Annotated in this window: 90 protein-coding genes and 3 tRNA genes (1 of these 93 running past the window's edge); 37 read left to right on the top strand and 56 right to left on the bottom strand. The window is 44.7% G+C overall.

Annotation, left to right across the window (positions count from 1 at the left end; all coding sequences use genetic code 11):
- The 12 genes from ruvB to G6047_RS03480 form a co-directional block, all read right to left on the bottom strand.
- On the bottom strand, positions 1-239 hold the 5' portion of the coding sequence (gene ruvB, locus G6047_RS03535; RefSeq protein WP_169526097.1) for a Holliday junction branch migration DNA helicase RuvB. It extends 784 nt beyond the left edge of the window; 239 of the gene's 1023 nt are visible here — the first part of the coding sequence; its start codon is at positions 237-239; the stop codon falls past the left edge of the window.
- Positions 240-267: 28 nt separating this feature from the next.
- Complete coding sequence (locus G6047_RS03530; protein WP_169526096.1) at positions 268-552, bottom strand: GNAT family N-acetyltransferase; 285 nt, start codon at positions 550-552, stop codon at positions 268-270.
- Complete coding sequence (locus G6047_RS03525) at positions 552-851, bottom strand: GNAT family N-acetyltransferase (protein WP_169526095.1); 300 nt, start codon at positions 849-851, stop codon at positions 552-554. The genes G6047_RS03530 and G6047_RS03525 overlap by 1 nt, the downstream gene beginning before the upstream one ends.
- The gene (locus G6047_RS03520; protein WP_169526094.1) at positions 848-1069 is read right to left on the bottom strand and encodes a (4Fe-4S)-binding protein; all 222 of its coding nucleotides are present in this window, start codon (positions 1067-1069) and stop codon (positions 848-850) included. The genes G6047_RS03525 and G6047_RS03520 overlap by 4 nt, the downstream gene beginning before the upstream one ends.
- A gap of 67 nt (positions 1070-1136) precedes the next feature.
- The gene (locus tag G6047_RS03515; RefSeq protein ID WP_169526093.1) at positions 1137-2954 is read right to left on the bottom strand and encodes a cytochrome c oxidase subunit I; all 1818 of its coding nucleotides are present in this window, start codon (positions 2952-2954) and stop codon (positions 1137-1139) included.
- A 26-nt stretch (positions 2955-2980) separates the two neighbouring features.
- On the bottom strand, positions 2981-4177 hold the full coding sequence (locus G6047_RS03510) for a cytochrome c oxidase subunit II (protein ID WP_169526092.1): 1197 nt from the start codon (positions 4175-4177) through the stop codon (positions 2981-2983).
- Positions 4178-4195: 18 nt separating this feature from the next.
- Positions 4196-5758 (bottom strand): quinol:cytochrome C oxidoreductase, encoded by a 1563-nt coding sequence (locus tag G6047_RS03505; protein ID WP_169526091.1) that lies wholly within the window; start codon positions 5756-5758, stop codon positions 4196-4198.
- A 26-nt stretch (positions 5759-5784) separates the two neighbouring features.
- Entirely contained in the window at positions 5785-6333 is a 549-nt protein-coding gene (locus tag G6047_RS03500) for a c-type cytochrome (protein ID WP_169526090.1), read from the bottom strand.
- 7 nt (positions 6334-6340) lie between these two features.
- A complete protein-coding gene (locus G6047_RS03495) occupies positions 6341-6871 on the bottom strand; it encodes a DUF3341 domain-containing protein (RefSeq protein WP_169526089.1) in 531 nt (176 codons plus the stop codon).
- Positions 6858-8264 (bottom strand): NrfD/PsrC family molybdoenzyme membrane anchor subunit, encoded by a 1407-nt coding sequence (nrfD, locus tag G6047_RS03490; protein WP_169526088.1) that lies wholly within the window; start codon positions 8262-8264, stop codon positions 6858-6860. Before nrfD ends, G6047_RS03495 begins: the two co-directional genes overlap by 14 nt.
- A gap of 32 nt (positions 8265-8296) precedes the next feature.
- Positions 8297-11362, bottom strand: a complete 3066-nt coding sequence (locus G6047_RS03485) for a TAT-variant-translocated molybdopterin oxidoreductase (RefSeq protein ID WP_169526087.1) — start codon at positions 11360-11362, stop codon at positions 8297-8299.
- Between the two features lie 34 nt (positions 11363-11396).
- A complete protein-coding gene (locus G6047_RS03480) occupies positions 11397-12722 on the bottom strand; it encodes a c-type cytochrome (RefSeq protein ID WP_169526086.1) in 1326 nt (441 codons plus the stop codon).
- Between the two features lie 217 nt (positions 12723-12939).
- Between G6047_RS03480 and G6047_RS03475 the strand changes: the two genes are divergently transcribed.
- Positions 12940-13329, top strand: coding sequence for an SPOR domain-containing protein (locus tag G6047_RS03475; RefSeq protein WP_169526085.1), 390 nt, complete (start codon positions 12940-12942; stop codon positions 13327-13329).
- 37 nt (positions 13330-13366) lie between these two features.
- Here G6047_RS03475 and G6047_RS03470 read toward each other — a convergent pair whose 3' ends face one another.
- From G6047_RS03470 to rimP, 4 genes are read right to left on the bottom strand one after another with little or no spacing between them, the layout of a single operon-like run.
- A complete protein-coding gene (locus tag G6047_RS03470) occupies positions 13367-14464 on the bottom strand; it encodes a hypothetical protein (RefSeq protein WP_169526084.1) in 1098 nt (365 codons plus the stop codon).
- 52 nt (positions 14465-14516) lie between these two features.
- Positions 14517-17246, bottom strand: coding sequence for a translation initiation factor IF-2 (gene infB / locus G6047_RS03465; RefSeq protein WP_169526083.1), 2730 nt, complete (start codon positions 17244-17246; stop codon positions 14517-14519).
- Between the two features lie 45 nt (positions 17247-17291).
- On the bottom strand, positions 17292-18536 hold the full coding sequence (gene nusA / locus G6047_RS03460; protein ID WP_169526082.1) for a transcription termination factor NusA: 1245 nt from the start codon (positions 18534-18536) through the stop codon (positions 17292-17294).
- 10 nt (positions 18537-18546) lie between these two features.
- Entirely contained in the window at positions 18547-19011 is a 465-nt protein-coding gene (gene rimP, locus G6047_RS03455) for a ribosome assembly cofactor RimP (RefSeq protein ID WP_169526081.1), read from the bottom strand.
- A 168-nt stretch (positions 19012-19179) separates the two neighbouring features.
- Here rimP and G6047_RS03450 point away from each other — a divergent pair, with 168 nt between their 5' ends.
- The gene (locus G6047_RS03450) at positions 19180-20007 is read left to right on the top strand and encodes a universal stress protein (RefSeq protein ID WP_169526080.1); all 828 of its coding nucleotides are present in this window, start codon (positions 19180-19182) and stop codon (positions 20005-20007) included.
- A gap of 60 nt (positions 20008-20067) precedes the next feature.
- On the opposite strand, the gene G6047_RS03445 is transcribed toward G6047_RS03450, so the two are convergent.
- A tRNA-Gln gene (locus tag G6047_RS03445) sits at positions 20068-20138 on the bottom strand.
- A gap of 214 nt (positions 20139-20352) precedes the next feature.
- Between G6047_RS03445 and G6047_RS03440 the strand changes: the two genes are divergently transcribed.
- Both G6047_RS03440 and G6047_RS03435 read left to right on the top strand, forming a co-directional pair.
- A complete protein-coding gene (locus tag G6047_RS03440) occupies positions 20353-23556 on the top strand; it encodes a glycosyltransferase family 117 protein (protein ID WP_169526079.1) in 3204 nt (1067 codons plus the stop codon).
- 35 nt (positions 23557-23591) lie between these two features.
- Complete coding sequence (locus G6047_RS03435; protein WP_169526078.1) at positions 23592-24230, top strand: polysaccharide deacetylase family protein; 639 nt, start codon at positions 23592-23594, stop codon at positions 24228-24230.
- Here the strand turns inward: G6047_RS03435 and G6047_RS03430 are convergent.
- Both G6047_RS03430 and G6047_RS03425 read right to left on the bottom strand, forming a co-directional pair.
- Positions 24227-24523, bottom strand: a complete 297-nt coding sequence (locus G6047_RS03430; protein ID WP_169526077.1) for a thioredoxin family protein — start codon at positions 24521-24523, stop codon at positions 24227-24229. The two genes, G6047_RS03435 and G6047_RS03430, sit on opposite strands and share 4 nt — an antisense overlap.
- Positions 24524-24585: 62 nt before the next feature.
- Positions 24586-25803, bottom strand: a complete 1218-nt coding sequence (locus G6047_RS03425) for a metallophosphoesterase (protein ID WP_169526076.1) — start codon at positions 25801-25803, stop codon at positions 24586-24588.
- 147 nt (positions 25804-25950) lie between these two features.
- Between G6047_RS03425 and polA the strand changes: the two genes are divergently transcribed.
- From polA to G6047_RS03405, 4 genes are all read left to right on the top strand, one after another.
- Entirely contained in the window at positions 25951-28788 is a 2838-nt protein-coding gene (gene polA / locus G6047_RS03420; protein ID WP_169526075.1) for a DNA polymerase I, read from the top strand.
- A 94-nt stretch (positions 28789-28882) separates the two neighbouring features.
- Positions 28883-29455 (top strand): T9SS type A sorting domain-containing protein, encoded by a 573-nt coding sequence (locus G6047_RS03415; protein ID WP_169526074.1) that lies wholly within the window; start codon positions 28883-28885, stop codon positions 29453-29455.
- 69 nt (positions 29456-29524) lie between these two features.
- Positions 29525-30172: a DUF1579 domain-containing protein gene (locus G6047_RS03410; RefSeq protein ID WP_169526073.1), complete on the top strand. Its 648-nt coding sequence runs from the start codon at positions 29525-29527 to the stop codon at positions 30170-30172.
- A gap of 169 nt (positions 30173-30341) precedes the next feature.
- Positions 30342-33038, top strand: coding sequence for a T9SS type B sorting domain-containing protein (locus tag G6047_RS03405; protein ID WP_169526072.1), 2697 nt, complete (start codon positions 30342-30344; stop codon positions 33036-33038).
- A gap of 33 nt (positions 33039-33071) precedes the next feature.
- Here the strand turns inward: G6047_RS03405 and G6047_RS03400 are convergent, their stop codons facing one another.
- Positions 33072-34097, bottom strand: coding sequence for a LacI family DNA-binding transcriptional regulator (locus G6047_RS03400; RefSeq protein WP_169526071.1), 1026 nt, complete (start codon positions 34095-34097; stop codon positions 33072-33074).
- A 214-nt stretch (positions 34098-34311) separates the two neighbouring features.
- Here G6047_RS03400 and G6047_RS03395 point away from each other — a divergent pair, with 214 nt between their 5' ends.
- From G6047_RS03395 to G6047_RS03355, 9 genes are all read left to right on the top strand, one after another.
- Positions 34312-35043: a ferritin-like domain-containing protein gene (locus G6047_RS03395; protein WP_169526070.1), complete on the top strand. Its 732-nt coding sequence runs from the start codon at positions 34312-34314 to the stop codon at positions 35041-35043.
- Between the two features lie 18 nt (positions 35044-35061).
- Positions 35062-35838 carry a ferritin-like domain-containing protein gene (locus tag G6047_RS03390; protein WP_169526069.1) on the top strand — a complete coding sequence of 259 codons (777 nt, stop codon included), beginning with the start codon at positions 35062-35064 and terminating at the stop codon, positions 35836-35838.
- 104 nt (positions 35839-35942) lie between these two features.
- The gene (locus tag G6047_RS03385) at positions 35943-36443 is read left to right on the top strand and encodes a GNAT family N-acetyltransferase (RefSeq protein WP_169526068.1); all 501 of its coding nucleotides are present in this window, start codon (positions 35943-35945) and stop codon (positions 36441-36443) included.
- A 283-nt stretch (positions 36444-36726) separates the two neighbouring features.
- Positions 36727-37182 carry a 50S ribosomal protein L13 gene (gene rplM, locus G6047_RS03380; RefSeq protein WP_169526067.1) on the top strand — a complete coding sequence of 152 codons (456 nt, stop codon included), beginning with the start codon at positions 36727-36729 and terminating at the stop codon, positions 37180-37182.
- Entirely contained in the window at positions 37182-37568 is a 387-nt protein-coding gene (rpsI, locus tag G6047_RS03375; RefSeq protein ID WP_169526066.1) for a 30S ribosomal protein S9, read from the top strand. Before rplM ends, rpsI begins: the two co-directional genes overlap by 1 nt.
- Before the next feature lie 153 nt (positions 37569-37721).
- The gene (rpsB, locus tag G6047_RS03370; RefSeq protein ID WP_169526065.1) at positions 37722-38546 is read left to right on the top strand and encodes a 30S ribosomal protein S2; all 825 of its coding nucleotides are present in this window, start codon (positions 37722-37724) and stop codon (positions 38544-38546) included.
- Between the two features lie 122 nt (positions 38547-38668).
- Complete coding sequence (gene tsf, locus G6047_RS03365) at positions 38669-39493, top strand: translation elongation factor Ts (protein ID WP_169526064.1); 825 nt, start codon at positions 38669-38671, stop codon at positions 39491-39493.
- A 443-nt stretch (positions 39494-39936) separates the two neighbouring features.
- On the top strand, positions 39937-43596 hold the full coding sequence (locus G6047_RS03360; protein WP_169526063.1) for a TraB/GumN family protein: 3660 nt from the start codon (positions 39937-39939) through the stop codon (positions 43594-43596).
- Positions 43597-43600: 4 nt separating this feature from the next.
- Complete coding sequence (locus G6047_RS03355; protein WP_169526062.1) at positions 43601-44272, top strand: queuosine precursor transporter; 672 nt, start codon at positions 43601-43603, stop codon at positions 44270-44272.
- Here G6047_RS03355 and G6047_RS03350 read toward each other — a convergent pair.
- The 5 genes from G6047_RS03350 to G6047_RS03330 form a co-directional block, all read right to left on the bottom strand.
- On the bottom strand, positions 44267-44701 hold the full coding sequence (locus tag G6047_RS03350) for a cupin domain-containing protein (protein WP_169526061.1): 435 nt from the start codon (positions 44699-44701) through the stop codon (positions 44267-44269). The two genes, G6047_RS03355 and G6047_RS03350, sit on opposite strands and share 6 nt — an antisense overlap.
- Before the next feature lie 62 nt (positions 44702-44763).
- Positions 44764-45858 carry an alanine dehydrogenase gene (gene ald / locus G6047_RS03345; RefSeq protein WP_169526060.1) on the bottom strand — a complete coding sequence of 365 codons (1095 nt, stop codon included), beginning with the start codon at positions 45856-45858 and terminating at the stop codon, positions 44764-44766.
- Positions 45859-45937: 79 nt separating this feature from the next.
- Entirely contained in the window at positions 45938-46573 is a 636-nt protein-coding gene (gene aat, locus G6047_RS03340) for a leucyl/phenylalanyl-tRNA--protein transferase (protein WP_169526059.1), read from the bottom strand.
- A 46-nt stretch (positions 46574-46619) separates the two neighbouring features.
- A complete protein-coding gene (locus tag G6047_RS03335; RefSeq protein WP_169526058.1) occupies positions 46620-47024 on the bottom strand; it encodes a DUF3127 domain-containing protein in 405 nt (134 codons plus the stop codon).
- Between the two features lie 7 nt (positions 47025-47031).
- Positions 47032-47922 (bottom strand): flavin reductase family protein, encoded by an 891-nt coding sequence (locus G6047_RS03330; RefSeq protein WP_169526057.1) that lies wholly within the window; start codon positions 47920-47922, stop codon positions 47032-47034.
- A 150-nt stretch (positions 47923-48072) separates the two neighbouring features.
- Here G6047_RS03330 and G6047_RS03325 point away from each other — a divergent pair, with 150 nt between their 5' ends.
- Positions 48073-49221, top strand: a complete 1149-nt coding sequence (locus G6047_RS03325) for a sensor histidine kinase (RefSeq protein ID WP_169526056.1) — start codon at positions 48073-48075, stop codon at positions 49219-49221.
- A gap of 51 nt (positions 49222-49272) precedes the next feature.
- On the opposite strand, the gene G6047_RS03320 is transcribed toward G6047_RS03325, so the two are convergent.
- From G6047_RS03320 to greA, 3 genes are all read right to left on the bottom strand, one after another.
- Positions 49273-51651, bottom strand: coding sequence for a T9SS-dependent choice-of-anchor J family protein (locus G6047_RS03320; RefSeq protein ID WP_169526055.1), 2379 nt, complete (start codon positions 51649-51651; stop codon positions 49273-49275).
- Positions 51652-51881: 230 nt separating this feature from the next.
- Positions 51882-52277, bottom strand: coding sequence for an HIT family protein (locus G6047_RS03315; RefSeq protein ID WP_169526054.1), 396 nt, complete (start codon positions 52275-52277; stop codon positions 51882-51884).
- 53 nt (positions 52278-52330) lie between these two features.
- Complete coding sequence (gene greA / locus G6047_RS03310; RefSeq protein WP_169526053.1) at positions 52331-52807, bottom strand: transcription elongation factor GreA; 477 nt, start codon at positions 52805-52807, stop codon at positions 52331-52333.
- Between the two features lie 217 nt (positions 52808-53024).
- On the opposite strand from greA, the gene G6047_RS03305 reads away from it, so the two are divergent.
- The gene (locus G6047_RS03305; protein WP_169526052.1) at positions 53025-53441 is read left to right on the top strand and encodes a Rieske (2Fe-2S) protein; all 417 of its coding nucleotides are present in this window, start codon (positions 53025-53027) and stop codon (positions 53439-53441) included.
- Positions 53442-53515: 74 nt separating this feature from the next.
- On the opposite strand, the gene G6047_RS03300 is transcribed toward G6047_RS03305, so the two are convergent.
- The 7 genes from G6047_RS03300 to G6047_RS03270 all read right to left on the bottom strand — a co-directional run bounded on the left by G6047_RS03300 (position 53516) and on the right by G6047_RS03270 (position 61045).
- Positions 53516-55651 carry a TonB-dependent receptor gene (locus tag G6047_RS03300; protein ID WP_235946486.1) on the bottom strand — a complete coding sequence of 712 codons (2136 nt, stop codon included), beginning with the start codon at positions 55649-55651 and terminating at the stop codon, positions 53516-53518.
- A 702-nt stretch (positions 55652-56353) separates the two neighbouring features.
- Entirely contained in the window at positions 56354-56758 is a 405-nt protein-coding gene (arfB, locus tag G6047_RS03295; protein ID WP_169526050.1) for an alternative ribosome rescue aminoacyl-tRNA hydrolase ArfB, read from the bottom strand.
- Between the two features lie 5 nt (positions 56759-56763).
- On the bottom strand, positions 56764-58332 hold the full coding sequence (locus G6047_RS03290) for a DUF4301 family protein (RefSeq protein ID WP_169526049.1): 1569 nt from the start codon (positions 58330-58332) through the stop codon (positions 56764-56766).
- A 5-nt stretch (positions 58333-58337) separates the two neighbouring features.
- Positions 58338-58952 (bottom strand): nicotinamide riboside transporter PnuC, encoded by a 615-nt coding sequence (gene pnuC, locus G6047_RS03285; protein WP_169526133.1) that lies wholly within the window; start codon positions 58950-58952, stop codon positions 58338-58340.
- A 1-nt stretch (position 58953) separates the two neighbouring features.
- Positions 58954-59667, bottom strand: a complete 714-nt coding sequence (locus G6047_RS03280; protein WP_169526048.1) for a geranylgeranylglyceryl/heptaprenylglyceryl phosphate synthase — start codon at positions 59665-59667, stop codon at positions 58954-58956.
- Positions 59651-60301 (bottom strand): 4'-phosphopantetheinyl transferase family protein, encoded by a 651-nt coding sequence (locus G6047_RS03275; RefSeq protein ID WP_169526047.1) that lies wholly within the window; start codon positions 60299-60301, stop codon positions 59651-59653. Before G6047_RS03275 ends, G6047_RS03280 begins: the two co-directional genes overlap by 17 nt.
- Before the next feature lie 18 nt (positions 60302-60319).
- A complete protein-coding gene (locus G6047_RS03270) occupies positions 60320-61045 on the bottom strand; it encodes a DUF1796 family putative cysteine peptidase (protein ID WP_169526046.1) in 726 nt (241 codons plus the stop codon).
- A gap of 227 nt (positions 61046-61272) precedes the next feature.
- On the opposite strand from G6047_RS03270, the gene ahcY reads away from it, so the two are divergent.
- From ahcY to G6047_RS03255, 3 genes are all read left to right on the top strand, one after another.
- Positions 61273-62589, top strand: coding sequence for an adenosylhomocysteinase (ahcY, locus tag G6047_RS03265; RefSeq protein WP_169526045.1), 1317 nt, complete (start codon positions 61273-61275; stop codon positions 62587-62589).
- A gap of 367 nt (positions 62590-62956) precedes the next feature.
- The gene (locus G6047_RS03260) at positions 62957-64363 is read left to right on the top strand and encodes a hypothetical protein (protein ID WP_169526044.1); all 1407 of its coding nucleotides are present in this window, start codon (positions 62957-62959) and stop codon (positions 64361-64363) included.
- 40 nt (positions 64364-64403) lie between these two features.
- Positions 64404-64829, top strand: a complete 426-nt coding sequence (locus tag G6047_RS03255; protein WP_169526043.1) for a hypothetical protein — start codon at positions 64404-64406, stop codon at positions 64827-64829.
- A gap of 202 nt (positions 64830-65031) precedes the next feature.
- On the opposite strand, the gene rpmA is transcribed toward G6047_RS03255, so the two are convergent.
- A complete protein-coding gene (gene rpmA / locus G6047_RS03250) occupies positions 65032-65292 on the bottom strand; it encodes a 50S ribosomal protein L27 (protein ID WP_169526042.1) in 261 nt (86 codons plus the stop codon).
- Between the two features lie 22 nt (positions 65293-65314).
- Complete coding sequence (rplU, locus tag G6047_RS03245) at positions 65315-65686, bottom strand: 50S ribosomal protein L21 (RefSeq protein WP_169526041.1); 372 nt, start codon at positions 65684-65686, stop codon at positions 65315-65317.
- A gap of 517 nt (positions 65687-66203) precedes the next feature.
- Here rplU and G6047_RS03240 point away from each other — a divergent pair.
- Together G6047_RS03240 and G6047_RS03235 are read left to right on the top strand one after the other, a co-directional pair.
- On the top strand, positions 66204-67532 hold the full coding sequence (locus G6047_RS03240; protein ID WP_169526040.1) for a M16 family metallopeptidase: 1329 nt from the start codon (positions 66204-66206) through the stop codon (positions 67530-67532).
- 12 nt (positions 67533-67544) lie between these two features.
- Positions 67545-69584: an insulinase family protein gene (locus G6047_RS03235; RefSeq protein WP_235946485.1), complete on the top strand. Its 2040-nt coding sequence runs from the start codon at positions 67545-67547 to the stop codon at positions 69582-69584.
- A gap of 47 nt (positions 69585-69631) precedes the next feature.
- Here G6047_RS03235 and G6047_RS03230 read toward each other — a convergent pair whose 3' ends face one another.
- Positions 69632-70498, bottom strand: coding sequence for a DMT family transporter (locus tag G6047_RS03230; protein ID WP_169526039.1), 867 nt, complete (start codon positions 70496-70498; stop codon positions 69632-69634).
- A 139-nt stretch (positions 70499-70637) separates the two neighbouring features.
- Here G6047_RS03230 and G6047_RS03225 point away from each other — a divergent pair, with 139 nt between their 5' ends.
- Positions 70638-71156 (top strand): heavy-metal-associated domain-containing protein, encoded by a 519-nt coding sequence (locus G6047_RS03225; RefSeq protein WP_169526038.1) that lies wholly within the window; start codon positions 70638-70640, stop codon positions 71154-71156.
- A 47-nt stretch (positions 71157-71203) separates the two neighbouring features.
- On the opposite strand, the gene gldD is transcribed toward G6047_RS03225, so the two are convergent.
- The 3 genes from gldD to mutY form a co-directional block, all read right to left on the bottom strand.
- Positions 71204-71791 (bottom strand): gliding motility lipoprotein GldD, encoded by a 588-nt coding sequence (gene gldD, locus G6047_RS03220; protein WP_211165367.1) that lies wholly within the window; start codon positions 71789-71791, stop codon positions 71204-71206.
- A 9-nt stretch (positions 71792-71800) separates the two neighbouring features.
- Positions 71801-72223 (bottom strand): single-stranded DNA-binding protein, encoded by a 423-nt coding sequence (locus tag G6047_RS03215; RefSeq protein WP_169526037.1) that lies wholly within the window; start codon positions 72221-72223, stop codon positions 71801-71803.
- 91 nt (positions 72224-72314) lie between these two features.
- Positions 72315-73343, bottom strand: coding sequence for an A/G-specific adenine glycosylase (mutY, locus tag G6047_RS03210; RefSeq protein ID WP_169526036.1), 1029 nt, complete (start codon positions 73341-73343; stop codon positions 72315-72317).
- Between the two features lie 106 nt (positions 73344-73449).
- Between mutY and G6047_RS03205 the strand changes: the two genes are divergently transcribed.
- Together G6047_RS03205 and G6047_RS03200 are read left to right on the top strand one after the other, a co-directional pair.
- Complete coding sequence (locus tag G6047_RS03205; RefSeq protein WP_317168267.1) at positions 73450-73767, top strand: HU family DNA-binding protein; 318 nt, start codon at positions 73450-73452, stop codon at positions 73765-73767.
- A 357-nt stretch (positions 73768-74124) separates the two neighbouring features.
- Positions 74125-75672, top strand: a complete 1548-nt coding sequence (locus G6047_RS03200) for an Rne/Rng family ribonuclease (protein WP_169526034.1) — start codon at positions 74125-74127, stop codon at positions 75670-75672.
- Between the two features lie 452 nt (positions 75673-76124).
- On the opposite strand, the gene pbpC is transcribed toward G6047_RS03200, so the two are convergent.
- The 6 genes from pbpC to G6047_RS03170 all read right to left on the bottom strand — a co-directional run bounded on the left by pbpC (position 76125) and on the right by G6047_RS03170 (position 90813).
- The gene (pbpC, locus tag G6047_RS03195; protein ID WP_317168266.1) at positions 76125-78500 is read right to left on the bottom strand and encodes a penicillin-binding protein 1C; all 2376 of its coding nucleotides are present in this window, start codon (positions 78498-78500) and stop codon (positions 76125-76127) included.
- Positions 78497-79783, bottom strand: coding sequence for a hypothetical protein (locus G6047_RS03190; protein ID WP_169526033.1), 1287 nt, complete (start codon positions 79781-79783; stop codon positions 78497-78499). Before G6047_RS03190 ends, pbpC begins: the two co-directional genes overlap by 4 nt.
- Before the next feature lie 213 nt (positions 79784-79996).
- Positions 79997-85585, bottom strand: a complete 5589-nt coding sequence (locus G6047_RS03185; RefSeq protein ID WP_169526032.1) for an alpha-2-macroglobulin family protein — start codon at positions 85583-85585, stop codon at positions 79997-79999.
- Positions 85586-85944: 359 nt separating this feature from the next.
- On the bottom strand, positions 85945-88080 hold the full coding sequence (locus G6047_RS03180) for a DUF7619 domain-containing protein (RefSeq protein ID WP_169526031.1): 2136 nt from the start codon (positions 88078-88080) through the stop codon (positions 85945-85947).
- A gap of 98 nt (positions 88081-88178) precedes the next feature.
- Positions 88179-90299 carry a T9SS type A sorting domain-containing protein gene (locus G6047_RS03175; RefSeq protein ID WP_169526030.1) on the bottom strand — a complete coding sequence of 707 codons (2121 nt, stop codon included), beginning with the start codon at positions 90297-90299 and terminating at the stop codon, positions 88179-88181.
- Between the two features lie 61 nt (positions 90300-90360).
- Complete coding sequence (locus G6047_RS03170; RefSeq protein ID WP_169526029.1) at positions 90361-90813, bottom strand: nucleoside deaminase; 453 nt, start codon at positions 90811-90813, stop codon at positions 90361-90363.
- Between the two features lie 75 nt (positions 90814-90888).
- On the opposite strand from G6047_RS03170, the gene G6047_RS03165 reads away from it, so the two are divergent.
- The 3 genes from G6047_RS03165 to G6047_RS03155 are packed head-to-tail and all read left to right on the top strand — an operon-like array spanning position 90889 to position 94269.
- Entirely contained in the window at positions 90889-91476 is a 588-nt protein-coding gene (locus G6047_RS03165) for a hypothetical protein (RefSeq protein ID WP_169526028.1), read from the top strand.
- Positions 91477-91513: 37 nt separating this feature from the next.
- Entirely contained in the window at positions 91514-93283 is a 1770-nt protein-coding gene (locus G6047_RS03160) for a 1-deoxy-D-xylulose-5-phosphate synthase (RefSeq protein ID WP_169526027.1), read from the top strand.
- Positions 93284-93321: 38 nt separating this feature from the next.
- On the top strand, positions 93322-94269 hold the full coding sequence (locus tag G6047_RS03155; RefSeq protein ID WP_169526026.1) for a DUF3078 domain-containing protein: 948 nt from the start codon (positions 93322-93324) through the stop codon (positions 94267-94269).
- Between the two features lie 170 nt (positions 94270-94439).
- Here G6047_RS03155 and G6047_RS03150 read toward each other — a convergent pair whose 3' ends face one another.
- The 7 genes from G6047_RS03150 to G6047_RS03120 form a co-directional block, all read right to left on the bottom strand.
- Complete coding sequence (locus tag G6047_RS03150; RefSeq protein WP_169526129.1) at positions 94440-95780, bottom strand: deoxyguanosinetriphosphate triphosphohydrolase; 1341 nt, start codon at positions 95778-95780, stop codon at positions 94440-94442.
- 18 nt (positions 95781-95798) lie between these two features.
- Positions 95799-96026 (bottom strand): hypothetical protein, encoded by a 228-nt coding sequence (locus tag G6047_RS03145; protein WP_169526025.1) that lies wholly within the window; start codon positions 96024-96026, stop codon positions 95799-95801.
- Between the two features lie 160 nt (positions 96027-96186).
- Positions 96187-98595, bottom strand: a complete 2409-nt coding sequence (locus tag G6047_RS03140) for a ribonucleoside-diphosphate reductase subunit alpha (RefSeq protein ID WP_169526024.1) — start codon at positions 98593-98595, stop codon at positions 96187-96189.
- 139 nt (positions 98596-98734) lie between these two features.
- Positions 98735-99712, bottom strand: coding sequence for a ribonucleotide-diphosphate reductase subunit beta (locus G6047_RS03135; protein ID WP_169526023.1), 978 nt, complete (start codon positions 99710-99712; stop codon positions 98735-98737).
- 467 nt (positions 99713-100179) lie between these two features.
- The gene (xth, locus tag G6047_RS03130; protein ID WP_169526022.1) at positions 100180-100953 is read right to left on the bottom strand and encodes an exodeoxyribonuclease III; all 774 of its coding nucleotides are present in this window, start codon (positions 100951-100953) and stop codon (positions 100180-100182) included.
- A gap of 68 nt (positions 100954-101021) precedes the next feature.
- A tRNA-Ile gene (locus tag G6047_RS03125) sits at positions 101022-101095 on the bottom strand.
- A 68-nt stretch (positions 101096-101163) separates the two neighbouring features.
- Positions 101164-101922, bottom strand: a complete 759-nt coding sequence (locus G6047_RS03120; RefSeq protein ID WP_169526021.1) for an enoyl-CoA hydratase/isomerase family protein — start codon at positions 101920-101922, stop codon at positions 101164-101166.
- Positions 101923-102005: 83 nt separating this feature from the next.
- Between G6047_RS03120 and G6047_RS03115 the strand changes: the two genes are divergently transcribed.
- Both G6047_RS03115 and G6047_RS03110 read left to right on the top strand, forming a co-directional pair.
- Positions 102006-102082, top strand: a tRNA-Ala gene (locus G6047_RS03115).
- Between the two features lie 111 nt (positions 102083-102193).
- Complete coding sequence (locus tag G6047_RS03110) at positions 102194-104431, top strand: glycoside hydrolase family 3 C-terminal domain-containing protein (protein ID WP_169526020.1); 2238 nt, start codon at positions 102194-102196, stop codon at positions 104429-104431.
- Between the two features lie 5 nt (positions 104432-104436).
- Here the strand turns inward: G6047_RS03110 and G6047_RS03105 are convergent, their stop codons facing one another.
- Entirely contained in the window at positions 104437-105420 is a 984-nt protein-coding gene (locus G6047_RS03105) for a Gfo/Idh/MocA family protein (protein WP_169526019.1), read from the bottom strand.
- Between the two features lie 167 nt (positions 105421-105587).
- Here G6047_RS03105 and G6047_RS03100 point away from each other — a divergent pair, with 167 nt between their 5' ends.
- The 5 genes from G6047_RS03100 to G6047_RS03080 all read left to right on the top strand — a co-directional run bounded on the left by G6047_RS03100 (position 105588) and on the right by G6047_RS03080 (position 113130).
- Positions 105588-106676 (top strand): glycosyltransferase family 9 protein, encoded by a 1089-nt coding sequence (locus G6047_RS03100; RefSeq protein ID WP_169526018.1) that lies wholly within the window; start codon positions 105588-105590, stop codon positions 106674-106676.
- A 216-nt stretch (positions 106677-106892) separates the two neighbouring features.
- Entirely contained in the window at positions 106893-107279 is a 387-nt protein-coding gene (locus G6047_RS03095; protein WP_169526017.1) for a hypothetical protein, read from the top strand.
- A gap of 159 nt (positions 107280-107438) precedes the next feature.
- Positions 107439-108518 (top strand): efflux RND transporter periplasmic adaptor subunit, encoded by a 1080-nt coding sequence (locus G6047_RS03090; RefSeq protein ID WP_169526016.1) that lies wholly within the window; start codon positions 107439-107441, stop codon positions 108516-108518.
- An 18-nt stretch (positions 108519-108536) separates the two neighbouring features.
- Entirely contained in the window at positions 108537-111704 is a 3168-nt protein-coding gene (locus G6047_RS03085; protein WP_169526015.1) for an efflux RND transporter permease subunit, read from the top strand.
- A complete protein-coding gene (locus G6047_RS03080; RefSeq protein WP_169526014.1) occupies positions 111697-113130 on the top strand; it encodes a TolC family protein in 1434 nt (477 codons plus the stop codon). Before G6047_RS03085 ends, G6047_RS03080 begins: the two co-directional genes overlap by 8 nt.
- A gap of 56 nt (positions 113131-113186) precedes the next feature.
- On the opposite strand, the gene G6047_RS03075 is transcribed toward G6047_RS03080, so the two are convergent.
- Positions 113187-115343: T9SS type B sorting domain-containing protein (locus tag G6047_RS03075; protein WP_169526013.1), on the bottom strand; the 2157-nt coding region annotated here is incomplete at its 5' end.

Below are 115343 nucleotides of genomic sequence, written 5' to 3'. Positions count from 1 at the left end.
CCAAGTTCGTTCGCCAGGATATTTGCTAACGTGGTTTTCCCTAAACCCGGCGGACCGTGGAAAAGAGAATGGTCAAGCGCCTCATTACGTTGATTTGCCGCTGCCACAAAAACCTTGAGGTTGTCGAGTACATGATCCTGGCCCGAAAAGTCATCGAAACTTAACGGACGCAATTTTCTTTCGAGGTCCATTTCCTCTGGATTGAACCTGTTGTTGGTTGGATCGAGATTCTCGTTCATGGGGCAAAGATAGAGAAATTGTGTGCCGTTACATTTGGTATCCGTCCGATAACAAATCGTGGAATTCCGAATGATTGTTCACGTAATATTGCGTATAAGGACAAAGCGGAACAAGCTCGAGGTTCTTTGACCGGATATACTGAAGCGCTTTTTTAGTCAGTTCCGCAGCGACTCCATTACCGCGATACGGTTTTGGGACTTCGGTATGCGTCAGGTGGATTTTATTTCCTGAAATGGCATATTCAAGGATGGCTTTATCTGTACCGAGATCCAATTCGAATTGATGTTCGGCTGTGTTGTCTGAGAATTGCATCAGCCTATGTTGTATCCGTCAGCCAAAATAGATTTCCATTCCGGATGCCGTTTCAGGTATGCGGCGACAAACGGGCAAAGTGGAGCCAAAGTATAATTGTGATTTTTGATGTAATTGAGTGCATATTCCACGATCCGTTTTCCTATTCCGCCGCCTTCGAGGGCTTTGGGAACTTCGGTATGCGTGAGAAACATTACATTTCCTTTGGCGAGTATGCTGTCGATTATGGCGGTGTGACCATCTATGGTAAGTTCAAATCTATTTTTGTCAGGGTTGAACGACGGTTGGTTTTCTGTCATGATTCGGGATTGGTGAAATAACTGAGTGCGCCAGACGGACACTTCGATACTTGGTTGGTTATTTGTTCAGACGAGGCATTTTCGGGAACTATCCAAGGCTTTTCCTTAGGCTTGAAAACCGATGGCAATCCGCGCCAGCAATTGGTGGAATGGGAACACAATTCCGGTTTCCAGACTATGGTAACTTGCTTATTACTATACTGTTTTTCGGTAGCCACTTTGTAAAATTTGTTTCCCACAAGATACAAATAAAAAAGCCTCTCTGGTGAAAGGCTTTCGTATATGTTAGTGATGCAATTGTTCTTCTCCGTCTTTCATCGGGACGTTTTGAGGAACAAAGTCGTCATCATGTCCGGGCTTGCTGTAATCATATGGCCAACGGTAAACGTGAGGGATTTCCCCAGGCCAGTTTCCGTGCATATGCTCTACAGGGGCAGTCCATTCTAGCGTATTCGATCTCCAAGGGTTCTGTACCGATTTCTTTCCGTAGAAAATACTGCGGAAGAAGTTGAACAGGAACACCAACTGGAATGCACCTCCTACCAAAGCGAACAAAGTAATAAGTATGTTTACATCCTGAAGCTCGTCGAACAACGGGAAGTTTGTATTTGTGTAATAACGACGTGGTAAACCTGCAAGGCCGATAAAGTGCATTGGGAAGAAAACGCCATAGGCACAAACCGTAGTGACCCAGAAATGGACATAACCCATATTCTTGTTCAGCATTCGACCGAACATTTTAGGGAACCAATGGTAAATACCGGCGAACATTCCGTAAAGTGCCGAGATACCCATTACGAGGTGGAAGTGAGCAATTACGAAATACGTATCGTGAACGTTGATGTCAAGTGTCGAATCCCCAAGGATGATACCTGTCAAACCTCCGGTGATGAAGGTAGACACGAAGCCCATTGAGAACAACATGGCCGGGTTCATCTGTAAGTTACCTTTCCAAAGTGTCGTGATCCAGTTGAAGGCTTTTACAGCCGATGGAATCGCAATAAGCAATGTAGTAAACGTAAACACGGATCCCAGGAATGGGTTCATACCTGACATAAACATATGGTGGCCCCAAACGATCGTCGAAAGGAATGCGATGGCAAGAATCGACATGATCATCGCACGATAACCGAAAATCGGCTTGCGTGAATTCGTGGACATAATCTCAGAAACCAATCCCATCGCAGGAAGGATTACGATATATACTTCCGGGTGACCAAGGAACCAGAACAGGTGCTCGAACAATACCGGTGATCCGCCTTGGTAGTGCAACACTTCTCCGGCGATGTAAATGTCTGAAAGGAAGAATGAAGTTCCGAAGCTTCTGTCCATGATAAGCAACAAAGCTGCAGACAAGAGTACAGGGAAAGATATGATACCGATTACCGCTGTAATGAAGAACGCCCAGATGGTAAGCGGAAGACGTGTCATCGACATACCTTTTGTTCTCAGGTTGATTACGGTTACCACGTAATTCAAAGACCCCATAAGTGATGAAGCGATGAACACAGCCATAGAAACCAGCCAAAGCGTCATTCCCATTCCAGATCCAGGGATTGCTTGCTCTAGGGCACTCAACGGAGGATAAATGGTCCAACCGGCAGATGCAGGCCCTGATTCTACAAACAAAGAGGAAACCATGATTACCGATGAAGTAAAGAACAACCAGTATGAAATCATGTTAAGGAAACCCGATGCCATATCCCGTGCCCCAATCTGAAGTGGTATAAGCAGGTTACTGAATGTTCCCGATAAACCAGCCGTCAACACAAAGAATACCATGATGGTTCCGTGTATGGTAACCAATGCCAGGTACGTATCATTTTTCATAACTCCTTCCGGAGCCATACGCTCGCCAAGGATAAAATGGAACAGTTTAAACGATTCTTCCGGCCATGCCAACTGCATACGGAACAACAAAGACATCCCGACTCCAATTACCCCCATGATGATACCTGTGATAAGGTACTGCTTGGCGATCATTTTGTGATCAATCGAAAAGATGTACTTTGTTATGAAAGTATCCTTATGATGGTGCTCGTGATCATCGTGTCCGTGAGCGTGATCGTGACTATGGTCGTGTGCGTGAGCTACTGCTGACATATATGTTTACTTTAGTATTCTGGATATTATTTTTTAACCGATGCCATTGCAACCGGCTTGGCGTCTTGTTTTACTGATGCAGTGTCTCCCGGAACGGAAGCCTTTGCCGTATCAGGAGCTGAACCGGGCTCAGTTGTCTCAGGCTTTGCATTGGCCGCTTTAACAGCACTTGCCAGTGTTTCTTTGGTTTCATACCAAGCTTTGAAATCTTCCGGAGTATCTACAACTATTTTCATTTGCATGTTATAGTGTGAAGCACCGCAGATTTTATTACAAAGCAACAGATAGTCAAATGTGTACGGATCCAATGGCGGAAGTCCTTTGGCAACAAGTTCAGCACTTTTTTTAGCTCTGATGTCGTTGATGTGAGCCACTTTTTCCTGCATGAAGCCCATATCGCGCATTTCAGCTGTAGTGTAAATAGGCTCGAAAGAAAACTGCGTCACCATACCCGGAACACAGTTCATCTGGGCGCGGAAATGTGGCATATAAGCAGAGTGCAATACATCTTGCGAACGTATCTTGAACAATATCTTTTTACCTTTTGGCAAGTGAAGTTCGTTTACCACTTTGTCATCCTGTGCGTTCGGGTCAGACATATCGACACCTAACGTATTTACACCTTCAATGTAACGCACGTTAGCTTTGCCCAAATGATTGTCTTCTCCAGAATAACGCGCTTCCCAGCTGAATTGCTTGGCGTAAAGTTCAACAACCATTACATCTTCGTCTTCGTCAACGAACATGATGTTTGTCCACGCGTACAATCCGTAAAGGATAAGACCTGCAAGGACTACTGCCGGAATAACCGACCACACGAATTCGAGTTTATCGTTATCTGCAAAATACAAAGCCGTCTGGCCTTGGCGTCCGCGGTATTTGAAGGCGAAATAGTGAAGCAATGCCTGTGTTACGGTCTGTACAAAGAAAATAAGCACCCAGGTAATATTCATCAGGTTATCTACCTGTGCACCGTGCGCAGAAGCGGGAGTGCCAAGTACGAAATGCCCCCAGTTCAACAGACCGTAAATGGTCAGTATATAAATAAAAGCCAGGAACCCGAACATGAGATAACCCTGGATATTGTTGTCTTTATCGGTAGCTACCTGTGTACCGGAATCCGTAATGCCATTGACGGCCTGAGTCAGATCAAAAATCTTGGTCAGCTGCCAAAGGGCAATGGATAAAAGGACTAAAATTACAATTACCAACAACGTTGTCATCTGTATGTCTTTAAAATATTAATAATGGAAATGCTTACTTTCTTCAATGAACGGATTGCCTTTTGGCAACAATGGCGCTTTGGTCAGTGCATTGAAAATCACCAACAGGAACAAACCAAGGAAGAAAAGTACCGATGAAACTTCAGAGATGCCAATAAACCAGTTCTTACCAACCGTAGCAGGCATGATCATGTTGAAGAAGTCAACATAATGTCCGCAAAGGATGATTGAACCAGCGATAACCAAAATCCAGGTTACGCGTTTGAAATCGGTATTGACAAGAATGAGGATTGGGAATACAAAGTTCATCACAACAGCACCCCAGAAAGGAACTGTATAGTCATTAATACGGGTGATGAAATACGTAACCTCTTCCGGAATGTTCGCATACCAGATAAGCATGAATTGGGAGAACCAAAGGTAAGTCCAGAAAACACTGATACCGAACATGAACTTGGCCAAATCGTGGATATGGCTGGTGTTGACATATTCCAAAAGACCTTTTGACTTGAGGTATAAAGTCACCATACAGATTGTCGTGATTCCGCTTACGAAGAAACTTGCAAAAACGTACCATCCGAACAACGTAGAGAACCAGTGTGGGTCAAGCGACATAATCCAGTCCCATGACATGATGGATTCAGATACAATAAAGAACACAAGGAATCCTGCAGATCCTTTGAACAATTTCTTATAGTTGAAGTTGTCTCCGGCCGGTGCCTCGTCTTGTTTCAGGCTTGTTTTACGGGCGAAGAAACGATACAGGTTCCATCCGGCAAGGAAAACAGCAGCGCGGATAATCCAGAACCCGAAGTTAAGGTAACCCGATTTTCCGGCGACAAGAGCGTCGTAATGTTCGCTTTTCGGATCGGTGATTCCTTCTACCATCCATGGGAAAAGATGATTTGAATGGAACAGATCCAATCCACAGATCAAAAGGAAAATAAAGAAAATCACAGACCCTACAGGCAAATAAGCCGTAATGCCTTCCATCACACGGAACAATACCGGTGACCAACCTGCTTGGGCAACCCATTGGATTCCATAGAATGCAAGGACTCCCATAGTAATCAAAAGGAAGAAGATACAAGCTACGTAAAGTGCAGCCCAAGGTTTGTTTTGCAACTGATGCAACACGTGCTCCAAATGTTCCTGGTGTTCAGCGTGAGCATCGACGGCAGTTTCGTGCTTTTCGGCCACTTTATGGTGCGCAGGTGCAGCAACTTCGGCTGCATGGGCTACTGCTAGGGTATCAGTCGCTGCTGCATGTTCAGCGTGAGCCGTATCAGTAACGACTGCAGTTGTATGTTCTGCGTGTGCTTCTTCGGTCGCCACTTCATCGTGATGCGCTTCGGCTGCAGCAGGAGTCGTTTCAGCTGAAGCTTCATGAGCCTCATGTGCCGGTGTGGCTTCATGTCCGGCAGCTTCGTGTCCGCCGCCATGATGGGCTTCTGCCTTTTCAAGGGCTTCAACATCCTGTATTGTCTTTGGTGCAGTTAAAAATCCATATCCAATCCCGAGTGCTCCAAGAACCATCAGGATGATGGAAAACATTTTTAATCTATTTGATAAAGTGTACATATCTTACGATCAAGTTTATTCGAAAATTATAGTTCGCCTTTCAGCTTCATCACATAATGGGCAACCTGCCAACGCTCTTCCTGGTTCAACTGGTTGGCATATGATCCCATCGAGTTGAGCCCGTATGTTTCCACATGGAAAACACTTCCTGTTGTCACAGCACGGTCTTTATAACTCGGAACGCCAAGGAATTTTTCCTGTTTTACGAGTTTTCCTTTTCCATCGCCTTTTTCACCGTGGCAAATCGCGCAATAGATCCCGAACAATTGTCCACCGCGGTCCAAATCGATCGAAGCCGTATCCAATGGAGATTGTAAACCTGCTCTTGCCGCTTCAAGACCGGCAGTCGTGTTGGGATATTCGTAAGGAACGTATCCGCGTTTGATGGTTCCGGGAACCGGTGTCTGTGCTTCTACGCCACCTCTTTTGAACGCATCTGATTCCGAATACGTCTCATAAGCCGTCGATTCATACATATTTGGCATGTACTGGTAATTCGGCTTTTTACTATTGAAACACGAACTCATGCTGAGCGTAAGTCCTGTTAAGGCAATTATTCTGAATACTGTCTTCATAGTACAGTTAGTGCTTTTCGATTACTTTGACTTCCACTGCGCCGGTGCCTTCAAAGAAAGAAACCTGTTCAGCTTCGTTTCCGCTCACCGCCACTTCCATAAGGAAATGGTCATCTGTGGTACGTACATCCGGGTTTTCAGCGGCTTTGAAAGGCCACAATCTGCTGCGCATATAAAAGGTGATTACCATTAAGTGAGCGGCAAAAAATACGGTCATCTCAAACATTACCGGCACAAAAGCAGGCATGTTCTGGATGTAGCTCATGCTCGGCTTACCTCCAATGTCCTGAGGCCAGTCTGAAATCATGATATTGTTCATCATCCATGTAGCTACAGATAAACCTGTACATCCGTAAATAAAGGCACAGATCGCAAGTCGCGTCGGAGAAATACCAATGGCTTTATCGAGCCCGTGGACCGGAAACGGCGTAAACACTTCCTCAATGTGGTAATGTGCGGCACGTGTCTTTTTCACGGCATCCATAAGGACATCGTCGTCGTTATATAAGGCGTGAATGACTTTATTAGTGGTGCTCATGGTGTGAAGGATTTTCGTCTCTGCGTTTTTTGAAATATTCACCTGAAGTTTTCAGGATGGTTTTAACCTCGGCCTGCGCGATTACAGGGAACGAACGTGCATACAAAAGGAACAATACGAAGAAGAATCCGATGGTTCCGATAAAGATACCGATGTCGATGAATGTCGGCGAGAACATCGTCCAGGATGACGGAAGGTAATCGCGGTGCAATGACGTCACGATGATTACGAAACGCTCGAACCACATTCCTATGTTCACGACAATCGAGATGACGAACGAGAACATGATTGACGTACGCAATTTCTTGAACCACATGAACTGAGGCGAGAATACGTTACAGGTCATCATCGACCAGTAAGCCCACCAGTAAGGTCCCGTCGCACGGTTAAGGAAAGCATACTGTTCGTATTCCACTCCTGAATACCAGGCCACGAAAAGCTCTGTGATATAAGCGACACCAACGATAGATCCGGTGATCATGATGATGATGTTCATCAATTCGATATGCTGAAGGGTGATGTACGCTTCAAGGTGACACACTTTACGCATGATGATAAGGAGTGTGTTTACCATCGCAAATCCCGAGAATACGGCTCCCGCAACAAAGTAAGGTGGGAAGATGGTCGTGTGCCATCCGGGAATTACCGAAGTAGCAAAGTCAAAGGATACGATAGTGTGTACAGAAAGTACGAGCGGTGTTGCAAGACCTGCAAGAACCAGGGAAACTTCTTCGAAACGCTGCCAGTCTTTGACACGTCCGCTCCATCCGAAGCTCAATATAGAATAAACCCTTTTTGTAAATGGGGTAACCGCACGGTCACGAAGCATGGCGAAATCAGGTAAAAGTCCTGTCCACCAGAATACGAGTGAAACCGAAAGGTAGGTCGAAATCGCGAATACGTCCCAAAGTAGTGGTGAGTTGAAGTTCACCCAAAGCGACCCGAACTGGTTAGGAATCGGGAGAACCCAATATCCGAGCCAAGGACGGCCCATGTGGATTACCGGGAACAAACCTGCCTGGACTACCGAGAAGATGGTCATCGCTTCCGCAGATCTGTTGATCGCCATTCTCCAACGCTGGCGGAACAACAACAGTACCGCTGAAATCAGGGTTCCGGCGTGACCAATACCTACCCACCAAACGAAGTTGGTGATATCCCAGGCCCAGCCTACTGTTTTGTTAAGACCCCAGGATCCGATACCGGTTGCTATCGTATAGGAAATACAGCCGACACCCCAAAGAAAGGCAACTAAGGCTATGGTAAATACCGTCCACCATTGTTTGTTCGCCCTGCCTTCTACCGGGAAAGCAACGTCGACAGTTACGTCGTGATACGTCTTATCACCAATGACAAGGGGTTTTCTGATGGGTGCTTCGTAGTGCGATGACATACTTATATAATTTCTGAATTAATCTCTTTTTACTATGTGTTACGGACTTTTACATGATAGAACACGTTTGGCTGTGTTCCGACATGCTCGAGAAGGTGATACATACGCTCGTTGTTTTTCAATTCTACGATTGCATCTTCTTTGTCGTTTACGTCCCCAAAAGTCATAGCTCCTGTAGAACATGCGGCCGAACACGCACAAGCATCGTTGAATTCTCCTTTGGCAACCGGTCTTCCTGCACGTTTTGCATTCAGGATAACAGCTTGCGTTGACTGGATACAGAACGAACATTTTTCCATAACCCCACGTGAACGAACGTTGACATCCGGGTTCAAGACCATGCGTCCGAGGTCGTCGTTCATGTTATATGGGAACTCTTCGTTATGGTTGTATAGGAACCAGTTGAAACGACGCACTTTATACGGACAGTTGTTCGCGCAATAACGAGTACCTACGCAACGGTTGTAAGCCATATGGTTATGTCCCTGACGGCTGTGGGATGTAGCGGCAACCGGACAAACCGTTTCACACGGAGCGTGGTTACAATGCTGGCACATTACCGGCTGGAATGCCACCTGTGGATTATCTGCAGGCTCTTCCATTTCACCAAATCCGCCCAAAGAACCTTTGTCGCCCCAAAGACCGTCGAAGTTTTCTTTTTTCTCGTCGTCCTTGGCAAAGGTTTCCTCAGAAGAATAGTAACGGTCGATACGCAGCCAGTGCATATCGCGGCTTCTTCTTACTTCTGATTTTCCAACTACAGGAACGTTATTTTCGGCATGGCAGGCAATGACGCACGCACCACAACCCGTACACGCATTAAGATCTATTGAAAGGTTGAAGTGGTGACCGGTAGTCTGGTCGAAAGATTCCCACAAATCAACTTTGGTAACCGGAGTTTCCTGGTGATCGAGAGATACCATCGGCATCGGGTTCCAAACTTCGGCATTCTCTTTATTGAATACCTCAAGAGTCGTTTCCTTGATAATGTCTCCACGACCCATAAGCGTTTTTTGAGACTGGACACAAGCAAACTCATGTTCTCCGCCGGCATTCGTGATTTTTGCAGATTGGACGCTGTTGAATCCGATGTATAACGGATAAGCATTTACACCTACCTGCATTTCTTCCTGCATCGAAGCTTTACGGCCATATCCTACAGACAGACCCAAAGTTCCATGTGCCTGGCCCGGCTGGACGATTACCGGAACATTATCCAGTTTTTTTCCGCCGACAGTAATATTGGCATAGCTTCCGTTAAGACCACCGTTTGCAACGATCTTATTTTCCATTCCGATCTTATCGGCATCGAATTTAGAAATCGTCACATAGTTATCCCACGATACACGCGAAATCGGATCAGGGAATTCCTGAAGCCATGGATTGTTAGCCTGTTGGCCATCACCCAAACCTGTTTTGGTATAGAGCACAAGTTCAAAATCACCTGTAGCTTTTGCTTGTGAAAGAGCGGCAGCAGCACTGGCAGCATCTAAACTTCCAGCCCCCACTCCCGGTGCTTCGTGAGCGCAAACACCATCATGTACGGCTTGGTTCCAGCTTTTTCCTACCAAATGATTGGCAGCATTGGCCCTGAGGTAATCGTAATATGTCGAAGGACTTCCGGCCCATGAAAGCAAAGCCTCTTCAAATTGTTTTGTATTGAACAGCGGACGGATAAGTGGCTGTGTCAATGAATATGTTCCTTTTGTCAATTCGAGATCACCCCATGTTTCAAGGAAATGTGGAGCAGCCAAAGCGACTTTTGAAACTTTAGCCGTTTCGTCGTCACGCAACGTGAATGTGGCAGAGAACGGAAGTGCTTTCACCGCATCGGCGAATGCCTTACCGTCTGGCAAGGTATAAGCAGGATTGACACCACTCATGATAAGTGCACCAACTTTACCTGAAGTCAAATCAGAAAGGAAAGCGGTCATTTGTGCATCGGAACCTTTACGTACATAACGGATCGGCGCACCTACATAAGCCTGGCTTGCCAATGCCTGGTTGATACCCAGAGCAAGTAATTGTGCATTTTTATCGTCAAGACCTGTAACCAAAACACCACGGCTTCCTGCAGATTTAAGCTGCTGGGCGGCTTTAGTGACTTCGGCAGTAAATTTTGCATCGAGGGAAACAGGAGCGCTTCCACCGGCAACTACATTATAAATAAGGACAAGAGCCTGTTTTTGTTGTGTCGGGGTCATCGGGACACGCTTGTCGGCAGAAGCACCGGACAATGTCATGTTCGATTCAAACTGGAAATGGCGCGACATTTTTCCGTTTGCAGGAATACGCCCTTTGGTATATCCGGAATCAAAACCGCCACCTTGCCAATCGCCAAGGAAATCGGCGCCGACAGAAACGATAAGGTCAGATTTTGAGAAGTCGTAATCTACCAAACCACGCTCTCCGTGAACTGCTTCGAAAGCATCAACGGCAGCCGAAGACGAAACCGCATCATATTGGATGTGACGCGCTCCATTGGCAGCAGCGAATTCATTGATTAATTTTTGAGTCGTCGGGCTAGCAATAGTTCCGGTTAAAAGAACAACCTGTCCGCCTTTTGCTTTGGCATCGGCAAGTCCTTTTTTGACAGCAGCGTTGGCATCATCCCAGCTAGCAGGTTTTCCCGCCACCAAAGGCTGCTTCAAACGAGAGCTGTCATACATAGAAAGGATTGACGCATGAACCCTTGCATTGGCTGCAAAACGAGCTCCTTCTATCGTGTTGTTTTCAATTTTGATCGGACGGCCTTCGCGTGATTTCACCAAAAGGTTCGCAAAGTCGAATCCATCGAAATACGAAGTCGCATACATATTCCAGACACCCGGAATAATCTGCTCCGGCTGGACTACATATGGAATTGACTTGTGAACCGGGCCTTCACAAGCTGCCAATGAAGCGGCCGCAGTGCTGAATCCTACGAATTTGAGGAAGTCGCGTCGTGAAGTGGGGGAAGATGAGAGTGCTTCGCCATTTCCAAGGAATTCATCTACGGGAATCGGCTCTGCAAACTCGTTATTTTTAAGCGTCTCAACAATAGAACTGTTATCACTTAGTTCCTCAACACTTTTCCAGTATTTTTTGTTTGATGACATCGTATATACTAATTAGCTTCTAAAATCATTTGAATTAATAGTGGCATTTGCCGCACTCAAGTCCGCCCATCTGAGCTTCGGTAAGTTTATCGACGCCATATTTTTTGGCAAGTTCCGAGTGGATCTTGTCGTAATACGCATTGCCTTCCATCTTGACCTCGGTCTTGCGGTGACAGTTCACGCACCAGCCCATCGTCAATGGAGCGAATTGCTTCATGACTTCGTACGTCTGTACCGGTCCGTGGCAAGTCTGGCATTCGATGCCGGCAACAGTCACGTGCTGGGAGTGGTTGAAGTAAACAAAATCAGGAAGATTGTGGATACGAACCCAATTAACCGGCTGGGTTTTGCCTGTATATTTTTGGGTCGCCTTATCCCATCCGACGGCATTGTAAAGCTTTTGGATTTCGCCGTCGTAGAATGCTTTGGTATGATCGGCCGTTGCAGTAGTATCTGATACTTCAGAGATATTCTTGTGACAGTTCATACAAACGTTCAAAGAAGGAATACCAGCGTTTTTACCGACACGGGCTGCAGAGTGACAATATTTACAGTCGATTCCGTTGCTGCCCGCGTGTATTCTGTGTGAATAATGGATTGGCTGGACCGGTTCGTAATTTTGATCTACACCAACCTGCATCAGGTATCCGTAAACATAATAACCGCCCGCAAGCATCAATACAATAGTTGAAACAAGCACAAGGAATTGGTTTTTCGCAAATGCTTTCCAGATTGGAGTTCCCGGTTCTTTTGTAACGATTTCAAGTCCGTTTTTCTCAGCAACGCGGTTCAGGACACGGTTTACCATGACAAGCATGATGACCAGGATAAACAGGACTACAATAAGAGCACCCAGGATTACGTTGTTGGAAATACCGCTATCGGCTGCTGCTGTCCCCGGAGGCCCTGCACCTGGAGGCGTTACAGGCTCAGCCTTAGGCTCAGACGTATAAGCAATGATGTTGTTGATATCCGTTTCTGACAATTGAGGAAATGCAGTCATCACCGAATGATTGTTTTCTTCAAACAATTTAACGGCTGCGGCATCTCCGGATTTGATCATTTCCGAACTGTTGTGAACCCACTTGTAAATCCACGACATATCGTGCTTTCCGGCCACGCCACGGAGCGCAGGACCAGTAGATTTTGAATCAAGTTTGTGACAAGCGGCACAGTTCGAGTTGAAGAGTGCTTTACCAGCTGCAGGATCACCTTTAGCTTCGGCAGGTGCGGCAGCGGCGGCTTCAGGAGCTGGGGCGGCCGGAGCAGCCTGACCCATGGAAACAGAAGCAGAAAGCAATAAAGCAAGGCTAAAGAACAGGGTTTTCAGAATCGAATAATGGTTACCCAATTTTTTCATATTGTAAACGGTTATCGACAAAATTCTTACAAATGCCATCCAAGCAAAAACACTATGGAATGTGGCATTTCTCTTAAAAAATCGACACAAAAATACAATATCCATCGTATTTCGGAAGCCTTAAAATAATCTTAAATATCAATTTATAATAATTCTAAATAAATTGCTTGGAGCCGCAAATTCATTTCGTTTACATTTGTATAAAAATCACCATTTTATGAATTTCCGCTCAACCAAATCGGCCATCACAACATTTGTAATTGCAGTAACTTTTTCTATTTCCGGATTAGCCCAACAGGGTAATGTCACCGTTTCACAAGACCCGAAATTTGATCAGATGCTTACTGAAAAGCGAAGAATCAACCCATCTTTGACCACAACCGACCGTTATAAAATCCAGATCTTCAATGGCGACAGCGAAACATCGAAAAAAATCCTCACTTCTTTCAGGAATGATTTCAAGGAGTACGACGCCACAATAGTATTCAGTACGCCGGCTTATAAAGTTTGGGTCGGAAGTTTCAAATCGCGCGTCGAGGCCGAAAGGAATCTTGAATTATTGAGGAAAAAGTATTCAAATGCAATCATCGTAAAGCCTAATAAATAACAATCCTACAAATAAAAAGCTCCTAAGAAGGAGCTTTTTATTTTTTTACTTTCTCAAAATAGGCTTGCAACGCTGTCTTCCTTTCAGACATTCCACGCGGGCCTTTCTCAAATTTGGTCCAGATTTCAGGATAAGGCATCAATAACCTTTTTAGTTGTGAATCATCCATCATCGTCAATTGGCCCGTCAGGCGATCGATCAAAACCGGAATGGTGTCGCTGATTGCAGCATCTGCAATGGCAGGCCCCGAAAATCCTAGTACTATTGGTGCAATCCGCATAAAAAGTTCTTTATCGCGGTTCGGTATGAAAACAAGGTATTTCGGCCCGACAATTTCTGCTCTATAATAAAAATTATCACCGGCATATTTCCCCAGGTTAAGATAAAAGCCCTGGCCGTCGCTAAACCCGTAATATCCATTAACGGGAGTACGCATTGGTTGGCTGAAAAGCAAGAAGCGGCCTTCATTTTCACTGGCATAAAATTCCGTTTCGGTTGGGTTGCCATTCAATGCATCCGCAAATGATATATAGATTCCTTTGGGAGGAATTTCGATACTTTTTATTACTTGGGGAACCAGAGGATCAAACGGAATATTCAATTCTTGTTCCGATCCGAGATTATTAAATGCATTAAAGCAACGCTGCATCACTTCTTTGATCCGGTCATCGTGCGTCGACGTGATATCCCAACCGCTTTTGCCATGCGCGGTCTCTGAAAAGCGGCCGACCGTAACCGGTTTTCCATCGCGTTCTTCTATAAAATCAACTACGGCAACAGCCAGTCCTGTTTCTTCATTTCCCGCATAATCCGTTTTTTCCCCGACAAACAGGTCGTAAAAACAAATAGAAAGTTTTCGTGCCCCTTCTTTTTTGGGAAGCACGACCGAAAAATAATTACCGAAGGCTTCAGGCAATGGTTTATCGAAATTGGCAAGCTGGCGCGAATTGGCAATCCCTTTCTGTATGGTTCCGATATTATCCTGCATCTGGCGCTTGTCATACACCTTATCGATGTAGAAATTAAAATAGGCCATAGGTTTGTCCTTTTTATCTTTCAATGAAATAAGGAACCTGTCCGAATTTTGCCCCATCGTCATAACCGGAAGCAAAAGCAATAGAAAAAATGATTTCATAAGCATAAAAAAACCCGACGAATCGGGTTTTGAATTTAATTATTTTCAGGAATTATTTAAGCTTCTTTTTAACCTGGACTTCCTGATAAGCTTCGATAAGGTCATTGATCTCGATGTCATTGTAGCCTTTAAGCTGGATACCGCAATCGTAACCTTTTGAAACTTCTTTCACATCGTCTTTGAAACGTTTCAAAGCCGTCAGTTCGCCTGTATGGATTACCACACCGTCACGGATAAGTCGGATTTTAGAGGCTCGGAAGATTTTTCCATCGGTCACCATACAACCTGCAATAGTCCCGACTTTTGAAATCTTGAACAATTCTCGTATTTCGGCGGTTCCAGTAACTTCTTCCTTGATTTCCGGAGAAAGCATTCCTTCCATGGCATCTTTAAGGTCGTCGATCGCATCGTAAATAATCGAATAATTACGGATGTCGATTTCTTCCTTATCGGCAAGTGTTCTCGCAGATTGTGATGGACGAACGTTAAACCCGATGATGATCGCGTCTGATGCAGATGCGAGGTTGACATCTGTTTCCGTAATCGCACCGACTCCTTTGTGGATGATATTCACCTGGATTTCTTCGGTAGACAATTTAGAGAACGAGTCTGAAAGTGCTTCCACAGATCCATCCACGTCACCTTTGATGATGATGTTCAATTCCTTGAACTGGCCAAGAGCGATACGGCGTCCGATTTCGGCAAGCGTAATGTGGCGCTGCGTACGTACAGACTGTTCACGTTGCAATTGGGCACGTTTTACAGCGATCTGCTTGGCCTCACGTTCGTCTTCGAATACCGTGAATTTATCACCCGCGGTTGGCGCTCCGTCAAGACCCAGAACCGATACCGGAGTAGACGGCCCTGCTTCTTTTACAACGTGGCCACGTTCATCATGCATGGCACGGATTTTCCCGTGGTGACGTCCGGCAAGAACATAATCCCCAACACGAAGCGTACCTGTCTGAACGAGGATTGTAGCCACATAACCTTTCCCTTTATCGAGGAAAGCTTCTACCACAGTACCTTGTGCGGCACGATCCGGATTGGCTTTCAGGTCGAGGATTTCGGCTTCGAGCAATACTTTTTCAAGAAGTTCTTTTACGTTGAGACCTGTTTTGGCAGATATATCCTGCGACTGGATTTTTCCGCCCCAATCTTCTACCAAAAGGTTCATTCCGGCAAGACGCTCCTTGATTTTCTCAGGATTCGCCGTTGGTTTATCGACTTTGTTGATTGCAAATATGATAGGAACTCCCGCCGCTTGTGCGTGGCTGATAGCTTCCTTGGTTTGGGGCATGATATCGTCGTCCGCAGCTATTACGATAATGGCAATATCGGTGATTTGGGCACCACGCGCACGCATCGCAGTAAACGCTTCGTGACCCGGCGTATCGAGGAATGCTATTTTCTGGCCGCTATCCAATGTAACTCCGTAAGCCCCGATGTGCTGTGTAATACCTCCCGATTCACCCGCAATTACGTTTTCTTTACGAATGTAATCGAGTAGCGATGTCTTACCGTGGTCAACGTGCCCCATTACGGTAACTATCGGCGCACGTTCTACCAAATCTTCTGGCGCATCCTGCTCTACCTGGAGGTTTTCTTCGATATCTGTAGTGATAAACTCTACGTCATAACCGAATTCATCTGCCACGATGCTCAATGTTTCGGCATCAAGACGCTGGTTCATGGTTACCATGATACCGAGTGACATACAGGTTCCGATCACCTTTGTGATCGGCACATCCATCATGGTCGCAATTTCACCTACGGTAACGAACTCGGTTACTTTGAGTGTCTTGCTTCCTTCTTCTAACGAACGTTGTTCATCTTCTGATTTCTGGCGGTGCGTATCCCTTTTGTCACGACGATACTTCGCCGCTTTTGATTTTCCGCCTTTACCCTGAAGTTTCTCAAGGGTTTCACGGATCTGGTTTTTAACTTCTTCTTCGGTCGGCTCTACTTTAGAAACAATAGACGGTCTTGCTCCCGGCTTTTGGCCAGGTCTCGGAGCTCCCGGTTTCTGAAATCCGCCGCCTGTATTTCCACCGGGACGAGGTCCGCCTGGATTATTTACAGGTTTAACAATGCGCTTGCGTTTGTTCTTCTCGTTATTGGAAGCATTGGAATTTGCTCCCGGAGCAGGTGTTTCCTTCTTTTTAGGACGATTGAACTGAGACAGGTCAATGGTTTGTCCTGTCAATTTTGCCCCTTGTAACTGTGTGTATTTTGTGACGAAGGTTTCTTCGCCTGGTTTTGCGGCTTCCTGTGTTGCAGGAGCAGGCGTTTCCTGCACTGGCGCTGCAGGCTTTTCAACAGGCTTGGTTTCTTCAACCGGCGCAGCAGCGACAGGTGAAGCTGGTGTTGTAACAGCAGCAATCGGTGCCGGAGCAGCAGCGACAGGTTCGGATGTTTTTGGTTCCAGGTCAATGGTCCCCACCTGTTTTGGGCCCGTTACTACGGCCTTGGCACGGATCACTTCCTGGCGCGCGCGTTCTTCGTCGATCTTTCTTTTATCTTCGATCTCCTTTTCGCGTTCAATACGTAGCGCTTCTTTTTCCTTGCGCTTTTCTTCGCCCACTTCCTGGGACGCGACCTTATTGCCCCGGTCTCCGGCGAACTGGCTCATCAGCTGATTGTGCTCGCTCTCGGAAATCTTGGCATTCGGGTTTGCGTCAATGGCTATCCCCTTTTCCTTGAGGAAATCCACGGCGCGGTCAAGCGAAATGTTGAGCTCCCGTAAAACCTTGTTAATCCTTATTACTCTTTCTTCAGACATAAATCTAATTAGTTGTTATCGTTGTGTTGTTGCGGGCGACGGATGTTACCCCTCGAATTCTTCTTTCAGAATCCGCATGACATCCTGGATCGTTTCTTCCTCGAGATCCGTGCGTCGTACCAAATCGGCAACATCCTGTTTCAGGACGCTTTTTGCCGTGTCAAGCCCGATTTTCGCGAATTCCTCGATCACCCATGCTTCGATCTCGTCAGAGAACTCTGTCAACTCTACATCGTCCTCCTCTTCTGCAATAACGCCTTCGCGTATCACATCCAATTCATAACCGGTAAGTAAACCGGCCAGTTTTATATTGTGGCCACCGCGTCCGATAGCTTTGGAAACTTCTTCCAGCTTCAGGAACACATCGGCTCTTTTATTCTCTTCGTCAATCTTGATGGACGATACTTTTGCCGGGCTAAGCGCACGGGTAATGAACAATTGATTGTTCGTGGTGTAGTTGATCACGTCGATGTTCTCATTTCCGAGTTCGCGGACGATTCCGTGGATACGCGATCCTTTCATACCGACACAGGCCCCAACCGGATCAATGCGATCGTCATAAGAATCTACGGCAACTTTCGCTTTTTCACCCGGAATACGAACCACGGCTTTTACCATGATCAATCCGTCGAAAACCTCCGGAATTTCCTGCTCGAACAATTTCTCAAGGAATTTCTCCGATGTACGCGACATCACGATTTGTGGTTTGTTTCCTTTCAATTCCACATTTTCGATGATTCCGCGAACGTTGTCACCCTTGCGAAAAAAGTCGCTCGGGATTTGTTTTTCCTTCGGCAATACGATTTCGTTTCCTTCGTCGTCGACCAAAATTACGACACGCGGCCTAACGTGGTGCACTTCTGCCGTATAAATTTCACCTATAAGGTCTTTGAACTGTTTGTACAGGTTTGTATTGTCGTGTTCGTGGATCTTTGAAATCAGGTTCTGACGCAAAGCAAGGATGGCGCGGCGCCCAAGATCTATCAGTTTCACTTCTTCTGAAACTTCTTCACCAATTTCAAAATCGGGTTCTATTCTGCGCGCTTCGGTCAGCGTAATTTCTTCGTTTTCCAGATCGAGGTCGTCATCGGCAACAATGACACGTCTTCTCCAGATTTCCATATCTCCTTTGTCCGGGTTGATGATGATATCGAAATTGTCATCGGAACCGAACTTCTTTTTCAAGGCATTTCTGAAAACATCTTCGAGGATGGCCATCAACGTAACGCGGTCAATGAGTTTATCATCTTTAAACTCTGAAAACGAGTCAATTAATGCGAGATTTTCCATTTTAAGTATTTTAAAATTTGATTGTAACGATTGCTTCTTTTATATCTGTGTACGGAATTTCGCGGCGATTGTCTACCGTTTCTTTTCCCTTACCTGTTTTTTTCGGTTCGCGCGATTGCCATTCCAGGATAATGAAATCTTCATTGGCATCCGTAAGTTCGGCTTCGATTTCTTCTGATCCTGTTTTGACTTTCAAAAACCGACCGATGTTCTTTTTATACTGACGCCTGATTTTCAAAGGCGACGATACTCCGGCCGATGCTACTTCAAGCGAAAAATCCTGCTCCTCACGATCGAGGTTGTGTTCTACCGCACGGCTGATGTCGATGCAATCCTGCAAAGTCACACCGTTGTCGCCATCAAGCGTAACCGTTATTTTATTGGCTTCATTCACCGAAAGATCGATAAGGAAGAGTTCCGGCTTTTCCGCCAGCCCAACATCCAAAAGCTCTTTGACTTTTTCTTTAAAAGACATATAGTATAAAAAGAGGGGACTGCCCGTCCCCTCATTATTTAGTTTCAACAAATAACGCGGCAAAGATACATTTTTTTTTGAAAAGCAAAAAGCCTTGTCAACTGTTAATTATTTCTTACCTTTCGTACCGTATCAAACACACAAATTTTACTATTTTTCTATCTGACCATGAAAAAAATTCTTGTTCCTACGGATTTTTCCGATCATGCCGAATACGCGCTCAAATCTGCAGCACAAATCGCAAGGCAACACAACTGTGCAATTTTATTGGTGCATATGCTGGAACTTCCGCAAGAAGGAAGTGAAGCCACTAAGCCAAACGGGGCCGATATTCCGGAAATCATCTTCTTCAAAAACATGGCTATGTCCAAATTCGAAGACTTGCTCGATGCCGATTATCTCGAAGGCCTCGATGTAAGTGAAACCACGCGTTTTGGCAAAGTTTACGAAGGCATAAACGAAGTGGCAAAAACAGAAAACGCCGATTTTATTGTAATGGGCTCTCACGGCGCCAGCGGCTTCCACGAAATGTTCATTGGCTCGAATTCAGAAAAAGTCGTACGCTCTTCTGAAATTCCGGTTTTGGTAATCAAGAATGAAATCCCTGAATTCAAAGCTGACAGTTTTGTTTTTGCAAGCGATTTCTCCGGCGAGATCAAAAAACCGTTCAAACAGATGCTCGACATCGCACGCACTTTCAAAGCGCACCTGAACCTGGTCATGATCAATACGCCAAATAGTTTCAAGCCAACACATGTTGCAGAGGAAATGATGACTTCTTTCCTTCGCGATGTCGATTATACCGACTATTCACTGCACATCTACAATGACGTAAACGTAGAGAAAGGCGTTCTGAACTTTGCCAATAAGGTAAATGCTGACATCATCGGGCTGAGCACACACGGAAGAACCGGATTCTCTCATTTCTTTAACGGAAGCATCAGCGAAGACCTCGTAAATCATGCCGTAAGACCGGTGCTTACATTTAAGATATAGTCAATTAAGTCCTGAAATACTAAAAAACAAAAAAGCCTCCCGTTAAAAGGAGGCTTTTTGTTGGCCCACTAGGACTCGAACCTAGAAAGACGGCACCAAAAACCGTAGTGTTACCATTACACCATGGACCAGTTTGCTTGTTAGCGAGTGCAAATTTAGTACAAAAAATAAGCCGCGCAAATTTTTTTGTCTTTTTTATATTCTTGCCTGATTGTTAGCCTTAAAGCTGCCGGACTGTATCATCTGGCATTTACAGCAGTCTTTTGAACCAAAGAATTTTTTGTTAACGCCCGATTCCGTTGGCAAAAAAGTAGTTTCTTTGTAACGCTTTTAGAACCAATATATATGGCAGATTTCAATTCCCAAAAATGGGATAAATGGCTGGGCTGGCTTGCCTTTAGCATCGCATTCATTGTCTATTTCATAACTGTCGAGCCAACCATGAGTTTTTGGGATTGCGGTGAATATATCGCCACTGCCGCAAACCTTGAAGTAGGTCATCCGCCGGGGGCGCCGTTGTTCCAGATGTTAGGCGCGTTTCTGTCTATCTTCGCCGTCGGGAAAGAGCATATCGCGCTCATGGTGAACATGATTTCGGTTTTATCGAGTGCTTTCACGATTTTATTATTGTTCTGGTCTTCGACTATGGTGCTGCGAAAAGTAGTCGCTTCTTACTCGGAACTTACTCCCGATAACCAAAAAATGATTCTCGGTGCTTCATTCGTCGGCGCACTTACGTTTACGTTTTCAGACAGTTTCTGGTTCAATGCCGTCGAAGCAGAAGTGTATGCCATGGCATCTTTCCTTATCGCTTTATTGTTCTGGCTTGGCCTGAAGTGGGAGCAGAATATGGATTCGGAACGTGGCAATCGCTGGTTGCTTCTCATTTCGATGGTCATCGGATTATCTTATGGCGTCCACTTTATGGCGCTATTGACGATTCCATCAATCGGACTTTTATATTTTTTCAAGAAAAGAAAAACCATTACGATAAAGAATTTCATCTTCGGAAACATCGTCATCGTTGGTATATTGGTCGTTGTGGCCTTATTCCTTATGCCCTGGACGATGGGCTTTTTCGGGAAATCTGAAATCTTCTTCGTAAACAGCCTGGGACTTCCGTTCAACTCGGGAACTATTTTCGCATTTGCGGCCATGATTGCGGTTTTTTACTTCGGATTGAAGTATACGCGCCGCAAAGGGAAAGTCCTCGCAAACACAATCCTGTTGTGCATCATGTTCCTTTTTATAGGTTTTTCTACGTGGATGATGCTTCCGATTCGAGCCAACGCCAATCCGCCTATCAACGAGAACAAACCGTCAGATGCCGCCGAACTCCTCGCCTATTACAATCGCGAGCAATACGGTGTCAACCCATTGTTTTACGGCCCGCAATACACAGATATGTTCGCCGGACTCGACAAAGACAATCCGTATCTTGACAAAGCGCCTAACTACGAACGCGATTACAAAACCGGCAAATACGTCATCACCAATAACTGGAAAAACGCAGAGCAGAACAGTGATGACAACCACAAGGCTTTCCTGCCGCGTATGTGGAGCACGGAACACGCCGAAAATTATATGAATTTCACCAAAGTCCCAGATTTCCGCATCAATCCGGAATACGCCGAGGAGCAGGAACTTGTGAGCATCGTATCTGAGTTCCGTAAGGCTTATTCTACGGGTCAGATCGATTCGGACGGTTATGTGAAATTCCTCAAGGCATATGGTGAATATCTGATTATCGACAAACCGACCACAGGCGAAAACCTGGGCTTTATGTTCGAATACCAGTTCGGCTATATGTACTGGCGTTATCTAATGTGGAATTTCACCGGCCGCCAGAACGACATCCAGGGTAAATACGATAACCTTGACGGAAACTGGCTCAGCGGCATTACCGCTGTAGACGAAATGCATCTGGGTTCACAACAGCATTTACCGGATGACACTTTAAATAACAAAGGACGTAACCTATATTTTTTCCTGCCATTCGTATTAGGACTTATCGGGCTTGCCTATCATGCCAATAAAGACCTCAAGAGTTTTTACATCCTGCTTGCTTTGTTCCTGTTTACAGGTTTGGCATTGAAGATTTACCTCAATGAACGGCCATTCGAACCACGTGAACGTGATTATGCACTTGTCGGATCGTTTTATGTATTTGCAATCTGGGTCGGATTCGGAGCTTATGCCGTTTATGATTGGTTGCTCAAAAAGGTTCAGGCCAAAATCCTTATTCCTGTGATTACCGCGGTTACACTTCTGGCTTCACCTATCCTGATGGCTTCGCAGAACTGGGACGACCACGACCGTTCAAACAGATACACAGCTATAGCAATGGCCAAAAACTACCTCAATTCTTGTGATAAGGATGCCATTCTGTTCACGATTGGCGACAACGACACCTTCCCATTGTGGTATGCCCAGGAAATCGAAGGTGTGCGTCGTGACGTGAAAATTGTGTGTACGAGTCTATTCATGACCGATTGGTATATCGACGAGATGAAGATGAAATCATATGAATCAGACGGCGTTCCGGTATCGTTCAAACACGAGCAATATGTGGGTGACAAACTCGACTATGCGGTGTATCAGCAAACAACGGACGGCCGTCTCGAACTGGGACAATTCCTCAATTTCCTCAAACTCGAAGATCCGAGAGCATTGGTCGAAATGAACAACGGAATCAAGTACCATTTCTATCCGACGAACAAAGTGCGTATTCCGGTAGATAAAAATGCCGTGATCGCGAATAAGGTCGTGAACCCGAAATTGTACGACAGCATCGTTCCGTACATCGACATCGAAATCAAAGGTCCGGCAATCTACAAAAATCGTATCATGATGCTCGACATTCTGCAGAACAACAACTGGAAACGCCCTATTTATTTTACGGGTGGAAGTTTTGGCGATGACGATTATTTGTGGATGAAAGATTACCTGCAATTGGACGGAGTCGTCTTTAAATTGGTTCCGATTAAAACGCCGATAAAAGATGCGCCTAGCCCACTCGATATGGGAATGATCGATTCAGATAAAATGTACAATCTTGTCACCAAATGGGATTGGGGCAACGGCGAAAGCACCAAAATCTATCACGATCCTGAAACCCGCAAAAACAGCATCACCTACCGTACGAATATGGCGCGTTTGATGGAACAGCTCATCAACGAAGGCCAGACTGCGAAAGCCAAAGAAATCATTAAGCTTGCGCTGGAAAAAATGCCGCTCGATTATTACGGCTATTATACTATGGTTGAACCTTTCGCCGGTGGCTATTATGCCTTGAACGAAACGACCAAAGCACGTGAATTGCTGGAAAAGCTGATGAAAAAATACCAGCAGAACCTGACGTTCTATAAAGGAATGAGTTCGCGCGACCAAAGCAACATCGCCATAGACATCGTAAGCGACATCGAACGTTACCGCGGCCTGCTCGAAGTAATGAAAGACCACAAAGACACCGAATTCTACAATAAGAATAAAGCGGTCTTCAACGAATACAACAATAAATTCAAACGATTCGGACGCGATCCGGAATAATACAAATGCGGCTTTCGGGCTGCATTTTTTTTGAGATGAAATTCTATTGGATCAAAACACCTGCTTTGGTAGCGTGGCTTTTCGGCCGGTTCGAATGGCGCGTACCGACCCTTGAAAAAAAAGTCTATCTCACGTTCGACGACGGACCGATTCCGGAAGTGACGCCTTTTGTACTCGATACGTTAAAAGAGTTCGGCGCCAAAGCAAGTTTCTTTTGTATTGGCGACAACGTTCAGAAGCATCCTGAGATTTTTGAGTTGGTAAAACAATCCGGAAATGCCATCGGAAACCACACCTTCCATCATGTCAAAGGATGGGGAACCGATTATAACACCTATATAGAAGAAGTCAGGATGTGTGAAAAGCTGATTGGATCTGCACATCCATTGGATCAGAAAATCATGCGCCCGCCTTACGCAAAAGTCACACGCCGCCAGGCAAAGACAATAAAGCAAATGGGCTACCGGATAATTATGTGGGATATTCTGAGTGCCGATTTCGATCAGCGGATTTCACCTGAAAAGTGTCTGGATAATGTAATCAAAAACATCCGCCCTGGAAGCATCATTATTTTTCACGACAGCCAAAAGGCATACGAAAACATGAAGTTCGCATTGAGGGGCACATTGGAATATTTAAAGAAAGAAGGCTACAGTTGTGAGCCGCTGTACTAAAGCTGCTCCTGAACCAGGCCGATTATCGTATTGGCATCGAGTTCACCCGATTGACGCCAAATCATCTGACCGCTTTTATAAATCATCAAAGTAGGAAGGCCTTTGATACGCAAAGCATCGGCAAGTTCCTGGTTCTTATCCACATCAATCTTGATGACTTTGGCTTTGTCGCCCAGTGCGGCAGCCACATCTCGTATTACGGGGTGCATCGCGACCGACTGTTCGTTCCATTCGGTGTAAAAATCGATAAGGACGGGAACAGGGGCGTTGATCAGCTCTCCAAATTTTGACATAGTCGTAAGAAATTTAAACTTTTACGTACAAATATAGCTTTTTTAGGATATGGCGCTAAATTTTAGATTTTTTTTAGTTCCAGCACCGTAATTTCAGGCCAGATCCCAACACGCCCGGGATAGGCATGAAAACCGAATCCGCGGTTGACGTAAACATATCGGCCCAAATGCTCATACAAACCGGCCCATTGTTTATAAACGTATTGAACCGGGCTCCATTTGATCCAACCCGGAATCTCGATGCCAAACTGGAAACCGTGTGTATGACCGCTTAACGTAAGTTGGAAATGACGATGGTCGCGTTTGACTTCGGCTTCCCAATGCGACGGGTCATGTGACATGAGCACCTTGAAATCTTTTTCGGAAAGTCCTTGCGAAGCTTTGTTCAAATCACCGGCCTGCTTGAAATTGACGCCCCAGTTTTCCACGCCGACAAGTGCGATACGCTGCCCGCCTTTCTCAATGAACCGGTGCTCGTTGAGCAACAATTTGTGTCCGATGCGTCCGTACAGTTCCTTTATCGCTTCAAAATTCGCCACTTTATCGCGCGGGTCTTTCCACTCCACATATTCGCCATAATCGTGATTGCCCAAAACGGCGAACTTTCCGTATTCGAATTTTTTGATTCCGTTGAAAATCTCGATCCACGGGAACATCTCTTTGGCATGCGTGTTTACGATATCGCCTGTAAAAAGACACAAGTCCGCCTGTTGTTCATTGATCAGATCGATGGCATAACGTATTTTATCTTCGTTATCGAAACTTCCGCTGTGGACATCCGATATCTGCAGGATTTTAAAGCCGTCGAAAGCTTCAGGCAAATCCGGAAAACCGATTGGTTGGTTGATGACGCGGAATTTGTATTTGCCCCATTTCATTCCATAGGCCAAAGATGCAAAAGGAATTGCAGCAATTCCAAGGGCGACAAGACTGATGAATTTTCGTCTTTCGGGTAAAAAACCGCCTGCTTTATTTCCGGAGATATATCGTCCCGAACCATACAGGATCCGTCCGATATCTTCCAAAAGCATAAAAAGGGTAATGATGATTTTCGGAAGGAACGTAATCAGCAACAGTCCGAGCGTGAACAGGGTCATCTTTGTCTGCCCGACCGATCTGTCGAATTGGGTGAACTGATAAATGATATAAATGTCAATGGCCAGCGAAATAAGCTGATACGAAAGCAAAAACCATTTGACTTTGGTTACAGCCCGGAAAGCCTGATAAGAATAGACTTCTACGATAACCACAAAAATGAAAAAGAAAAACCAGCGAAGCATAAAATTGGAATGGTTCCCAAAATTAATCGGAAATCCAAAGCGGCCGGAAATCTAAAGCAATTATTTAACATTGTTCAAATTTGATGATGGCCTCACATTAAAAACAACCCTAGTTTCCTATTTTTACATTCCTTAAAAAAAGTAACGATGGCCAACCAGAAACGCCTTTTCCTTCTTGACGCTTACGCCCTTATTTTCCGCGGATATTATGCTTTGATCAAAAACCCACGGGTGAATTCAAAAGGTATGGACACATCAGCCATACTTGGGTTTATGAACTCGTTGCTCGATGTGATCAAGCGTGAAAAGCCCGATCATCTGGCCGTTGCTTTTGATAAAGAAGGAAGCACGGTACGTACGGAAATGTATCCGCAGTACAAAGCACACCGTGACGAAACGCCCGAAGCCATAAAAATCGCCGTGCCGTGGATACAGAAAATCCTTGAAGCCATGCACATTCCCTCTATAGAATTGGCCGGTTGTGAAGCCGACGATTTGATTGGAACGCTGGCCAAACAAGCCGAAAAAGAAGGCTATCAGGTTTTTATGGTAACTCCAGACAAAGATTACGCTCAGCTCGTATCGGAAAATGTGTTTATGTACCGGCCGGCGCGTCTCGGGAACGGAATTGAGATTTGGGGCGTGCCGGAAGTTCTGGAACGATTCGGTATCGAACGTACGGAACAGGTCATTGACTTTTTGGGAATGATGGGCGATGCCGTCGACAACATCCCAGGTTTGCCAGGAGTTGGTGAAGTGACCGCGAAAAAGTTCCTCAAGGAATTCGGGTCGATGGAAAACTTATTGGCGAACACCGATAAGATTTCGGGTAAGATGCGTGAAAAAATCGAAGCCAATGCACCGCTTGGAATTCTGTCGAAACAACTCGCGACGATCATCTGCGACTGCGATGTAAAATTCAACGAAGAAGACTTCGAGTTGTCAAAACCAGATGGACCGAAAGTGGAAGAATTGTTCCGCGAACTCGAATTCCGCAGAATGGCCGAACAATTCAATACCCTGTTTTTCGCATCGGGCAACGGAACCTATCAATCGGCTGAAACGTCCGGCCTCGCTCCTACCAAGACCATCGTCAAAAACGAACAGCAATTCGGGTTATTCGACCAGATCAATGGAGACGATGACGAACAAATTTCTGCCAATGCCTATAAAACACTGGCAGATACCGAACATTTCTATCAATCTGTCGAAGGTGACTTTGCAATAAAACTTCTCGTCAACAATCTGCTCAAACAAAAAGTCGTCAGCTTCGATACGGAAACCACGGGAATCGATCCGATTCTTGCCGAGCTCGTGGGGCTTTCGTTTTCGTGGGAAGCCGGAAAAGGGTTTTATGTTCCTGTGCCCGAAGACCAAACGGCCGCAAAAGAACTCGTCGATAAATTCCGTCCATTCTTTGAATCGGAAACCATAGAAAAAGTCGGACAGAATGCAAAATACGATTTAAAGATATTGAGCAATTACAATATTGTCGTCAAAGGAAAACTGTTCGATACCATGCTCGCCCATTATCTGATAAACCCGGATATGCGACATGGAATGGATGTGTTGGCCGAAACCTATCTGCAATATTCGCCCAAACCTATCGAAGACCTCATTGGCAAAAAAGGAAAGGGCCAAAAGACGATGCGTGAAGTGACACTTGAGGAAATCAAGGAATATGCTTCGGAAGACGCCGATGTGACATTGCAGCTCAAGGATAAATTCGCCCCGATTCTCGACCAGACCGACACCCGGAAACTGTTTGATGAAATAGAAGTTCCGTTGGTACAGGTTTTAGCCGATATGGAAATGGAAGGTATCAGCCTTGACACTGCTTTCCTTACAGATTTATCTACCGAATTCGCTGCCGACATCCAATCGCTCGAAATGAAGATTTACGAAGCGGCCGGTGAAAAATTCAATCTGGGCTCCCCAAAACAACTCGGTGAGATTTTATTCGATAAGATGAAAATTGGCGGAGCGAAACAAAAAAAGACCAAAACCGGGCAATATGCTACAGGCGAGGAAATCCTGTCGTATTTGGCATTGAGCAGTCCGTTTGTACAGGACATACTTGATTGGCGTCAACTCGTGAAACTGCAAAGTACGTATGTGACCGCTTTACCCGGACAGGTTTGTGCCAAGACGAACCGCGTCCATACCGATTATATGCAGGCTGTGGCAGCTACGGGACGTTTATCATCGAACAATCCGAACCTGCAGAACATCCCAATCCGCACAGAACGCGGGCGTTTGATCCGGAAAGCATTTATCGCGCGTGATGAAAACCACACCTTATTATCTGCCGATTATTCCCAGATAGAACTTCGCATCATTGCTGCTTTATCTGGCGAACAGAACATGATCGATGCATTTAAGAACGGAGAAGACATCCACAAATCGACGGCGGCGAAAGTATTCAATGTAGCTTTGGAGGAAGTAACACGCGAACAGAGAAGCCACGCCAAAACGGTCAACTTCGGGATTATTTACGGCGTATCGGCTTTCGGGCTATCAAACCAGACTTCATTGACCAGAAGTGAAAGTGCCGCCTTGATCGAGGCGTATTACAAGTCATATCCGCAATTGCGCAATTATATTTCGGAACAGATTGAACTGGCCCGTGAACAAGGTTTTGTCTCGACTATTTCCGGCAGACGTCGCTATCTGAAAGACATCAATTCCGCCAACCAAGTTGTCCGCGGCGCTGCAGAACGAAATGCGGTGAATGCACCGATACAGGGAAGCGCCGCCGATATCATCAAGATTGCCATGATCAACATCCATAAAAAACTGACCTCGGAAAACTGGAAAAGCAAGATGTTGCTCCAGGTGCATGACGAATTGGTATTCGATGTCCATAACGATGAACTCGAAAGAATCAAGCCGTTGATCCAGCATGAAATGGAAAACGCCTATTCACTTTCCGTTCCGCTTGAAGTGGATATGGGAACCGGCCGCAATTGGCTCGAAGCACATTAATCGAATTCTAGGCGAAAATCATCGCTTAATCATTTTGCCCCGTCCGCGCTGAATAGCTTTTATAGATTTGGTACCGAATTTAATATCAGGTATCATGAAAAAACTATTACTCTTAGCGGCATTTTTGGCCGGACCAATCGCGTTTGCACAGACAACGCACGTCATTAACTGGTTTATGGGTATCACGAATGCCCAGGCAAGTATGACCATCGATAACGGCGACACGGTAAAATGGATGTGGACCAGCAATATCCCTCACACCGTTACTACTTCAGATGGCGCTGCCGAAACCTTTGCAAGCCCTGTGATCAGCGGAACAGGTTCTTCTTACGAACACGTATTTACGATTACGGGAGCCACTCCTTACTATTGTGAAATCCACCCGATGATGACCGGAACCATTACGGTTCAGGCTCTTGCCGTTCCTTCTGTCGAAGCCAATGAATTGAAATTCTACCCGAATCCGGTTCGTGACGTACTTACCATTTCTGCTCCTTCAAGCATCGACAAAATTTCCATGTTCAATCTTTCAGGACAAAAACTGTGGGAATCGACCACAACGACTCCGGAGGCTAAAATCCACATGGAAAATTACCCGAGCGGAATTTACTTCGTCGAAGCTGAATCACAGGGAAAAATCCAACGTTTCAAAGTCGTTAAGGAATAATCGTTTTTTATTATTTTTTGGAATTGAATTAATAAGTATCTTTAATTCAATATCTTAAAACTGATGAATATGAAAAAAGTGTTTCTTACCATGTCCGTTATTGCATTGGCTTTCGGATCGTGTAAAAAGGCCGAAGACAAAGCAGTTACCACAACAACGACTGAAAAGGATACTGTAAAGACTGAAACCGCCGAAGCTGAAAAACCAATGGATTCAGCTGCCAAAATGAAGGCCTGGATGGACTTTGCAACGCCTGGAGAAGTCCATAAGGTGTTGGCCAGCGATACCGGAAAATGGAATTGCGACATGACTTTTTGGGAAGGACCGGATGCCAAACCTGAAAAATCTACCACGCAGGCAGACGTAAAAATGGTCTTTGACGGCAAATATCAGGAATCTGTCTACAAAGGCACGATGATGGGGATGCCTTTTGAAGGAAAAAGTACGGTTGGTTTCAATAATGCTTCCGGTAAGGCTTTTTCAACTTTTTATGACAATATGGGAACCGGTTTTATGTATGTTGAAGGCACATATGATGCTGCCAGTAAAACATTTAGCTTTGCCGGTGAAACTACAGATCCGTTGACAAAAAAGAACGTCAAGTATCGTGAGGAATATGTCATTGTAGACGATAATACACGAAAAATGAGCATGTTCGACACTAAAAACGGTTCCGAATATAAGTCGATGGAAATTGTCATGACACGTGCAAAATAGAGTATTGTAAAAAATCGGCATTCAAAATAGGAAAACACTCTTTAACCGGAGTGTTTTTTTTATTATCGACAGATTATAGCCAAATCTGATATTTCTTACAATACCGAAATTAATTTCGTATCTTGCGAAACTGGGGTGATTCCGGTCACGTCTGTTTCAAAAACAAAAAATGCCTGAATTTTACCTACATGCGATTTCGCGTAAATTCAAATGGAACCTGCTTATTCTACTCCTGATAAGCAGCTTGGTATCATTTTCCCAAAACGAAACGAATCATTGGTATTTTGGTGAAAACGCCGGACTGGATTTCAGTAATGGTGAATTTGCGCTCGATTTCAACGGGGCTATGAATACCCCGGCCGGGTGTTCATCTATTTCTGATAAAGACGGCATCCTTATGTTGTATACCAACGGTGCAACCGTATGGAACCGAAACCATGAAATCATGGAAAATGGTTCCGATCTTTTTACGGATATTGATTCCGTACAAACGTGCGCTATAGTCCCGAACCCCATCAATGAAAACCTGTATTATATTTTTCACAGCCGGCAAACTGCATCGGTCGATCCGTTTGTACAAAAAGGCCTGTATTACAGCATTGTTGATTTCTCTACGAATCCGCTGGGACAAGTAACGTTGAAAAACGTACGGCTTCGTGACAATATGACTGCACATATTGCGACCACTTTTGACTATGCAACCAATACGTTCAAGGTATTCACCATAGGCGCCGCGGGCGGATCATCTTCTGTAAACAATACAGTGTTTATCTGGACTGTTGGCCAAGACGGAATACCGGAAGAACCCAATCCGCAGATGATCACGCTTGATTATGATTTCTCTTCCACAGGGCAAATGAAGATTTCACCTAATCATAGTATGTTGGCCATAGCCAGCGGATCAGAATCTAAAGTATATGTTTTTGACCTGAACCTATCAGCGCCATCAATCACATTTAAAAAATATTTCGTTACAATTGTAGGACTGGCGCGGCTAATTCCTTACGGTGTGGAATTCTCCCAGGATTCATACTGGCTTTATAGCTCTACCAGTGGCTCTTTGTTTCGTTTCGAGCCCAACCCGCCTCCTTATCCTTACGAACCAGAAGTAGAAATGGTAGGAGCCGGGAACGGTTCGCTTCAGTTGGCCCGAAATGGTAAAATCTATTGTGCAAACCTGGGTGCTGACCCGCGCCTGAAACGAATTTCAGTGGTTAACTCACCCGAAAAGCCTATAGATTCCGTTGACTTCCGTTGGATCGATATTTCAGAATCCAATTCTACACTCGGTCTTCCGAACATTCCTGCCGCACTGCTGAGAAGCCGTATCATTGCCAATGAAAAATGCTTTGGCGAATCTATTGCTTTCTCTGTAGATTCGTTTCGGCCGGTAAACACTATCCTTTGGGATTTCGGCGACGGGTCAACCTCAACGGAACTTACTCCCGAACATCTATTCGCAACTCCGGGGCTTCATAAAGTTACAGCAACCATTCCAGGTCGGAATGATTATCCGGTGACACTCTATAAAGATGTATTTTCGTATCACTTCCCTTCTATTCCAGCCAACACTTATTTACGCCAATGCGATGCGGACAACAACGGTTCGGAACTGTTTAACCTGAATAACCTGAACGGCAAACTACCTCAGTACGAAGGCATCAGGTATGAATATACTTTTTCGTTTTATCACACGCCTGAAGATTTGATGGCTGATACAAATCCAATACAAAATCCGGATCATTACGTCAACACTATAAATCCGGAGAAGATTTTCGTGAAGATGGTCAACCAGTTTGGATGTACCACACTCACAGATTTCATGATCCAGGCCGAATACCATCCGTTACCGCCACTGGATCCTTATGTCGTGTGTGAGGGCACGGACGGGATAGAGGATAATTACATCGGCCGGTTCTGGCTGGGAATGTATGAAGAGTCGATCCGTGACCAACTCAACATTTCAGATGTAGAAAATTTGCAATTCTACCCTAGCCAGCAGGACGCTCTGGGAAAAACCAATGAAATAATCGTCGATGACGATATGTTTAAAGTGGATTTTCCTTCTACAACACTGTGGCTCCGGATTGATGATGAGAGTAACGATTGTACCGGAATCGGACCATATGAACTTATCGTTAATCCACCTGTGGTCACGACGGTTCCCGGACAAGTGATTCTTTGCGGCAACGAATCGATAATACTGTCCGGAAATCCTGAGAATACGGCCTGGGAATGGAAAAAAATCACCGGAACCGCCGCCATCATAGGAACTGAACGCGAAATTACCATTACAGAACCCGGAGGTTATCAGATCACAGAATTTCACACCGCAAACGGCAAGACCTGTAAAGTGGTAAAAAACTTTGCCATCCTTGCGGGTGGAGCGATTACTTTTGATGTAGTAGAAGCCGGAAGTAATTCTATTTATGTTTCGGTAACCGGAAATAGCGATTACGAATTTTCCATAGATAACCTCAATTTCTATGGATCCGGAACGGAATACACCTTTTCAAACGTTCAACCCGGAATTTATACCGTCTATGTGAGGGATAAGGCAGATTGCGAAGTCCCCATAAATACTCAAGTGGTATTAATATCTTTCGACCCGTATTTCACACCTAACGGTGACGGCTATAATGATTTATGGAAAGTACGCAATGTGGACGGTTACTTCTCTAAAATCAAAATCGACATCTTCAACAGATTCGGAGCGTTGTTGTATTCCATGGAAAACAATGAAGGCTGGAACGGCATTCTCAACGGCAAAGAATTGCCGTCATCTGATTATTGGTTCAAAGCAGAACTGACAGATCTGCAAAATATAACCGCAACTACAAAAGGGCATTTTTCACTTGTCCGATAAAAGAAAACGGGCTCAAAAATGGCCCGTTTTCTTTTAAAGTTTTCTTGTCGATTCCCGCTGACGTAATTCAGTTTTAATGATTGTGGTCTTGAACGGTTCTTCTTCCTCATTCTTATCTTCAAGCCTGTCGATGAGTAAATGTGCTGCTGCCTCGCCAATTTCGGGCCCGTGCTGGCTTACCGTCGAAAGGCTCGGCGTAAGCCTTCTGGACCATACACCATCGGCGAAGCCTATAAGTTGTAGTTCCTCAGGAATTTTATAGCCTTGCTTTATGGCCGCTTTCATGGCTGTGACCGATGCGTGTTCGTCAAGTGCAAAGACACCATCGATACGATTGTTGGCCATAAGTTTCTGGAAACGCTCGTCAAAATCGTCTACATTATCTGTCAGGATAACCAGATTATTGTCTTGGCTGATTCCATTGCTCTGTAATGCTGCGTAATAACCTTTTGCGCGTAACTTCCCTACACTCAGGTTGTCGATAGAAGACAATAATGCAATTTTCTTACATCCGGTAGAAAGCAAATGTTTTGTGGCATTTACAGCCGATTCGTAATCATCAACCACAACCTTATCACAATCGACATCTTCTGCAATACGGTCAAACATGACTACAGGCGTTCCTTCGTTTATGATTTGGCGGAAATGTTCCGTTTGGTTCTTTTCCTGCGATTCTTCGGACATCGATAATATAAAACCATCAATTGTCCCGTTGCTCAGGATGTCCATGGCGTGGATTTCCTTTTTAAGCGATTCGTTCGAGATACAGGTTATCAGGTTATATCCTTTTTCATCCGCCACTTTTTCAATGCCAGTAAACACTTTAGCAAAGAACGGATTGAGGATATTCGGGATGATTACACCTATGGTCTTCGTCTTTCTGTTCTTAAGGTTCAGACCGATGACGTTAGGCTTATAATTCTTCAGCTTGGCATATTCCTGAACCTTGGCTTTTGTCTGTTCGCTGATTTCCGGGCTATCATTGAGCGCCTTTGATACGGTTGATACAGATACATGCAAGTCTTTTGCTATTTGTTTTAACGTGGCCTTTGATTTCATATGCAGATTGGTTAGGTGCGAACATTGAAACTATGACAGGGAATTGTACAATGCACTGCAAAAATATACAGTGACCTTTATCAAACATTAAAAAAAATGCAAAAAATATCCTTTTTCTCAATTTTTTTTAAAACCAAGATTACAAAGCTGTCGTATACAAATATATCGCAATCGGGCGAAACAACTCAATCACTAATTCTAAATAATAAATTTTATGCAACAACAAGTTAAAAAAGAGGGTGTTTCACAAGCGTTTACCGGACGCAGAAACTTCCTCAAGCTAAGCGGCCTCACGCTGGCCGGAACCGGACTACTGCTTGCAGGCTGTAGTGACGACGACGATACTACACCTACTGCAGATAACCTTCCCGGTGTCCGCAATGGTAAATTCGATTTAGGCGGTGGCGACTTTGGCGTTCTTACCTATGCCTACGCCCTTGAACAACTAGAAGCCGATTTCTATACAAGAGTTGTAGGTTCAGCCGGTTTCGCTTCGTTTTCTGAAGAAGCCAGAGACATTCTATCGGACATCCACAAACACGAGGTGATCCATCGCGAATTTTTCAAGTCTACATTGAACAGTCTTTTGCCAAGTGCAAATGTTCTTCCTGCCTTGGAATTCGCTTATGCCGGTGTGAATTTCGACAGTGAGTCATCTGTATTGGCTACTGCCGCAGTTCTTGAAGACACAGGCGTTGCCGCATACAATGGAGGCGGACAGTATATTGCCGATTCGGCTTATCTGGTGATTGCCGGCCAAATCGTGTCGGTTGAAGCGCGACATGCCTCTGCAATACGCGACCTGATCAACCCAGGTTCTACAGATTTTGCAAACACCGCAGATGCCAACGGACTCGATCCGGCTAAAAATCCTTCTGAAATTATTTCCGCAGTCAGCAGCCTTGGACTGATCACGACTCCATTCACCGCAACGTTTTTACCGTAACACCTAAACAGCAACATCATGAATCTTATAAAATTCCTAGAGTCGTTCACCGACGATAAACTATACACATCCGGAACATCAAGAAGAGATAGTTTCTCTCAATTCGGGACTATCGGCAAAGGCCTTGCGCTTGCTTCAGTTCCATTCGGACTATCGGCACTTGCCAATAAATCTTTTGCCGCCGATATACAACCTACACCGGCCACAGCTGCCGGAGCACTTCAACTTGCTTTGACACTCGAATATTTAGAAAGTGCCTTTTATGCCAATGGAGTTGATTCCGGTATTATCCCGGCAGAAGATCAGGCAGCCATAAACCTTATCGCAAACCACGAAGCAGACCATGTTTCTTTCTTGAGCAGTGCCATGACAGCTGCAGGAGTAGCGCTTCCACCAGTACCTACATTTGACTGGTCGGGCGGTTTGGGATTGACACCATTTGAAGACTACGAGCAATTCCTTGCCGTAGCCCAAGGCTTTGAAGACACCGGCGTGCGTGCCTATAAAGGTCAAGCCGGCTTCCTGATGGGAACACCCTATTTGACCCCAGCGCTCCAGATTCATTCCGTAGAAGCACGTCATGCCTCATTGATTCGCCGCTTAAGAGGGCAGAAAGGATGGATCACCGGAAGCGACAGAGGCGGTTTGCCGGCAGAATTCCAAATCATTTATGATGGAGAACAAAGCACAACCCTCGGTGCCGGACAATTTGATGCCGCTGCACAATCGGAAGCTTATGATGAAGTCATCAGCACACAAACCGCAGTAGATATTGCCAACGTCTTTATCGCATAAGGATTATTGATTTTATACATTGTGAAAACCATCTGTGGAAACAGGTGGTTTTTTTGTTTGTGCCGATGGCTGAAAGTTATCTTTGTGTCCTAATTTTTTGAAAGATGCAAATTCGGCAAGCGGCAAAATCTGATATTGATTCGATTATGATGGTATTAGATGAGGCCAGGAATATCATGAGGCAAAACGGAAACCTGATGCAATGGAATAACGGCTATCCGTCACGGGAAGTCATTCTTGAAGATATAGAACTGAAGCAGGCTTTTGTGTGTATAGCCGATTCTGAAATAGCCGGATACTCTTGCTTTATATATGGCGACGATCCGGATCCTTATTATAAAGTAATTGAAAACGGAAGTTGGCTCAACAATAAACCGTATGGTGTAATCCACAGATTGGCCACAAACGGAAATGTAAAAGGCATTGCCCAAAGTGCTTTTGATTTTGCATTTTCTGTAACAGATAACATACGTGTGGATACGCATCACGAGAATATCCCGATGCAAAACTTCCTCAAAAAATCCGGATTCTCTTACTGTGGGATTATTTATGTAGCCGATGGAACGCCCAGAGACGCTTTTCAGAAAGATATTTCTAAAGAATAGCAGAGCCCGCACAAACATCAAAGTTTTAGCCCGACCGAAGCATTGTCGTAATCAAATGAACGATCGCATATCAAACCTGTTTCGTATAAATATATATTTTCACTTCATTATCAGCATTCTGTACCAAAAAATCTTTGTTAATAAGTCGGTTCACATTCGGCCGAATGCAATTATTAATCGTTCATTATTAATTATTAATTCACCCGTTTGGTTTTCTAACAATAAATCGTACTTTTGCAGCCCCTTATATTGGGGACGGAATGTTTAATTAAATAAATTTATTGTGAACACATTAAGTTACAAGACAATTTCAGCCAACAAAGCCACTGTCGTTAAGGAGTGGGTTGTTGTGGATGCTGATGGTCATAACTTGGGTCGTCTTGCATCGAAAGTCGCTATGATTCTTCGTGGTAAGTACAAGCCGAGTTATACACCGCACGTTGACTGTGGCGATAACGTGATTGTTATCAATGCAGAGAAAATCAACCTGACGGGTACCAAAATGGACGACAAGATCTACATGCGTCACACTGGTTACCCAGGAGGTCAGAGAACCCTTACTGCCAAAGTGCTTCAGCAGAAAAACCCTGCTGCTTTGGTTGAGAAAGCCGTTAAAGGAATGTTGCCTAAGAACAAACTGGGTGCAGAACTTTTCCGCAACCTGAATGTTACTGTAGGTTCTGAGCACAAACACGAAGCCCAGAAACCTAAAACCGTTAATCTAAACGATCTTAAGTAATGGCTACAATTCACAAAATTGGCAGAAGAAAAACTGCTGTAGCCCGTGTTTACCTGACTGAAGGTTCTGGTAAAATCACGGTTAACAAAAAAGAATTCGCTACCTACTTCCCTACTGCGACGCTTCAGTACAAAGTAATGCAGCCCCTTGCGATGACGCAAAATGCTGAGAACTTTGACGTGAAGATCAACGTTTACGGAGGCGGTTCAAATGGTCAGGCTGAAGCTGTTCGTATGGCAATTGCACGCGCTATGTGTGAAGTTGGTGACGAAAACCGCGGCATCCTGAAACCAGAAGGATTGCTTACACGTGACCCGCGTATGGTTGAGCGTAAGAAATTCGGTCAGAAGAAAGCACGTAAGAGATTCCAGTTCTCTAAACGTTAATCCTGATCATTCAAATTATTTTATAACTAAGTTAATGTTGTTAGCAGGTTGAGACCTGCGACTAGTTTAGCATCTAAATGGAGTAAGAGCCAAAGCTATAAGCCCAAAGCCCCAGAAACATTGCTAATTCAACAGAACGTAAACTATTACAAAATGGCAAACAAAGTAGAAGTTAAAGACTTACTGGAAGCCGGTGTCCACTTTGGGCACATGACCAGAAAATGGGATCCGAACATGGCTCCTTACATCTACATGGAGCGTAATGGAATCCACATTATCAACCTGTACAAAACTGCAGCTAAGATCGAAGAAGCTAACGAAGCCTTGAAAAAGATTGCTGCATCCGGACGCAAAGTATTATTCGTTGCGACCAAAAAACAAGCAAAAGACATCGTAGCCGAAAAAGCAAAAGCTGCCAACATGCCATACATCACAGAAAGATGGCCAGGCGGAATGCTGACTAACTTCGTAACTATCCGTAAAGCCGTCAAGAAAATGGCTTCTATCGATAAGATGAAGAAAGACGGTACATTCAACACGCTTTCCAAAAAGGAGAAGCTGCAAATCGATCGTCTTCGTGCGAAATTAGAGAAGAACCTAGGTTCCATCGCTGATATGTCTAGACTGCCGGCTGCACTTTTTGTTGTTGACATCAAAGCTGAACACATCGCAGTAAAAGAAGCTCAGAAATTAAACATTCCGGTTTTCGCAATGGTTGACACCAACTCAGATCCACGTGAAGTTGACTATGTTATCCCTGCAAATGACGATGCTTCTAAATCTATCGACAAAATTCTTTCTTTGGTTTCTGCCGCTGTTATTGAAGGATTGCAAAACAGAAATGCCGATGCACCTTTTGAAGACGCAGTAGAAGGAGAAGAAGCAGACACTACAGAAGCAGTAGCAGCTCCGGCTGAAGCGCCTGTTGCTGAAGTGGAGGCACCAGAAGTTGCCGCTGAAGAAAAAACAGAAGAATAAATCTTTTAAATTCCAAAGAACAAGTTCCAGGCTCCAAACATAACGCAACGTTTACATTGGAATTTGGAACTTGAACCTTGGAATTTTTACTTTCAATTTATAAACTTTACAACTAAAATTATATGTCAACTATCACTGCTGCAGACGTTAATAAACTACGTACCACTACAGGTGCCGGTATGATGGACTGCAAAAAAGCGCTTGTTGAAGCCGATGGAGATTTCGAAAAAGCAATCGAGATCTTGCGTAAAAAAGGACAAAAAGTTGCCGCTAACCGTTCAGACCGTGAGTCTACCGAAGGTGCTGCAATTGCTGTTGTCAATGCCGACAAAACAGAAGGTGTCGTAATCACTTTGAATTGCGAAACGGACTTTGTAGGTAAAAACGAAGGATTCGTAAAATTGGCTACAGATCTTGCAAACCTCGCCATCAACTTCGATTCTAAAGATGCTTTCCTTGCCGCTGACTTCAACGGAATCACTGTTTCTGAAAAACTAATCGAGCAAACCGGTGTTATCGGTGAGAAAATCGAGATTGGTTCTTTCGAGAAACTTTCAGGTGCTTTCGTAGGATCTTACATCCACGCTGGTAATAAAATCGCTACTTTGGTTTCTCTTTCCGCAAACGTTGCCGGAGCTGAAGAAGCTGCCCGCAACGTAGCCATGCAAGCTGCTGCCATGAACCCTATCGCTCTTGATGAGACCGGTGTTGATGCAGATACAGTTGCAAAAGAAATCGAAATCGCAAAAGACCAATTGCGTCAGGAAGGCAAGCCGGAAGCTATGTTGGAAAACATCGCTAAAGGAAAATTGCAACGTTTCTTTAAAGATAACACCTTGGTGAACCAGGATTACATAAAAGACGGAGCGGTAAACGTTGCGGCTTATGTAAAATCTGTCGATCCAAGCCTTACCGTAACCGGTTTCAAAAGAGCCGCTCTAGGTTAATATATTTAATTCAAATACCTGAAACCCGTTCTGCAAAGGACGGGTTTTTTGTTTTGTGGTATTTTTTTGGGCGCATCGGCGGCTGGAAACTTTCGTGTAGAACAAACTTCTATTAGCCGCCGTCGGGCTGACCGCTACTAGTTTTCCTAAAAAAAAGCAGCAGTTGCAATGCATTTGAGCCGGCTTCTGTTGTCGCCGCCCAAATACAGCAACTGCAAGCGTTTTCCGGAAAAAGCTATCCGCTTTCATTCCTTGCGCGGGCCGCGAACATTTAACAAATGATACAGAAAAAATGTACTACCAACCCATCAGAAACTTCGAACTTTAGACATAACAAGTTTTGAAAACTTGTTATGTCTAAAACACCAAAATTTCACGCTCAAAAAACCCATCAAAACCTCCACTCCAATTCCTTATATTTGAGTTTATCAACCTCCACGGCCTTGAAAAAAATTCTCTTGCTCCTCGTTACCGGGTTATCCTTTTTCACCTATGCCCAGCCAAAAAAATACCAAGGCCTGCTCTGGGAAATTTCCGGTAACGGCCTGACCAAAAAATCATACCTCTACGGATCCATGCACGTAAGCGAAAAAGTATCCTATCATTTATCCGATGCTTTTTTCCAACACCTGCTCGCCTCAGATTATGTAGCTACGGAAAGTGATCCGGCAACTTGGCTTGACCTGTACTCCGTATTTGCCCAAAACCGCAATTACGATTCGTTCTACAAAGGATTTTACCGTCATCCTGTCAAGCGCGACGAGTTGTTCCCCTTGTTCGAATCATCAGATTTCATGATGAACAACCTCATGTTCCGCACAACCGAAGCGAGAAAAGATTACCAGGAAGAAACCTATCTCGATCTTTTCATCTATCAGGCTGGAAAGAAATACAACAAACGTGTCGTCGGATTAGAGAACGCCAAAAAGTCTATCATTGACGTCTTAAAAGCAGAACCGACATCGTTCAATCCGGATCAGGAAAAACTTCAGGCCATCATGAAACTGCTCCGTGACAGAACATACAACCAGGCCATGAACGATTACTATCGGGACAAAAATCTCGATATGCTTGATTCTTTGTATTATCTGGCCACACCGCCAAAATATCTGAAGGCCTTGATCCACGACCGGAATATAACAATGGCCAAAAGTATCGATTCATTGGTTTCAAAAGGAAGCTTGTTCGCTGCAATCGGAGCTGCACATTTACCTGGTAAACAAGGAGTAATCGAATTATTGAGAGCAAAAGGCTATGAAGTAAAAGCCATCAACGATCCGTATTCAGAAACCGGCCGAAAACTGAAAACAAGTATCGAAAAGCAATTTATAAAACCGAATTATACGTTTTATACCACTACAGATTCCGTGATAAAAATGCCCATGCCATCAAAACCTGCTTTTTTTGGCAGTACAACGTTGGCACCTGATATTTCAAACGGAGCCATGATAAGCCTCAAAAGAGTCGCGTTGAGGCAATTTCTCCAAAAAACAGATGATGCATTTGATCCGAGACGCCTGGACAGCCTTTTCTTTGAACACATTCCCGGTGAAATAATTTCCAAAAATCTCTCACAATCTGGCGATATTCCTGTTTACGACATTGTCAGCCAAACCCGCAGCGGACAATCGGCACATTATAAAATCTTCCTGACTCCGCTTGAGATTATTTGCGCCACTATGAGTGGAAAAGCAGATTACATACGTCAATTCGAAAAAGATGTATTCCCCAAAATCCAAGTGAACACTTCAACCTCAGGATGGCAATCGATAAGGCCGTTTCAAGGAGATTTCAAGATTGAAGCTCCTTCTGTAAAACTAATTTATGGTGACAAACAAAATACCGAAGGCATCGAACTCAATGCCTATGACCCAACCGATAAAAGTTGGTATTTCGCCATAGAAAAAAACCTCAACGACAACGTGACGCTCGAAGATTCCAGATTTGAAATGGAACGTATTCCAATAGAATTCCTTCGCGAATTGGGCGGACAGGCAACCAGAGACAGCCAACAATCGGGTGATTGGTTTTATACGACCAAGGCCACCATCGGAACCAAAAAACTGACCTTGAAGACACTTATCAAAGGCCAGAAATACTATCTGCTTGGATCTGTCAATGCTTCTGAAGTTAATTCCAAAAGATTCCTCGATTCGTTTTCTGCTGCTCCTGAGGTCGATACTGAAGTTTATGAAACCCTGACCGATTCAGCCGGCCATTTTTTAGTTTCAATTCCGCAAAAAGGCAATGAACAACTGTTATGGCATTTGGCCCAAAAGGGAATCGACGTTGAAGAACCATCTGAAAATGCATTCGATCCAGCCCAGAAATATGTCGTACTTCGAGGACCGAGCGGCAAAACCATCGACGTCAATTACTGGGAATACCACCGATACGATTATGTTCCGAGTCGCGATACGCTTTGGGCAAACATCGAAAGGCTTATCGTAAGTGGCTATACAGATTCGCGTCATGACGATTATAAAGGAGAAGCTTATAATTCGACAAACCGCGATGATTTGATGGTTGAAGAATGGAACAAAAGAATGGCGCTTGATTCAAAAACATACCGGGAAAAACATCCGATAACGCTAAAAAAAACAAAAACCGAAGAAAATGGGCCGTTCACTACATGGGAAGCTATTTCGACCTGTGACAATTGCTCCCAGGTAACCAAACACAAAGTCGTTACGCAGGGAACTGAATTGTGGTGGCTCAAGACGATAGTCGATAAAAATTATTCAGGAGATGATTCCTTCACCGAAAAAGCATTTAGTTCATTCGAACCGGAATCAGACAAAGCGCCCAACCAAATGTTTACGCGTAAATTTCCTGTTTTCCTCAAAGATGTCGCAAGCGAGGTCGATAGTGTCCGCACGTCGGCATTCGCATCTGTAGACAATCTCGAAATTACAGAAACGGAGCTTCCCGCATTGGCCGAATTCCTGTCGCATTACAAACCATCGGCAGGCGAATCTGATGGAATTACGGAACTCATAGAAAAAGCCGGCGACCTTGATTCGGAACAAGTTTATGATGTTTTCAAATCACTTTACGCGGCAAAAGGAACCACGTCTCAAATGCAATTGGCCATTTTGGAATCACTCGCTTCTAAAAGAACTAAACAAGCTTATGAATTGATAGCGAAACTCATGGAATATGATTTACCGGTTTCAGACAGCGGTAACTCCATAAATTTCCTGTTTTCAAAATTCTCAGCCGATCCGGAACACAGCAAGGAATTGTATCCACTTGTGTTCGAGTTCTTCGGAATCCCGGAATATCAGGGGCCTGTCCTCGATTTTACGGCTTCGCTTTTCCGTGACAAAGAAGCACCCAAAGGCAAAATCAAAAAATATCGCAAATTATTGTTGAGCAACGCCCGATTGGAGTTCAAACGGGTTTCCGGCGCTAATCCGGATTATGAAAGCGAAGAAGATGAATCTGCTGCCAAGACGCAATCTACGGGACGTTTGCTCAGTTATTTGCAATTGCTGTATCCGTACCGCAACGACAGAAGCATTGCCGGATTCATCAACGCCTGTAAATCGCTCAATAATTCGGAAATCCGAATGGAAATCGCGTCATTGGGAATCCTGTATGACGAACCTGCCGATGAAAAACTGTATGCCACCTTGTTGTCTGACAATAAAACGAAATATTCGGCTTACCTGCTTTTGAAGGATTCAGGCAAGCTGCCGAAAGATTCCGATTGGAACGAGCAACAAATTGCAAAAGCCGCTTTACTCGAGTCAATACCAAATGAAAAAGCAACTGCCGATTTTATATCGCAACAGACATTGGCGAACGACGGCAAAAACACCCAGATTTTCTTTTTCATGCTCAACGATCCGGGAAACGATGACGGATATGACGCTGGACCCGAAAAATTCCTCGCGGCATTCAGTTTTGCCCCGTCAGAAGATGGTTTCGATCCAACAGTATATCGGTTGACATTGGTACCTTTTCCTGTCAATGCCACAGATGTTCCCGAACGCTGCAAAGCGATATCGGACGAATTCCTTAATCCGGAACACAGCAGGGCAAATTTTGAAAAAACATCTTCGGTTCCGGTCCAGGAAATAATTGAGGAAGAAGAATAGTATTATGTTCAAAACCAAAAAAGAAACACTCTACATAATCCTGGCGGGCATCTTTATCACGAATGCCGTCACAGCCGAACTCATTGGCGGTAAACTGATTTTCGTGGGGCCGTATTTGATGAGTATCGGGATTCTGCCGTGGCCCGTGGTTTTCCTGACTACCGATTTGATCAATGAGTATTTTGGCGAGAAAGGCGTCCGGAAATTATCTTTTATCACCGCAGGTTTGATTTGCTACTGCTTCCTGGTCTTGTTCTGCGCATTGAAGATTCCATCTGCGACTGCCGATGGTTTGAGGAATGTGACCGACGAACAATTCAGAGCCGTTTTTGGGCAAAGCCTCTGGATAATCATCGGTAGCATCACCGCATTTATTTTTTCCCAACTTGTAGATGTCACCCTTTTCCATTTTGTAAAAAGACGTACGGGTGACAAAATGATTTGGCTCAGAACGACCGGATCGACTGTGATTTCTCAGTTTTTTGATACCTTCATCGTTCTCGGGATTGCCTTTTATCTGCCCGGAAAAATGACGACGGATCAATTTATCTCGTCTGGATTGACGGGATATTTTGTAAAACTGAGCATTGCTGTTTTACTGACGCCGGTTATTTACCTGGCGCACTGGCTTATTGAAAAATACGTGCATTCAGAAGCAGAGCATGACAAATCATGATTTAGGAGGCACAGCGACCAAACCGTATTTTTTCATCACTTCTTTTACTTTTACAGGATCTGGCGGCCCACCGGCACTGAGCAGATTCCCCAATTCGATAAAGTAGTCAGGGCCTACAATTGCGGGAGTCAAAACTGATAATGCTTTGGATGGTTTATCGGTCAAATTATCAAACCCATGAACGATTCCTTTGGGGATAAAACAGGATTCTCCGGGACCTACATCGACGGTTTTTCCATCTATGATAAAAGTCATCGTCCCCTCTAGGACATAGGCGGCCTCATCAAAAGCTTCGTGGTAATGTGGTAGCGGGACCTTGGCTCCGGCCGGCACCAGGAATTCGAATAGGGACATAGTTCCGTTAGTATCTTTTGAATCGAGTAAAAACCGGATTTCCAGTTGGCCTACCTTAATTATTTCTTTGCTCATCAAGTTATAATTTACCCTGAAACTTACGGCAAATCAGCGACATAAGAAAATATATTATAGCATCAGGCGACCTCTTCCGGAAACAGGCTTCTCAATTCCTCGTAAACGATAGCTCCGTCTACTATATTGAGTCCTTTTCCCAAATCCTTATTCTTGCGGCAGGCTTCTTCCCAACCCATATTGGCAAGTTTCAAAACATAGGGCAAGGTAACATTCGTCAAAGCAAGAGTCGAGGTATATGGAACGGCACCAGGCATATTACTGACACAATAATGAACTACATCATCTATGATATAAGTTGGATTTTCGTGCGTGGTTGGACGCGTCGTTTCAAAACATCCACCCTGATCTACGGCGACATCTACCATTACGGTTCCCGGTTTCATTTCCTTGAGCATTTCACGCGTAATCAGTTTTGGCGCTTTTCCACCCGGAATCAACACACCACCAACAATAAGATCGTGGTTTTTGATATGCCTGCGGATGTTATATTCGCTTGAATATTCCGTAACTACATGAGGAGGCATCACATCGTTTACGTGGCGTAAGCGTTTCATGTTGATATCGAGAATCGTAACGTGAGCACCAAGCCCGGCCGCCATTTTAGCTGCCTGCAATCCGACGACCCCTGCGCCCAAAACCAACACTTTTCCCGGAGGAACGCCCGGAACTCCGCCAAGCAAAACACCTCTTCCTTTGATTGGCTTTTCGAGGTATTTTGCACCTTGCTGTATGGCCATTCTTCCCGCGACTTCACTCATTGGTGTCAACAACGGCAATGTTCCATCATCATCGGCGACTGTTTCATAGGCGATGCAGATGGCTCGGCTGTCAATCATAGCCCGTGTCAGCGTGATATCTGAAGCAAAATGGAAATAGGTAAACAGTACCTGACCTTTTCGGATCAGCGGGTATTCTGATGCTATCGGCTCCTTGACCTTTACGATCATTTCTGCCGATGCGTACACTTCTTCAATCGTAGGTTTGATTTCGGCACCGGCCTGGATGTAATCTTCATCTACAAATCCGCTCCCTTCTCCAGCCGATTGCTGTATAAGCACCGTATGGCCGTATTTTACCAATTCGTAAACACCTCCGGGAGTCAGGGCGACCCGGTTTTCATTGTTCTTTATTTCCTTCGGGACACCTATTATCATGGGGCTTGATTTATAAATTTTTACAAATATAAACTTAACACCCTTCTAAATTATAGGTTAATTTAAAAAAACAAACAAATTAACCCGATACGACCCTTAAAAAATCACCCCTTGATATTTCCCGACATCCAAGACTTTCCAAATGCGGATTATGGATCTGGCAATCCAAAAGCTTGTATTGTTCTGATTCGAGTTTGGCCGCCAAAGCGAAAAAGGCAATTTTAGACGCATTCGGAACAAGCGAAAACATACTTTCGCCGCAAAAGATATGTCCAAGGTCGATTCCATATAATCCTCCGACGAGCTTTTCATCTTGCCAAACCTCAACCGATTTTGCAAATCCCGAAGCGTGCAAAGAATTGTAAGCCGCTTCCATTTCATGTGTGATCCACGTTCCGTCCTGCCCTTTCCTGTCAGATTTCCTGCAATTTGAAATGACAGCCGGAAAATCCCGATTGAATGTCACCGTAAAGCCGCCGTTCCGAATAACCTTCTTCATGCTTTTACTGATTTTGACTTCATCAAAGAAAAGCACCATACGTTTTAAAGGCGACCACCACAGGATAGGTTCATCTTCATTAAACCACGGAAAGATTCCGCTGCGGTATGCGAGCATCAACCTTTCAAGTGATAAATCTCCGCCGACAGCCAAAAGACCATGCTTGTCGGTTTCGCGTGGATCTGGAAAATAAAGTTCTTTGGTCAGAAAATACATGGCGTAAAAAACCCGGCGAGTTGCCGGGCATAACATTTTTGCTTATTTAGAACGGCAAATCGTCCGGTTCCGTTTCGTTGAAATTCTGTGCCGGAACAAATGCCTGCGCCGGTTGCTGATATTGTTGCTGTTGCTGAGGAGGAGCCTGCCGATATTGAGGCGGCGCTTGTTGTGCCTGCCCAGCCTTTTCAATTCTCCAACCCTGGATACTGTTGAAATAACGGGTTTCTCCTTGTGGGCTTACCCATTCGCGTCCGCGCAGGTTGATGGAAACCTTTACTTCCTCACCTACGTTGTAGTTGTTGAGCAAATCACATTTATCCTGAGTGAACTCAATCATGATATGTTGCGGATACTGCTCGTCCGTGGTCACTACCAATTCGCGTTTGCGGAACGAAGCGCTCACCTGTTGTTCCGGACTGATTACTTTGACTCTTCCTGTAACTTCCATCTTTTCTTTACTGTTTATGAATTAATCTATCGGCTAATAACACTTTCCAGGCGGAAAGCAAATCGTTTTTTATAATGTATTCCTTGGCAAGCTGATGCTGCCTTATCTGGTCATCGGCACTCAAAACACCTTTGACCTCGAAATCTTCTTTTACAAATATAGCGACTTCTTCAGGTGTCGGCAAGGCTTCTACATTGCCTAACATTCCCAAATCGTTACCCGTAAATACAGGGCTTTTTTTGATGTCTTCCGGAATGGAATCTACACCAACGCCCAATGTAGTCAACGGTTTTGGCACTTCAAAAAGACCATCGATCGACCTGGAATACCAATTATTGCCCAATCTTGAAACAAGATCTATTTTATGTTGGTCGATATCGCCGTTCGCATCTAGGATTTCTTCACTGATATGCATTTTAAGCACTTCGCAGATCACAAGATTTCCGGCACCGCCTTCTGTTCCGAGAGCAACAATTTCGTTGACTTTGCATTCGAACTGAACCGGAGATTCGGCTACGCGGAACGGCTTCACCAAATCTGATTCAAGTTGCGTCAATCCTGATTTTACAAACTCATTTACGCCATCCGGATATTCGGTACTCGACAATGAAGCCTGCTGGACCATATCGAAATTCACGACATTGATAACTACCTCACGTGTTTGCTGTACGTTGATCAAGGTATGTTTTATCGAATTGTCCCGAACGCGGCGCGATGGCGAGAAAATCAATATCGGCGGATTGGTACTGAACAGATTGAAAAAACTGAATGGCGACAGGTTTGGACTTCCGTTTTCGTCTACCGTGCTCGCAAATGCAATGGGGCGCGGCCCCACAGATGCCTGCAGATAACCGTGTAATTTAGGAACCGAAAGGTCGCCAGGAATAATGCTTTTCATAAACTGTCCGTTGAGACAAATGTAACAATTTGGATTCCTGGCCGGATACATGAAAACTGTAAATTTTCCACTCTTTGTGAACATTTTGGAGTGTCGGAAGGCGCAATAGGAAGCTTTGATAAATTGTTATCTTTACCCAAATTCGACTGTATGCAGTTTACCGATAAGCGCACGCTTTGGCGCTGGTTCATCATTTTGCTTTCATTCCTCATCGTAATCCTGATCGTGGGCTATACTTACTCTTTTTTCCAGACGGTGAAACAAGAAGAACGGGCCAAAATGGAGCTTTGGGCGCAAAGCATGAGAGCAATCAACCTTGCCGGCGACCAGGACGATTTGACGTTGCAATTCCAAATCGTAAGCGAGAACAAGACAATTCCAATTATACAAACGCTCAACAATAAAATTGTCAACATCTCGAATTTACCTCCAGAGGTTGAAAAGGATTCGACGGCAATGAAAAACCTGCTCGAAGACCTCAAGAAAGACAACGAACCTATAAAGCTGGAATACCTCAACGGCCAGAATTACATGATTTTCTACGGAAATTCATCGTTGCTGACCAAACTCATTTATTATCCGGCAGCATTGGTGTTGATTATTTTTCTCTTCGGATTGATGGTCTACAATTTTTACCGAAGCACAAAAATATCAACCCAGAACAAACTCTGGGCGGGAATGGCCAAGGAAACGGCACATCAGATTGGGACGCCGCTTTCATCCCTGATTGGCTGGATTGAAATCATGAAAGCAGACAATGTAGATGAAACAACGGTGACCGAAATTGAGAAAGATGTAGTCCGTTTGCAGACTATCGCCGACAGATTCTCTAAAATAGGCTCGGAACCGGCTTTGGAGACGCTTGACATTGTTGAAGAAACACAGAAGTCATATGATTATCTGCAATCTCGGTTTTCGAATATCGCATTTACGTTTTCGGCTCCAAATAAGGCGATCGAAGTTTCGGTCAACCCGATTCTTCACAGCTGGACGATAGAAAATCTGGTCAAGAATGCTATCGACGCCATGAAAGGCCGCGGAAAACTCGATATCAAAATGGAGGAAGATGCCCGATTCGTTAAGATTACCGTTCGCGACTCCGGAAAAGGGATTCCGAAAAGCCAGTTCACTAAAATCTTCGAGCCTGGCTTTACAACTAAAAAACGCGGTTGGGGCTTGGGATTGTCGCTGACGAAAAGAATTGTTGAGGAATATCACAAAGGACGCATCAAGGTACTTTCATCCGAAGTCGGAAAAGGAACCGTGATGCAGGTGAGTTTCCCCAAAGTAATCCAATAAAAAAGACGGCCCGTTAAAGCCGCCTTTTCGTTTAAAAAGCAAGAAAATTGTTTATTGTTTGATGACTTTTACTGTCTTCTGTGCATTTGTACCGTTAACCTTTACAAAATAAGTTCCTGCCGTAAGTGCCGACATATCAAGTGTCGCCTGGGTTGCATTGATTTTTTGGTTCAAAACCTGCTGACCGAGCATATTTACAACTACAACATCTGTAATGGTTTCATTGAAAGAAAGGTTCAGGTTGTTTTTGACCGGATTCGGATAGAAAGCCAATTGCTGGTTTTGGAAATCTTCGGCAGATAAAGGAACCGACTTCAATTCAAAATCATCGAAGCTCAAATACCAAGGATCACCAGTAGCTTCATTGACCTTTATACCAAAGTAGTAAACTCCCGAAGTCTGAGGAACGAAACTTCTCGTCGCCTGAGTATAAACATCCGGAGCCGTTGTTCCAACAGACAGGAATGGAGAGCCAACCTGAGTCGCCCCGTTTGATGTTTGAGCGGAATTCACGACCACACTGGCATCCCATGAATCATAATCGCCATAACTGTTGAACCAGAAACTGAAATCGTAATTGGATCCGGCAGTCAATTCAAAACCAGGCGTCCAGATGTATTCGTTATCTGCAGTCCAGGAATTGGTAAGGAAGTTATTTCCGGAATGCGCATCTTCGTCATTGTCTGAATTATCGTTGTTCGAACTTGCCCAATCGCCGTTTTCCTTAAACCAGCAGCCAGGGAAATATTCATCCCCCACGTCTGTGAGATCTTCGAAACCTTCTGACCAAGGCAAAGCTGATTCGGTAATGGCATCACAAGCGGTTGTAAAGGAAACCACGTTGGTCCAAGGGCTGCTGTCGGTAGCGGAACAAACCGAACGCACCCAAACATAATAAGTTGTGTTTGCCGATAACTCATAGACAGTCGCAGTCAGTTCGCCAGCGGCAGTGGTTCCTGAATATTGAGCTGAGTCTGGTGACGTTGCAGAGGTTGACCACACATACTCATATCCGTTAGCAGGAGCAGATGCGGATGCCTGCCAGTTGAATGTTGCCTGATGCGCTTCGACATCTGAAACAGTCAAAGAAGCTACTTCGGCACAAGTTGGCGTGAATTCCACTTTGAAATCATCCACACCCAACGCATACGATGAAAATCCTGCAGTAGTGATTCCACGGATGATGATAAACACTTGCGAAGCTCCGTTGAATGAAGCCGGAATATCTATTTTGTAGTTATAAAAACCAGTCGCCGCAACAGCAGGCGTACTTGTGATTTTTGAGAATTGCTCATACAACTGCGTCGCCCCGGTCAAAGAAGGCGTCGTGTTGGCATAGATTACGTACTTGTCGGCTACGTCGGCAAATTCATGGCGGTGCAAATATAGATTGACCCGTGTCGGCTGGGTTACGTTAGCATAATCCATTGCAGGAGAAAACAACAAGGCCTCTGAATTCTGGTAGTTTTTGTAGATGATTTTATCGCCGGAAGCGGTTGTGGTTATATCACCGAACAAAGGCGTGGTAACTTCCCAGTTATTATCGCCACTTACGAGAGTTGACGACCAACAAACCGGAAGCTCCCCTTCATCTGTAGTTTCAGCTCCTTCTGTTACAGTTGGCAGAGGTGTGGCTACACAAGGCGTGGTAAAAACAATCGGATCGCTCCAATCTCCAACCGATCCCGAACAACTTGAACGCACCCAGACTTTGTATGTAGTTGCGGGATCAAGATTTTCTAATGTAAACGGATTCGTAGGCGCATCATTGATATCGCTTTCATCAGGAGCGGAATCAGACTCGGAACCCACATAATATTGCCATGCCGTAGCTGAAGAAGTCCACGTCAACTGGGCGTTTTCCGGCGTAACGGTTCCCACCGCAACATTCGTTGATGCAGGACAAGACGGGAACGCATCGTTCACTGCATCGTCAACATATAAAATGTATTCATTGGTTCCGGTAGCACGAATGGCGATATATACGCTCTGGCCTACATAATTGGAAAGGTCGAATTGCTTTTTAGTCCACACTTCACTTGCCTCCTGAGAAGGTTGCAATACGACCGTAAAAGCGGCCGCCGTTGTGTTTGTGGTAGACAAACGGACTTCATACGGCTCCAGATAATATTCCGAAGCAGATTTGATCCAGAATGAAAAACGGTTTGACGTTGCCGTAACCGCAATGTGAGGCGTAATCAGATAATCGTTATGTGCTACTGTGCTGTCATACTCGATGGCTGCGGCATTGTTTCCGCTGTGTGCGCCGCCTTCGACTTCATCGGAAACAGTCCATCCGTTGGGACTTCCCTGGTTTATGATGGACCAACCTGCAGGCATTGAGGCAGATGCATCAAAATTCTGCGTAAACTGTGCATTGGCCCCAAAGGATGCCATTGCGAGTAACGCGCTTAAAATAGTTTTTTTCATGAAAATTGAGTTTTTAATCCCTACAAGTTAGCCGCAGCGAATTAAACAATTCGTTAACTATTTGATAAAGTAAAGAGATGGAATAGCGTCAAAAAACCTTAACTATCTGATAAAGCCTGCAGATTTCACAAAATCCAGCGTTAAATAATTACGGGAGTAAAGCAATTTTTAGAAACAAAAAAGGCTATCGTTACCGATAGCCTTTTTTTTATACTAATTCATCAGGAATTTTACGATTTTAACAACTCAGACCGAATTGTCCTGACTGTTTCTTCGAATTCTTCAGGTGATAATTTGACTTTGTCCTGAAAACGTATTTCGTCCATATGGTTCAGCGGAATCAAATGAACGTGCGCATGCGGAACTTCCAAACCAATGACCGCCATGCCTACTCTTTTGCACGGAATTGCTTTTTCCAGTGCGTTGGCGACACGATGGGCGAACTTCATCAGGCCCAGATATTCATGTTCGTCCATATCGAAAATCTTGTCCACCTCTTTCTTTGGAATGCAAAGCGTATGGCCTTTTGCGTTCGGATTGATATCGAGAAACGCCAAGTAATGCTGATCCTCGGTAATTTTATAGGCTGGGATTTCCCCGTCGATTATTTTGGTGAATATGGACATTTGGCTATCGGTTGTCTGGAATAAAAAATAAGAATAACAATAAATAATAACCTTTAGTCACGTGATATCTCAAGAACCTCGAAGTTCAATTTTCCGTTCGGAACCGTGATTTCCGCCAGATCACCAACAGATTTCCCAAGCAAACCTTTCCCGATTGGAGACGTTACAGAAATTTTTCCGGCTTTCAAATCGGCTTCACTTTCGGCCACCAAGGTATAGGTCATTTCCATTTTATTGGCCTGATTGCGTATTTTAACTTTTGATAATACCAGTGCCTTTGAGGTGTCAAGTTGCGATTCATCTATCAAGCGGGCATTTGCGTGTAATTCCTCAAGCTTGGCAATTCGCATTTCCAAAAGTCCTTGGGCTTCTTTTGCCGCATCGTATTCGGCATTTTCAGATAAATCACCTTTATCACGCGCTTCAGCAATATCTGCTGACGCTTTAGGACGCATTACGCTTTTAAGGTGATCCAATTCTTCACGGAGTTTTTTTAGGCCGTCTTCTGTATAGTATGATACTGCACTCATGTTTTTAGTTTTATTTTTCGTTCTTCATTTGGGCGGCAATAACGCAGCCCTGCATCCGTTATAAACAGAAAAAAATCCCACTCGCAGGGGATTTCAAGTCGCAAATATAAAGTTTTTTAAACCTATTATTTTGTCTGGCTTATAATAATATGACAATCATAAGCCTTCCAAATTTAAAAAAATTAAATTTGCCACCATCAAATTTCTGACATTTTTAATGAGAACAGCAATCACACTTCTTCTTTTCAGCCTTTTGGTTTCATGCGACGATTCAGGGCCTGCACGAAACAATCCGTACATTCCGAGTGTGGCTTTTTCTATTGAGATAGACACCAATCTGCCGCTCTACAACCAATTGCAATTCGCCGGAAACGGAAAATACATCCCGAATGCAGGCGTACGTGGAATTGTAGTATTTTACACCGGAAGCGGCTACAACGCCTTCGAGGCGACTTGTCCGAACCAGGCCATTTCAAGCTGTTCAACACTTGAGTATGACGGCGGTTCTTCTGTAACCTGCCCTTGTGACGAAGCCATTTACAGCCTTTACACCGCCGATTCTCCGGGAAAAGAATATCCGTTGTACCAATATCGTGTGGAAGTCATCGGAACCGTACTTCGGGTGTATAATTGATATGCTAAAAGCCGCTTTGGGAAACAGCATTTGTCCCTAACCTTTCGGTCGCTGCTTCCCGCCGCGGCGAATCTTTAGAATTTAAGCGTCAATCCAACAAGGAAATTCAATTTTGCCTGCGGATAAAACCCGGCTCCTTCCACGGTCGTAATAGTTCCCGGATTGGAAAAATCATCATCATAGGTATAGAAATATCCGTTCGATTCATATTCGTAATTGAAGATGTTGTTTACCAGCCCGCTAAGGATAACCGACTGAAAGAACGTCCTGGTTTTCCATTCATACGACACGTTCAGATCGGAAGTGGCGTAACTCTGAAGTTTGGAAACAGCTGAATCTATATTTCCCATATACTGGTCGCCGACGAATTTTGACAATAGCGAAAGCTGCAATCCGCTGACCGGCACAAAAGTAATGGCGTTACCAAAGATGATATTCGGGGAAAAAGCGATATCCGTATCACCCAAATTCTGGAGCGAACCGTCGCGCTGGAAATAAAAATCGCGGTTTTTGTTCTGGCTCAGCGTTACATTCGGGCGGATAGACCATTTTTCGGTGATCTGGAAAGCTGCATCAATTTCCAACCCCAAACGATAACTACTGCCGCTGTTGGCCCGTAACGGATTCCCGACATCATCCAAAGCACCCGTCAAAACCAACTGATCCTTATAATTCATAAAGTAGGCATTGATGTTGAGCCGCGTCTTTGGAGTAGCATACCGCCAGCCGAGTTCAAAGTCGTCAAGGCGTTCCGGCTTCGGGTTTCCGCCTTCGTAGTCTGTCCTATTAGGTTCCCGATTGGCGCGGGCATAAGACAGATAGATATTGCTTTTGTCCGATGACGTAAACGTAATTCCGGCTTTAGGATTGAAAAAGTCAAAACGGTCGCGCACATAACCGGTTTCATCACTGTCGGCATCATACGATACCTTACGGAATTGCATATCGGCAAACACATTCCATTTTTTAGACAGGTTGACCGATGCCCGCGCAAACACATTCGCATCTTTTTTAACCGCCGAATCAAAATAATACCGCTGGCCATATTGAGGCAGGACAACGCTTCTGGTCCAAAGCACGTTACCGAAATGATCGCCGTCATATTCGTTCCAACCGCCGCCAATCATCGCATCGACGATTGTATTTTTGTAGTTGACCGAAAACGTAGTGCCGTAAAAATCATTATCAAGCCATTTCTGGTCGATCAGGTCACTTCCTGAAACTTCCACGCCATTGATGATTTGCGGCTCGATGCCATAATCACCCACCGACTCACCTACTTTATAATTCTCGTAATAACCTTTGCCTTTGGTGTAATGCATTGCCAACGCCGAACTCCAGCCTTTCCCGAACCGCTGCGTCCAGTGCAGCTGATAGTGATCCTGTTGGTAATTATCGGTCTGGTTGTCATAAAAAGCGACGTTCCCGTTATCATCTGTGTATTGCCCTGCCGGATTGTAAGTCCGGTCATATTCGAGCTTCTCCGGATCTTCGAGGCCATACCAGGCCTGATAGGTTTTTTCGGTGCCGCCAAAGACGAGCGCCTTGATCATCGTGCCTTTGTTCACGTAAGTTCCCTGAAGAAAATAACTTTTGAGGCTGGACGATGCCCTATCGATATATCCGTCCGATTCGATGTTCGACAGACGACCGGCAAGTTCAAAATGGTCACCGAGCAAACCCGTACTGAATTTGACCGTATGTTTCCGGGTATTGAAACTTCCGAATGAATTCGAGATTTCACCCGATGCCTTATCAGAATACGAATCGGTCAACACGTTGAGGCTCGCCCCAAAAGCACCTGATCCGTTTGTAGATGTTCCGACGCCGCGCTGCAATTGGATACTTTGTGCCGACGAAGCAAAATCGGGCATATTGACCCAGAATGTTCCCTGTGATTCGGCATCGTTGTATGGTACGCCGTTTACGGTGACGTTGACCCGCGTGGCATCGCTTCCGCGGACTCTGATCCCGGAATAACCGATTCCTGCGCCTGCATCGCTCGTAGTGACGACAGACGGCAGAAAGTTGAGCAATTGCGGAATGTCCTGCCCCAGATTCCTCGGAGCTATTTCCTGTGCCGTAACATTGGAAAACGTAACCGGTGTTTTGGACGTCGCTCGCACCGATTGGACAATGACATCGTCGAGTTTTTGTCCGGCGATGGAATCTTGCGGTTGTTGTTGGGCAAAAAGGTTGGTTTGCGACAAAAAGGCGATTCCGGAGCATACGGCCGCGTGAGGGATGCGAGTGAAAATCCTTTTAGAAACCCCAAAGGTTTCTAAAAGATTGAAACGGGCAGCCCGACGGCAGCCTAAAAAATGGTTTCGGTTTCCGGATTGGTCATGGGTGCCGGCACGCCCAGAAAAATTAAAAAAAACTTGGTGACTTTGCGCCTCTGTGTCTTCGTGTCGAAAAACTTCGCGTCTTAAAAATAAAAGTTTCATTCGTAAAATGAATTACGAATAAAAGGGGCAATTATTCTTGGTTTAAAAATATGTGTTTGACAGCACTGTGTGCACGCAGCGTTGTCTTTGAATTCCTTGGCAGCATTACCTGCCCAGGTTCTATGGGTATAATCTCAGCCCTTTCGAGCACCCCTTTGAGACATGGCGAAATTAATAATTAATGATTAATAATTAACAATTAATTCCAGGAGTATTCAGTCCTTCAATTTTTGGCTGGCTTTATAATTGGCGTAAAACCCTAAGAATAAAAATACCATCAGAGCGGCGAGCAGTGCAATTTGGTTATTCCTCAGATTTTGGAAATCCTTGGTTTTAAAGCGCGACAAGACTGATTACTATCAGAAGAATTCCGGGATTTTTTGGTCTTTTATTTTCCATATTATGTGTTTTAAACCCAAAATCCCGAAAGGCAATTATTAATTGTTAATCGTTAACTGTTAATTACTAACTCAAATCAGGCTTTCTTCGCGATTGCTTCAATTCTGAATTCACATTCTTATTCTTCAGTCGTTTCTCAACCACAGATCTCGGGATTTTTGTCGCTTTACGGATTTTTGGCACATGCAGCGCCTTTTCAATCAGTTCAAAAAAACGTCGTGTAACGATTTCTTTGTTCTTGAGCTGGCTTCGGTCTTCGTCGCTTTTTAAGATGAGCAAGCCCGAATTCGTGAGCCGTGACTGCAGTTTTTCGAGCAGCAAAACTTTTTCTTCGACAGAAAAGCTCTGGGATTTTTCAACATCGAAAGTCAGTTCCACCTTTGAGGAAACTTTATTGACATTTTGGCCACCGGCACCGCTGCTTCGAACTGCTTTGTAGTTCAGTTCCGATACGATTCGTTCTTTTTCCACGACAATTATTGCGGCTGATGCGCCGGTTTGAGCAGGTCGTTTACCGTTTTTACCGGATTGAATGTCACGAGCGGAACTTCTACGAAAACGGTATTCCATTTGGCCATGGCACCGTTCCACAATCCGGGAAGTTCGTAGCCTTTGAGGTCGCGCCCGTCTTTTTGTTTCTGGACGATGAAGCCGCGTTCGTGGTCCACAAAATCTGGCAGGTTGAATTTCTTGCCTTTGTAATCCTTGACGCTGCATACAATATCGACCGGATTGAAATGGGTCGATTTTTCCACGATTGCCGTTTGTTGCGGATCGCGCATTTCGACCTGGCTGGTTTCTACGATCTGGAGCGACACATTCCCTTGCTGGCCTACGACCCAAAAAGGTCCGCCTCCGGGTTCGCCTTCGTTCTTTACCATACCGCAGATGCGCAACGGCCGGTTCAGTTTTTCAAAGATGAAGTCGATTTTGTTTTCGCGGGTGTATTTCCCAAAATCTGGCGGAATGGTTACATGGAGTTTTTTCTTAAGGAATGAGATGGCTTCTTCGGCAAACGCTTCGTTGGCATTTCCGGCCTCTATCTGATTCAGCAATGAAAACACTTCCTGCTGCAATTCGAGCAACAATCCGCCGAGTGCTTTTTTGTATAATGTAATGATCGCGTCATGGTTCTGGATGACGTTGTCGATGTTTTTGATGAAGACAATATCGGCATCTATTTCACTTAGGTTGCGGATGAGCGCACCGTGCCCGCCAGGACGAAAAACCAGATTGCCTTCTTTGTCGCGGAACGGTTTGTTGTCCATATCAACCGCAATAGTATCGGTACTTTGGTGTTGATAGGAGAAATTTATTTTGATATCGATTCCGGTGCGTTGTTCGATTGCCGGTTTGACTTTGGAGACGATTTCTTCAAAACCTTGCCGATGGCCTTCGGAAATCGTGAAATGCAAATTGGAAATGCCGTCAGATGAGGCATATCGGGCACCTTCGCGCAAATGTTCTTCTACAGGTGTAGCGATCCTGTCAGCATAACGGTGGAAAGGCAAAATCCCTTTGGGTTTATTTGCAAAATCGAATTCATTTTCATCGAGCATCATTTTAATGAACTCAAAACTGCGTCGGTCTTTTTCGCGGATTTCCCCATCGGTATAACTCTCATCAAGACGGGAATTGACGGCTTCGAAAAAAGGAAACTTTTCCCGCGCGGCCATGAAAATAGAAAGATCTGTCGCCTTATGTCTGTTTATGTAGGAATTGATCGTGTCATTACTGACGTCGAATTCCTTTAGAAAGACCGACATGAATTTGAACATCCGGCTCGCAGCACCAGAAGCAGGAACGAATTTCTTGAGCTTGAGGCCATTTTTGTGCTGGTCGAAAAAGTCGGCGGCGACCTGGAACTCGAGTGCGGTCAAACGGACGATACCATCGCCCACAACGGCGGGCCGGTCGAGAAATGTTTTGGGAATTCCTTTTGAAAATATGGTCATCTGGCGGATGGCTTCCTCAATGGAAAGTCCGTGTTCCAGGATTTGATCAAGATCGTTATTCGTAAATCCAACCGTTTCGTGATCCGGCATTTGATCTACTGTTTTTGTGTGTGTAAAATTTTTCTCCATTCAACGTACGCTATGATGGCGAGCATCGTAAAAATCACATATTGCAACGAGAGCATTCCGAGGCCGCGATGCAGGTAAAGCGGAACGGCAATGGCATCTGCAATAATGTACAACGTCCAGTTTTCTATCTTTTTGAGTGCCATAAACCACATTGCCGTAAAGAAAATACCCGAGATGAAAATATCGATGTAATTCGCTGGCTTTACTTCGGCACCAAACAAAGCATAGATTGCGAAAGTAACCAGAATTGTGAGGATAAACAGACCGAACCCTGTTAATTTTTGGTTTCTATTTGTTCGTGTGACAGGCAATTGGCCGTTCGCTGAAGGTCGCAACCATACGATCCAGCCGTAAATACTCATGACGGAATAATAGACATTAAGTGCCATTTCGGCTAAATAGCCCGCTTTGTACAACAGGTAAACCGTAAGAATTGTCGCAACCAGACCAGTTGGAAAAACCCAAATATTTTGTTTTTTGGCAAACCAGACACTTACGATTCCGAACAGGAAAACGATGGCTTCTATGACAATGTCAAGGGTCGGTGTATTTCTATACGATTCAAAAAAAAGGCTATACAGATTATCCACGATCAAAGAAATTCATGTCGTTTTCAAAAGCGGTCCCTATGACAACCATGTCTGCGCCCGATTCAAATGCGTTTTCGATTCCTTTTTTGCTTCTGATTCCACCACCTACAATCAGTGGAATTTCAAGTTTTTGGGAAACCGATTTGACCAAAGACAACGGCACTGGATTCTTCGCACCGCTTCCTGCTTCCAGGTAAATGAGTTTTTTTCCGAGCATTTGACCCGCAAGGGCTGTGTTGACAATTTCATCGGGATTTTCAAGCGGTTTTGTCCCGCTGACTTTTGCCACGGCGGTTTCACTTTGGCTTTCCACTAAAATATAACCTGTCGGAATGATTTCAAGTTCAGATTGATGTAAGACCGATGCTGCTTTTACATGATGTCCGATCAAAAAATCCGGATTTCTTCCGGATAACAAGGACAAAAACAAAATACCATCGGCCTTATGCGAAATCTGGGACGGGTTTCCGGGAAACAGAATCACGGGCAACTGACACGAATCTTTGATCTCGACAATGAGTTCATCCATGCGATCGGTAAACACATGGCTTCCACCAATGAGAATATGTGTCGCTCCGGACGAATTGATTTTCCCGACCAGAATATCAAGTGTTTCCCAATCGATCTTATCCGGATCGAGAAGGATTGCGAGTAATTTCCGACCTATTTGCCTAGCCGAAAGAATGTCGTTATAGAGCTTTTTCATTTGCGGTTTCAAACGCGTAGACCAGCATATGATCTTCTATCGTTTGGAATTTGACCTCGAAATGCCTGTGGATGTCTTCAAAATCAAGACGTGCGTGGGCGATTCCGGAATTTATATCGAACGCAAATGTAGTGATGTGATCTTTAAAACTGATGCCGATTTCGTTCCGGATCTTGAAAATGGATTCTTTGACGCCCCACAGCACGGTAAGAATCTTGACATAATTATCATCGGACGCGTCGAGGTATTTTTCTTCTTCTTCGCTGGTAAATTTATCGGCGATGCGAATTATTTTTTCGCGCATGAGTTCCAGGTCGATTCCAACCGTGGTATCACTGATCATGATTGCCGAAAAACCATGCGAATGTGAAATGGAAATATGATGGCCGTCATTCAAATGCGGTTTTCCGGTTGCGTCATAAGTCACATCAAAATCTGTGTAACCGGCGGCCTGGAATAATTTCCGGACAGATAAAAATCCGCGTTGGTGCTGGACAGATTTCATAGACATGAGCCGGATCATGTTCATATCGGTCAGATGGATCTCGTCAAAAAGGTCGTCGAATTCCTCTTCGATTTTCCAAATATAGAGATGGGTATGGGTTCCTATATGTTCGTATTTGAATAAAGCCATGCCGTAAATTTCGCAATTTTATTGAATATGGATTTTTGGAAAAGTGTGTTTTATTTTTATCCGGAGTTTTTTGAAAAGCGAGACATATTGAGCCGGATTTCCCCACAGTCCAAAATCGGATAAATTCCTAACGTAACGGCAAGAACGGACATTGTATTCCAAAAGTTTCTGCTCGAGGATTGAAATGACCTCATCGTTTTCCCGATCGTTTTCATCAAACCGGATATAAACATAAAGTGCTTGGCGTGGCTCCAGATTTTGAATGAATCCAGTAATCGAGCTGATGTAACGATCCAGACTTTCTTTGTCCTGAAATGCATCAGCCGGAATCATATGTAAAAAGGCAACAGGATTCGATTTCGTCACATCAAGAAACCGTTTGGCGCGGCGCGACATTCTTTCTTGAGCGATTTGATCTTCGGGCAAATGAGGCTCATGGATGAATTCGGCATACGGATAATTCGCCGAAATGACGTTCCCGTTTTGATTTCGGGTAAGATTTGCAAGATACTTTTCGAATTTGTGAAGCAGGTTTTCCGATACATATTCTAATGCGAATTTAGGTTCGGTATTCAGCCAGTCGAATGGCAGGCTTTTATTGCGTATCCTTAGGCTTTGCAGCATATAAGCCGGATGACAATCGCAACCTATGGGAACAATTTCAACATTAGATTGGTACTTTTTTTCTATGTAAAGAAACCTCCAGTATCTTATTCGCGGATCATAATAAAGCGGAATTTTCATAACGATTCTTTTAGGAACCTAAAAGGTTCAACAATGCTGGATTAGGCCTGATGTGAGTGGTTAGCGGGAACAGCTCCAATCATTTAAATTACAAATATTTAACGCTTTCCGAAGCATCACTTATTGCAAAAATGGGTTTTTAAATACAGACTTAATGCTTACTTTTGCGGCGCTTTGCCATATGGCGGCAATTATCATTGTCTGAATTTAAAATTAAAGATACTATAATGAGTACATCGACCATGCCTTATGTGGCGTACAAAGTGAAGGATATTTCCCTGGCTGCCTGGGGACGTAAAGAAATTGAACTGGCCGAGGCTGAAATGCCGGGATTGATGTCGCTTCGCAAGGAATTCGGCGCAGAACAACCGTTGAAAGGTGCACGTATTGCCGGATGTCTGCACATGACCATCCAGACTGCTGTCCTGATAGAGACATTGCAAGCGCTTGGAGCCGAAGTAACCTGGTCTTCCTGTAATATTTTCTCGACCCAGGATCACGCTGCAGCTGCAATTGCCGATGCGGGAATCCAGGTTTATGCATGGAAAGGCCTGAATGAAGAGGAATTCGACTGGTGCATTGAGCAAACGCTTTTCTTTGGTGAAGATCGCAAGCCGTTGAACATGATTCTGGACGATGGCGGAGATTTGACCAATATGGTCCTGGACCGTTATCCGGAATTGGTGTCCGATATCAAAGGTTTGTCTGAAGAAACGACTACCGGTGTCCACAGGCTTTACGAGCGTGTGAAAAACGGAACGCTTCCAATGCCTGCGATCAACGTGAACGATTCGGTTACGAAATCGAAATTCGACAATAAATACGGCTGTAAGGAATCGGCTGTTGATGCTATTCGCCGTGCGACAGACTTGATGCTTGCCGGAAAACGTGTCGTGGTTTGCGGATACGGTGATGTCGGAAAAGGAACTGCGGCTTCTTTCCGTGGCGCAGGCTCAATTGTAACGGTTACTGAAATCGATCCAATCTGTGCGTTGCAAGCTGCAATGGACGGATACGAAGTGAAGAAACTGGATACGGTTGTCGGGAACGCCGATATCATCATCACAACTACCGGAAATAAAGATATCGTTGTGGGAAGCCATTTCGAAAAGATGAAAGACAAAACCGTAGTTTGTAATATCGGTCACTTCGATAATGAAATCGATATGGCGTGGCTCAACAAAAACCACGGATTGTCTAAAGTAGAAATCAAGCCTCAGGTGGACAAATACACAATAGCAGGTAAAGACATCATCATTCTGGCTGAAGGTCGTTTGGTGAATCTTGGTTGTGCCACAGGCCACCCGAGTTTCGTAATGTCGAATTCATTTACGAACCAGACATTGGCTCAGATCGAATTGTGGAAACACAGCGACAAATACAATAACGAAGTCTATATGTTGCCGAAACACCTGGACGAGAAAGTAGCTGCTTTGCACCTTGCGAAACTAGGCGTCGAGCTTGAAGTTTTAAGAGAAGATCAGGCTGCCTACATTGGCGTTGAAGTTCAGGGGCCGTTTAAGCCGGAGTATTACAGATATTAATAATCTTTTTGGATTACAGATAAGACCCTTTCGGAAACGAGAGGGTTTTTAATTTTATGCAGATTTGGATTTACAGACTTATAGCCTTTTCATTTTGGCTTCGGGAAATTTTTGAAATTCAGCGGCAAAAAATGTTAAGTACATTTTTCATGTAACTGGCTTATCGACAGAATCATTATCTTGTCACAGGGAAGGGGCCGGTGCATGACCCTACACAATCTAAAATTTTTGCAGCTGTAGAAAAAATGTATATTTTGTTAAACTTTCAAATTAACCAGCGGGATCAGCATCTTTTTCTTGATTCTTTTCTTTTCACTGGCATCACTGGCTCTCAAATTACTCCTACTATCCTGAAAACCGACCGATTATGAAAAAAATCCTGTTACTTCTGACACTTATCTGCAACAGCATTTTCGCCAATCCAATTTTTGAATACAAACTCGGGAAGCACGAAAAACTCCAGGGAACGTTTACGGCCGAACTCGGGAATGGAAAAACCCTGCATCTGATTTCTATAAAAAACACCGATACAAAAGAATTCCTGCTGATTCCTTTTCTTGTCGATGCGGACAAATCTGTACATAAAATGAACCCAGGCGTTTCAAAGGAACTTTTTGCAATTCTCTCCTATCATAACAACGGTAATGTGACAACTTTGGTGAGTTACAGTGAAAAAAGCAATCAGCTCCAGATTATAGATTTTGATATGGTTTCAGGCCAGAACACAATTACGCTGACACCTGAAGCTTACCGACCGGACAATATTTTCCGGCTTGATGACAAAACAGTCCTGGTCCATTTTCTGGATAAAAGCAAAAAGGTCGAAACCCGTACGATTTTTTCCGGTTCAAACCAGATCTCGGGTTCCATCGAAATACCTAAAGAACAACAGAAGGCTTTCAAGGAATTGGTAGCTGAAGTGCCTCAAACCGTCAACCAGAATGAGTTTGTCAAGAACGGATCGATTTCAAAACGCAAAGGTTACCTGCAGGACAATCATTTGATTTACACGTTTGAAAAAGATGAGGATGATTTTGGGCTGTATGATTTTGACCTGGCATCGACATCGGGTTTTACCCAAACTAAAATCAATCCCGAATTTTCAAAGGAAACCAAGGAAATCAGCAATTATGTCTTTGGAAAAAAGATGCTTTTTCTTGGTGTGGAAAAGCAAGATGTGAAACTCAAGTCGTTTGATCTGGCGAGCGGAAAATCAGAAGGAAATTTATCGTTCGCTTCAGATTTAAATGCATCGGTCAATTCGGAATTGCTTACGGAGTATATTAAGAACGCCCTAAAATCTGCCATGAAGCCAACGCTTACGGTGAACAAAACCAAATCCGGAAACCTGGCGTTGCGTGCCGATAGCGTCGACTCGCGCAATTACAGTTACAATTACAATTGGTGGTATATACATTGGCACATGCAGCAAATGATGATGATGCAACAACAGCAGCAACTACAACTGCTTCAAATGCAACGCCAACAACAAATGATGACCCGCGGGCCGGCCCAACAAGATTCCGATTTTTTCTTATTGCCCGAAAAATCAAAAGAAGTTAAGGCTATCGAATTCACGATTTCGCCAGATTTCAAATTGGCTACGGGAGAAGATGAACTTCAATTCCGCAATCTCGATCAGGGAAAATATATGGAAAAATACAAGACTACTAAAATCGAAGAGGCTTCCTCAGGCTTTACATCAAATGAAATTCGGGTGATTTATCAGGATTACAAATCAAAAACTGTATTTATCGAAGTCGATATGCTGTAATTTTTTTAATTACCTTTAATCTACTTAACAATAAGAAATCATGAAAAAAATCACTCTTTCCCTCGCAGCATTGGCACTCGTTGTACTGTCTTCCTGCAACAAAAAAACGACTGAAACAGAAACTATGACAGACACAACGACTGTTGGCGACACTACAACCGTAACTACAGAAACCACAGAAACGACAACTTCTGCACCTGACACCACCGCCTGGCACGAAGCCAAAGAAAAGGCAAAAGCAGATTATGATGCTGCCGAAGCCAAAGTAAAAGAAGCGATTGCCAAAGGCGATAAAAAAGCTCAGGAAGCCGCCCAAAAAACAGCCGACGAAGCCAAAGCCGCCTGGGAAAAAACAAAAGCCGGTGTCAATGAAGCCGCTGCCGATACGAAAGAAGCTTTGAAAAACGCCAAAGAAGATGTGAAAGAAGGTTATAACAACACGCTTGAGAAAGCGAAGGCAAAATAAGATCGGAAGTTCAAAAGTCCGGAACCCGAGGCGTTAGCCGAATTGTATAGAGCGCAGCGGAATAAGATTGGAAGACAGGACTAACCTGAGTATAATATGTAAAAGCCGCTGTAAATAGCGGCTTTTCTTTTTAAAGTAAAGTATTCCATAAAAAAAGCCACCCGAATCGAGTGGCTTTTCTATTTTATCAGGAAGCAGTTGATTATGCTTCGAAAGGAAGGACAGAAACAAAACTTTTGTTATCTCCTTTTTTCTGGAATTTCACAACTCCGTCCACTTTAGCGTGAAGCGTGTGATCTTTCCCCATGTAAACATTTTCTCCAGGGTTGTGCTTTGAACCACGCTGACGAACAATGATGTTTCCAGCAATGGCAGCCTGACCACCGTAAATCTTGACACCTAAGCGTTTCGATTCTGATTCGCGTCCGTTCTTGGAACTACCGACACCTTTTTTGTGAGCCATGACGTATATCTTTTAAAATTAATTATTCTTCTGTTGTAGCTTCTTCTTTCTTAGCGGCAGCCTTTTTCTTAGGCGCAGCACCACCGAAAGTGATTCCTGAAATCTGGATCTGCGTCAAAGCCTGACGGTGTCCGTTTTTCTTTTTGTAACCTTTTCTGCGTTTTTTCTTGAAAACGATTACTTTGTCTCCTTGAAGGTGTTGCAAAACTTTCGCTTCTACCGAAGCACCTTCTACAGCCGGGGCGCCCAAAGTCACAGTCCCGTTGTCATCCAGAAGAAGCACTTTCGCGAATGAAACCGCGTCTCCTTCTTTGTCTGCCAAACGGTGAACATAAACCTTAAGGTCTTTGCTTACTTTAAATTGTTGCCCTGCTATCTCTACGATTGCGTACATAACAAATGTTTGATTATTATTAAAAATGGCTGCAAATATACAATTATATCTCAATGACGCAACCGGTTAACCAAAAAAGTTTTGAGGATTTTCGGGACGTGCCCGCATTCCATCACCTTCAATTAAAATATAACCATTTTTTGAGGAATGCGGTCGGGCTCTCCGCTTTATCTTTTCCCTGCAAAAGGATGCAGGAAAAAGGATGCCGCTGCCATCCCTCACGCGGCACAAAGGTAGGATTTGACATTACGTATCAGGTCAGAAAGTTTAACAATTGATACATAAAAACTACAGCAAAATGTGCGGCCAAATCGTTACTTTCGAAACATAACAAGTTTTGGAAACTTGTTATGTTTCGAAGTCTTCAAATTACATGCGCCGCAAATCGCCGAAATAACTCCCTAAACTTGAAGCATTCACCAAAAAAAGGTACTTTTGGCGTAACATTTTCAAAACGGCCGCAACTAACTGCCGTTCTGCTGAACAAACACACGAAAATCAACACTCAATTTTTAATATGAAAAATGCAATAATGGCTTTGGGCTCTGCACTTTTGCTGTCCGGCGGTGCTACCGCGCAAAAAGTTGCTTTCGAAGAGTACAACCTCGACAACGGAATGCACGTTATCCTGCACAACGACAACACGGCTCCAACCGTGATCACGTCTGTCATGTACCACGTAGGTTCAAAAGACGAACAACCAAACCGCACGGGTTTCGCTCACTTTTTCGAACACCTTTTGTTTGAAGGCACCGAAAACATCAAACGTGGCGAATGGTTCAAGATCGTAACATCAAACGGAGGCGTCAACAATGCCAACACCAGCGACGACCGTACCTATTATTTTGAAGTTTTCCCGTCAAACAGCCTCGAGCTTGGTCTTTGGATGGAATCGGAGCGTTTGATGCATCCGGTAATCAACCAAATTGGAGTTGACACGCAAAACGAAGTCGTCAAAGAAGAAAAACGGCTGCGTGTAGACAACCAACCTTATGGAAACCTGATTGCCGAAGTCAAGAAAAACATGTTCACCAATCACCCGTACCGTTGGGCGACAATCGGCTCCATGGAACACCTTGATGCGTCGAAACTTGAGGAATTCCAGGCTTTCAACAAGAAATTCTACGTTCCTAACAATGCTGTCCTTGTAGTAGCTGGGGATTTGGGTGACATTAAGAAAACAAAAGAATGGATCCAAAAGTACTTCGGAACTATTCCAAGAGGTGCCGACATCAAGCGCCAGACATTCACCGAAGACCCTATCACCACACCACGCACTGCAGAATATCAGGATCCGAACATCCAGATTCCAATGGTAATCGCCGCTTATCGTACGCCATCAATGAAAACCCGCGATGCACGTGTTTTGGATATGATTTCGACTTATTTAAGCGATGGTAACAGTTCAAAACTTTACAAGAAAATTGTGGACGACAAAAAAATGGCACTTCAAATGGGAGCCGTTGGATTCAACCAGGAAGATTACGGAATGTACATTTTGTACGGAATGCCACAAGGCAGCAACACAAGCGCACAGATTCTTAAGGAAGCCGATGAAGAAATCGTAAAAATCCAAACGGACCTTATATCTGAGAAAGACCTTACCAAGCTGAAGAACAAATTCGAAAACCAATATGTGAATGCCAATTCATCTATCGAAGGAGTTGCCGAAAACCTGGCTTCGTTCTATCTGCTTTACGGAGATGTAAACCTCATCAACACAGAAATCGATATTTACCGCAGCATCACCCGCGAAGAAATCCGCGACGTTGCCCGTAAGTACCTGAACCCGAACCAACGTTTGGTACTCGATTACATCCCATCTAAAGACAAAGGTCAAAACTAAGAAGCAACAACAATGAAAAAATATATAATCGCATTAACCGGTTTTTTAACCCTAGCCATGCATGCACAAGACAGGCCTCAGCCAAAACAAGGACCGTCGCCGATTGTCAATGTCAAAAAGCCGCAAACCTTTACCCTGAGCAACGGACTGAAGGTCATGGTGGTAGAAGACCACAAATTGCCACGGGTATCCTATAATCTTACCATAGACAATACACCATATGCCGAAGGCGACAAAAAAGGAGTTTCCGATCTTTTAAGCGCGATGCTTGGAAAAGGTAGCCAGAAAATCGCTAAAGACGCTTTTGACGAAGAAATCGACTTCCTTGGGGCCAACATAAACTTCAGTGCAAACGGAGCATACGCCAGCGGACTTTCCAAATACGGAACACGCATCATGGAATTGATGAGTGACGGAGCCTTGAACCCAAACTTTACACAGGATGAGTTCGACAAGGAAAAAGAAAAAATGATCGAAAGCCTTAAGACACAAGAGAAAAGTGTCCCTGCAGTTGCCGGTCGCGTCCAGAATGCACTCGCTTACGGAAAGAACAGTCCGTCTGGTGAATATGTAACTGAGCAAACACTCAACAACGTAACATTGGCCGATGTAAAATCAAACTACAACACGTACTTTGTTCCTGCAAATGCTTACTTAGTTGTAATCGGTGATGTGAAATACAAAGACATCGAGAAACAGGCCCAAAAACTTTTCGGAACATGGAAAAAAGCGACTGCTCCAAAAGTGACATACACCGACCCGACGAACGTACAGTTTACCCAGATCAACTTTGTCGATATGCCGAATGCGGTTCAATCTGAAATCGCTTTGCTGAACACGACACACCTCGAAATGAAAGATCCTGACTTCTTCCCGACCATTATCGCAAACCAGGTTTTGGGTGGAGATTTCAACAGCTACCTCAACATGAACCTTCGTGAAGCCCACGGATGGACTTATGGTGCGCGTTCCGGAATTTCAGGAAGCCGTTGGGTGACCGATTTTACAGCATCTTCACAAGTACGTAATGCCGTTACCGATAGTGCGGTGGTTGAATTCCTTAAAGAAATCAAGAGAATCCGTACCGAACCGGTTTCTGCAGAAGCTCTGAACAACGTAAAAGCAGGTTATGTAGGGCGTTTCGTGATGCAGGTTGCAAAACCTCAGACTATCGCCCGTTATGCCCTGAACATCGAAACAGAAGGTCTTCCTGCAGATTTCTACACCAACTACATCAAGAGCATCAATGCCGTTACGCCAGCCGATATCCAACGTGTCGCCAACAAATATTTCCTTGCAGACAATATGCGTATCGTAATTGTAGGAAAAGGATCGGAAGTATTGCCAGGACTTGAAAAATTGGGTATTCCGATTTTCTATTTCGACAAATTCGCGAATCCGGTTGACAAGCCTGTAGCCAAGAAAGCCGTTCCTGCAAACGTGACCGCCAAATCTGTATTCGAAAGCTACATCAAGGCAATAGGCGGAGAAAAGGCTCTTAAAGCTGTTAAAACCACTTCAACTACAGCAAGCGGAACCGTACAGGGAACGCCACTTGTATTGAACATGAAAAAATCTTCGGCAGGAAAATTCGCCATGACGATGAATGTTATGGGAATGACGATGATGAAACAAGTGCTTAATGAAAAAGGCGGATATAAAGAACAACAAGGACAACGTGCCGACGTTACCGGAGACGATCTTGCCGAACTGAAAGACAACGCCCAGCCTTTCCCGGAATTGACGCTTGCCAACAAAGCGGGCGTAAAAGTAGACGGAATCGAATCTGTTAACGGAGCCGATGCTTATGTCATTAAAGACGGAAAGACCACTTTGTACTACGACACCAAATCAGGTTTGAAAGTAGCCGAAGCCAAAACGGTTTCAGAAGGCGGCCAGACCATGACACAAACCATGAATTTCTCTGATTACAAAGATGTCAAAGGAATCAAATTCCCACACAAAATGACCATGAGTGTAGGTGTTGACCTTGAATTCATTGTAAGCGAGGTTAAGGTAAACGAAGGTGTTACCGATGCCGATTTCCAATAATCAGCATATCACTTATAATAAAAGGCTGCTCTCACGGGCGGCCTTTTTTATTTTTTGCTCGACAGATATACGCCGCAAAGTACAATGAGAGCACCAAGACATTGAACCACATTCAGCGCTTCCCCGTCAAGCACACCCCAGCCAAAAGCGACAATCGGAATCAGATACGTCACGGCAGATGCAAAAACCGGTGTCGAAATCTGTATCAGGCGGAAAAACAAAATATTGGCGACTCCTGTTCCAACAATGCCAAGAATTATGATATAACCTGCAGAAGTCAGGACGGTATCATTATCGAGTTTATGGAAGAATCCGCAAGTGAATAAAATTGCCAACGCAGGCAACAACATTAAGGTCGCGTTTCCTGCACTGATCGCCAATGGCTTCAGGTCTGAAAGATAGGTTTTGATAAAATTGATATTGGCCGCATAACAAATACACGCTACATAGACGAGCAGTACGTAGCTGAAATCTTCCACCGTAACCGCTTTGGATCCGCAAAGAATCAGTACACAGCTGCCGATCATCCCGATAAGCACTCCAAAAACCTGGATGCGCTTGAAGTCAATTTTATACGCCCATATCCCGATTATCAATACATTCAGAGGCGTCAGTGAATTCATGATTGCACTAACCGTACTGCTGATATGCGTCTGCCCCAAAGCAAACAGGAATGCAGGAAAAAAAGATCCGCAAGCCGCAGTAAGCGCCAGATATTTCCATTTTTGGGTTGGAATCGTCAAAAGAGAGCGCCATCCGATCACAATGAGAAAAGTTGACGCACATGTAAGCCTTAACGCGCCAAGCTCAAAAGGAGAAAGGCCCAGGAGCCCGCGTTTTATCAGGATAAAGGAACTTCCCCAAATCAGGGCGAGCGGAATCAGTAAAAACCATTTGGTCAGGTTAGAAGGCATCTGCGTTGTATTAATTGGCTCAAATTTGTAATAATTTTATGATTGACGGTATTCAATTTTCATATTTTTGTGGGTGGACTAGATTTTAGTCCTTCCGTTCACCAAGTATTTACGCATAACCCAAGAAACTCCCTTTGTTATGAATCTTAAAAAAATTATCGCGCTTGTTGCTTTGCCTTTCGCCATGATGGCATGCAAACAAACCGAAAGTGCTCCGGCAGAAAAAAAGAAATCCATGACTATGGCTGCTGCCAAGCCTGAAACTGCTTCGTTTAAAATTGACGGAATGGTTTGCGCTGTAGGATGTGCCAAAACATTAGAAAAGAAACTCGCCGCCATGGACGGTGTTTCAAAAGTTTCGATCGACTTTGAGAAAAAAGAAGCTGTAGTTGAATTCGATGCCAACAAACAGACTCCGGAAAAACTGGCCGCTGCAGTAGAATCGACCGCCGATGGAAAGACCTACAAAGTACATGACATGAAGGCTTCCGGAAATCAGGCGATGGTCTATTCCCACGAAAAGGAAAAGGAGAAAGAAAAAGACAAGAAGAAAGATAAAAAAGCCAAAGCCCCCGAAAATACTAAAAAGGGGAAAGAAGGCTGCAGCGAGTCTAAAGAGGGAAAAAGCTGCTGCGCCAAAAAAGCGGAGAAAGCATAATTCCAAAGGAATATAAGTAAAAAGGAATCTCAATCGAGATTCCTTTTTTATTTCCAGTGGATGGTTTCCATAAGTGTCTGCATATCATTTTTGATATAATCTGCGGCAGGCATTATGGAATCGAAATTGGGCTTTGCGTAGAAATACAAGGAGCCGCGAACAAAATGCTTGGTACTGTCGGTTAGATAGAACTGGGAATTCGTAGCCGCATTTCCTCCGACCGAATAAAACATGCCGTACGTCTTTTTATCCGGATTCAAATACGGTTGTTCCGTGATATTATCTGCCTTTATGACGTGCTTATAGGTCAACGTCTGCGCATCGTTTAACAATGCTTCGATATTACCATTCACAGGCATATAGGACAAATAAACCGTCGCTTTCATTTTGGGATAGTGAATCGCAAAACCACAATTTTTACTCACTTCGATCTTAGCAGATGAATTCATGAAGAAACCATACGGGCAATCGCTTTCAAAATCAACATATCGCGCTACCGGATAATCGAGCCGCAAATAAGACGATGGTTTCGGTAACACATCACCATTACCGCAACCCGAAACAGACAAGGCTATAACCGTTGCAAAACCAAACCCGACGCTCTTTTTGAGGATTTCTGTAAAACGCAGCTGCATATTCAGGAATTAAAACGGCAAATCGTTTTGAGGCAGCTCATTTTCAAAGGCATTCTTTGGCGGTTGAGGCGTCTGGCGGTTCGCATCGAGGTCTTTTTTCACAGTGAGGAACGTGAATTCGGTTACCTGGATTTCAGTGGTGAATTTGGTACTTCCGTCTTCCGCCTGCCATTGGCGAGACTTGATTCGGCCTTCCACGTAAATCTTGTCTCCTTTTGAAAGATACTTCTCGCAGATTTCAGCCGCTTTGTTGCGAACGACCAGATTGTGCCATTCGGTGGAAGTGATTTTCTCGTTTGTCGTTTTATTGATATACGTTTCGTTTGTTGCCAACGGAAAACGGCCAATGCAGTTGCCTCCGTCAAAATAATGCATCTTCACTTCATCGCCCAAATGGCCTATCAGCATTACTTTATTCAATGTCCCACTCATTTTGTATGGTTTAGATTAGATGGTCAAATATAGTGATTTTAGAAGGTCGATTATCAGATTAACAGACTGTCAGAAATCTGGCATGAAACTTTTACTTCCACCGTTCTTCGATAAATTTTTCCAGCACTACAGGAACGGGAAAGTCGTGGATTTCTTGCGCCGATATTCCATTTTCCAGATTTCCCTCAACTTCTACATCCCAGAATTTTACATGCAAATGCTGATGCGATAATTTGTGCAGTACTTCTTTCCTGTTGGTTTCCCGGATCGAAAGGATTGGATTCGGGAGTTTGATAGCGTCATATATGGCTTCCGGTTCGGCGGTTTTATGTGTCTCGACAAGCGGAAATTCATACAGGTTCTGCCAGATTCCTTTGCCCTCGCGTTTGACCAGCATGGTCTTATGATTACTATCGTTGACGACCAGATAATTAAAAAACCGTTCCGTGATCTTTTGCTTTTTGGATTTTACAGGAAGAGCCGAAACCTTATTTTTTTGCAATGCGATACAACTGTCATTGAGCGGACATTTGGTACAATCCGGATTTTTCGGAACACATTGCAATGCTCCGAATTCCATTATGGCCTGATTGAATAGCGCCGGCTTGTCTTTTGGGATCAGTTCCGATGCGAGCTGGGTGAATTCTTTTCGGGCCGATGAGGAAGCTATATCGGTCTCAACCCCAAAATACCGTGACAAAACCCGATAGACGTTTCCATCTACAACCGGAACACATTCGTTGTAACTGAAAGAAGCCACAGCGGCTGCGGTATAAGGCCCGATTCCTTTTAAATGCAGAAGGCCCGCATACGAATCCGGAAATTTTGCGTTATATCCTGATACAATCGCTTTTGCAGTTCCGTGCATATTCCTTGCACGCGAATAATAACCGAGGCCTTGCCATAACTTGAGGATTTTTTCTTCATCTGCGGCAGCGAGCTCTTCAATCGATTGAAAGTTTGAAGTGAACGAAAAATAGTACGGCAATGCCTGTGCAACGCGGGTTTGCTGCAACATTACTTCTGACAGCCAAATTCGGTACGGATCATTGGTTTTACGCCAAGGCAATTCGCGTTTATTTTGTAAATACCAATGAATTAGACGGTTAGCAAAGTCCATTATTTAAAGGGGCTGACGTCAAATGTAACGGTTTATGTTCTTAAATTTTAATTAATTATGGTTGAATATATGGTATTTTAATTCTTATATTTGCACCTCAAAAAATATCACACAATTATTAAATCAAATTAACATGACGAAAGCAGATATCGTAGCGAAAATTTCTGAGAAGTTAGGACTTGAAAAGGGAGATGTTCAAGCTACAGTAGAATCTTTTATGGATGAAGTAAAAACATCTCTTGAAACAGGAGACAACGTATACCTTAGAGGTTTCGGAAGTTTCATCATCAAGACACGTGCTGAAAAGACAGGTCGTAACATTTCTAAAAATACGACAATCAAAATTCCTGCTCACAACATTCCGGCATTCAAACCTGCAAAAATTTTCGTTGAAGGTGTTAAGACAAACAACGAAGCAAAATAAACCAATAATTAATCACTAAATTTCGCAATGTATGCCAAGTGGTAAAAAAAGAAAAAGACATAAGGTAGCGACGCACAAGCGTAAAAAACGTGCAAGAGCTAACCGTCACAAGAAGAAAAAGTAGTTCTTTAACTACTTTTTTCTTTTTTGTAAAAAACGTTCATTGAAATTGGATTCAAACGAAAGAAAAGGCCTTAATGGCTTGGTTGAATCCACCGGGTAAACAAATTACCTGTTAACTATTGTTTAATCCATCCCGTACCAAAGTATTGAGTACCGAGTATTTAGTATTGAGAATCTCTCACGACTCATATCTGACGACTCATATCTCTGCAGTATCGGATAAAAATTTACAGTGTGAATAAAGAATTAATCATCAGATCCAGTTCTGAAGCCGTAGATTTTGCCTTATTGAAAGATGGAAAACTCATAGAATTACACAGGGAAGAAGAAAAAAGCGATTTCCAGGTCGGCGATATTTTCATAGCGAAAATCCGTAAACCGGTCGCCGGGCTCAATGCAGCCTTTGTAAATGTCGGGTTCGAGAAAGATGCCTTCTTGCATTATCACGACCTCGGCCCCAACTTAGCTTCCCAACTGAAATTCTTAAAACTTGTAAGCGCAGGTAAACTAAAAGATTCTTCACTCAAGAATTTTCAATTCGAAAAAGAAATCGACAAGAATGGTGTCATAACAGACATTCTGGGATCTAACCAATCCTTGCTTGTCCAGGTCGTAAAAGAACCTATTTCCACTAAAGGTCCGCGTATCTCATCTGAGTTATCGCTCGCCGGAAGGTTCATAGTCCTGGTGCCATTCTCAGACCGTGTATCGATATCGCAAAAAATCGAGTCCAAAGAAGAAAAAGACCGTTTGAAAAAACTCGTGCAATCGTTCCGACCTAAAGGATTCGGGGTAATTGTGCGCACCGTTGCCGAGAATCAAACCGTTGCAGAACTGGAAAAAGACCTCCATAACCTTATGGCGCGTTGGAATTCCATGTGCAAAAAGATTCCCACGGCACATCATCCGTCCAAAGTTTTAGGAGAAGTCAACCGGGCTTCCTCCATACTTCGCGACGTATTTAACGACACTTTTACAGGGATAGTCGTTGATGACGAAGACTTGTTCTACCAGATCAAGGAATATTTGTCAGAAATTGCCCCTGCCAAACAAAACATCGTACGGTTCTATAACGCCAAGGACAATCCGATCTTTGAACGATACCACATCGAGCGCCAGATCAAGACCTCATTCGGGAAAACCGTTTCCATGCAACGAGGCGCTTATCTGATCATCGAGCACACCGAAGCCTTGCACGTCATTGACGTCAACTCCGGAAACCGTTCCAACAAAGCATCTAACCAGGAAGAAACGGCACTTGAGGTAAACATGATCGCGGCTGCTGAAATTGCGCGGCAGTTAAGGCTGCGCGACATGGGTGGCATCATCGTCATCGATTTCATAGACATGACCAATCCGGATAACCGGAAGGTTCTTTTCGACCATCTTCGCCAGGAAATGAGCGACGATAAGGCAAAACACAAAATACTTCCGCCGAGCAAATTCGGGCTTGTCCAAATCACGAGACAGCGCGTACGGCCGGAAGTTAACATCAAGACACGCGAAGAAGACCCGAATAACAGCAATGGCGAAATAGAAGCGCCAATCCTGATTATCGACAAAATAGAAAGTGATCTTGAACGCATTTTAAAAACCCACAAAAATATCGTGCTCAACACACACCCTTTTGTGGCGGCTTACCTCCGTAAAGGTTTTCCATCTCCGCGTTCCAAATGGTTTTTGGAGCATCGTAAATGGGTGAAAATCATACCACGTGACGCTTACACGTTCCTCGAATACCACTTTTACAATCCTACGGGAGAAGAAGTCGTTGCAGAGTAAAAATTAACCGCCAATCGCCCTGAAAATGGGAGTATGGCGGTTTTTTTATGAAGTGACTCGACAAAAAATTAACATTTTCGGCATTTTTCCTGTATGCGTCGTATTTACTGGACTCTTAATTTTATACCGGGTAGGGGATAATTGGGTTTTCCCTACAAAATTCCAAAGTTTACAAAGTACATTTTTTATGTATTTTTTAGCTTCGCTCAGTTCGGCTAAAGCCTCGGGTGTTAAAATTCACACTCAGATCGTTCTCGTCCAAAATTACTAAACGGAACACATCGCATTTGAAAATCTGAGTTGCATCTTCCCACTGCCCGCTCCTGGCCTTTTGTAAAAATCCTGTTTTTCCAAGACTTCCGTTGGCCGCTGCGAACCGCCGGCAACACAGTTTTTTTTCCGGCAAGGGCTGACCGCTTGAATCTGGACCGCACCCAATTCAGATTGATGCTTTATTCCCTTATGATTTCCAGATTCCGCCGGACTTCATTGCCTTTGTCATCCACAACAGTAATCACATGTTTTCCGGAAGAAACGGCGAGTTGCATCTCATGGAACGTCTGTGTCTTTCCTTTGAACACATCATCGACGTACCAAAACAAAACCGCATTAGAATCTGAATGTGCTACCTTTACAATAAGCGGCTGTATTTTTCCCCTGAAATCTTTGGTCAGGTAAATTTTCGGCGTCAGTGTTTTGGGATAGATAAAATCCATGCGCGCTTTTTCTGTTCCGGAACAATCCTTTCTCAAAGGTGGCAAAGGCCGATAATCCACATGGCTGCTTTTGTAATAATATTCCATGACCGGAGGAAGTACAAACCAGTTTTGGGAAATCATCTGCGACACCTCTTCACAATTGGAATTGACACGAAAATTTCCCGATAAATCCAGCTGAACCAACTTATGATACGGACACGTCTTACTGTTTTTACCCTTGATGGAAACGTATTGTTTTACTTTAGGACAATCATCGAGCGCCAGAAATCCGCTTTCGGCACAAACCTCAACTTGTTCAAGATCATTGAGAGGTGCAGCGAACCATTTCTTTTTGGGCAGCAGATTGAACGCATCGAATAAAACCGGCGCGGCACAATTGACACCTGTAAGTTCGGGTCTTCCTTCTCCGGATGCATTTCCGACCCAAACCCCTACGACATAATTTGAATTTACACCAATCGCCCAGGCATCGCGGTTCCCAAAGCTTGTTCCGGTTTTCCAGGCAATTTCTACAGATGAATCATAGAATTTCCAGGCTTCGTCTCCTTGCGGCCGGTTGACTTCTTTCATCGCGTTAAAAGTCAGCCAAATTGCACCGGCCCCCACGATTGGTTTTTCAAAAGAATCCTTCCCAAAATCAGGTTTTAAGCCATCGATATAATTCAATTCTGAAAATTCATGGTTCCGATATTTGGCATCGTTGCAAGTGAAATAGCTGAGTGTTGAGGAAAGATTGGCGTACGTTCGGCACAAATCCCACAAATTCGATTCAGCTCCACCCAGAATCAGCGATAGACCATAATGATCCGGATGCTTGTTGATATCGCGCAATTTGAAATGCTGCAAGGTCTCGTAGAATTTATTGACGCCGTGTTGCTGGAGCATCAGAACCGCCGGAATATTCAACGATCTGGAAAGTGCCTTTTGTGCAGGAACAGCTCCGTCGTAAGTCATATCGAAATTCTGCGGCATGAAACCGGAAATTTGTACCGGAATATCGGCGACAAGCGAATTCGGAAGTATTTCACCTTCGTCAAGCATCGAAGCAAACAACAACGGTTTCAGAATACTTCCGGTACTTCGTGGCGCTGTAATGATGTCGACATCTTTCTTGTGGTCCTTATCAGTTGGGGAATTGCCAACATATCCGACAATATTCCTTGTCTTGACATCGATAACCATAATGGATAAATTATACACTTCATTCTGGCGGAATTGGTTGTAATAGGTTCTCGCAATCTGGTTCAACCGTTCCTGGAGTGCTAAATCAACAGTCGTCTGAATCCGCTTTCCATCATGCTCTTTTGACACGCGGGAAAGCAAGTGTGGAGCAGTTTGAGGAAGATTGAACGGCTTTTGCGGCAACGGTTCAACCAATGCGAGTTCGTAGCTCATTTTGTCGATACACCCTTTTTGAAACAGTTTTTTCAATAGCGCATCGCGCTTTCTTTTTAACGGTTCTTGGTTCCGACCCGGAAAAATCAACCCCGGAGCATTCGGTAAAACGGCCAAGGTTGCATTTTGGGCCCACGATAATTGATGTGAAGGAACTCCGAAATACCGCCACGAAGCCATTTCAAGCCCCACGACATTTCCGCCAAAAGGCGCATGGGCAGCATACGTTTGAAGGATTTCATCTTTGGACATACGCAGTTCAAGACGTGTAGCGAGAATTATTTCAATCAATTTTTCGAAATACGTCCGTTGTTTATTTTTTCGGGACAGGCGGATTACCTGCTGTGTTATGGTGCTTCCGCCTCGAATGACTTTGCCTGCTTTCCTGTTCTGGACAAATGCCTTGTACATTGAGATTGGGTTGAAACCCGGATGTCGCCTGAAATTCTCATCTTCATACATCACGACACATTGGGCATATTTAGCGGAAATGCTGTCGGCTGCCGGAAAACGCCATTGACCGTCAGAAGCTATTTTAGCCCCAAGCAATTCCCCTTCACGGCTTTCGATTACGGTGGAATAAGGTTCGTCGAAAAGTGTCTCAGGCAGACATAAATAATAGGCAATCAACGCGATCAGGAATACGGTTGATTTAATCGGATGTCTCCTGATATGTTTTATTATTTTCCCAAAAAATGAAGAGATTTTTTTCACCTGAAATGAAAATTGTCGTCAAAGATGTGGTTTACGATGTAATTGTGTTTTTGGCTGTTTTCGCGATAGGTTTCTTTGAAAACTTCTACCAAAGTATTTGTTCCTAAAGCCGGATTACGCTCAAATTTTATCCATTGGCCACTGTGTCGCCCATCGGCATTTTTCAATCCGACAGAAACACTACGCACGGGAATTAAGTGTTCCTCTCTCCATTCGTAAAGCGTCTGTATATAATCGGCATACCAGCTTCCTTCGTAGATATACTTGAGTTTAGTTGCAGAAAAGACTTCATATCTTCCAAAAAAACCACCGGCTTCATGCACATTTCCAGAAATGGCTGACTTGAGATAAATAGTGTATGACCTGTTGCCATTCATATTTGGACCAGACACAGCGAGAATTTCCTTTTGTCCGTCACCGGTTAGGTCTTCGAATTCCATCTGATCAAAACCACATAGCTTTTCTGTTCCAATAATATTCCAACTGGCATTTTGATACTCATAAAACACCATAAGACTGTCTTTCGCCGATGCGGAAATGGCATTGAATTGACCGTGTTTCATAAAATCGCCAGCGACCAGGTATTGGCCATCTTCTTCATCATAAAAAGGTTCGTAGGCAAAAAAAAGCGAGTCTTTTCCGGCAGTTTCTTTCAGTTTAGGAAATACTGAATACAGAAATTGTGGAATCGTATCCTTGATTTTGAAACTTTTAGATGATACCTTGACTGACCTGAATGAACTCAGCATACAAATCGTGATGACTGAACAAACAGCTATCCTGAATAAGCCATGGAATCTGGATTTCCGCAATCCAGGATGATCCGGAATTATATTTTTCACCCTTCTTTCAGGATTTGTCCAAACAATCGAAGTCTTACTACTTGACGATGTCATGATTTTCGATTCCATTTCTGCCTTCATTCTTTTCATTTGACCAAAATCAAGTCGTTGCCTTTTGAAATGTTCCCTGAATAAACTGCCGCTGCGACAATATCTTTTGTTGATGCTCTTGGTATAGGCAATGAAAAAATTGGCAAACGGTTGATGCATTCGGTCTTTGTATTTATCGGGAATCACATTGGTCTTCTTGATCTTTACTATAATCTCGAAACTGTTTTTATATAACCGGAACGATTGTAATGTGGCAATTTGATGGATGTGTTTTTTGAGAAGGCTTAGAAAATAAATGTAATTCTCGTCTTCGTAAAATAGTGGTTCGAAGTTGTTGCCGGAATTTTTGAGGTGGTAATAATTGTCTGGGAGGAAGGGTTCTCGTTTCATGGCTTGGATTTTTTTGAATGGCGGTTTAGTATGATGATTTTTCGGCTTTTTTTGAGCCGTAATACATAACAAGTTTTGAAAACTTGTTATGTATTACAAACCTCATCCAAAAAGTTTAAACCTAAGTACACTTTTTCTGCCTATTTTGTTAAAATCGCCTTATATCGATCCTAACGAAAAAATCAGCTTCAAAAATGTTATCCGACAATTCAATCAACGCTCCACTTCAACCCACTGCCCCTTATTCCGAGCCAGGTAATTAGTATCATACATCGCCTCACACTGCACGCCCGGCATATAATAAATCCCAGGATACGACGCATTCAATCTCATGCTGAACTTTCTCGTTTCACCAGGTTTGATCCAGAAATAATAATTCGCCCTGTCATCGCGAATGTCAATATAATCGACGTTATTTTCCGTCGTTGCGCCATAATCTGTGTAACGTGTGTTGACAATCTCGAATCCGGAAGGCAGAATCTGCGTCAAGGCCATATTGCTCAAAAATTCCTTACTTGAATTGGTCACGTAAACCTCAGCGGTAAATTCAGTCCCTTGTGCAATTTTGGACACATTGATCGTTTGGCCTTTGCTGTCTTTGAAAATTGTGGACACGCTAATGTTTCGTTGTTCCGCCAGTTCTTTTCCGACAGGCAAAATACCGCTGTTCAAAATCCGCACATAAACACTATTCCCTTTTTTGTTTTTAAGGCTGATGCCATTCTTGCCAGATGTAACCGACAGGTTCCGCGAAGCCAGTGATTTTTTGGTCGAAACAGACATTACTTTTCCGCCCTGACTCAAATCAACCTGAATTCCGTCCCGGCCGTTTGCCAAAGCGAACTTAGACATGGCATACAATCCGTAAGCGGTGGTTTGCGTGCTCATCCAACGGCTGGATGACAGTTCCTTCGCCAATTTCGCAGCAGTCTGGAATGCCTGTTTCTGCTGGCCCAAAAGCATCAGCGTTTCCAGTTCCATCGCCCTGTTCCGTTCTGGTGAACCATAATAGAAATAGTGGGTTTCATACGATTCAAGAGCCGATTTCGCCAAAAGTGACTTGGCAGCATCTGTCTGTTTGACCAATGCATAAGCCGCTGCAAGCCTCATTTTGCCTTCATTCGAAATTCCCGGGGTTTCACGCAGACGGTTCATCGAAGGCAAATCCGGCGAACCTGCAAGCGCCAGTGTATACAATCGATACGCCTGAGCCTGATCTGTCCCGAATTCACGCACATAACGCCACGCACCTGAAGTTTTCTTTTGATAATTGATCCATTTCTGTTTGAAACCAATCGGCAGTACATATCCTTTTCGTTCCGCTTCAATCATAAAATGTCCGGCATAAGTCGTTCCCCAATCATCTGCATAAGTTCCGCCCGGCCAATAAGACAATCCGCCATTCGGTTGTTGAAAGCCACCGAGACGCTGGATTGCGGCAGTGATATAACCCTGCATGGCCTTTTGACGAGATGCTTCAATATCCATCACATCGGCCAGGTACAATTGCGGAAATACCGAAGATGTCGTCTGTTCCACGCAACCATGCGGATATTGGATCAGATAATTGAGTCGGCGATTCAGATCTATAGTTGGGAAAGAGGAAACTTCGAGCGTCGCCTTTGAAGTCCCGTTTTCACCGAATGGCTGCCAATCCATAGTCTTTGAAGCATTCGGGCCGAGGATAAAATCCTGGAATGTCTGCGTCACCGGATTCGGGTTCATCACATCGATTTCCACATCATACGTCGATTTTTCAGAGCCTGAGGTCGCCGTAACGGTTATTTTGCCAATTCCCGTGGCTTTGGCAACTCCGAGGCTGAAATACGCCATTTTTTCATCCGGGTTCGAGAACGAAAGCGATTGTTTCGATGGACCGACGACTTTGATATTCGGGCTGGTCTTAACCTCCACCGATACATTTTTAACCGAATTCTTCATCGCGAACACCGTAACCGGCAACACGACTTTTTCCGAGGGTGTGATTTTTCTAGGCAACGATGCCAGCACCATCAACGGGCTTTTCACCGGAACCGCTTTTTCAAAACTTCCGTAAGCCCCGGATTTTGCATTGGCGGCAACCACCATAGCACGCACGGAACCAACGTAATTCGGCATCTTGATTTTATGCGTGCGGTTCTGCCCGGCTCCAAGCTCAAACGGCCCGATGAATTTCACGACAGGTTTGAATCGATTGGCTTTCTTCGCTTTTCCGCCACCAAGTGCCGCATCTCCACCAATGGCAAACACCTGGTTGATTTTTCCGCCATAAGCGCCAATCACATCGTCATACAAATCCCAGCTTCTTACACCCAAAGCCTCACGAACATAAAACGCATCCCACGCATTCGGGGTTTTGAAACGTGTCAGGTCGAGCAAGCCTTCGTCGACAATAGCAATGGTATACGTCATTGGTTTACCGTTTTTCTCGGCCACTTTTATATCGAAATTCCGGTCAGGTTTGAGTTCCGATGGTAAAACCGCAGTCGGTTCAAGGATGGTATTTTTATCGACCACTTCTATCGGAACGACACCATACATCCGGATCGGCGAATCGTTTTTGGTATTAGCGTGCGGTTGAAGCAACGTAATATTGATGTAGACGTTCGGTGCCATCTCAGGCGTCACCGGAATTTCCATCTGGGTTTCTCCAGCTTGTGATTTCGCCCAGAAGGTTTTAAGTACTTTGGTTCCGTTTTCAACCGAAATCAATGCGCGTCCGCCTGCACTCGACGGGAAAAATATCTTGGCTTTTTCACCTGTCGCGTACTTTTTCTTATCTGTGGTAAACATCAGCATATTGGCCGATTCCCCATCGGCGTTACGTGTTTTTCCTGACCATGACGGCCAGTCGATGAACACAGTTTCCGATGTCGCATGGCCGCCTTTCGCATCAGACACCCGAATCAGGAACCGACCCCATTCCGCCTGAGGAACGGTCAAAGAAACTGCAGCATTACCTGAAGCATTGGTTGTCGTCTGAAATTGCTTGTACGGTGTGATTGAAGTCGAAGAGCTGTATCGCGACAAATTATCGGACGAGGCATCCCACCACCATCTCGATTCCAATCGATAGACTTTGACATCAACGGCCGTATTTCCTTTTGGCTTTCCGTTTTCATCGACGCTGACAATGCTGAATTTGTTCGGTTTTTCGGTTTCGAGCATACCGTATCGGTTCGTTCCTGCCACTTTCAAACCTATGTAAGTGACGTAAGGCGAGTAATCGGCAGCACTCACGTCGGTACTTACGTCGCCACCGGTTTCATATACTTTTGTGATGAAAGCGGCTTTGAGCATTCCCGGAGATTGGGTCGAAAGGTTTGGCAGAATCGGATAAGTCGCCTGTCCGTTCCCATTGACTTTTCCGGAAAACAGATTTATTTCTTCGGTTGAAAAATTACGTGTCGCATCGTCAAAATTATAGCCGTCGTATCCTTTAAAAGCTGTCGCTTGCGAACTCAGTTTCATCTGGACTTCAACCTTCAAATCCTTGGCGATCGCACCGTGAAGCCAGGTTGCCGTAATGGTATTGAAATTTTCACGAGTGGCAGAAAGGAAGTTCCCATTGAACGAATTCTTGATTTTGAGACGATTCGGCTTGATGGTTTCCACCTTGATGTTCTTGTAGAAATGTGCGCCTCCGACAGATACCATGGCTTCCCAGCTTCCGGTTTGGGCCGATGCTTCGGTGCTGACCTCAAATACATAATGATTGAGCGCATTCGTAGGTTTTACGGTTTCATAGACCACTTTTCCGCGCGGATCGGTCAATCTGAATTTAATAGGATGTGCCGCCGGAAGCTTGTTTGCATTATCGTTCAGGATAAACGACAGGAACATCGTATCACCCGGACGCCACACGCCACGCTCTCCGTAGATAAAACCTTTGAGGCCTTTTTCGAGTGTTTCGCCGGACACATCGAAATTGCTCATCGACAAGGATTTTTCATCGTCAAGCTTGAGATAGCTGCTTTGCTTGCCTTTGGTGACAATGGCGAAATAGGCGTATTTATTCGACTTGAACGAAATAGTCCCAAGCGGATTTGTCATTCCCGAAGCGATTTCCTGCTGCTGGTAATTGTACAATTTGACCGTCGCGCCCTGGATCGGATCTGTCGTGAGGATGTCGTTTACGGCAATGAAGTATGATTTGTCGAGGCCGCGTTTGGCGATGATGCCAATATCTGAAGCCAGTACGTTAGTCGCAATCTTGTTGTGATAGAAATAATTCGAACACGGATCTTCTTCTTCATACCAATCGTAATCGTCGTCGTAGTAATAGCCGTCGTATCCGTAGCCGCTGTAGTTTACGTCGTCTTCATTGAATTCTTCCTCAGATTCATCTTCATTTTCGAATTCAGGAGAACTTCCTTCGCATTTGTAAAGCGAATACGCGCGCTTCATGCCGAACTCAACACGGTAAATCGCTCCCGCGTCCGGTGTAATCAGCTTTGACAAATCCAAAGCGTACGTATTCCATTTGGAATAATCGAGCAACGAATTCTGCTTGAGGACGATTTTCTTTACGGCAATCGGCTGGGAAACCTGACGCATGTTCCGGCTTCCGTTGAGCTCATTGTCCTGGAGGAACTGCATGATGTTGTTCTTGTAGATCTTATAGATTTTTACATCTACGGCATTCAGGTTCGCAGCTTCGAAATTGAGTTTGAGGTTGGCTGATGAAGGCAGAATCGAGCCACTTTTAAGGAATCTTACACCCGGCTTTATCTGCTCGAACGTGATTTTCTGGGTATAGACTTTCTCCATCTTTTTCCCGTCGCTGTTCTTGATTCCCTGAAAAACTTCGACCAGTTTGGTACTTTCCGGATCATTGGAATCGGTCGTCACACTTTCAGCATAGACTACCGCTGTATCAATAGCGGCTTCGGTCACGGCAGTTGCCACAGCCGCCGATCCGTTGTCAAAAAATACTTTCAACACGTTTCCTTCTGTCATAAAACGCAGGTTCGAAGCATTGGATATCGACACCAATCCGCTAAAATCCTGGTCTTTGTCCAATCTATCAGAGAAGTTTATACGGATCATCTGGTTCGTATCGTCACCCGCAGAAATTCGAAGGACTTTGAAATTATCGACCGCCGCAATCGGGAATTCGAGTTTTCCTGTGCGATCGATATCGGCTTCATCACCATCCCACGACAATTCCAGTTTTCCGTCGGCAGAACCGCGTTTGATGCTATCGACGATAAACCTAAAATCGGTTGGCGAACTGTGTTGTTTGTCATATTTGATTTTAAGCGGCTGACCTTCGAATTGAGCACTGACGAGTTTTTTGGCCGTTTCAGCATCCAGTTGGTCCGCACTGCGAAGTCGCGCATTGAGGTACTGGTATTCGCTTGAGTATGATTGCAGATCGAGGACCGAAACCGCGATATCCTGTCTGATGGTTCGTACCGTAAACCGGAATTCCCGCAAATCCTTTGGGACTTCGATGATTTGCGACAAGTTGAATTTCACCTGGTACGGCGTATCCTGATCGAGTTTTTTATCTGGGATGAACGCCACGGTATTCGCACTTAAAACCTTCACCTTTCCGCTCACCGAAGGCGAAATATCGAACAAGGAAGACGGCAACTCATCATCTGGCTTCCATTCCTTTTTGGAAAAAGCCAACTGGACGCGAAAATCCGACTTTGCAGGCACAGGTCCGGCGGTAAAACCGGAGATGAATTCTTTGAAAAGTTCAGGATTGGAATTAAAATCAGCATCTGATTTTTTAGAACAGCCGTGCAGCATCACAAGCGCACAGATTACACCCAGGAGTTTTCCGGTTTTCATGGTGTTTTGAGAGGTTAGGTTGTTGGTTATAAACGATTTCCGTTATTATCGCGATAACACAAAACGGCTCTCATTTATTATATTAAATATCAACTATTTTTTGGTTCCGGTGAAGATTTTTTTTGAGGCCGCGCCGTTGCTCATTCTGTTAAAAAAAAGACCGCCCACTTTTGATGGACGGTCTTCATAGTATTTATTTTTTTGGCGGCAAATTCCTGCTGACCCGCTAGTAGCCTTTCTCAAAAATCCGCATTTGCGACCGGCTTATCCGGCTTCCTTTGGTCGCCGTAACGCACGGGCAAAAGCAGGTCTTTTTCTCAAAAGGGCTGGCCGCTCGCATCAGGGCCGCACCACTTTGTTTATTGGACTATCAGTTTCTTGTTGAACGTTTTTCCGTCAGAAACTATCTTAATCACATACATTCCGGTAGAAAGGTTTGAAACATCGATTCCTGAAGTTCCTTCCGCAGCGTTTACTTCACGTACGAAAAGCATCTTTCCGCTCAAATCGGCCACGGTTAACGTAGCCTTATTTTGTATTCCGACGAGGAACAGTTTTTCTTTGGCCGGATTCGGATACATTACTACGGCATCCGAAGTATTTTCCGGAGTTCCAAGATTGATGATCTCTGTACCGACCGTATTGGTCACGACTGCTTCATTGAAGTCAAAATAAATATTGGCGTTGTTTTCTATGAGTTGATCTACGGTCAATCCTTCCATCGGTTTTACTTCATAGGTGATGAATCCGTGGCTGGCTTCTTCGTTATCCTGTTCCGCAGGCAAGTTGATGTTGTTGAAACGAAACGTCACATTTCCATCTACGCGTTGCACAAAAAACGGATGGCTTGATGCGACCGGACGGAACGTAGCCGCATTCAACAAAGGGCTCAATTGGTTTTCGATACGAATAGTATCAGCGACGGCAGTTCCCGTGTTCTGGAACCGGACCGTGTAATGCAGATAACCCTGGGCCTGCTCATAAGTAATCAAAGCGCCTTCATGAACCGCAATATCATTCGGGTCAAGTGAACTGACTAAGGTTTGTACCAAAACCACGTGATTGTTATCCAGGTTTTCATCCAACTCATATTCCAGATGGGCTATAAACGAAACCTCGTCTCCGGCCTCCGCAACAGGTGGTTCACCCACATGAAGTACAATTTCAAGCGTAATGGTTTGTCCCGGTGCCAATGCGTTTACGGCAAAGTCGATTGTGTTTCCATTTACGGTTCCGCCTGCGTTGTTTACGACTGAAAACGCATCTGAATCAAACGTTACATTGACAGTTCCAGATGCAGGAACGGTGCCGTGGTTGTGGATTTTGAGAATGTAGCCGCGATTATTTCCGATAACGGGAGCCAAAGACGAGTAAAATTCTATCCCAAGGTCATGGTATTCGTTGAACGTGACACAAAAATTACCCGTTCCCGCACTGTCGCCGGTCACGTTGAATGTATAGATTTCCGGTGTCACCACATTGAACGGCTGACCGTTCGCCAACAGGAACACGTGGTATTCACCGGTCGGCAATCCTGAAAACTGGTATTCACCAGATTCGTTCGTATAGGCATAAAACGTATCGTTGTTATGGATGGCAACCACGGTAACGCCTGCCAAAACAGGATCTTCGTCATTACAGCCATTTCCGTTGGCATCGAAACGCACAATACCGGAAATAGTCGCTTCGGAACAATTCTGGACGTGTAAATGGAAATCTTCGATTTTATAGCAGTTCGATCCTATATCAGTCACTTTGACAAACACATTTTCATTGTTCGTTCCGGCATATTGCAGGTTTTCGATTGCGTTCACGTTTGCTGTGGCATCTGCCATGGTATGATAGAAATGAACTTCTACAGCTGCATCGTTATATGCCACAATCTGTTCTGCAAGATTTGCCAGATTGAATGTCGTTTCGGCACAGGCATACAAGTTAATCGGTGTCTGGATGACCGGCAACGGATTTATGGTAATGTGAAAAGACGTTTCGGAAGCGCAATCGCCTTCGCCTGAATAAATATAAATGATTCGCGTAGTCGTTATTACCCAGCCGGAAGGAAACAAATCGCCCTCTCCGCCGGGTTGCGTGTAGTAATGCCCGATTTCAAGCGGTGGCAATGCATATGATCCGCAATAGGTTACATCGGGAAATTCCGGGACATCGACTGCATTCGTAAAAAGAGCGAAAGAGGTGGTGTCGAATTGACCGTTGAAGATGTTGAATACCCGGATAAAAATCATCTGGCCGCTTTCGAGTGCCGTATAAGATTCCGGGTTGTTTATAGGATTGACATCTGAATTGGCATCAATCTCAGTCATGTAATAGTGGGCTGCGAACTCGTTCGGATTTTGATTGCCCAAAGTGACAGGTGTCTGAACAGTCAAATCAAAAACCCCGCTGCAACTATGCAAATTGGGTACAGGATAAGCCACCGGAACAGCGAAGGCAGGCACGGCAACAATCAATAAAACAAAGAGTAAAAGTTTTTTCATAGGTTGGTCGTTTTAGCCGAAACAAGTTACCGCAAAAAAGCCCTACTTCGTTTCAGATAATTAACGAGTTAGGGCTTTCATGGTAAGTAGAATCTGATTTATTTTATAACCAGTTTTTGTGTAGTTGATTGATTTGCGGACGTAAGTTTCATCACATAAATTCCGGCGGACAATCCTGAAATATCAACTGTACCAATGTTCCCGTTAATTTCAGGGTTTTGTTGCAGTAATTGTTTCCCGCTCAAATCGGTAACCGTAATGTGGGAATCGGCAGAAATTCCTGAGAAGAACACTTTTCCTTTGGCCGGGTTCGGATACATAAGAATATGCCCGGATTGATTTGAGCCAACGCTCAATGGCTGGATTTGCGTCGTGACCTGATTGGTTGCGATAAACGGATTCTGGTCGAAAACAATATACGCTTCGTTTTCAATGATATCTCCCACTGCGAGTCCGGCTATCGGCTTGATTTCGTAGGTAATGTATCCGTGGCTGCCCGCTGAGTCGTCCTGTTCTGCCGGAAGATGGATGTCCGGGAAACGGAAAAGCACATCGCTCATATATCTTTCGGTAAAATACGTATGGCTTGAAGCAACCGGACGGAACGTACTCCAATCGAGGAAATCGCTGAGGATATTGGTAATTTCGACATCAATAGCATCTGCCGTTCCCAGGTTCTGGAAGTTGATGGTGTAATGCAGATAACCGTCAGCCTGGTCTTCGCTGATGTATGCGCCTTCGGCCACAAGCATATCATTCGGGTCGAATGAATTCACGATAACCTGATTCACTACGGAAACATTGTTATACATAATAGTATCGGCCGTTGGCAATTCAGCCGTAAATGTTACCTGCTGGCCCAATGTCGCAGTCAAAGCCGTATCAAAGGTCAACGTGTTCCAGACCGAACCAAACTGGGCGATATCTGCAAACGAAAACACCAATTGTCCCGGCGTATTCGAAGTCGGTGCGATATCTGAAGAAACAAACGTGAATACGCTTGCATCGTACGTCAATGTCACGGTTCCGCTTACCGGAAGGCTTCCGCCATTAAAGACCCGAAGCGAATAGTTGGCCGGCTGGCCCGGACGTGCATTCACAAGCGGATACAATGAAACAGTAGCATCTGTAAAATCAATCTGCGCCAGACAAAAATCATCTGTAATAGTCTGTCCTTCCGCTACATTATGCACATAAGCAGGTGTCATGTTATATAGGCCGGGATACGTGTCTGCGACATTTATGGTTGCAAGTCCGGATGTCGCCACATTACTGAACTGATAATGGCCCTGGGCGTTGGTGTAAGCATACATGGTCGCTCCGGCTTGTTCTTTCGAAATGATGATGCCCGGAATGCCCGGATCAGTAGGTGAACAATCGTTTCCGTTGGAACTGAGGCGGGCCGTACCTGAAATAGTGGCGTTGGTACAATCTGAAAGTGCCAGAGTAATAGGTTGGACTCCCATCATATTACACATGGCAAAAGGCGCATTGGCATACACAATCTGGCCGTTCGTTCCGGAATAAGTAGACGTATTGAGAATAGGATTGACATTGTTGAATGCGTCGTCCATGGTTTCATAAAAAAAGATTTGGTCGCCCCATGAAAATGTAGCCTGGTTTAAATCAAAAACCGGGTTGTCGGTACAGCTCGTTATGGTACCACCGTAGTAAGGGGAATAGTTAATCTGGATAAAGTACGTATATTCCACATGACATTCCTCATCTCCGATAAGCACGAACAACAGGGTGGAATTGGAAATGAAATCGCCCGGAAACAACTGTGCGCCACTACCGTCAGGCCCGGTGTGATACGACCCTACTTCAAGTTCCGGAAGAATGTAGAAATCGCATACCGTTACGTCAAAAATATTGGGTGGATAGTATGATTGCGTATTCCAAAGTACTTTAAAGCTTGTGAAATCAGCATCTGTATTGGCCAGATTATTTACGCGCACATATACCGTTACCAATTGCGTTCCGGAATAAGCCAAGGTAGACGTAAGCTGGTTCGTTTGACTTTGGGCATCGAATTCTGAAAGATAAAATGTTACAGAAAGAGTCGCGAGATTCTGGCTCAGGATGATTTGCGGAATCTGCGTATTCAAATCGACCGCATTCGTACCGCATTCGTACATATTTGCCGGTTGATTGGCCGTAACTTGGGCAGACATCGAAAACGAGGCAAGCCCCACAAAAAGGAGTAGTAGTTTCTTCATTTAATCAGGTTTTTTGAGTAACAGCCGACTTGTAAGTTACCCTACTCCAAAAAATTGATTTTCAGTATTTTCTGCCTCGGCGCTCTTCAAAAAAACGAAGCACTAAAGAGGCAGCCTCATTTTCCAGAACTCCGGATTTGACTTCGGTCTTCGGATGCAGTTTACCGCCCATAGCCGTAAAACCGCGCTGGTTGTCCCCAGCTCCGTAAACTACACGCGAAACCTGGCTCCAGTACAAAGCTCCGGCGCACATCTGACAAGGCTCTAACGTTACATAGAGCGTACAACCTTTGAGATATTTTCCGCCGAGGAAATTCGCAGCAGCTGTTATCGACTGCATTTCTGCATGGGCAGTTACGTCGTTGAGCATTTCGGTAAGGTTGTGGGAACGCGCGATAATCCTGTCATTTACCACGATTAAGGCACCTACGGGAATTTCGCCTTTTTCATACGCGGCTTCAGCTTCCTGCAAGGCTTTTTTCATGAAATATTCGTCGGTGAAAATGTTCTCCATAAGATGAATTCGAAGCGCAAAAATACGATTCCGATTCACATCTGCGTTAGCAATCCATAACCTAATTCACTCAAAATGGACAACTTCACAAAAGTTTCCATCCCCGTGCCCTGCCATGAGGATTGGAACAGCATGTCCGTTCAAACAAACGGAAGGTTTTGCGCTACTTGCGCCAAGAATGTAATCGATTTCAGCAACAAATCGAATGAAGAAATCCACAAGTATCTGTATCAGAATCGGGGTAAAGAAGTCTGTGGCAGGTTCAGGAACGAACAGCTCGAGGGTTTGAAGATCCAGATTCCGGAACACATATTCTACCAGAAAATGCCTTTCAAAAGAGCCTTTTTACTGGTGCTTTTTGCAACTATGGGAAGCTTTTTGTTCAGTTGTTCGAATGATGATGGCGAGCGGCAAAGCATCGATTCTGTAGAAATCATAGATCAGCCACGATATGGCATGACTGCCGGTGCCATCATGGTGCCGTATTATTATACACCTCAAGAGGCAGATGTGACTAAGGAGTATGAGCCGTTGGTATATGAAGATGCTGCCGATTATTACTGGGAAGCCGATACTACTGCGATCGCCGATACCACTGCTGCCGAAATGATTTCTTTTGAAGAGGAAACAGATACATTAAAACTCCCCGATTTGGAAGAGTAGTTTTCCCACCGATCCAAAGTTGTACCTTTGCCACACGATGGCATATTCAATCCTAAAAGAAATAAATTCCCCAAAAGACTTACGCAAGCTAGACCAAAAACAGCTTCCGGAACTTGCGGCGGAATTGCGCGAATTCATCATTGATGTTATTTCCTCGCGTGAAGGCCACTTGGGCGCTAGTCTCGGTGTTGTTGAATTGACACTCGCGATTCACTATGTTTTCAATACACCACACGACAAGCTCATTTGGGACGTAGGTCACCAGGCTTACGGACACAAAATAATTACCGGCCGCCGCGACACTTTTAACACGATTCGTGAATTCGGGGGAATTTCGGGTTTTCCCAAACGAAGTGAAAGTGACTACGATGCTTTCGGAACCGGGCATTCTTCCACGTCTATTTCTGCTGCACTGGGAATGGCGATTGCCGCAAAACTCAATGGAGACGAGAATCGACAGCATATTGCCGTGATCGGTGACGCATCGATTGCCGCGGGAATGGCGTTTGAAGGTTTGAACCACGCCGGAGTAACCGATGCGAACCTGCTTGTGATTTTGAACGATAATGCCATCGGTATCGACCCGAGCGTCGGGGCTTTGAAAGAGTATCTGACAGCTGTCAAGGAAGGAAAGAATCCGCGTCAGAACAACATGATCAAGTCGCTCAATTTCGATTATTCGGGCCCGATCGACGGACATGATATCCCAGCGTTGATCAAAGAATTAGATCGTCTCAAAAAAATAAAAGGCCCGCGTTTCCTGCACATTATCACAACTAAAGGAAAAGGAATGCAACTGGCCGAAGCCGATCAGGTGAAATATCATGCGCCCGGAAAGTTCAACAAAGAAACGGGTGAAATCATTGCAGTTTCAGATGCCCATCTGCCACCAAAATTCCAGGATGTTTTTGGAAAGACATTACTCGATCTGGCCATCAAAAATCCTAAAATAATCGGAATCACACCGGCAATGCCAACGGGAAGTTCCATGAAATACATGATTGAAGCGTTACCTGAAAGGGCTTTTGACGTGGGAATCGCGGAACAACACGCCGTCACTTTAGCCGCCGGAATGGCAACCGATGGTTTCGTGGTTTTCTGCAATATCTACTCTACCTTTCTGCAACGCGCTTATGATCAACTGATACATGATGTGGCTTTGCAGAATTTGCCTGTACTATTTTGTCTTGACCGTGCCGGTTTGGTTGGTCAGGATGGCGCTACGCATCACGGGGTTTTCGATATTGCCTATTTGCGTTGCATCCCGAATATGATGGTGTACGCACCTCGGGATGAAAATCAACTCCGGAATATGATGTTTACCGCCCAACTCGGTCTTGAACAACCAATTGCGATACGTTATCCGCGAGGTCGCGGTATTTCGGTCGATTGGGAAAAAACTTATGAAAAAGTCACAATCGGAAAAGCTGAAATGCTTCGTGAAGGATCTGAAATCGCGATTTTGTCTTGCGGATTCATCGGAAATGAAGTCATCAAAGCGTTGGATGGAATGTCTGATGCGAGCCGTTATTCCCATTATGATTTTCCGTTCATCAAACCGTTGGATGAATCGCTCCTGAAACAAATCTTCACCAAATACAAAACCCTAATCACGGTTGAAGAAGGAACCGTAAAAGGCGGCTTCGGTAGCTCGATTGCGGAATTCGCAGTCAGTAATGGGTTTTTTAAAACAATCCGCATTCTCGGAATTCCGGATGACTTTATGCCACAGGGAACACCATTGGAATTGCTTAAAATTTGTAAAATCGATGCCGAAAACCTCCGATTAATTTTCGGGGAATACTGAAATTGCAGATTTTTGCATCGCGAACAAAAACCAACTTCATGAAAGTATTCCGGATTGCCATTCTGCTGACTTTTATTACTACGATTGCATCGGCCCAGGACATAAAGCCCATTCCAAAAGATTCGGTGGTTTCCCATTGGGACAAAAAGAACCAGGTCAGTTTTGATTTGAGCGAAATTGCTTTCCTGAACTGGAGCGCCGGTGGAGTAAGTGCCATTACAGGTTTGGCCAAAACGCAATTTGTCCGCGTCTATACGAATGGCAATCTCAAATGGGGCAATGAACTTATCATGCGTTATGGCCTCAACAAGCAGGACGGCATCGAATGGAGAAAGACAGACGACGCTTTTTTGCTGACCTCGACTTTCGGGTATCGGACAGATACGATTTCGAATTGGTTCTATTCGGCTAAATTCAACTTCAACACCCAATTCAGCAACGGTTATAATTATCCGAATACAAGCGAACCTATTTCAAAACCGTTTGCCCCTGCGTATACATTCCTGGGTGTCGGTACCGAATATTCGAACAAAGTCAAACATGTGAACGCTTATGTATCGCCTTTGACGCTCAAACATACCATGGTTGCAGACCAGCGATTGGCAAACCAGGGTGCGTTTGGTGTGGATCCGGCTTTGATAGATCCCGTAACCGGAGAAGTGATCCGAAACGGTAAACGATCAAAAACCGAACTTGGTATTTTGGTCACGGCTCACCATAAACACGAAGTTTATCGCAATATTTTCCTAGAAGACCGCGTACAGTTTTATACCGATTACCTCAATAATTTTGGAAATATAGACGTGGATTGGACATTCCAGATGGATTTTGTCGTGAATGAATATGTCAAGGCGACCATTGGCGCGCAGGTGATTTATGACGACGACATCAAGGCAAAGGAAGAAGTCGATGGCCAACAAGTGACGGTTGGACCAAAAGTACAGTTGCGTCAGTGGCTGAGTATTGGGTTGGTTTATAACTTCTGATGTGTTTTCAATAGGTTTATAGGCGAATAGATCCAATGTGTTTTTTAACAAAATGTACATTTTTTCTGTAATGATGATGTGGCAGAATTTCCGAACTTCACACATAACAAGTTTTTGAAACTTGTTATGTGTGAAACCTCAGATTTTGATGTGGTAAAATCCTCAATCCATCATCTGAAACTTCCAATCATTTCATGGTAAATAATCGCTTTCCCATCAGTCAGCATCGATATGAAATGGCAAATATGAAGCAACCTTTCATACAGGTTTTCCTTTTCCACCCGATGCTTTTCCGGTAACACCTCAAGCAACAACTTGTCGTAATTTGTGGCTTTCCCTTCAAATTGGTTGTTATAAGCACTTATAAATGCTTCGAGAAGATTGTTAATCACCTGATATCCACGCAATTCTTTTTCAACGACCTCTCGGCTTCGGTAGATATTCTTGATGCTGAGCGCGATGATGTCGTCCATTTGCGCTTTATACTTGCTTTTATCATTCAGGGAAACATGGAATTCGCCTTTGAGTATGGCATCTTCATTTTCCATGAATACCTTTACGGCATCATTTATAAGGCTTCCGATGGCAAGTGCCCGCAAATAGGAAATCCGTTCTTCTTTGGTCGACAGTTCGTTATATTTTTTGCTGTCGATACTATCCTTTACCAGTTTTATCAGATATTCGAGAGCATAATCTTCTGCGATAAGCCCCAGATTTATCCCGTCTTCAAAGTCGATGATCGTATAGCAGATGTCATCGGCGGCTTCGACCAAAAATGCCAACGGATGTCTTTCGAAACCAATATCGTTTCCGGTTTTGTTTGCTATCAGACCAAGTTCCGATGCCACTTCTGCAAAGAAATCCTTATCGGACTGGAAAAACCCGAATTTCTTATCGGATATGTTTTTAGTCGGTTTCTTCGGAAGGCTTTCTTTAGGATACTTCATAAAAGCACCAAGCGTCGCATACGAAATGCGTAAACCTCCCTGAGCACCGGCACGCGAGGCAGTAAGCACTGAGAAACCGTTGGCATTGCCTTCGAATTCGGTTAAATCCTGCCATTGCTTGTCGGTCAACGATTCTTTAAAACGCTGTCCTTTACCGCTTTTGAAATATTCGCCTATAGCTTTTTCACCCGAATGACCGAAAGGCGGATTCCCGATGTCGTGGGCCAATGCAGCTGCAGCTACTATCGCCCCGAAATCGTTCATATGGAAACCATGGACTTCGCTTAGATGCGGGTATTTTTCAAGAATCTGTTTCCCGGCTAAACGTCCCAACGAACGACCTACGACAGAAACTTCGAGCGAATGCGTAAGCCGTGTATGGACAAAATCGGTCTTTGACAACGGAATCACCTGTGTCTTGTCCTGAAGGCTCCGGAACGCCGATGAAAAGATGATCCGGTCGTAATCTACTTCGAAACCGAGGCGTGTATCTGCTTCTTCCTTGCGAAGCCGTTTGTTTTTGTCACCTTGCTTTTTAAGTGAAAGCAGTTGTTCCCAGTGCATCATAATGATTGGAGGAAATTATTTTTTATCGTTCGCCAAAAAGAAATTCCGGCTCTTTTGCGGGTATTTTTCCACGCTTGCATTACTCGGATTCGCGATTACCGTTTTAAGGTTGACTTTGTCGCCTTCCTTGAAATTTCCGGCTTCGGTATATTGGTAATCGAGCAGATACGGCCCACAGAAGTAGTTGCCTTTTTCATCTTTCCTGATTACTCCGGTGTAAACGCCCTTTTTTTCTTTTGACATGTTTAATTGAATTTGAAAACCCGATTCTGAGGCTAAGTTACAGTATGGTTGGCAGATAATTGAGATTTGTGAATTTTAGATTCATTCCAGAAATCCTATAAGCTATAAACCAAAAAAAAGGAAGCCGAAACTTCCTTTTTGAACATAAATATACTACTGGTTATGATCCGCACATTTCGCAATCGTCCGGTTCGGCATTACGGGAACGTTCGACCATCGCCTTGAATTCCTCTGCTGTCATTGCATCGGTGTCCGGCTCTACCTCAACGGCAACGGGTTCCGCTGTCGGTTCGGTTTTCTTATCGTTATTCAGCGTAAACTTGATCGCATCGACTGCAGATTTGGTACGCAGATAATACATTCCCGTTTTCAATCCAGACTGCCAGGCATAGAAGTGCATCGAAGTCAATTTGGCAAACGTAGCTCCTTCCATGAACAGGTTGAGTGATTGCGACTGGTCGATGAAATAACCTCTGTGGCGTGCCATATCAAGAATGTCTTTCATGGACATTTCCCAAACGGTTTTGTACAATTCCTTGATATGATCCGGAATACCGTCTATGTTTTGGATCGAACCGTTGTGACGCATGATTTCCTGCTTCAGGGTTTCATTCCAGATTCCGAGTTCTACCAGGTCTTCAAGTAAGTGCTTGTTGACAACGATGAACTCTCCGGACAATGTACGACGTGTATAAATATTCGATGTATATGGTTCGAAAGCTTCGTTGTTTCCAAGGATTTGCGAAGTTGAAGCCGTAGGCATCGGAGCCACGAGAAGCGAATTGCGAACCCCATGTTCCATAACCTGCTTACGCAAGGCGGCCCAGTCCCAACGTCCGGACAGATCGCTGTCTTTCAAGCCCCAAAGGTTATACTGGAATTCACCTTGCGATATTGGAGAACCCGCAAAAGTCGAATATGGACCTTCTTCCTTGGCCATCTCCATTGACGCGGTTACGGCAGCAAAATAAAGTGTCTCGAACACATCCTGGTTCACTTGTTTCGCCTCGTCACTTGTAAACGGCAGACGCATTTTGATGAACGCATCGGCCAATCCCTGAACGCCCAATCCTACCGGACGGTGGCGCATATTGGAATTTTCTGCTTCTTTGAGCGGATAGTAGTTCCTGTCGATTACCTTGTTCAGGTTACGGGTTACGCGTTTGGTCACGTCGAAAAGACGCTTGTGGTCGAATTTTCCGTTTTCGACGAACATCGGAAGCGAAATAGACGCAAGGTTACACACCGCGATTTCATCTGCAGAAGTAAACTCAAGGATTTCCGTACACAAGTTGGAAGAACGGATTGTCCCCAGGTTTTTCTGGTTCGATTTACGATTTGCCGCGTCTTTGTACAACATGTAAGGCAAACCGGTCTCGATTTGTGATTCAAGGATTTTTTCCCAGATCTCACGTGCCTTGATGGTTTTGCGTCCGCGGTTTTCCGACTCGTATTTGAGGTACAAGGCATCGAATTCTTCACTGTGGACATCATACAATCCAGGACATTCGTTCGGGCACATCAAGGTCCAGAAAGAATCTTCCTGGACACGTTTCATGAACAAATCCGGGATCCACATACCCAAAAACAAGTCACGCGTACGCATCTCTTCTTTTCCGTGGTTCTTTCTCAGGTCGAGGAAATCGAAGATATCGGCATGCCAAGGTTCGATGTAAACCGCAAAACTTCCTTTGCGTTTTCCACCGCCCTGGTCTACGTAACGGGCTGTGTCGTTATACACGCGAAGCATTGGAACAATTCCGTTTGAAGTTCCGTTCGTGCCGCGGATATAGGATCCTGTCGCACGTACATTATGGATAGAAAGACCGATTCCTCCGGCCGATTGTGAAATCTTAGCCGTTTGTTTAAGCGTATCGTAAATACCGTCGATCGAGTCATCCTGCATAGCCAAAAGGAAGCAGGAAGACATTTGCGGCTTCGGCGTTCCGGCATTGAACAATGTTGGTGTGGCATGCGTAAAGAACTTTTTCGACATGAGTTCATACGTTTCAATGGCGGCGTCCATGTCATTGATGTGGATTCCGACAGAAACACGCATCAGCATATGTTGCGGACGCTCCACGATTTTACCGTTGATTTTCAGCAGGTACGAACGTTCCAAAGTCTTGAATCCGAAGTAATCGTAGTTGAAATCACGGTTGTAAATGATAGCCGAATCCAGCTTTTCCGCATTCGCCTGTATCGCTTCATGAACCTCATCACTCAAAAGCGGCGCTTCCTGATTGGTGCGCGGGTTCACGTAATGATACATATCGCTCATGGTTTCGCTGAACGACTTTTTGGTGTTCTTGTGCAGGTTGGACACGGCGATACGCGCAGCCAACTGGGCAAAATCGGGGTGTGTAACGGTCATCGACGCTGCGGTTTCGGCAGCCAGGTTGTCGAGTTCTGAGGTCGTTACGCCATCATATAAGCCTTCGATAACGCGCATGGCCACTTTTACCGGATCAACCAGGTCATTGAGGCCGTAGCACAGGATTTTGATACGGTCGGTGATTTTGTCGAACATCACCGGTTCTTTCTTGCCGTCTCTTTTAACTACAAACATACGTCATGAGCTTATTAAATTATTTTTCAGGTGTTTGGAAACGAGTTCCGGAACTTTTGTAAAATGAAATCGGGATAATATTTCCTTGCCCATAAAGAAATCTGGGCTTGGATTGTATTGATATGACAAGCCTTTTTATCTAAAAATCGGCGTCGAAACTAATCTTTTGTGAATCGGTGCCTTTGTCCATGACCCCGGCTTTTTGGTATTCGGAAACGCGCTTCTCGAAGAAATTCGTTTTGCCCTGAAGCGAGATCATATCCATGAAATCGAATGGGTTGCTTCCGTTATAAACACGATCGCAGCCTAATTCCACAAGCAAACGATCTGTCACGAATTCAAGGTATTGAGTCATCAGGTTTGCATTCATCCCGATAAGGCTTACCGGAAGCGACTCGGTGATGAATTCACGCTCGATGGCCAACGCATCTACAATGATTTCCTTGATTCTCGATTTCGGAACCTTATTCACCAAATGATGGTTGTGCAAATGGACGGCAAAGTCACAATGCACGCCTTCGTCACGCGAAATCAATTCGTTTGAAAAAGTCAATCCTGGCATAAGGCCCCGTTTTTTAAGCCAGAAAATCGAACAGAACGCACCAGAGAAGAAAATTCCTTCAACCGCTGCAAATGCAATAAGTCTTTCGGCAAATGAATCCGATTCAATCCATTTCAAAGCCCAATCAGCTTTTTTCCTGATGGCCGGAAATACTTCAAGCGCATGGAAAAGCTGATCTTTCTCCACATCGTCCTTTACATACGTATCAATCAACAGCGAATAGGTCTCACTGTGGATGTTCTCCATCATAATCTGGAAACCGTAGAAGAATTTTGCTTCGGCGTATTGGACTTCATTTACGAAATTCTCGGCGAGGTTTTCATTGACGATACCATCTGAAGCAGCAAAAAATGCCAGGATGTGTTTGATGAAATATTTTTCGTCTGCGTTAAGCTTGTTGTTCCAGTCATTAAGATCTTGATGCAGGTCGATTTCCTCGGCAGTCCAGAACGACGCTTCCATCTTTTTGTACCATTCCCAGATATCGTGATGTTTTATAGGGAATATCACGAAACGGTTTTTGTTTTCCTGAAGAATCGGTTCTATCGCTGACATAATTTTCTGGGTAATTTTCGAGGTCCGTTTTAACAAAATATTTGCTAATTGTCGGGATTACAAAGATTAGGATTTGGAAGGTTTTAAAAAAGGCAAACTTTTCCACAATCGGGCGTAGTTTTTAACAAAGAGTGATTCCAAATAGGCCGAAATATACAAACGCAATTCACTGTATTTTAAATACTTAAAAAATCATAAAATTCGCGAAGGCTCGGAATGACAGGGATTTTCGATGAACGGCAATTATCCGGATTTCGAGAAATTCTTAAAATTTCCGGACGTCAGGTTTGAACTTATTTACACAAAAGTCAGTAGAGTCAGATGATGTGAGTTTTAACAAAAAGTCACTGATTTTATATACTGGAAGTTTTGCAAAATATTTTTGCCGGCAGTTGGGAATTTGACCCGCTTTTGGCTTTAACGAAGAAACCATGGGGCGCTGGCCGATGCAGGAAGTTTTCCGCAATTTACTTTTCCACATCAATCCAAACCGGAGCATGATCGCTCGTCTTTTCCCAACCGCGAACATATTTGTCCACGCCGCACGATTTGAGACGTTTTTCAAGTTTCGGATTGAGCAGGAAATGATCGATGCGAAGACCTGCATTGCGTTCATAGGCCTGACGGAAATAATCCCAGAAGGTATAAATGACTTCATCCGGATGGAGTTTGCGGATGGCATCTGTCCAACCTTGGGCAATCAGTTTATGGAATGCCTCGCGCACTTCAACCCGGAACAAGGCATCATTGAGCCAGCGTTCGGGCTTATATACGTCGAATTCTGTGGGCATAACGTTGAAATCGCCTATAAGTGCGATCGGCATATCGAATTCGAGTAGTGTTACAGCCCTTTTGTGCAACCGTTCAAACCAACTGAGTTTATAATCGAACTTAGGGCCGGGTGATGGATTGCCGTTTGGAAGGTAGAGGCAGACAATCAGAATATCGTTGACGACGGCTTCGAGGTAGCGGCTCTGGATGTCGTCGGGATCACCTGGAAGAACACGGGTGACTTCTTTGATTTCATGTCCTTTTGAAAGAATCGCGACACCATTCCAGGATTTTTGTCCCTGCCAAACAGCATTGTAGCCGGCGGCGCTGATTTGATCTATTGGGAATTTTTCGTCAGGTGCTTTGAGCTCCTGGAGACAGACAATATCAGGCTGGGTTTCTTCGAGCCATTTCAACAAAATCGGCAAGCGACCATTGACTCCGTTGACATTGTAGGTGGCGATTCTCATAAAAGCTTTTTTTAAAGTTAGCTCTTTTGAATAAAAAAAGCCCCGCATTTCTGCAAGGCTTTATGATGTGGTCCCACTTGGGCTCGAACCAAGGACAACCTGATTATGAGTCAGGGACTCTAACCAACTGAGCTATAGGACCGGTTTAGAGGCTGCAATATTAGCACTATTTTTTATTCGTTACAAGTAATTTGTGTGGGATTTGCGACACTACTTCCTTAAAGCGCCAAGTGCATTTCTCGAAAAGTCACTGAGGACGAGTCTTCCGGAAACAGCCGCCCGTTCGTAAAGTAATGATTCCCAATGCTCGGTTCCTTGCCAGAAAATTTTCTTAAGTTCTAACAACGCTTCCGGATTATATCTTGAAAGGATTCCGGTAAAATTCCTTATTTCGTCATCCATGGCATCGGAGTTTTTGAAAAGACAGGTATACAACCCTTTTTCCTTAGCCCAGTAGGCACTTTTCCATTCATGGGCACAAAGCGTAAGTTCGGCAAATGCAGCGAGACCAATCTTCCTCTCTACTGCCGGAGCAATGACGAATGGTCCAATTCCGATGGCAAGTTCCGATAGTTTGACCAGTGCCGATTCCGTAGCGAACGTGTAATCACAGGCCGCCGCAAGCCCCACTCCGCCGCCGACTGTTTTGCCCTGGATTCTTCCGATGATGAGTTTCGGACATTTCCGCATGGCGTTGATGACCAATGCAAATCCGGAAAAAAACCTCGTTCCCTGATCGATATTTTCTACAGTCAAAAGTTCATCAAACGACGCGCCGGCACAAAAAGCACCATCGCCCCCGCTTTTCAGGACAATTATTTTTACCGATTCATCTTTGCCAAGTTTTTCAAATTCAAGGGTCAACGCCTGAAGCATAACTGCCGGAAACGAATTCCCCGAAGGATGGAAGAACTCAATTTGGGCAACTCCATCGGTAATTGTCGACTGCAGGTTTCCAGCTTCTGGCATAGTGTTGAAATTTTTCTAAAATTACATTTTTTGGGCATTCTGTTTTTGTATTGTCTTTAAAAAACTATATTTGCCCTCGCTTTGGGGATGTAGCTCAGATGGCTAGAGCGCTTGCATGGCATGCAAGAGGTCGTGGGTTCGAGCCCCATCTTCTCCACCAAAGTAAAACCCTTGGAATCATCGGACTTCCAAGGGTTTTTTATTTCTGCAATTAGCCAAATCTTCAGTTTTTAATTATCTTTTGTGTCAATTTCACAAAAAGACAACTCGTATGAAGAAGGAAATTCTATGCTTTTTATTGACGCTATTGGTGCTACTGACCGTTTCGTGCAAAAAAGACGCAACAACTACAACACCAATTGAGACCAACAAAACTGTCCATACCAAGGAACTCAGCGATGCCTTCGATTCCAAAATAAACGACATCGTTTCAAAAATGACGATTGAAGAAAAAGTGGGAATGCTCCACGGATACAGCATGTTTACCAACAAGGGTGTCGAACGCCTCGAAATCCCTGAAGTCCATATGGCAGACGGCCCTCTGGGTATTCGCGAAGAACTGGAGCGCATGAGTTGGACGCCACTAAAACTTGACACCGATTTTGCCACCTATTATCCCGCAGGCGGCGGATTATCGGCGACCTGGAATCCGGAAATGGCAAGCGTTTTTGGAACTTCGATCGGGCAGGAAGCACGTGCAAGAGGCAAAGACATATTACTCGCTCCGGCTTTCAACATCATACGCACACCTTTGGGCGGTCGGACTTTCGAATACATGACAGAAGATCCGTTCCTCAATAAAAGCCTCGTGGTTCCCTATGTCATTGGCGTCCAGAACCAGGATGTTGCCGCTTGTATCAAGCATTTTGCCGCAAATAACCAGGAAACCAATCGCGGAACCGTCGATGTCCTTATGGATGAACGAACCTTGCGTGAAATATATCTTCCCGCGTTCGAAGCCGCCATCACCAAGGCAAAAGCCTATAGCATCATGGGTGCTTACAATAAATTCCGAGGCGACTATTTGTGTGAGAATACTTATATGCTCCAGAATATCTTAAGGGACGAATGGGGTTTCAAAGGAATTGTCATTTCAGATTGGGATGCCGTCCACACCACCAAAAAAGCGCTCGAAGCCGGAACCGATCTTGAAATGGGAACCAGCAAGCCATCTTTTGATGAGTTCTATTTTGCAAAACCTCTTTTGGCTGCTGTAAAATCGGGCGAGGTGACTGAAGCTGAAATCGACAAACATGTAAAACGCATGCTCAAAGTATTGTTCAACCTCAAGGCGATGGGCGATGCGAAAGACCGTGTAAAAGGCAGTATCAGTACAGACGCACATTTCAAAGAAGCTTATGACATTGCATCCGAATCTGTCGTGCTGCTCAAAAATTCAGAAAACCTGCTTCCGCTTAAAATCGAGAACCTTAAAAGCGTTGCAATAATCGGAGCCAATGCGACGGCTAAACATGCCCAGGGCGGATTCGGTGCCGGTGTCAAAACAAAACGCGAAATCACGCCACTTGAAGCGCTCCAGGCGAAGTTGCCCAAATCTGTCACGATAAATTATGCCGAAGGTTATAAAACCGAATTCAAACCAAGCAGTGCCAAACTCGGAAACGTGACCGTAGAAAGAGCGCAGACCGTGAACGAACTTGACTCAAAAATGGTTGCTGATGCAATGGCGGCAGCTAAAAAATCAGATGTAGCCATTCTTTTTGTCGGCGGGAACCGGAATTATGAAACGGAAGCTTCCGACCGTGCCGACCTGACTTTGCCTTTTGGACAGGAAGCGATGATTTCTGCCGTAAAATCCGCGAATCCGAAAACTATCGTTGTCTTTATTGCCGGCGCTCCTTATGATCTGAACAAAACCGAAAAAGAAAATTCTACCATCGTCTGGAGCTGGTATAATGGTTCTGAAGGCGGAAATGCACTTGCCGATGTTTTGCTCGGAAAAGTCAATCCATCCGGAAAACTTCCGTGGACAATGCCTAAAAAATTATCTGATTCACCTGCCCACGCGACCAACAGTTTTCCGGGCACTTCGACAGAAGAATACAAAGAAGGCCTTTTGGTAGGTTATCGATGGTTCGACACCAAAAACATAACGCCGTTGTATCCGTTTGGCTATGGATTGTCTTATACGACTTTTGAATTCAGCGATGCGAGATCGGACAAATCAACCTATACGAGAGGCGAAACCATCGTGGTCACACTCACTGTAAAAAATACCGGAAAGATGGATGGTAAAGAAGTCGTCCAGTTGTATTCGTCAAACCCCGGAAGCAAAGTCAATCGGGCGAATAAAGAACTCAAAGGTTTCACGAAAGTATTTGTAAAAGCAGGAAGTTCACAAAAAGCGACCATCGAAGTTCCGATAAAGGAATTAGCATACTATGACACTGCTTCCAGAAAATGGATTGTCGAAACTGGAACATACGCGCTCAGATTGGGCAATTCATCAAGATCAATCAAACAGGAAGTAACTATCACGGTCAAATAATCCGTTCATATTTTTCCCAAAATCTTATCCAGAACCCAGGTGGTATGCGTCGCCGTATGACCCGTTGACGGATGTCCGGTTTTGCCCAAAAGATGGTCACGCATGTTTTGAACATGGTATAACTGGATATTTTCCGGATGGTCGATCACCACTTCTTCCATGCCCGAATCGTTGACCAAAACCAAAGGCACTTCTTCAAAAACGGCAAAAGTGATGCGGCCTTTGCTTCCGTAAACGGTCACTTCATCCTGACGCTGATAGGCGCCGAAATTCCAGCTTCCGGTTCCCATGACACCCGATTCATGAAGCCAGGCCGCGCCGATTGTATCTTTTGCCTCATAAAGCCCTTGTTGGTTATCGCTAACCCCTGAAACCGCGATAATATTCCCGAAAAAAAAAGTAAAAAGGTCAATCCCGTGGCTGGCGAGGTCGTCAAAATACCCACCGGCGGCAATTTCAGGATCAGTCCGCCAATTGTATGTTCCCGATAAGTCTGTGTGGGAAGTTGTTTTGGTCAAATGCCAATGTATATTCCGGATTGTCCCTATTCGACCTTCATCGATCCATTCCCTGACTTTGAGAAAACGCGGAAGAGACCTTCTGTAATAGGCTACGAAAAGCGGCAAATTTGCGTTTTCAAAAGCAGTGGTGATTTCGACACAATCGGCATAACTTGGAGCCATTGGTTTTTCAATGCAACATGGTTTTCCGGCCTGTGCAACCTTGAGCGCATAAAGTTTATGCGTGTCGGGCGGAGTTGCAATATACACGGCATCAATTTCAGGATCATTGATGAGTGCGTCGGCATCGGAACCAGATTTTTCTATGTTGTGTCTGCGTGCATAATCGGCCGCTTTATCTGCATCGCGCCTCATGACTGCCTTTAGTTCAAATCCATCCGTCTTTTGGTAGGCCGGTCCGCTTTTGCGCTCAGTGACATCGCCACACCCTATGATTCCCCAACGTATGGGAGTCGCTTTTTTATCCATGGACTAAAAATACGCAATTATAAAATCCGATACCAATAGCATTTTGTCACTTCCGACACATTCAAAACACCGCTATTTTTTGACAATTCATCACAATTCACTAATTTTTAACCAAATCTTAAAGCCTTAATCCCAAAACCGAAAGTATCTTTAGGAAAAAGCTACAAATGAGTTTCTCCAAATCGATAAATGCCTTTAGGCGCAAACTGATGCGAGGCCTGACAAAGAACGTAGGCACATCCAAAGGTAATTTTTCGAATCCGTCAAGCATCAATCGGATATTGATTTCAAGACCGAACAAGCGTTTAGGCAACCTTTTGCTTGTTACGCCATTGTTACGTGAAATAGAACACACGTTCCCTTCGGCCAAAATAGATCTTTTCGTTCGCGGCGGATTAGCCAAAATCCTGTATCAGCAATATCCACAGGTTGACCGCATTATTGAACTTCCGGGCAAGCCGTTCAAACAATTGATCAAATACATGAGTGTGTGGATCCGGCTCCGGAAATATTCTTATGATTTAGTGATCAATTTACAGGAAGATTCGTCTTCCGGCCGTCTTTCCACCGCACTTGCAAAAAGTTCGAATAAGTTTTTTGGCGAGGCCGATATGCCATCCGATGAAAAACACTTTGCCAAAATCCCGGTTTATAATTTCAGGAACTACATCCAGCAAATGGGGCTTCCTTCTGCTTTCGGGCCTGTTCCTGCTCCGGATTTGCGGTTGACCGAAAGCGAAAAAATCCACGGCAAACAATTGCTGGAAAGCCTTTTTCCGGATTCGCGCCCGGTTATCTGCATTTTTACTTTTGCCACAGGCGATAAAAAACTCGACCGGAATTGGTGGGACACATTCTACAACCAGCTTCAATCTGATTATCCTAACTACAACATCCTCGAAATCCTTCCTATGGAAAATGTTTCCCAGATTGATTTCAGGTGTACGAGTTTCTACAGCCGCGACGTTCGGGAAATAGGTGCCGTCATTGCAAACACCGAACTTTTCATTGGTGCCGACAGCGGGATCATGCATCTCGCAAGTTCCGTCCAAACTCCGGTTTTGGGGCTTTTTAAAGTGACCGATCCATTGAAATATGAATCGTACAACCGGAACAGTATTTCATATGATGCGACAGGGGAGAAGATTTGCGGCAGATTGTTCGGCTGCATTCAGTCGATTCTTTCCGGAAAAACGACCCAAAGTGTTTTGAGAACCACAACCGGATTTTTGACGTTAACCGCTGATTTCATGTAATTTGCATCAACTATCCCGATGTAGTTGCGCAATCACGTTAAGAAAATAATAAAACGCTTGTTTTACTCACTGAAATACAGCCAATTTTGTGCTCTGAATTTGAAACAGAAAAGCCAAAACGGAAGTGTCTGACTGAAAACGTTTTCGTAGATTTTTCCCGCAAACACTGGTCTTTTTGTTTTTTGATTTGCAACTTTAGTTACTTTTGGCCTTGTAATGAGAGCACTTGTATTCATCGTTTCCTTGTTTTCGCTTCTGCTTAGGGGCGAGCATACCGTATTCGAAAATGCGAGTCCTGTTTATTCTCTCTCCACTGAAAATTCCAAAAATCTTCATGTAAAATCTTCGAATCAGGAAGCGGCTTTTTCAATAAGTGAATACGCCGATCTTGATCCGTCCGAAGATTATCACTCAGGCAATGATATAACAGATGATTCGGCCACGACTCTTTTCGGTGGCAGTTATCACATTTCTTACCAATGGTATCTCGCCATTGCAGGCCTGCTTTTATTGACTTTTATCCGAAGGAATTTCCAGGCAACGCCGGTTCTTCGGGCTTCATCTTCCCCTATTTACATTACGCAGCGCGATCTCCGGATTTGATTCGCTGAACATTGGTTTTCCATGGTGAATTGATTCATCAGGGCGTTCGCGTAATGTTGAATTTCCCATATGACAGTTTTGGTTCTCCACGGTTACCGCTGATTTTTTATTTCGAGACTTTCCTGAATCCAAAAAATTCGAACCAAAACTCCATTTATAATGAAAAAGATTGTTTTATCGGGCTTCCTCGCCCTGTTGTGCCTTGTCAGTTGCGCCAAAAAAGAAGAGGAAAAAGAAGAAGTTGGTAAATTCACAGTAACCAACGGTGTCGTGTTGGACACATCACTTACCAAAGAATATGTATCCCAGATCCGGTCGGTACGCAACATTGAGATTCGTGCACTCGAGCGGGGTTATCTCCAGAAGATTTACGTGGATGAAGGCCAATTCGTAAAAGCCGGACAGGTCTTGTTCCAGATCATGCCGAAGATGTACGAAGCTGAATACCAAAAAGCCCAGGCCGAAGCCAAAGCCGCCGAAATCGAACTTTCAAATACCACGTTGTTAGCCAATAAGAACGTTGTTTCCAAAAACGAACAGGCTGTAGCAAAAGCACGTCTGGATCAGGCGAAAGCCGAATTGGCCATGGCGAATTTCCATCTGACGGCAACCCAAATCAAAGCGCCGTTCGACGGAACCATCGACCGTATCCCTAAAAAGCTCGGAAGTCTTATAGACGAAGGAGAATTGCTCACAAGCCTATCGGACAACAGCAATATGTTCGCGTATTTCAACGTATCGGAACCGGAATACATCAATTACCAGCAGAATGTAAAGGGCCGCGGCGACAGTAACGTGAAATTGCTTTTGGCCAATGGGCAGCCGCTTAAATACAAAGGAAAAGTCGAAGTGATCGAAAGTGAATTCGACAGCGAAACCGGAAATATTGCCTTCCGTGCCAAATTCCCGAACCCGGATAAATTGTTGCGCAACGGCGAAACCGGAAAAGTAATCATGACGCTTCCAATTCACGGGGCACTTATCATTCCGCAAAAAGCGACGTATGAGATACAGGATAAAAAATATGTTTTCGTAGTCGGCAACAATGACAAAGTGGAATCTCGTGAAATCACGGTTTCTGGTGAACTACCGGACTTGTATGTAATCGAAAGCGGCATTACGCAAAAAGACCGCATCCTGCTTGAAGGTGTCCAAAAGGTAAAAGAAGACGAGAAAATCGAATTCAAATACGAAAAGCCGGAAGAAGTGCTTTCCCACCTCAGACTCAAAGCGGAATAACTCCAAAACTCCAAGAAAATGTTTAATAAATTCATACAACGGCCAGTCCTGTCGATCGTCATCTCGCTCATTATTGTGTTTTTGGGCGTGCTGTCCCTGATCCAGCTTCCGGTGACCCAATTCCCGTCTGTTTCGCCTCCAAAGGTGAACGTGACGGTCGAGTATCCGGGTGCGAACAACGAATTGCTCATCAAATCTGCCATCATTCCATTGGAACGTGCCATAAATGGTGTTCCGGGAATGAAATACATGGCTTCGGATGCCGGTAACGACGGTGAAGGAACCATTCAGGTAGTATTTAACTTAGGTACCGATCCTAACGTGGCCTCGCTCAACGTACAGAACCGTGTGGCATCGGTGACTAACAAACTTCCGCCGCTCGTTATCCGTGAAGGTGTCAAGATCACGCGTGAGGAGTCGAACATGCTGATGTACGTCAACCTGTACAGTACAAACCCGAAAGACGACCAGAAATTCCTGTTCAACTTTGCCGAAATCAACATTCTACCTGAACTTAAACGCGTTGATGGTGTAGGTGTTGCAGATATCCTGGGAACACGTGAATATGCCATGCGTATCTGGCTTAAGCCCGACCGGATGCTCGCTTACAAGATTTCTGCAGATGAAGTCATGGAAGCCCTGAGTTCCCAAAGTCTTGAAGCATCGCCTGGAAAAACAGGGGAAAGTTCCGGTAAACGTTCACAATCTTTTGAATATGTATTGAAGTATTCTGGACGTTTTACCACGAAAGAGCAATATGAGAATATCATTGTCCGATCCAATCCGGATGGTGAAATCCTTCGTCTCAAAGACATCGCGAGTGTCGAATTCGGAAGTACCATGTACGATATTTATTCGAACCTCAACGGACGCCCTTCTGCCGCACTCGTGCTCAAGCAATCCTACGGAAGTAACGCAAGTCAGGTCATCAAGGACGTCAAGGCGAAACTGGCCCAGATCAAAGAAAGGTCGTTCCCTAAAGGAATGGATTACGAGATCAGTTACGACGTTTCCAAGTTCCTCGATGCGTCCATAGAAAAAGTATTGCATACGCTGTTTGAAGCCTTCGTACTCGTAGGGCTTGTCGTATTCCTGTTCCTCGGCGACTGGCGTTCGACGATCATTCCGGCTCTCGCGGTTCCGGTTTCACTGGTCGGGACGTTTTTCTTTATGCAGTTTTTCGGGATTACGATCAACCTCATCACGTTGTTTGCCTTGGTTCTTGCGATTGGGGTGGTCGTCGATGATGCGATCGTGGTCATCGAAGCGGTGCACGCCAAGATGGAACTCGATCATCTGTCTCCGCTAAAAGCAACCAAAAAAGCTATGGGCGAAATCTCGGGTGCGATCATCGCGATTACGTTCCTGATGGCCGCGGTGTTCATTCCGGTAGCGTTTATGAGCGGACCGGTCGGTATTTTCTATCGGCAGTTCTCGATTACCATGGCAACAGCGATCATACTTTCGGGTATCGTCGCGTTGACACTGACACCGGCCTTGTGCGCCATGATCCTTCAGAACAACCACGGAAAACCCAAAAAGAAATCTCCGGTAGATAAATTCCTCGACTGGTTCAACAGAGGATTTGAAAAATTATCCGGCAGATATCAGAAAGTACTAAATGCCATCATCGATCGCCGTGTCGCTACATTCGGCACACTGATCCTGTTTTGTATCGGAACCTATTTCCTCAGCGGCAGCGTGCCTTCCGGATTTATCCCGAACGAAGACCAGGGGATGTTCTACGCTATTATCCAGACACCTCCGGGATCGTCTTTGGAACGTACACGCGAAATTTCCGAACGCCTCCAGAAAATCGCCGAAGGTATCGACGGAGTACAATCGGTATCATCACTGGCCGGTTATGAAATCCTGACCGAAGGAACCGGATCCAACTCCGGTACGTGCCTTATCAACTGTAAAAGCTGGGAAGACCGGAAGGAATCTGTAACGGAAATCATGGAAGATCTTGAGAAACAGTGTAAGGATATTACGGGTGCGAACATCGAATTCTTCCAGCCGCCGGCCGTTCCGGGTTATGGTGCCGCAGGTGGTTTCGAGCTGCGTCTGCTAGACAAGACCGGAACAGGCGATTATCACCGCATGGAACAGGTCAGCAATGATTTCGTGAAGGAACTCAAGGCTCGCAAGGAACTGTCGTCTGTATTCAGTTTCTACAGCGCGAGTTTTCCTCAGTTTATCCTCAAGATCGACAACGACATCGCCCAGCAGAAAGGCGTTTCGATAGAGAATGCCATGAACACGATGTCGACGCTTGTAGGTAGTAACTACGAGATCAGCTTTATCAAATTCGGACAGGCATATAAGGTTATCGTACAGGCCGCACCGGAATATCGGGCATTGCCAGACGACATCCTGAAGTTGTACGTCAAAAACGACCGTGACGAAATGGTTCCATTCTCCGCCTTTATGCATATGGAGAAAGTATACGGATTGTCTGAGATTACGCGCCAGAACATGTACACCGCTTCTGAAATTTCAGGTTCCGCATCCAACGGATACAGTAGCGGCGAGGCCATCAACGTAATCAACGAAGTCGCTAAAAAAACACTACCACGAGGATATGACATTGACTGGGCCGGTATTTCCAAAGACCAGGTGGCCCAGGGTAATCAGGCTATTTACATCTTCCTGATTTGCCTTGGTTTCGTCTACCTGATTTTATCGGCCCAATACGAGAGCTTCGTGCTTCCGTTTGCGGTGTTATTGTCGCTTCCTGTGGGTATTTTCGGGGCGTTCCTACTGTTGCAGTTGCTCGGGCTCGAAAATAATATCTATGCCCAGATTGCCATGGTTATGCTCATCGGGTTACTTGGTAAGAACGCGGTACTGATCGTGGAATTCGCCGTCCAGAAACACGGTGAGGGTATGTCGGTACTCAAAGCTGCCATGGAAGGAGCGAATGTTCGTTTCCGACCAATTCTAATGACTTCTTTCGCTTTTATAGCCGGTTTGATCCCGCTTGTTGTCGCTTCAGGCCCGGGAAAAATTGGAAACCGTACTATTGGAACTGCTGCTGCGGGTGGAATGCTTTTCGGGACCATTTTTGGAGTTTTGGTCATTCCGGGATTGTATTTCATTTTCGGCAGCATAGCGGAGAAGTTTACCCTTGTCAAGAATGAAGCGGAAAATCCGTTAACCGAAGAAATCGAAGGCCATGAATAAATTCAAATCATATCTATTCCCGACGGCTTTCGCATTATGCTTGGCCGTATCCGGATGTAAGGTTCCGGCAGCTGCGACATCGGCAGACAACAAACCCATGCCGGAAAGCTTTGCGAAAAGCACCGATACCACCAATACCGCCACAACCCAATGGCGCCAGTTCTTCAAAGACCCGAACCTTGTCGCTTTGATAGATACGGCTTTGCAGAACAACCAGGAATTGCAGATCACGTTACAGGAAATCGAAATCGCGAAAAACGATATCCGCGTGAGAAAAGGTGCTTTGCTGCCGACGGTCGGTGTACGAGCCGGAGCCGGAGTTGAAAAAGTGGGCCGATACACAAGCCAAGGGGCTGGTGACGCATCTACTGATATCGCTCCCGGAGTCGAAACCCCAGATCCGCTGTTGGATTTCACGTTGGCCGCTTATGCTAATTGGGAAGTCGATATCTGGAAAAAACTGCGCAATTCTAAAAAAGCAGCCGTGAGCCGCTATCTGGCATCGATTGAAGGCAAAAACTTCGTCATCACGAACCTGATTTCAGAAGTCGCGTCGTCTTACTATGAATTGCTTGCGCTCGACAATCAGCTTGCCATAGTAAAGCAAAACATCGCCTTGCAGCAAAATGCGCTTGAGATTGTAAAAGTCCAGAAAGAAGGCGCGCGTGCGACGGAACTTGCCGTGCAGAAATTCCAGGCCGAAGTCAACAAATCCCAAAGCCTCGAGTTCGATATTACACAGCAGATCAGGGAAACCGAAAACCGCATCAACTTTTTGCTGGCACGTTATCCGCAGGAAATCCCGCGTACTAACAGCGAATTCCTGAACTTGTTGCCGTCTGAAGTCAAATCCGGGATTCCGTCCCAATTGCTTGAAAACCGCCCTGATGTGAAGCAAGCGGAACTCGAACTGGCCGCATCCAAACTCGATGTAAAAGCTGCTCGTGCCGAATTCTATCCGTCGCTTGATATTTCAGCAGCTTTCGGGTTACAGGCTTTCAAACCGTCGTATCTGTTCGAACTACCGGAATCGTTGCTGTACAATGTCATTGGCGATCTGGCTGCTCCGCTCATCAACCGGAATGCGATCAAAGCCGAATATAAAAGTGCCAATTCACGTCAGTTGCAGGCCTTGTACAATTACGAGCGTACCATTTTGAATGCGTATCTCGAAGTATCAAGCCAGCTTTCCAAGATTGAAAACCTCGGAAAAAGCTATGATCTAAAATCGAAACAGGTCGAGGCCTTGAACAAGTCGATAGATGTTTCAAATGATTTGTTCCGGTCTGCGCGCGTCGATTATTTCGAAGTATTGATGACACAGCGCGATGCTTTGGAATCCAAGCTCGAACTCGTCGAAACCAAAAAAGACCAACTAAATGCAGCCGTTATGGTCTACCGCGACTTAGGCGGCGGCTGGAAATAAATTGATGATGGATACGATTGCGAAAAAGCCGGGCTTGATTGTCCGGCTTTTTTGTTTTATCGCTTGAGTGAAAAGTGCGCCTTGAAGACTTTGGTATTGCCCGATTTGTCAATATAATCGAGCGTGAACCAATAATCGGTAGAAGGCAATTCATGTCCGTTGTAGGTTCCGTCCCAGCCATAGCTATCAGACGGCTTGATCACTTTGAGAAGCTTTCCGTACCGGTCAAAAATATTGATGATGGAACCGGCCTGATTTGAAAGTCCTTTGATGTTCCAGTAATCGGAATATCCGTCGCCGTTCGGGGTAAAGAAATGTGGATAATCGAGAAGATAGGCGTCGATGGTAACTTCGGAACAACCATCGACATCCCTCACGATGATCGTATGTTCGCCCGGTTGTACCGGATACAGCACCGGATTGAATTGCACCGGCTCATCGTCTAACTGATACGAATAATTCCCTGACCCGCCGGTTGCAGAAACCACTATCGAACGGTTTCCGCTGAAATCTCCCGGAACATCCGCTACAGCCGTCATTGGGCTCAAAGCTGTCACCGAAGCTGAATCGCTCCCGTAACAACCGGTAGTTATATTCGTGACCAGAACTTCATATGTGCCTGCTTGCAGCGCAGTATAAGTCGAACCTGAAGTCGCAACCACAGTTCCGCCCATTGTCCAGGTAAACTGGTAACCGCTTCCCGAAATTCCGGAATCGAGCACATAACCCGATGTATTTCCGTTCGAATCCACGCAAATGGAACCATCGACAAGGTTTGGATCAGGTAATGGGTTCACAATCACATTCAGTGTAGTATTCTGAGCACATTGGCCTGTATCCGGCGTGAAAATATAAGTGCCACTTTGCTGATTGTTTATGAGAGATGTCGACCAGACTCCTGAAATCCCATTTGGAGAAGTCGTATCCAATGCAGGAGCCGTATCACCTTCGCAAAGTTGCAAACCAGTAGCGAAATTTGGCATTGTGGCTGGCATGATAGTCACCGATAATGTAACCGGATTGGCACAAGGTCCGGGATTAGGCGTAAATACATAGGTATCACTTGCCAGAGTACTGATTACCGATGGCGACCAGGTTCCCGAAATACCATTAGGTGAGGTCGTTTGCAACGTTGGCACCGGATCAACTGAGCACAGGGTCATAGACGAAGCAAAATCAGGAGTTATAATGGGAATTATGGTAACCGAAAGCGTCCAGGATTGAGCACACTGGCCCGCATCTGGTGTAAATAGATACGTTCCGGAATTATTCGGGTCGATTGCCGATGGATTCCAGCTTCCCGTGACGCCATTCGGCGAAATTGGTGAAAGCGTTGGAACAGAAGGAGTTTGACAAAATGAAAGCAATTGTGGAAAATTCGGCATGACCAGATTGGTAACCGTGACGGACAGCGTCACCGGCGAGGCACATTGGCCAGCGTCAGGCGTGAAGACATAATTGCCGCTTGTCGTATTGCTGACAGTCGTCGGCGACCAACTTCCCGTAACCCCATTCGGAGAGGTCGTATTCAATGCAGGAACGGAGGAACCCGAACAGAATGGCGGAATGGCAGCGAAATCAGGGACGATGGAATTCGTGACCGTAACCGACAATGTCACTGGCGAGGCACATTGGCCCGCATCAGGTGTGAAGACATAATTGCCGCTCGTCGTGTTGCTGACAGTGGCCGGCGACCAGCTTCCCGTGATACCGTTCGGAGAGGTCGCGTCCAATGCCGGAACGGAAGAACCCGAACAGAATGGCGGAATGGCAGCGAAATCAGGGACGATGGAATTCGTGACCGTAACCGACAATGTCACAGGCGAAGCGCATTGGCCCGCGTCAGGCGTGAAGACATAATTGCCGGAAGTGGTATTGCTGACAGTCGACGGACTCCAGCTTCCCGTGATACCGTTCGGAGAGGTCGCGTTCAATGCAGGAACGGAGGAACCCGAACAGAATGGCGGTATCGCAGCGAAATCAGGGACGATGGAATTCGTGACCGTAACCGACAATGTCACCGGAGAGGCGCATTGGCCAGCGTCAGGCGTGAAGACATAATTCCCGGAAGTCGTGTTGCTGATAGTAGACGGACTCCAGCTTCCCGTAACCCCATTCGGAGAGGTCGTATTCAATGCCGGAACGGAGGAACCCGAACAGAATGGCGGAATGGCAGCGAAATCAGGGACGATGGAATTCGTGACCGTAACCGA

Origin of the sequence: Flavobacterium silvaticum, assembly GCF_012911565.1 — a bacterium.
Taxonomy (GTDB): Bacteria; Bacteroidota; Bacteroidia; order Flavobacteriales; family Flavobacteriaceae; genus Flavobacterium; species Flavobacterium silvaticum.
This window is presented reverse-complemented; position numbering and strand designations above follow the sequence as displayed.

Excerpts from the sequence above, each read along its gene's own strand:
- G6047_RS03185 (WP_169526032.1), bottom strand. The coding sequence starts at position 85,585 with ATGAAAACCGGAAAACTCCTGGGTGTAATCTGTGCGCTTGTGATGCTG.
- G6047_RS03400 (WP_169526071.1), bottom strand. The coding sequence starts at position 34,097 with ATGAAATCAAAGGCCACGTTAAAACAAATAGCAAAAGACTTGCATGTA.
- G6047_RS03280 (WP_169526048.1), bottom strand. The coding sequence starts at position 59,667 with ATGAAAAAGCTCTATAACGACATTCTTTCGGCTAGGCAAATAGGTCGG.
- G6047_RS03440 (WP_169526079.1), top strand. The coding sequence starts at position 20,353 with ATGGCAGATTTCAATTCCCAAAAATGGGATAAATGGCTGGGCTGGCTT.
- infB (WP_169526083.1), bottom strand. The coding sequence starts at position 17,246 with ATGTCTGAAGAAAGAGTAATAAGGATTAACAAGGTTTTACGGGAGCTC.
- G6047_RS03510 (WP_169526092.1), bottom strand. The coding sequence starts at position 4,177 with ATGACAACGTTGTTGGTAATTGTAATTTTAGTCCTTTTATCCATTGCC.
- nusA (WP_169526082.1), bottom strand. The coding sequence starts at position 18,536 with ATGGAAAATCTCGCATTAATTGACTCGTTTTCAGAGTTTAAAGATGAT.
- G6047_RS03175 (WP_169526030.1), bottom strand. The coding sequence starts at position 90,299 with ATGAAGAAACTACTACTCCTTTTTGTGGGGCTTGCCTCGTTTTCGATG.
- G6047_RS03135 (WP_169526023.1), bottom strand. The coding sequence starts at position 99,712 with ATGTCAGCGATAGAACCGATTCTTCAGGAAAACAAAAACCGTTTCGTG.
- ahcY (WP_169526045.1), top strand. The coding sequence starts at position 61,273 with ATGAGTACATCGACCATGCCTTATGTGGCGTACAAAGTGAAGGATATT.
- gldD (WP_211165367.1), bottom strand. The coding sequence starts at position 71,791 with ATGCAGCTGCGTTTTACAGAAATCCTCAAAAAGAGCGTCGGGTTTGGT.
- G6047_RS03315 (WP_169526054.1), bottom strand. The coding sequence starts at position 52,277 with ATGTCCATATTCACCAAAATAATCGACGGGGAAATCCCAGCCTATAAA.
- rpmA (WP_169526042.1), bottom strand. The coding sequence starts at position 65,292 with ATGGCTCACAAAAAAGGTGTCGGTAGTTCCAAGAACGGACGCGAATCA.
- G6047_RS03290 (WP_169526049.1), bottom strand. The coding sequence starts at position 58,332 with ATGCCGGATCACGAAACGGTTGGATTTACGAATAACGATCTTGATCAA.
- G6047_RS03335 (WP_169526058.1), bottom strand. The coding sequence starts at position 47,024 with ATGGAAGTTACAGGAAGAGTCAAAGTAATCAGTCCGGAACAACAGGTG.
- G6047_RS03395 (WP_169526070.1), top strand. The coding sequence starts at position 34,312 with ATGCAACAACAAGTTAAAAAAGAGGGTGTTTCACAAGCGTTTACCGGA.
- G6047_RS03415 (WP_169526074.1), top strand. The coding sequence starts at position 28,883 with ATGAAAAAACTATTACTCTTAGCGGCATTTTTGGCCGGACCAATCGCG.
- G6047_RS03110 (WP_169526020.1), top strand. The coding sequence starts at position 102,194 with ATGAAGAAGGAAATTCTATGCTTTTTATTGACGCTATTGGTGCTACTG.
- G6047_RS03215 (WP_169526037.1), bottom strand. The coding sequence starts at position 72,223 with ATGAGTGGGACATTGAATAAAGTAATGCTGATAGGCCATTTGGGCGAT.
- G6047_RS03180 (WP_169526031.1), bottom strand. The coding sequence starts at position 88,080 with ATGAAAAAACTTTTACTCTTTGTTTTATTGATTGTTGCCGTGCCTGCC.
- G6047_RS03435 (WP_169526078.1), top strand. The coding sequence starts at position 23,592 with ATGAAATTCTATTGGATCAAAACACCTGCTTTGGTAGCGTGGCTTTTC.
- G6047_RS03120 (WP_169526021.1), bottom strand. The coding sequence starts at position 101,922 with ATGCCAGAAGCTGGAAACCTGCAGTCGACAATTACCGATGGAGTTGCC.
- G6047_RS03525 (WP_169526095.1), bottom strand. The coding sequence starts at position 851 with ATGACAGAAAACCAACCGTCGTTCAACCCTGACAAAAATAGATTTGAA.
- G6047_RS03350 (WP_169526061.1), bottom strand. The coding sequence starts at position 44,701 with ATGAGCAAAGAAATAATTAAGGTAGGCCAACTGGAAATCCGGTTTTTA.
- G6047_RS03140 (WP_169526024.1), bottom strand. The coding sequence starts at position 98,595 with ATGTTTGTAGTTAAAAGAGACGGCAAGAAAGAACCGGTGATGTTCGAC.
- rpsB (WP_169526065.1), top strand. The coding sequence starts at position 37,722 with ATGGCAAACAAAGTAGAAGTTAAAGACTTACTGGAAGCCGGTGTCCAC.
- G6047_RS03260 (WP_169526044.1), top strand. The coding sequence starts at position 62,957 with ATGAAAAAAATCCTGTTACTTCTGACACTTATCTGCAACAGCATTTTC.
- G6047_RS03165 (WP_169526028.1), top strand. The coding sequence starts at position 90,889 with ATGGACAACTTCACAAAAGTTTCCATCCCCGTGCCCTGCCATGAGGAT.
- aat (WP_169526059.1), bottom strand. The coding sequence starts at position 46,573 with ATGTATTTTCTGACCAAAGAACTTTATTTTCCAGATCCACGCGAAACC.
- nrfD (WP_169526088.1), bottom strand. The coding sequence starts at position 8,264 with ATGTCATCGCACTACGAAGCACCCATCAGAAAACCCCTTGTCATTGGT.
- rimP (WP_169526081.1), bottom strand. The coding sequence starts at position 19,011 with ATGTCTTTTAAAGAAAAAGTCAAAGAGCTTTTGGATGTTGGGCTGGCG.
- G6047_RS03145 (WP_169526025.1), bottom strand. The coding sequence starts at position 96,026 with ATGTCAAAAGAAAAAAAGGGCGTTTACACCGGAGTAATCAGGAAAGAT.
- G6047_RS03470 (WP_169526084.1), bottom strand. The coding sequence starts at position 14,464 with ATGAAATCATTTTTTCTATTGCTTTTGCTTCCGGTTATGACGATGGGG.
- G6047_RS03385 (WP_169526068.1), top strand. The coding sequence starts at position 35,943 with ATGCAAATTCGGCAAGCGGCAAAATCTGATATTGATTCGATTATGATG.
- G6047_RS03095 (WP_169526017.1), top strand. The coding sequence starts at position 106,893 with ATGAGAGCACTTGTATTCATCGTTTCCTTGTTTTCGCTTCTGCTTAGG.
- mutY (WP_169526036.1), bottom strand. The coding sequence starts at position 73,343 with ATGGACTTTGCTAACCGTCTAATTCATTGGTATTTACAAAATAAACGC.
- G6047_RS03495 (WP_169526089.1), bottom strand. The coding sequence starts at position 6,871 with ATGAGCACCACTAATAAAGTCATTCACGCCTTATATAACGACGACGAT.
- G6047_RS03530 (WP_169526096.1), bottom strand. The coding sequence starts at position 552 with ATGCAATTCTCAGACAACACAGCCGAACATCAATTCGAATTGGATCTC.
- G6047_RS03230 (WP_169526039.1), bottom strand. The coding sequence starts at position 70,498 with ATGCCTTCTAACCTGACCAAATGGTTTTTACTGATTCCGCTCGCCCTG.
- G6047_RS03305 (WP_169526052.1), top strand. The coding sequence starts at position 53,025 with ATGAGAACAGCAATCACACTTCTTCTTTTCAGCCTTTTGGTTTCATGC.
- G6047_RS03160 (WP_169526027.1), top strand. The coding sequence starts at position 91,514 with ATGGCATATTCAATCCTAAAAGAAATAAATTCCCCAAAAGACTTACGC.
- G6047_RS03355 (WP_169526062.1), top strand. The coding sequence starts at position 43,601 with ATGTTCAAAACCAAAAAAGAAACACTCTACATAATCCTGGCGGGCATC.
- G6047_RS03390 (WP_169526069.1), top strand. The coding sequence starts at position 35,062 with ATGAATCTTATAAAATTCCTAGAGTCGTTCACCGACGATAAACTATAC.
- G6047_RS03170 (WP_169526029.1), bottom strand. The coding sequence starts at position 90,813 with ATGGAGAACATTTTCACCGACGAATATTTCATGAAAAAAGCCTTGCAG.
- G6047_RS03320 (WP_169526055.1), bottom strand. The coding sequence starts at position 51,651 with ATGAAAAAAACTATTTTAAGCGCGTTACTCGCAATGGCATCCTTTGGG.
- G6047_RS03155 (WP_169526026.1), top strand. The coding sequence starts at position 93,322 with ATGAAAGTATTCCGGATTGCCATTCTGCTGACTTTTATTACTACGATT.
- G6047_RS03515 (WP_169526093.1), bottom strand. The coding sequence starts at position 2,954 with ATGTCAGCAGTAGCTCACGCACACGACCATAGTCACGATCACGCTCAC.
- rplU (WP_169526041.1), bottom strand. The coding sequence starts at position 65,686 with ATGTACGCAATCGTAGAGATAGCAGGGCAACAATTTAAAGTAAGCAAA.
- G6047_RS03500 (WP_169526090.1), bottom strand. The coding sequence starts at position 6,333 with ATGAAGACAGTATTCAGAATAATTGCCTTAACAGGACTTACGCTCAGC.
- G6047_RS03430 (WP_169526077.1), bottom strand. The coding sequence starts at position 24,523 with ATGTCAAAATTTGGAGAGCTGATCAACGCCCCTGTTCCCGTCCTTATC.
- G6047_RS03505 (WP_169526091.1), bottom strand. The coding sequence starts at position 5,758 with ATGTACACTTTATCAAATAGATTAAAAATGTTTTCCATCATCCTGATG.
- G6047_RS03190 (WP_169526033.1), bottom strand. The coding sequence starts at position 79,783 with ATGAAACGAGAACCCTTCCTCCCAGACAATTATTACCACCTCAAAAAT.
- G6047_RS03255 (WP_169526043.1), top strand. The coding sequence starts at position 64,404 with ATGAAAAAAATCACTCTTTCCCTCGCAGCATTGGCACTCGTTGTACTG.
- G6047_RS03425 (WP_169526076.1), bottom strand. The coding sequence starts at position 25,803 with ATGCTTCGCTGGTTTTTCTTTTTCATTTTTGTGGTTATCGTAGAAGTC.
- G6047_RS03270 (WP_169526046.1), bottom strand. The coding sequence starts at position 61,045 with ATGAAAATTCCGCTTTATTATGATCCGCGAATAAGATACTGGAGGTTT.
- G6047_RS03085 (WP_169526015.1), top strand. The coding sequence starts at position 108,537 with ATGTTTAATAAATTCATACAACGGCCAGTCCTGTCGATCGTCATCTCG.
- tsf (WP_169526064.1), top strand. The coding sequence starts at position 38,669 with ATGTCAACTATCACTGCTGCAGACGTTAATAAACTACGTACCACTACA.
- G6047_RS03410 (WP_169526073.1), top strand. The coding sequence starts at position 29,525 with ATGAAAAAAGTGTTTCTTACCATGTCCGTTATTGCATTGGCTTTCGGA.
- G6047_RS03475 (WP_169526085.1), top strand. The coding sequence starts at position 12,940 with ATGAATTTCCGCTCAACCAAATCGGCCATCACAACATTTGTAATTGCA.
- G6047_RS03150 (WP_169526129.1), bottom strand. The coding sequence starts at position 95,780 with ATGCACTGGGAACAACTGCTTTCACTTAAAAAGCAAGGTGACAAAAAC.
- G6047_RS03330 (WP_169526057.1), bottom strand. The coding sequence starts at position 47,922 with ATGAAAAGCATTATTCCTGGCGACCTTTCGGTTCCTAAATTACACGGT.
- G6047_RS03225 (WP_169526038.1), top strand. The coding sequence starts at position 70,638 with ATGAATCTTAAAAAAATTATCGCGCTTGTTGCTTTGCCTTTCGCCATG.
- polA (WP_169526075.1), top strand. The coding sequence starts at position 25,951 with ATGGCCAACCAGAAACGCCTTTTCCTTCTTGACGCTTACGCCCTTATT.
- rpsI (WP_169526066.1), top strand. The coding sequence starts at position 37,182 with ATGGCTACAATTCACAAAATTGGCAGAAGAAAAACTGCTGTAGCCCGT.
- G6047_RS03450 (WP_169526080.1), top strand. The coding sequence starts at position 19,180 with ATGAAAAAAATTCTTGTTCCTACGGATTTTTCCGATCATGCCGAATAC.
- G6047_RS03405 (WP_169526072.1), top strand. The coding sequence starts at position 30,342 with ATGCCTGAATTTTACCTACATGCGATTTCGCGTAAATTCAAATGGAAC.
- G6047_RS03100 (WP_169526018.1), top strand. The coding sequence starts at position 105,588 with ATGAGTTTCTCCAAATCGATAAATGCCTTTAGGCGCAAACTGATGCGA.
- G6047_RS03275 (WP_169526047.1), bottom strand. The coding sequence starts at position 60,301 with ATGGCTTTATTCAAATACGAACATATAGGAACCCATACCCATCTCTAT.
- G6047_RS03105 (WP_169526019.1), bottom strand. The coding sequence starts at position 105,420 with ATGGATAAAAAAGCGACTCCCATACGTTGGGGAATCATAGGGTGTGGC.
- G6047_RS03485 (WP_169526087.1), bottom strand. The coding sequence starts at position 11,362 with ATGTCATCAAACAAAAAATACTGGAAAAGTGTTGAGGAACTAAGTGAT.
- G6047_RS03080 (WP_169526014.1), top strand. The coding sequence starts at position 111,697 with ATGAATAAATTCAAATCATATCTATTCCCGACGGCTTTCGCATTATGC.
- G6047_RS03235 (WP_235946485.1), top strand. The coding sequence starts at position 67,545 with ATGAAAAAATATATAATCGCATTAACCGGTTTTTTAACCCTAGCCATG.
- G6047_RS03325 (WP_169526056.1), top strand. The coding sequence starts at position 48,073 with ATGCAGTTTACCGATAAGCGCACGCTTTGGCGCTGGTTCATCATTTTG.
- G6047_RS03240 (WP_169526040.1), top strand. The coding sequence starts at position 66,204 with ATGAAAAATGCAATAATGGCTTTGGGCTCTGCACTTTTGCTGTCCGGC.
- greA (WP_169526053.1), bottom strand. The coding sequence starts at position 52,807 with ATGAGTGCAGTATCATACTATACAGAAGACGGCCTAAAAAAACTCCGT.
- ald (WP_169526060.1), bottom strand. The coding sequence starts at position 45,858 with ATGATAATAGGTGTCCCGAAGGAAATAAAGAACAATGAAAACCGGGTC.
- G6047_RS03090 (WP_169526016.1), top strand. The coding sequence starts at position 107,439 with ATGAAAAAGATTGTTTTATCGGGCTTCCTCGCCCTGTTGTGCCTTGTC.
- G6047_RS03480 (WP_169526086.1), bottom strand. The coding sequence starts at position 12,722 with ATGAAAAAATTGGGTAACCATTATTCGATTCTGAAAACCCTGTTCTTT.
- xth (WP_169526022.1), bottom strand. The coding sequence starts at position 100,953 with ATGAGAATCGCCACCTACAATGTCAACGGAGTCAATGGTCGCTTGCCG.